The 114,492-nt window shown below is 64.7% G+C and carries 99 protein-coding genes, 1 tRNA gene and 1 other RNA gene (2 of these 101 running past the window's edge); 41 read left to right on the top strand and 60 right to left on the bottom strand.

Going from position 1 to position 114,492, the window contains the following annotated elements:
- Both ACCQ15_RS07645 and ACCQ15_RS07640 read left to right on the top strand, forming a co-directional pair.
- Positions 1–36, top strand: partial view of a TolC family protein gene (locus ACCQ15_RS07645; RefSeq protein WP_011346959.1) — the final stretch only. It extends 1,368 nt beyond the left edge of the window; the window shows 36 of its 1,404 coding nt (coding positions 1,369–1,404); the start codon falls outside the window, past its left edge; its stop codon occupies positions 34–36.
- A 444-nt stretch (positions 37–480) separates the two neighbouring features.
- Complete coding sequence (locus tag ACCQ15_RS07640) at positions 481–675, top strand: hypothetical protein (RefSeq protein WP_008577231.1); 195 nt, start codon at positions 481–483, stop codon at positions 673–675.
- A 174-nt stretch (positions 676–849) separates the two neighbouring features.
- Here ACCQ15_RS07640 and ACCQ15_RS07635 read toward each other — a convergent pair whose 3' ends face one another.
- The 6 genes from ACCQ15_RS07635 to hrcA form a co-directional block, all read right to left on the bottom strand.
- Positions 850–1,971, bottom strand: a complete 1,122-nt coding sequence (locus ACCQ15_RS07635; protein ID WP_122273089.1) for a prephenate dehydrogenase — start codon at positions 1,969–1,971, stop codon at positions 850–852.
- Positions 1,968–2,876, bottom strand: coding sequence for a pyridoxal kinase (pdxY, locus tag ACCQ15_RS07630; protein WP_008577235.1), 909 nt, complete (start codon positions 2,874–2,876; stop codon positions 1,968–1,970). The genes ACCQ15_RS07635 and pdxY overlap by 4 nt, the downstream gene beginning before the upstream one ends.
- 524 nt (positions 2,877–3,400) lie before the next feature.
- A complete protein-coding gene (dnaJ, locus tag ACCQ15_RS07625; RefSeq protein WP_008577236.1) occupies positions 3,401–4,528 on the bottom strand; it encodes a molecular chaperone DnaJ in 1,128 nt (375 codons plus the stop codon).
- A 160-nt stretch (positions 4,529–4,688) separates the two neighbouring features.
- Positions 4,689–6,614, bottom strand: a complete 1,926-nt coding sequence (gene dnaK, locus ACCQ15_RS07620; RefSeq protein ID WP_011346955.1) for a molecular chaperone DnaK — start codon at positions 6,612–6,614, stop codon at positions 4,689–4,691.
- Between the two features lie 141 nt (positions 6,615–6,755).
- On the bottom strand, positions 6,756–7,274 hold the full coding sequence (gene grpE, locus ACCQ15_RS07615) for a nucleotide exchange factor GrpE (RefSeq protein WP_003483633.1): 519 nt from the start codon (positions 7,272–7,274) through the stop codon (positions 6,756–6,758).
- A 98-nt stretch (positions 7,275–7,372) separates the two neighbouring features.
- Positions 7,373–8,404 (bottom strand): heat-inducible transcriptional repressor HrcA, encoded by a 1,032-nt coding sequence (hrcA, locus tag ACCQ15_RS07610; protein WP_008577240.1) that lies wholly within the window; start codon positions 8,402–8,404, stop codon positions 7,373–7,375.
- 137 nt (positions 8,405–8,541) lie between these two features.
- Here hrcA and recN point away from each other — a divergent pair, with 137 nt between their 5' ends.
- Positions 8,542–10,206: a DNA repair protein RecN gene (gene recN, locus ACCQ15_RS07605; protein WP_372381390.1), complete on the top strand. Its 1,665-nt coding sequence runs from the start codon at positions 8,542–8,544 to the stop codon at positions 10,204–10,206.
- 470 nt (positions 10,207–10,676) lie between these two features.
- Here the strand turns inward: recN and fur are convergent, their stop codons facing one another.
- The gene (gene fur / locus ACCQ15_RS07600) at positions 10,677–11,087 is read right to left on the bottom strand and encodes a ferric iron uptake transcriptional regulator (protein ID WP_005988392.1); all 411 of its coding nucleotides are present in this window, start codon (positions 11,085–11,087) and stop codon (positions 10,677–10,679) included.
- 104 nt (positions 11,088–11,191) lie between these two features.
- Between fur and ACCQ15_RS07595 the strand changes: the two genes are divergently transcribed.
- Positions 11,192–11,587, top strand: coding sequence for an outer membrane protein assembly factor BamE (locus ACCQ15_RS07595; RefSeq protein ID WP_008577244.1), 396 nt, complete (start codon positions 11,192–11,194; stop codon positions 11,585–11,587).
- Between the two features lie 268 nt (positions 11,588–11,855).
- Here ACCQ15_RS07595 and ACCQ15_RS07590 read toward each other — a convergent pair whose 3' ends face one another.
- Positions 11,856–12,143: an RnfH family protein gene (locus ACCQ15_RS07590; RefSeq protein WP_008577246.1), complete on the bottom strand. Its 288-nt coding sequence runs from the start codon at positions 12,141–12,143 to the stop codon at positions 11,856–11,858.
- Between the two features lies 1 nt (position 12,144).
- Positions 12,145–12,576: a type II toxin-antitoxin system RatA family toxin gene (locus ACCQ15_RS07585; RefSeq protein WP_008577248.1), complete on the bottom strand. Its 432-nt coding sequence runs from the start codon at positions 12,574–12,576 to the stop codon at positions 12,145–12,147.
- A gap of 60 nt (positions 12,577–12,636) precedes the next feature.
- On the opposite strand from ACCQ15_RS07585, the gene smpB reads away from it, so the two are divergent.
- The gene (gene smpB / locus ACCQ15_RS07580) at positions 12,637–13,140 is read left to right on the top strand and encodes an SsrA-binding protein SmpB (protein ID WP_005913721.1); all 504 of its coding nucleotides are present in this window, start codon (positions 12,637–12,639) and stop codon (positions 13,138–13,140) included.
- Positions 13,141–13,304: 164 nt separating this feature from the next.
- Here smpB and ACCQ15_RS07575 read toward each other — a convergent pair whose 3' ends face one another.
- Positions 13,305–15,752, bottom strand: a complete 2,448-nt coding sequence (locus ACCQ15_RS07575) for a S8 family serine peptidase (protein ID WP_372381389.1) — start codon at positions 15,750–15,752, stop codon at positions 13,305–13,307.
- A 135-nt stretch (positions 15,753–15,887) separates the two neighbouring features.
- Here ACCQ15_RS07575 and ssrA point away from each other — a divergent pair.
- From ssrA to ACCQ15_RS07560, 3 genes are all read left to right on the top strand, one after another.
- Positions 15,888–16,284, top strand: a transfer-messenger RNA (tmRNA) gene (gene ssrA / locus ACCQ15_RS07570).
- A gap of 122 nt (positions 16,285–16,406) precedes the next feature.
- Positions 16,407–17,969: a tyrosine-type recombinase/integrase gene (locus ACCQ15_RS07565; protein WP_506187855.1), complete on the top strand. Its 1,563-nt coding sequence runs from the start codon at positions 16,407–16,409 to the stop codon at positions 17,967–17,969.
- Positions 17,970–17,971: 2 nt separating this feature from the next.
- Positions 17,972–18,202, top strand: coding sequence for a hypothetical protein (locus tag ACCQ15_RS07560; RefSeq protein WP_371893654.1), 231 nt, complete (start codon positions 17,972–17,974; stop codon positions 18,200–18,202).
- Positions 18,203–18,215: 13 nt separating this feature from the next.
- On the opposite strand, the gene ACCQ15_RS07555 is transcribed toward ACCQ15_RS07560, so the two are convergent.
- The 3 genes from ACCQ15_RS07555 to ACCQ15_RS07545 form a co-directional block, all read right to left on the bottom strand.
- The gene (locus tag ACCQ15_RS07555; protein WP_017156939.1) at positions 18,216–18,404 is read right to left on the bottom strand and encodes a hypothetical protein; all 189 of its coding nucleotides are present in this window, start codon (positions 18,402–18,404) and stop codon (positions 18,216–18,218) included.
- A gap of 871 nt (positions 18,405–19,275) precedes the next feature.
- The gene (locus ACCQ15_RS07550; RefSeq protein ID WP_372381388.1) at positions 19,276–20,511 is read right to left on the bottom strand and encodes a hypothetical protein; all 1,236 of its coding nucleotides are present in this window, start codon (positions 20,509–20,511) and stop codon (positions 19,276–19,278) included.
- 128 nt (positions 20,512–20,639) lie between these two features.
- A complete protein-coding gene (locus ACCQ15_RS07545) occupies positions 20,640–20,948 on the bottom strand; it encodes a hypothetical protein (protein ID WP_372381387.1) in 309 nt (102 codons plus the stop codon).
- A gap of 178 nt (positions 20,949–21,126) precedes the next feature.
- Between ACCQ15_RS07545 and ACCQ15_RS07540 the strand changes: the two genes are divergently transcribed.
- Both ACCQ15_RS07540 and ACCQ15_RS07535 read left to right on the top strand, forming a co-directional pair.
- Entirely contained in the window at positions 21,127–21,402 is a 276-nt protein-coding gene (locus tag ACCQ15_RS07540; protein WP_218542362.1) for a helix-turn-helix transcriptional regulator, read from the top strand.
- 142 nt (positions 21,403–21,544) lie between these two features.
- Entirely contained in the window at positions 21,545–22,069 is a 525-nt protein-coding gene (locus ACCQ15_RS07535) for a hypothetical protein (protein ID WP_506187854.1), read from the top strand.
- On the opposite strand, the gene ACCQ15_RS07530 is transcribed toward ACCQ15_RS07535, so the two are convergent.
- The gene (locus ACCQ15_RS07530) at positions 22,066–23,949 is read right to left on the bottom strand and encodes a MobA/MobL family protein (RefSeq protein ID WP_372381385.1); all 1,884 of its coding nucleotides are present in this window, start codon (positions 23,947–23,949) and stop codon (positions 22,066–22,068) included. The two genes, ACCQ15_RS07535 and ACCQ15_RS07530, sit on opposite strands and share 4 nt — an antisense overlap.
- A 462-nt stretch (positions 23,950–24,411) precedes the next feature.
- On the opposite strand from ACCQ15_RS07530, the gene ACCQ15_RS07525 reads away from it, so the two are divergent.
- Together ACCQ15_RS07525 and ACCQ15_RS07520 are read left to right on the top strand one after the other, a co-directional pair.
- Positions 24,412–24,777: a conjugal transfer protein TraD gene (locus ACCQ15_RS07525; protein WP_312002575.1), complete on the top strand. Its 366-nt coding sequence runs from the start codon at positions 24,412–24,414 to the stop codon at positions 24,775–24,777.
- On the top strand, positions 24,774–26,378 hold the full coding sequence (locus ACCQ15_RS07520) for a type 4 pilus major pilin (RefSeq protein WP_372381384.1): 1,605 nt from the start codon (positions 24,774–24,776) through the stop codon (positions 26,376–26,378). Before ACCQ15_RS07525 ends, ACCQ15_RS07520 begins: the two co-directional genes overlap by 4 nt.
- On the opposite strand, the gene ACCQ15_RS07515 is transcribed toward ACCQ15_RS07520, so the two are convergent.
- Together ACCQ15_RS07515 and ACCQ15_RS07510 are read right to left on the bottom strand one after the other, a co-directional pair.
- Positions 26,375–26,935, bottom strand: a complete 561-nt coding sequence (locus tag ACCQ15_RS07515) for a hypothetical protein (protein ID WP_372381383.1) — start codon at positions 26,933–26,935, stop codon at positions 26,375–26,377. The genes ACCQ15_RS07520 and ACCQ15_RS07515 overlap by 4 nt on opposite strands.
- A gap of 230 nt (positions 26,936–27,165) precedes the next feature.
- Complete coding sequence (locus ACCQ15_RS07510) at positions 27,166–27,387, bottom strand: hypothetical protein (protein ID WP_033837271.1); 222 nt, start codon at positions 27,385–27,387, stop codon at positions 27,166–27,168.
- A gap of 331 nt (positions 27,388–27,718) precedes the next feature.
- Between ACCQ15_RS07510 and ACCQ15_RS07505 the strand changes: the two genes are divergently transcribed.
- Positions 27,719–29,098: an asparagine synthase-related protein gene (locus tag ACCQ15_RS07505; protein ID WP_496561804.1), complete on the top strand. Its 1,380-nt coding sequence runs from the start codon at positions 27,719–27,721 to the stop codon at positions 29,096–29,098.
- On the opposite strand, the gene ACCQ15_RS07500 is transcribed toward ACCQ15_RS07505, so the two are convergent.
- Positions 29,095–30,197 (bottom strand): IS3 family transposase gene (locus ACCQ15_RS07500; RefSeq protein WP_372166127.1). Its coding sequence is split into 2 segments (ribosomal slippage): positions 29,095–29,939 and positions 29,939–30,197, totalling 1,104 coding nucleotides; the frame shifts between segments, so codons are not numbered across the junction. The genes ACCQ15_RS07505 and ACCQ15_RS07500 overlap by 4 nt on opposite strands.
- Between ACCQ15_RS07500 and ACCQ15_RS07495 the strand changes: the two genes are divergently transcribed.
- A complete protein-coding gene (locus ACCQ15_RS07495) occupies positions 30,108–30,890 on the top strand; it encodes an asparagine synthase-related protein (RefSeq protein WP_372381381.1) in 783 nt (260 codons plus the stop codon). The two genes, ACCQ15_RS07500 and ACCQ15_RS07495, sit on opposite strands and share 90 nt — an antisense overlap.
- Positions 30,891–31,062: 172 nt before the next feature.
- On the opposite strand, the gene ACCQ15_RS07490 is transcribed toward ACCQ15_RS07495, so the two are convergent.
- Positions 31,063–31,239: a hypothetical protein gene (locus ACCQ15_RS07490; RefSeq protein ID WP_372381380.1), complete on the bottom strand. Its 177-nt coding sequence runs from the start codon at positions 31,237–31,239 to the stop codon at positions 31,063–31,065.
- A 78-nt stretch (positions 31,240–31,317) separates the two neighbouring features.
- Positions 31,318–31,566 (bottom strand): hypothetical protein, encoded by a 249-nt coding sequence (locus tag ACCQ15_RS07485; RefSeq protein WP_014089797.1) that lies wholly within the window; start codon positions 31,564–31,566, stop codon positions 31,318–31,320.
- A 198-nt stretch (positions 31,567–31,764) separates the two neighbouring features.
- On the opposite strand from ACCQ15_RS07485, the gene ACCQ15_RS07480 reads away from it, so the two are divergent.
- A complete protein-coding gene (locus ACCQ15_RS07480) occupies positions 31,765–33,420 on the top strand; it encodes a sensor domain-containing diguanylate cyclase (protein ID WP_033479294.1) in 1,656 nt (551 codons plus the stop codon).
- A 192-nt stretch (positions 33,421–33,612) separates the two neighbouring features.
- Here the strand turns inward: ACCQ15_RS07480 and ACCQ15_RS07475 are convergent, their stop codons facing one another.
- Entirely contained in the window at positions 33,613–33,918 is a 306-nt protein-coding gene (locus tag ACCQ15_RS07475) for a hypothetical protein (RefSeq protein ID WP_372381379.1), read from the bottom strand.
- A 94-nt stretch (positions 33,919–34,012) separates the two neighbouring features.
- Here ACCQ15_RS07475 and ACCQ15_RS07470 point away from each other — a divergent pair, with 94 nt between their 5' ends.
- Positions 34,013–34,987, top strand: a complete 975-nt coding sequence (locus ACCQ15_RS07470) for a GGDEF domain-containing protein (protein WP_014089795.1) — start codon at positions 34,013–34,015, stop codon at positions 34,985–34,987.
- Between the two features lie 255 nt (positions 34,988–35,242).
- Here the strand turns inward: ACCQ15_RS07470 and ACCQ15_RS07465 are convergent, their stop codons facing one another.
- The 6 genes from ACCQ15_RS07465 to ACCQ15_RS07440 form a co-directional block, all read right to left on the bottom strand.
- Complete coding sequence (locus ACCQ15_RS07465; RefSeq protein ID WP_029819075.1) at positions 35,243–36,667, bottom strand: efflux transporter outer membrane subunit; 1,425 nt, start codon at positions 36,665–36,667, stop codon at positions 35,243–35,245.
- Positions 36,661–37,392, bottom strand: a complete 732-nt coding sequence (locus ACCQ15_RS07460; RefSeq protein WP_008577266.1) for an SDR family oxidoreductase — start codon at positions 37,390–37,392, stop codon at positions 36,661–36,663. The genes ACCQ15_RS07465 and ACCQ15_RS07460 overlap by 7 nt, the downstream gene beginning before the upstream one ends.
- 42 nt (positions 37,393–37,434) lie before the next feature.
- Positions 37,435–40,611 (bottom strand): efflux RND transporter permease subunit, encoded by a 3,177-nt coding sequence (locus ACCQ15_RS07455; protein WP_372381378.1) that lies wholly within the window; start codon positions 40,609–40,611, stop codon positions 37,435–37,437.
- Between the two features lie 178 nt (positions 40,612–40,789).
- Positions 40,790–41,980: an efflux RND transporter periplasmic adaptor subunit gene (locus tag ACCQ15_RS07450; protein WP_372381377.1), complete on the bottom strand. Its 1,191-nt coding sequence runs from the start codon at positions 41,978–41,980 to the stop codon at positions 40,790–40,792.
- Positions 41,977–42,750 carry an SDR family NAD(P)-dependent oxidoreductase gene (locus ACCQ15_RS07445; protein WP_071117365.1) on the bottom strand — a complete coding sequence of 258 codons (774 nt, stop codon included), beginning with the start codon at positions 42,748–42,750 and terminating at the stop codon, positions 41,977–41,979. The genes ACCQ15_RS07450 and ACCQ15_RS07445 overlap by 4 nt, the downstream gene beginning before the upstream one ends.
- Complete coding sequence (locus tag ACCQ15_RS07440) at positions 42,747–42,974, bottom strand: hypothetical protein (RefSeq protein WP_372381376.1); 228 nt, start codon at positions 42,972–42,974, stop codon at positions 42,747–42,749. Before ACCQ15_RS07440 ends, ACCQ15_RS07445 begins: the two co-directional genes overlap by 4 nt.
- 128 nt (positions 42,975–43,102) lie before the next feature.
- Between ACCQ15_RS07440 and ACCQ15_RS07435 the strand changes: the two genes are divergently transcribed.
- Positions 43,103–44,137, top strand: a complete 1,035-nt coding sequence (locus ACCQ15_RS07435; protein WP_005925689.1) for an XC_2801 family transcriptional regulator — start codon at positions 43,103–43,105, stop codon at positions 44,135–44,137.
- An 830-nt stretch (positions 44,138–44,967) separates the two neighbouring features.
- Here ACCQ15_RS07435 and ACCQ15_RS07430 read toward each other — a convergent pair.
- From ACCQ15_RS07430 to ACCQ15_RS07390, 9 genes are all read right to left on the bottom strand, one after another.
- Complete coding sequence (locus ACCQ15_RS07430) at positions 44,968–45,693, bottom strand: YiaD family glycine zipper/OmpA-like lipoprotein (RefSeq protein WP_007966703.1); 726 nt, start codon at positions 45,691–45,693, stop codon at positions 44,968–44,970.
- A gap of 272 nt (positions 45,694–45,965) precedes the next feature.
- Positions 45,966–47,384, bottom strand: coding sequence for a cryptochrome/photolyase family protein (locus ACCQ15_RS07425; RefSeq protein WP_041855040.1), 1,419 nt, complete (start codon positions 47,382–47,384; stop codon positions 45,966–45,968).
- Positions 47,385–47,489: 105 nt separating this feature from the next.
- Entirely contained in the window at positions 47,490–48,920 is a 1,431-nt protein-coding gene (locus ACCQ15_RS07420) for a replicative DNA helicase (RefSeq protein ID WP_003483586.1), read from the bottom strand.
- 221 nt (positions 48,921–49,141) lie between these two features.
- Positions 49,142–49,696: an NADPH-dependent FMN reductase gene (locus ACCQ15_RS07415; RefSeq protein WP_014089788.1), complete on the bottom strand. Its 555-nt coding sequence runs from the start codon at positions 49,694–49,696 to the stop codon at positions 49,142–49,144.
- A gap of 170 nt (positions 49,697–49,866) precedes the next feature.
- On the bottom strand, positions 49,867–51,807 hold the full coding sequence (gene asnB, locus ACCQ15_RS07410; RefSeq protein WP_011346937.1) for an asparagine synthase (glutamine-hydrolyzing): 1,941 nt from the start codon (positions 51,805–51,807) through the stop codon (positions 49,867–49,869).
- A 190-nt stretch (positions 51,808–51,997) separates the two neighbouring features.
- Positions 51,998–52,636 carry a glutathione S-transferase family protein gene (locus ACCQ15_RS07405; protein ID WP_011346936.1) on the bottom strand — a complete coding sequence of 213 codons (639 nt, stop codon included), beginning with the start codon at positions 52,634–52,636 and terminating at the stop codon, positions 51,998–52,000.
- 126 nt (positions 52,637–52,762) lie between these two features.
- Positions 52,763–55,324: a DUF3857 domain-containing protein gene (locus ACCQ15_RS07400; protein WP_372381549.1), complete on the bottom strand. Its 2,562-nt coding sequence runs from the start codon at positions 55,322–55,324 to the stop codon at positions 52,763–52,765.
- A 61-nt stretch (positions 55,325–55,385) separates the two neighbouring features.
- Positions 55,386–56,561 (bottom strand): acyl-CoA dehydrogenase family protein, encoded by a 1,176-nt coding sequence (locus tag ACCQ15_RS07395; protein ID WP_014089785.1) that lies wholly within the window; start codon positions 56,559–56,561, stop codon positions 55,386–55,388.
- Positions 56,562–56,704: 143 nt separating this feature from the next.
- The gene (locus ACCQ15_RS07390) at positions 56,705–57,496 is read right to left on the bottom strand and encodes a glycine zipper 2TM domain-containing protein (RefSeq protein WP_011346932.1); all 792 of its coding nucleotides are present in this window, start codon (positions 57,494–57,496) and stop codon (positions 56,705–56,707) included.
- Between the two features lie 145 nt (positions 57,497–57,641).
- Here ACCQ15_RS07390 and ACCQ15_RS07385 point away from each other — a divergent pair, with 145 nt between their 5' ends.
- Complete coding sequence (locus ACCQ15_RS07385; RefSeq protein WP_218539316.1) at positions 57,642–57,857, top strand: DUF6116 family protein; 216 nt, start codon at positions 57,642–57,644, stop codon at positions 57,855–57,857.
- Positions 57,857–58,624 (top strand): TatD family hydrolase, encoded by a 768-nt coding sequence (locus ACCQ15_RS07380; protein ID WP_209260964.1) that lies wholly within the window; start codon positions 57,857–57,859, stop codon positions 58,622–58,624. Before ACCQ15_RS07385 ends, ACCQ15_RS07380 begins: the two co-directional genes overlap by 1 nt.
- A gap of 56 nt (positions 58,625–58,680) precedes the next feature.
- On the opposite strand, the gene ACCQ15_RS07375 is transcribed toward ACCQ15_RS07380, so the two are convergent.
- Entirely contained in the window at positions 58,681–59,511 is an 831-nt protein-coding gene (locus ACCQ15_RS07375) for a tRNA threonylcarbamoyladenosine dehydratase (RefSeq protein ID WP_089141331.1), read from the bottom strand.
- 74 nt (positions 59,512–59,585) lie between these two features.
- Here ACCQ15_RS07375 and ACCQ15_RS07370 point away from each other — a divergent pair, with 74 nt between their 5' ends.
- Positions 59,586–60,014, top strand: a complete 429-nt coding sequence (locus ACCQ15_RS07370; protein ID WP_014089781.1) for a cytochrome c — start codon at positions 59,586–59,588, stop codon at positions 60,012–60,014.
- Positions 60,015–60,146: 132 nt separating this feature from the next.
- Entirely contained in the window at positions 60,147–60,626 is a 480-nt protein-coding gene (locus ACCQ15_RS07365) for a glycine zipper 2TM domain-containing protein (RefSeq protein ID WP_007966687.1), read from the top strand.
- 138 nt (positions 60,627–60,764) lie between these two features.
- Here the strand turns inward: ACCQ15_RS07365 and ACCQ15_RS07360 are convergent, their stop codons facing one another.
- On the bottom strand, positions 60,765–60,980 hold the full coding sequence (locus ACCQ15_RS07360; RefSeq protein WP_003483561.1) for a cold-shock protein: 216 nt from the start codon (positions 60,978–60,980) through the stop codon (positions 60,765–60,767).
- 227 nt (positions 60,981–61,207) lie between these two features.
- Here ACCQ15_RS07360 and ACCQ15_RS07355 point away from each other — a divergent pair, with 227 nt between their 5' ends.
- Positions 61,208–61,693: a DUF456 domain-containing protein gene (locus ACCQ15_RS07355; protein ID WP_008577289.1), complete on the top strand. Its 486-nt coding sequence runs from the start codon at positions 61,208–61,210 to the stop codon at positions 61,691–61,693.
- Positions 61,694–61,952: 259 nt separating this feature from the next.
- Positions 61,953–63,086 (top strand): phospholipase A, encoded by a 1,134-nt coding sequence (locus tag ACCQ15_RS07350; protein ID WP_008577290.1) that lies wholly within the window; start codon positions 61,953–61,955, stop codon positions 63,084–63,086.
- A 381-nt stretch (positions 63,087–63,467) separates the two neighbouring features.
- Here ACCQ15_RS07350 and ACCQ15_RS07345 read toward each other — a convergent pair whose 3' ends face one another.
- The 3 genes from ACCQ15_RS07345 to ACCQ15_RS07335 form a co-directional block, all read right to left on the bottom strand.
- Complete coding sequence (locus tag ACCQ15_RS07345) at positions 63,468–64,106, bottom strand: carbonic anhydrase (RefSeq protein WP_372381548.1); 639 nt, start codon at positions 64,104–64,106, stop codon at positions 63,468–63,470.
- Between the two features lie 187 nt (positions 64,107–64,293).
- A complete protein-coding gene (locus tag ACCQ15_RS07340; protein ID WP_011346924.1) occupies positions 64,294–64,929 on the bottom strand; it encodes a glutathione S-transferase family protein in 636 nt (211 codons plus the stop codon).
- A 241-nt stretch (positions 64,930–65,170) separates the two neighbouring features.
- On the bottom strand, positions 65,171–66,688 hold the full coding sequence (locus tag ACCQ15_RS07335; RefSeq protein ID WP_008571413.1) for a fumarate hydratase: 1,518 nt from the start codon (positions 66,686–66,688) through the stop codon (positions 65,171–65,173).
- Positions 66,689–66,984: 296 nt separating this feature from the next.
- Here ACCQ15_RS07335 and ACCQ15_RS07330 point away from each other — a divergent pair, with 296 nt between their 5' ends.
- Together ACCQ15_RS07330 and ACCQ15_RS07325 are read left to right on the top strand one after the other, a co-directional pair.
- Positions 66,985–68,865: an ABC transporter ATP-binding protein gene (locus tag ACCQ15_RS07330; RefSeq protein ID WP_372381375.1), complete on the top strand. Its 1,881-nt coding sequence runs from the start codon at positions 66,985–66,987 to the stop codon at positions 68,863–68,865.
- Positions 68,866–69,063: 198 nt separating this feature from the next.
- Positions 69,064–69,843 (top strand): ferredoxin--NADP reductase, encoded by a 780-nt coding sequence (locus ACCQ15_RS07325; protein ID WP_008571411.1) that lies wholly within the window; start codon positions 69,064–69,066, stop codon positions 69,841–69,843.
- A 148-nt stretch (positions 69,844–69,991) separates the two neighbouring features.
- Here the strand turns inward: ACCQ15_RS07325 and ACCQ15_RS07320 are convergent, their stop codons facing one another.
- The gene (locus tag ACCQ15_RS07320; protein ID WP_372381374.1) at positions 69,992–70,477 is read right to left on the bottom strand and encodes a glutathione peroxidase; all 486 of its coding nucleotides are present in this window, start codon (positions 70,475–70,477) and stop codon (positions 69,992–69,994) included.
- A 373-nt stretch (positions 70,478–70,850) separates the two neighbouring features.
- On the opposite strand from ACCQ15_RS07320, the gene ACCQ15_RS07315 reads away from it, so the two are divergent.
- Positions 70,851–73,049, top strand: coding sequence for a M3 family metallopeptidase (locus ACCQ15_RS07315; RefSeq protein ID WP_372381373.1), 2,199 nt, complete (start codon positions 70,851–70,853; stop codon positions 73,047–73,049).
- 240 nt (positions 73,050–73,289) lie between these two features.
- Here ACCQ15_RS07315 and ACCQ15_RS07310 read toward each other — a convergent pair whose 3' ends face one another.
- From ACCQ15_RS07310 to ACCQ15_RS07300, 3 genes are all read right to left on the bottom strand, one after another.
- Positions 73,290–73,790: a MarR family winged helix-turn-helix transcriptional regulator gene (locus ACCQ15_RS07310; RefSeq protein WP_008571407.1), complete on the bottom strand. Its 501-nt coding sequence runs from the start codon at positions 73,788–73,790 to the stop codon at positions 73,290–73,292.
- A gap of 66 nt (positions 73,791–73,856) precedes the next feature.
- Entirely contained in the window at positions 73,857–74,702 is an 846-nt protein-coding gene (locus tag ACCQ15_RS07305; protein WP_065627914.1) for a DUF3298 and DUF4163 domain-containing protein, read from the bottom strand.
- Between the two features lie 51 nt (positions 74,703–74,753).
- On the bottom strand, positions 74,754–75,023 hold the full coding sequence (locus tag ACCQ15_RS07300) for a GNAT family N-acetyltransferase (RefSeq protein ID WP_218554182.1): 270 nt from the start codon (positions 75,021–75,023) through the stop codon (positions 74,754–74,756).
- 225 nt (positions 75,024–75,248) lie between these two features.
- Here ACCQ15_RS07300 and ACCQ15_RS07295 point away from each other — a divergent pair, with 225 nt between their 5' ends.
- Positions 75,249–75,437 (top strand): hypothetical protein, encoded by a 189-nt coding sequence (locus ACCQ15_RS07295; RefSeq protein WP_005911777.1) that lies wholly within the window; start codon positions 75,249–75,251, stop codon positions 75,435–75,437.
- 308 nt (positions 75,438–75,745) lie between these two features.
- Here ACCQ15_RS07295 and ACCQ15_RS07290 read toward each other — a convergent pair whose 3' ends face one another.
- Entirely contained in the window at positions 75,746–76,354 is a 609-nt protein-coding gene (locus ACCQ15_RS07290) for a rhomboid family intramembrane serine protease (RefSeq protein WP_003483519.1), read from the bottom strand.
- A 7-nt stretch (positions 76,355–76,361) separates the two neighbouring features.
- Complete coding sequence (locus tag ACCQ15_RS07285) at positions 76,362–77,942, bottom strand: POT-type proton-dependent oligopeptide transporter (RefSeq protein ID WP_071118076.1); 1,581 nt, start codon at positions 77,940–77,942, stop codon at positions 76,362–76,364.
- A gap of 343 nt (positions 77,943–78,285) precedes the next feature.
- Between ACCQ15_RS07285 and ACCQ15_RS07280 the strand changes: the two genes are divergently transcribed.
- The 3 genes from ACCQ15_RS07280 (at position 78,286) to ACCQ15_RS07270 (ending at position 82,651) form a co-directional block, all read left to right on the top strand.
- Positions 78,286–80,055: a M14 family metallopeptidase gene (locus ACCQ15_RS07280; RefSeq protein ID WP_372381372.1), complete on the top strand. Its 1,770-nt coding sequence runs from the start codon at positions 78,286–78,288 to the stop codon at positions 80,053–80,055.
- Positions 80,056–80,233: 178 nt separating this feature from the next.
- Positions 80,234–82,423: a beta-glucosidase family protein gene (locus tag ACCQ15_RS07275; protein ID WP_372381547.1), complete on the top strand. Its 2,190-nt coding sequence runs from the start codon at positions 80,234–80,236 to the stop codon at positions 82,421–82,423.
- 141 nt (positions 82,424–82,564) lie between these two features.
- A tRNA-Leu gene (locus ACCQ15_RS07270) sits at positions 82,565–82,651 on the top strand.
- Positions 82,652–82,782: 131 nt separating this feature from the next.
- On the opposite strand, the gene ACCQ15_RS07265 is transcribed toward ACCQ15_RS07270, so the two are convergent.
- From ACCQ15_RS07265 to ACCQ15_RS07235, 7 genes are all read right to left on the bottom strand, one after another.
- Positions 82,783–83,001: an STY0301 family protein gene (locus ACCQ15_RS07265; RefSeq protein WP_343231426.1), complete on the bottom strand. Its 219-nt coding sequence runs from the start codon at positions 82,999–83,001 to the stop codon at positions 82,783–82,785.
- A gap of 357 nt (positions 83,002–83,358) precedes the next feature.
- Entirely contained in the window at positions 83,359–83,820 is a 462-nt protein-coding gene (locus ACCQ15_RS07260) for a hypothetical protein (RefSeq protein ID WP_011346915.1), read from the bottom strand.
- 137 nt (positions 83,821–83,957) lie between these two features.
- A complete protein-coding gene (locus ACCQ15_RS07255; protein ID WP_080721077.1) occupies positions 83,958–84,296 on the bottom strand; it encodes a serine hydrolase in 339 nt (112 codons plus the stop codon).
- 35 nt (positions 84,297–84,331) lie between these two features.
- Positions 84,332–85,912 (bottom strand): DHA2 family efflux MFS transporter permease subunit, encoded by a 1,581-nt coding sequence (locus tag ACCQ15_RS07250; RefSeq protein ID WP_014089768.1) that lies wholly within the window; start codon positions 85,910–85,912, stop codon positions 84,332–84,334.
- Positions 85,913–85,918: 6 nt separating this feature from the next.
- A complete protein-coding gene (locus ACCQ15_RS07245) occupies positions 85,919–87,112 on the bottom strand; it encodes an HlyD family secretion protein (protein WP_122273106.1) in 1,194 nt (397 codons plus the stop codon).
- A 10-nt stretch (positions 87,113–87,122) separates the two neighbouring features.
- Positions 87,123–88,613: an AdeC/AdeK/OprM family multidrug efflux complex outer membrane factor gene (locus ACCQ15_RS07240; protein ID WP_372381546.1), complete on the bottom strand. Its 1,491-nt coding sequence runs from the start codon at positions 88,611–88,613 to the stop codon at positions 87,123–87,125.
- 23 nt (positions 88,614–88,636) lie between these two features.
- Complete coding sequence (locus tag ACCQ15_RS07235) at positions 88,637–89,077, bottom strand: MarR family winged helix-turn-helix transcriptional regulator (RefSeq protein WP_014089765.1); 441 nt, start codon at positions 89,075–89,077, stop codon at positions 88,637–88,639.
- Between the two features lie 122 nt (positions 89,078–89,199).
- On the opposite strand from ACCQ15_RS07235, the gene ACCQ15_RS07230 reads away from it, so the two are divergent.
- From ACCQ15_RS07230 to ACCQ15_RS07220, 3 genes are all read left to right on the top strand, one after another.
- A complete protein-coding gene (locus tag ACCQ15_RS07230; protein WP_057681608.1) occupies positions 89,200–90,051 on the top strand; it encodes an AraC family transcriptional regulator in 852 nt (283 codons plus the stop codon).
- 61 nt (positions 90,052–90,112) lie between these two features.
- Complete coding sequence (gene parC / locus ACCQ15_RS07225) at positions 90,113–92,356, top strand: DNA topoisomerase IV subunit A (RefSeq protein WP_081216239.1); 2,244 nt, start codon at positions 90,113–90,115, stop codon at positions 92,354–92,356.
- A 361-nt stretch (positions 92,357–92,717) separates the two neighbouring features.
- Entirely contained in the window at positions 92,718–93,374 is a 657-nt protein-coding gene (locus ACCQ15_RS07220; RefSeq protein ID WP_031421867.1) for a thiopurine S-methyltransferase, read from the top strand.
- Positions 93,375–93,638: 264 nt separating this feature from the next.
- Here ACCQ15_RS07220 and bfr read toward each other — a convergent pair whose 3' ends face one another.
- On the bottom strand, positions 93,639–94,124 hold the full coding sequence (gene bfr / locus ACCQ15_RS07215) for a bacterioferritin (protein WP_014089761.1): 486 nt from the start codon (positions 94,122–94,124) through the stop codon (positions 93,639–93,641).
- Between the two features lie 146 nt (positions 94,125–94,270).
- Between bfr and ACCQ15_RS07210 the strand changes: the two genes are divergently transcribed.
- The 3 genes from ACCQ15_RS07210 (at position 94,271) to hpaM (ending at position 100,736) form a co-directional block, all read left to right on the top strand.
- Positions 94,271–96,685 (top strand): penicillin acylase family protein, encoded by a 2,415-nt coding sequence (locus ACCQ15_RS07210; protein WP_218505425.1) that lies wholly within the window; start codon positions 94,271–94,273, stop codon positions 96,683–96,685.
- Between the two features lie 421 nt (positions 96,686–97,106).
- Entirely contained in the window at positions 97,107–99,245 is a 2,139-nt protein-coding gene (locus tag ACCQ15_RS07205) for a TonB-dependent siderophore receptor (RefSeq protein ID WP_218505424.1), read from the top strand.
- Positions 99,246–99,683: 438 nt separating this feature from the next.
- Entirely contained in the window at positions 99,684–100,736 is a 1,053-nt protein-coding gene (hpaM, locus tag ACCQ15_RS07200; RefSeq protein WP_029819038.1) for a type III secretion-associated outer membrane-bound protein HpaM, read from the top strand.
- Positions 100,737–100,803: 67 nt separating this feature from the next.
- Here the strand turns inward: hpaM and asnB (ACCQ15_RS07195) are convergent, their stop codons facing one another.
- From asnB (ACCQ15_RS07195) to map, 6 genes are all read right to left on the bottom strand, one after another.
- Positions 100,804–102,498, bottom strand: a complete 1,695-nt coding sequence (gene asnB / locus ACCQ15_RS07195; protein ID WP_008576702.1) for an asparagine synthase B — start codon at positions 102,496–102,498, stop codon at positions 100,804–100,806.
- 291 nt (positions 102,499–102,789) lie between these two features.
- On the bottom strand, positions 102,790–103,920 hold the full coding sequence (gene dapE, locus ACCQ15_RS07190; RefSeq protein ID WP_218505422.1) for a succinyl-diaminopimelate desuccinylase: 1,131 nt from the start codon (positions 103,918–103,920) through the stop codon (positions 102,790–102,792).
- Between the two features lie 245 nt (positions 103,921–104,165).
- A complete protein-coding gene (locus ACCQ15_RS07185; RefSeq protein ID WP_014089757.1) occupies positions 104,166–104,522 on the bottom strand; it encodes an arsenate reductase in 357 nt (118 codons plus the stop codon).
- A 192-nt stretch (positions 104,523–104,714) separates the two neighbouring features.
- The gene (gene dapD, locus ACCQ15_RS07180) at positions 104,715–105,911 is read right to left on the bottom strand and encodes a 2,3,4,5-tetrahydropyridine-2,6-dicarboxylate N-succinyltransferase (RefSeq protein WP_008576699.1); all 1,197 of its coding nucleotides are present in this window, start codon (positions 105,909–105,911) and stop codon (positions 104,715–104,717) included.
- A 20-nt stretch (positions 105,912–105,931) separates the two neighbouring features.
- The gene (locus ACCQ15_RS07175; RefSeq protein WP_071117631.1) at positions 105,932–108,541 is read right to left on the bottom strand and encodes a [protein-PII] uridylyltransferase; all 2,610 of its coding nucleotides are present in this window, start codon (positions 108,539–108,541) and stop codon (positions 105,932–105,934) included.
- The gene (gene map / locus ACCQ15_RS07170; RefSeq protein ID WP_372381371.1) at positions 108,538–109,314 is read right to left on the bottom strand and encodes a type I methionyl aminopeptidase; all 777 of its coding nucleotides are present in this window, start codon (positions 109,312–109,314) and stop codon (positions 108,538–108,540) included. Before map ends, ACCQ15_RS07175 begins: the two co-directional genes overlap by 4 nt.
- 318 nt (positions 109,315–109,632) lie before the next feature.
- On the opposite strand from map, the gene ACCQ15_RS07165 reads away from it, so the two are divergent.
- The 5 genes in view from ACCQ15_RS07165 to ACCQ15_RS07145 are tightly spaced (at most 48 nt apart) and all read left to right on the top strand, a layout consistent with a single transcriptional unit that may run on beyond the window.
- Positions 109,633–110,157, top strand: a complete 525-nt coding sequence (locus ACCQ15_RS07165; RefSeq protein WP_005911736.1) for a Csu type fimbrial protein — start codon at positions 109,633–109,635, stop codon at positions 110,155–110,157.
- A gap of 8 nt (positions 110,158–110,165) precedes the next feature.
- Positions 110,166–110,936, top strand: coding sequence for a fimbrial biogenesis chaperone (locus ACCQ15_RS07160; protein WP_033479161.1), 771 nt, complete (start codon positions 110,166–110,168; stop codon positions 110,934–110,936).
- Positions 110,937–110,952: 16 nt separating this feature from the next.
- Entirely contained in the window at positions 110,953–113,304 is a 2,352-nt protein-coding gene (locus tag ACCQ15_RS07155; protein ID WP_122273112.1) for a fimbria/pilus outer membrane usher protein, read from the top strand.
- Positions 113,301–114,335 carry a Csu type fimbrial protein gene (locus tag ACCQ15_RS07150; protein ID WP_372381370.1) on the top strand — a complete coding sequence of 345 codons (1,035 nt, stop codon included), beginning with the start codon at positions 113,301–113,303 and terminating at the stop codon, positions 114,333–114,335. The genes ACCQ15_RS07155 and ACCQ15_RS07150 overlap by 4 nt, the downstream gene beginning before the upstream one ends.
- A gap of 48 nt (positions 114,336–114,383) precedes the next feature.
- Positions 114,384–114,492, top strand: partial view of a hypothetical protein gene (locus tag ACCQ15_RS07145; RefSeq protein WP_031421854.1) — the start only. Its footprint extends 224 nt past the window's final position; only the first 109 of its 333 coding nucleotides appear in the window; its start codon is at positions 114,384–114,386; the stop codon falls past the right edge of the window.

The raw sequence follows: 114,492 nt of genomic DNA, 5'->3' as shown, positions 1-114,492 counted from the left end.
ACCGCCGACCGGGATGCCTTGCAGTTGAGTCGTTGACCGCTCGGCTGCGCGCCGGGCAGGCGGTGATGCCGGGCAATCGCGCGGTTGTGCGAGTGACTTCGCGATGCCGCAGCGGCATCCGTGGATTCAAGCAATGCGTACGCAGCGCACGCACGTACGCAACCGTCACGCAGGTGGCTGGCTGATTACGCCCAGCGACGCTTCAGCGCGCTTGGCGCGTGGTCGAACCCGAGGTTGCAGCTGCCTGCCCCATCACTCCCAGGCAGCCGTCCATGCCACGCACGCGTACTCAGCCGCTTGTCGGCGTGGCCAAACACTGTCGCCACCGCGCCTGACGAGCTCAACCAGCAGGGCTCGCACACCTCACCGCATATCGACATCTGGGTAACACCTGCATGCGCATGCTCGCCATACCGGCTCGGCGCCGGGCGTGCAGTCCATCGCGATGCACTGCAAACTCAGGAACTTTCGGAGGTGCGTATGTCTTTCCGGCAATTTCCCGCAATCGGTGCAGATGGCGAGCCTTACGTCATCATCGAATTTCGCGACGAGCAACAACCGCGTGCAAACCCGCAGTCGGCACCGCGTTACGAGCTTCCCGACGGTCGACATCTGCAACGTCAGGGGCAGCGGTTTGTGACCGACGGCGGCGAGCTACGCCTTTCCGCGCTCTAGGTACGGCAGCCAAACCCGCGCTTCGTCACCTCACAGCCTGGTCAAATTTTGACCACCCACTGCCCGACCCTTGCGCTGCAAGGGCCGTGCGCAGTTATCCACACGCTTGTGCAAGTTTCATCCACACCCTGTGTGGATGAATTCGACCGCGTTGGGGCGGGCTTGGTCACGCCACTAGCTGCCGGAACGCTCCAGCACCCGGCCGATCCCGCTTCGGTCGATCTCGGTCGCTGCCTGCGCCAATGCGGCACGATCGCTCGCCACCTCAAAGCCAATCCGGAAATGCAGTTCGCCAACCGGCGTGCGCGACGAGTGGATCGAAGACAGGTTCACTCCATGCCGCTCGAACACATGCAGCAAGGCGCGCAGCGAGCCGGGCTGGTCTTCGGGCAGATACACGCTCAGTGTCAACGGCTCGGTGAGATCGGCCAGCAGGTAGCCCACGCGCTCGTAGGTGTAATTGCCTGCCGCAAGCGCGTCGTGCTGCAAGGCTTGCGCGTTGTCGTGCAGGAACTGGGTGCGGAACTGCGCACGCGCAGCATCGTCGCCCCGCGCCACCAAGGCACGCAGTTGCTGCAGCTGCTGCAGCAACCGGTCGAGCATCTCGCCCACATACGGGTTGCCGAACTGGATGTCTTCGTAGATCGAGGGGTTCAGCGAGAGAATGCGCGCGATCACCGCGGTATCCAGTTCAAAGGATGCCGAGCGGTACGGCATCAGTGCGCGCAGCTCGCCCAGCAGCGGTGCGTAGTCGCGCAGGGTGCCGGCCTGCGCTAGGTGAGTGGCGTGTACCATCGCCTGCACCAGCGCCATCACGCGGTCATGGTGCTCCGGCGTTGCATACACGCATTCGGCCTGCAGCGCGCTGCACAAGTTCTGCACCCACGCCGACCAGCGCTGCAGCCGCCCTTCGCAGACCACCATCACGCGCCCTTTCAAGGTCGGCGATTTTGGCGGTGCGGTCATCGGATGCAGGCCGACCACGTCCGCCTGCGAGGTCAGCATTGCCGCGACCGGTGCCTGTTTGATCGAGGTGACATCCAGCCACAGCTGCGCGGCAGCGCGTGCGCCGGCGAGTGCCACATACCGCTCGATCAATGCGGCGGTATGGCGAATCGGCGCGGCGAAAATCAGTACGTCAGCACGCTGCGCCAGTGTGGCTTCGTCCATGCTGCCGCTGTCGGCCGGATCGAACCCGATCACGTCCAGCTGCATGCGCGTGCGCAGGAACTGCGCCAGCCAGCGCCCGTACGCGCCGGCGATGCCGACGATGCCGACCACCGGCTGCGCGATCATGCCAATCGCTCGACGGCAAATCGCGGCGTCCCAGCAAGTGCGGCCGGCGCCGCGGCCAGCACGTCGAACTCCTCGAAACCTGCGGCCAGCGTCGCTTCCAGCGCGCCATGCACGCCGCTGAGCGCGTGTCCCACCGCCTGCTCGAACGGCACATCGCGCAACAGAAAGCCAATCAGCAGCGCCATCAGCACATCGCCGGTGCCTGCCACATCGACCGGCAGGTGCGGGCTGGCCCAGCGATACACCGCCGCATCGCTGACTGCCAAGGTCACCAGCTCACCTGCGGCACCGGCCACGCTGTGTGCAAGTACCCATTGCGGCCCACGTGCCAGCAACGCGCGCGCGGCGGCGATGGCCTCGTCCTGCTGCAGGCTCGGCAAGCCGGTCAACCGCCCCAACTCGAACGCGTTGGGCGTCACCAGCCAGGCGTGCGGCAGCAGACGCTCGGCGAACACGCGCTCCAGCCCGGGTTCCACATATGGGCCGGTGTGCGTGTCGCCAATCACCGGGTCCAGGCAATAACGCAGCTGCGGGGCCTGCGGCAAGGTCTGCTCCAGCCAGTCGGCGAAGGCTTCGCCGTTGGCCAGGCTGCCGAAATATCCGGACACCAGCATGCGTGCACGCTGCGGCAAGCCACGTTCGGTGGCGCCCAGCAACAAATCCGCCAGCCAGTCGGCTGGCAGGATGCGCCCGCGCAGGGTCGCGTAAAACGGCGCGTTGCTCAGCAACGTGGTGGGTACTTCGGCCACACGCAGTCCCAGCGCGCGCAGCGGCGGCACCGCAGCGCTGTTGCCGGCATGGCCATAGACCAATTGCGATTGCACCGAAATCACGTCGATCGGCGAAGGGCCGTCCGGACGCTGGCGGCGACCATGGACGAGGTGGCTGTCGGTTGCATCGCTCATGCGGGCGACCATGCTGGAGAGATGGCACCGATTATCCGCGTAACCTTGCCAGGATGTCGTGGAGGAACGGCATCACCGGCAGTGGGCACTGCCTAACAGCACGCCCCTGGTCTTGAACACATCATGGCCAGATGCCCAAGCCCGCCGGCGCAGCGTGAGTGGCAATACGCTCGTTGAGCAAGGTGAGACGCCAAAAGACGCTCGACCGATGCTGCAGGCCAATGGCCGAACTGCACGATCAAGGACTGGCGTTGCCTCGCGTTGCGGGCGACAGCGTGCTGCGTCTGAAGGCAATGACGACGCGTCAAACACACACGTGCGATGTGCGGAGATGTCGCTGGAGATCTCGCAGTGGCGCTACTGAAACGCGCGCAGCTGCCCCGGCAATTCTCACGCTGACATCGCGTTGCGTCCGCAACTTCAACGCGTCGGCCGCATCGCGGGCAGCCTTCGGGACAACCCAAAAAAGAGCCCGACGCGCAGCAAGCCGCACGCCGGGCCATCGTGACATCACGCCGCCTGGGTCAGGACGTCATCCGATCCCAAAACCCCTTGACGCCGTCGATGAAGGTGGCCGACTTGGGCGAATGCTTGCGTGCATCCTCGCCGGTGAACGTCGCTTCGAACTGCTGCAGCAGTTCGCGCTGGTCGGCGGTGAGATTGACCGGGGTCTCCACCACCACGCGGCAATACAGATCGCCTTCGCTACGGCTGCGCACCGAACGCACGCCCTTGCCGCGCAGACGGAACAACTTGCCGGTCTGGGTCTCGGCCGGGATGCGGATCTCCGCTTCGCCGCCTAGGGTCGCCACGCGCACGGTATCGCCGAGCGCGGCCTGCGAAATGCGGATCGGCACCTCGCAATGCAGATCGTCGCCGTCGCGCTGGAAGATCGCATGCTCGCGCACCCGCACTTCCACATACAGATCGCCCGGCGGCGTGCCGGCCGGGCCGGCCTCGCCTTCGCCTGCAAGACGAATCCGGTCGCCGGTATCCACGCCGGCGGGCACCTTGATCGACAGCACCTTGTCTTCTTCCACGCGACCGGCACCGTGGCAGGTCTTGCAGGGGTTCTGGATCAGCGTACCGCGCCCGTCGCAATGCGGGCAGCTCTGCTGCATGGCGAAAATGCCGCGCTGGATGCGCACCTGGCCGCGCCCATGGCAGGTACCGCAGGTCTCGACCTTGCCGTCTTCCGAACCGCTGCCGTGACAGGGCGCGCATTCGACCAGCGTCGGAATCTCGATGCGGCGCTCGATGCCGGCGACAGCTTCTTCCAGATCCAGTTCCAGGACATAACCAACGTCGGCACCACGTCGCGCAGCGCGCGGACCGGCGGCGCCACCGCCGAAAATATTGCCGAAGATATCGCCAAAGATATCTCCCATGTCCGGGCCACCCGGCCCACCGCCACCGCCCATGCCGTGCTCGAAGGCCGCATGGCCGTGCGCGTCGTAGGCGCGCCGCTTATTGCCATCGGACAGCACCTCGTAGGCTTCCTTGCATTCCTTGAACGCCGCTTCGGCAGCCGCGTCGCCAGGATTGCGGTCCGGGTGGTGCTTCATCGCACAGCGCCGGTACGCCTTCTTCAGCTCCTCGTCGCTGGCGCCACGGGCAACGCCCAGCACTTCGTAGTAATCGCGTTTGCTCATAAGCCGGGATTCGGGATTCGTGATTTGAGATTCGTTGAAACGCAAAAGCGGACAGCGTGTGCTGGTCCGCCCTGGCGACGCGACGCGTTAAGGATATCGGGACGGGAATCGGCAAGCTTTAGCGCTTGCCAATCCCCACTCCCGACTCCCAAATCACGGCTTACTTCTTGTCGTCCTTGACCTCGGTGAACTCGGCGTCCACCACGTCGTCGGCGGCCTTGGAGGCCTGTGCGTTGCCGCTGGCCGCATCGGCGTTACCGCCCTGCTCTGCCGCCGCAGCTGCTGCGTACAACGACTGGCCGGCTTCTTCCAGCGTCTTGGTGCGTGCTTCGATCTGCGCCTTGTCGTCGCCCTTCATGGCGGTTTCCAGATCCGACAGCGCCGCTTCCACCTTGCCGATCACATCGCCACCGACCTTGCTGCCATGCTCGGTGATCGCGGTACGGGTGGCGTGGATCAGACCATCGGCCTGGTTGCGGGCCTGCACCAGCTCCTGGAACTTCTTGTCTTCTTCGCGGTTGGCTTCCGCGTCGGCGACCATGCGCTGGATCTCTTCGTCCGACAGACCCGAACCGGCCTTGATCTCGACCTTCTGTTCCTTGTTGGTCTTCTTGTCCTTGGCCGACACGTGCAGGATGCCGTTGGCGTCGATGTCGAAGGACACTTCTACCTGCGGCATGCCGCGCGGCGCCGGCTCGATGCCGGACAGGTCGAACTTGGCCAGCGACTTGTTGAAGCGGGCCTGCTCGCGCTCACCCTGCAACACATGCACGGTCACGGCCGACTGGTTGTCTTCGGCGGTGGAGAAGGTCTGCGAGGCCTTGGTCGGAATGGTGGTGTTCTTTTCGATGATCTTGGTGAACACGCCGCCCATGGTCTCGATACCCAGCGACAGCGGGGTCACGTCCAGCAGCAGCACGTCCTTGACGTCGCCGGCCAGCACGCCGCCCTGGATCGCCGCACCCACGGCCACCGCCTCGTCCGGGTTGACGTCCTTGCGCGGTTCCTTGCCGAAGAAATCGGCAACCGCCTGCTGCACCTTCGGCATGCGGGTCTGGCCGCCGACCAGGATCACTTCGTTGATGTCGCTGGCGCGCAGGCCAGCGTCGTTCAACGCGGTGCGGCACGGCTCGATCGACTTCTTGACCAAGTCTTCCACCAGCGCTTCGAGCTTGGCACGGGTCAACTTGATGTTGAGGTGCTTCGGGCCCGACGCATCGGCGGTGACGTACGGCAGGTTCACTTCGGTCTGCTGGCTGGACGACAGCTCGATCTTGGCGCGCTCTGCGGCGTCCTTCAGGCGCTGCAGCGCCAGCGGATCCTTACGCAGGTCGATGCCCTGGTCCTTGTTGAATTCGTCGACCAGATACTCGATGACGCGGTTGTCGAAGTCTTCGCCGCCCAGGAAGGTGTCGCCGTTGGTGGCCAGCACTTCGAACTGCTTTTCGCCATCGACTTCGGCGATCTCGATGATCGACACGTCGAAGGTACCGCCGCCCAGGTCGTAGACGGCAATCTTGCGGTCGCCGCCGTTCTTGTCCAGGCCATAGGCCAGGGCTGCGGCGGTCGGCTCGTTGATGATGCGCTTGACGTCCAGACCGGCGATGCGACCGGCATCCTTGGTGGCCTGGCGCTGGCTGTCGTTGAAGTACGCCGGCACGGTGATCACTGCCTCGGTGACCTTCTCGCCGAGGAAGTCTTCGGCGGTCTTCTTCATCTTTTCCAGCACGCGCGCGGAGATTTCCTGCGGCGCCATGCGCTTGGCATCGCTGGTCTGCACCCAGGCATCGCCGTTGTCGTGCGCCAGGATGCCGTACGGCACGTGCGAGATGTCCTTCTGCACTTCGCCATCGGTGAACTTGCGGCCGATCAGGCGCTTCACCGCGTAGAAGGTGTTCTTCGGGTTGGTCACGGCCTGGCGCTTGGCCGAGGCGCCGACCAGCACTTCGCCGTCCTTGGTGTAGGCGACGATCGAAGGCGTGGTGCGATCGCCCTCGGAGTTTTCGATGACGCGGGCCTTGCCGCCGTCCATGATCGACACGCACGAGTTCGTGGTGCCGAGGTCAATACCAATGATCTTGCCCATGGATACGCTCCTGATGATTCTGTAGCTGTGTCCGGCGACGCCGGGTCTGGCTGAGATGTGGGGGTGGTGCGCAGGTGTTCAAGCCACCGGCGCACATCTGTGTTTCATGCCTGCGCCTGGCAGTTCAGCCGGCGCTGCGGTTCAGTCGTGCTTGGCCACGACCACCAGGGCCGGGCGCAGCAGGCGATCGTTGAGCAGGTAGCCCTTCTGGAAAACCTGCACGACGTGGCCCGGCGCAACGCCCTCGGCCTCGCCCTGGCTGATCGCCTGGTGCTGGTCCGGGTTGAACGGCTGGCCGACCGGATCGAGCAGGGTCAGGCCGTTGTCCGCGGCCACCTTGAGCAATTGCTTGTAGGTCATGTCCAGGCCGTCGCGCAGCGGGCTGGGCTCGGTGCCGGCGGCGGTGAGTCCCGCGTCCAGGCTGTCGAACACCGGCAGCAGTTCGCCGAGCAGCTTCTCGTTGGCGAACTTGCGCGCGTTTTCCACGTCGCGGGCGATACGCTTGCGCTGGTTTTCCAGGTCGGCGCGCTCGCGCAGGGCATCGGCCTTGACCAGGGCGATCTCGCTGCGCAGCGATTCGATCTCGGCCTTGAGCGGATCGGTCTCGGGCGGGTTCTGGGACAGGTCTTCGGAGTCGAATTCGGGGTGGTCTTGGTTCATATGCAGTTCCCGGGCAAGCGGAACGCCCGCCCCAACGTCACCCCGTATATGGGCGCCCGCGCGCGTTTCAAGCAAAGCATCGCGCCGATCGATGCCGGTTATCGCGTACCGGGCGACTCCATGGCCGCGCCCAGCACGTCGGCGGCGGTCTGCACCAGCGGAATCAGCCGGTCGTAGGCCATGCGTTTGGGCCCGATCACCCCCAGCACGCCCAGCACCTGGCCATTGGCGGCGTAAGGTGCAGTGACCAGCGAGACGTCTTCCAGCGACACCATGCCGGTTTCTTCGCCGATGAAGATGCGCACGCCCGGCGCCTGGATGGTGCGTTCGAGCAGCTGCAGGATCTCGCGTTTGCTGGCGAAGGCCTCGAACAGTTCGCGCAGGCGATCCAGATCCGACAGGTCCTGCACGCCCATCAGCCGGGTCTGCCCGGCCATCACCATGTCCTCGGCATCGGCCGGTACCAGCGCCTCGCTGGCCAGGTCCACGCTGTGCGCCAGCAGTTGTTCCATCTCGCTCTTGGCCATGCGCAGCTCGCGCAGTAGGCAGGCGCGGATGTCGGCCAGCGCGCGCCCGGCGAACTGCGCATTGAGGTAATTGGCCACCCGTTCCAGCTCGGCCGGCTCGTAAGCGCGGCGCGGCTCGATCACGCGGTTTTGCACCTCGTTGTCGGCAAACACCAGGATCGCCAGCACGCGGCGCGCATCCAGCGCCACGAAGTCGATATGCCGGAACGCGAACTGCTCGCGGCGCGGCGCGCTGACCACGCCGACGAAGTGGCTCATCGCCGACAGCATCTGCGAGGCGCTGCCCAGCAACGATTGCGTGCCGTTGCCGCTGGCCAGCTCCGCGCGCAGGCGGCGGACTTCCTCTTCGCCAGGCGGCTGCATCTGCACCAGGCTGTCAACGAACACCCGGTAGCCATGCGCAGTGGGCACGCGTCCGGCCGAGGTATGCGGGGAGCTGAGCAGGCCGACGTCTTCCAGGTCGGCCAGGATATTGCGGATGGTGGCCGGGCTGACGTCCAGCCCCGCATGCTGGGCCAGCGTCTTTGACCCCACCGGCTCGCCGTCGCGGATGTAGCGCGCAATCAGGGTGCGCAGCAACTGGCGGGCGCGGGGGTCGAGCATTGGGGACTGGGACGCGCGCATGGGATCATCCGGTGAGACAGCGCATAGATAATGTCTGGCCCCGGGGATGGCAAGCGTCCGATTCCCCGTCTACCCCTGCCACCCTAAGCTTTCCCAAAGCGTTCACACTCGACCTCATGCTCAGACACCTCTCGATCAAGGATTTCGCCGTTGTCCGTGCCACCGAACTGGAATTCGGGCCGGGAATGACCGTGGTATCGGGCGAAACCGGCGCCGGCAAGTCGCTGATGGTGGACGCGCTGGGCTTTCTGTCCGGCCTGCGCGCCGACAGCGGCGTGGTCCGTCATGGCGCCGAGCGCGCCGAACTGTCGGCCGAATTCCAGCTGCCGGCCGAGCATCCCGGGCTGCGCTGGCTGGCCGACAACGAACTCGACGACGAGGCGCAATGCCAGCTGCGCCGGATCATCCGCGCCGACGGCGGCTCGCGCGCGTGGATCAATGGCCGCCCGGTCACTTCCTCGCAACTGGCGGAACTGGCCTCGAGACTGGTCGAAATCCACGGCCAGCACGAGCACCAGGCGCTGATGGCCCGGCACAGCCAGCTCGCCCTGCTCGATGCCTACGCCCGCAACAGCGCCCAGCGCGAGCAGGTGCGCCAGGCCAGCCAACGCTGGCAGGCGCTGCTGGACGAGCGCGATGCGCTCTCCGCGCAGGGCGATGTCTCCGACCGGATCGGCTTTCTGGAACACCAACTGGCCGAACTGGAACGCGAGGACCTGGATCCGGCCGCGATTGCCGCACTGGACGTCAATCACCGCCGCCAGGCCCATGCCACCGCGCTGATCGGTGCCTGCGACAGCGTCGCCCAGCAGCTCAACGGCGACGACGGCGCCAGTGCCCTGGGCCTGTTGCAGGACAGCCGCCACGATTTGTCGCGCGTGGCCGAACACGAACCGCGGCTGGCCGAAGTGGACGCGCTGCTGGACAGCGCCGTGATCCAGATCGGGGAAGCGCTGGCCCTGCTCGACCGCGTGCGCGACGACCTGGAGGCCGACCCGGCCCAGTTCGAGGCGATGGAGCGCCGCCTCGGCCGCCTGCACGACCTGGCCCGCAAACACCGCGTCACGCCGGACGAACTGGCCGCGCATCGCGACCACCTGAGCGCCGAAGTCGAGAGCCTGCGCGGCGCCGACGAGCGCCTGCAGCAGCTCGACAAGCACATCGAAATCGCCACCGGCGCCTGGCGCAGCGCGGCCGGCGTGCTCAGCGACAGCCGCACCGCCGCCGCCGAGGCGTTGTCGGCCGCGACCACCGCGCTGATCGGCGAGTTGGGCATGGGCGGCGGGCAGTTCCTGATCCAGCTACAGCCGCACGAGAGCCCCCGGCCGGACCCCAATGGCGCCGAACGGGTGGAATTCCTGGTCGCCGCCAACGCCGGGCAGCCCCCGCGCGCTTTGCGCAAGGTCGCCTCCGGCGGCGAGCTGTCGCGCATTTCGCTGGCCATCGAAGTGGCGGCGCTGGGCCTGGACAGCGTGCCCACCATGGTGTTCGACGAAGTGGATTCGGGCATCGGCGGCGCGGTGGCCGACATCGTCGGGCAGAAGCTGCGCGCGCTGGGCGAAGAGCGCCAGGTGCTGTGCGTCACCCACTTGCCGCAGGTCGCCGCCAAGGGCCACGCGCATTACCGGGTCAGCAAGGCGCCGGTGGACGGCATGACCCAGAGTGCGGTCGAACTGCTCGGCCCGCAGGCCCGCCAGGAAGAATTGGCACGCATGCTGGGTGGCGTGGAAGTGAGCAAGGAAGCGCGCGCGGCCGCCCGCAAGCTGCTGCAGAGCGCCTGAGCGGGGCCGGTCGTTCGCAAGCCAGTGCGAAGGGCTTGATCAGGGCAGCCGGCACTGTTGGTGCTGCTGCGCCGGTGCGCCGGTAGGGGTAATCACGCATGGCCCACCGACCCTGTCGATGCATGGGTTGCCGCTACCAATCGGCCACGTGGAGCTCCCCTAGGCCGTCTCCATGCACTCAGGCAGCCTGGGCGGCCCCGCGACCTTCGTCCGCTTGCGAGAGGCGCCTTTCCACTGACACAACTGCCGGCCCTCGTCAGCGAGGTTTCCTCGCTCAGCTGACCCGCTCCCTCCCCGCCAGCCAAGCCCCAGCATTCGCCGACAAGGCTTGCTTACTCCCGCTCGCAGGGGAAGGTGCCCGAAGGGCGGATGTGGGAAGGTCGTGCATCGAATCCGCCAACACGCCCCCAGAACGCACAAGGCGGCCTGGGCCGCCTTGTAACATTCATGGCTGCACGGGGACACCCAGCTCAGCGCGGACGCTTCTTGCGCACGTACAGCACCAGCGAGTGCTCTTCCAGTTCGTAGCCATGCTTGGCGGCGATCTGGCGCTGCAGCGCCTCGATTTCCTCGCTCTCGAACTCGATCACATGACCGGTATCCACGTCCACCATATGATCGTGATGACCGCCGCGGTCCAGCTCGTAGACGGCCTGCCCGCCTTCGAAATTGTGCTTCAGCACCAGGCCGGCCGCCTCAAACTGGGTCAGCACCCGGTAGACCGTCGCCAGCCCGATCTCGTCGCCGTGATCGAGCAGTTGGCGATAGATGTCTTCTGCGCTGAGGTGATGCTGATTGCTCTTCTGTTCGAGCAGTTCCAGGATCCGCATGCGCGGATGGGTCACCTTGAGCCCGACTTTGCGCAGGTCGTGGGTTTCCATACGTTCTCCGTTCATTGGCGATTTAGCGCCAGCTGCCATCAAACGGGTCGCGGCGACCGGCGGAAGTGTATCATCGGCGTGATTTCCTCAGCACTTAATCCCCGATGCGTAATCTCCTGCTGGTCGCCGCCATTGCTCTTTCCACCGCTGGCTGCGGCATCATCTACAAGCAGCCGATCTACCAGGGCAATCTGATCAAACAGAACGCCGTGGAGCAACTGCAGGTAGGCCAGAGCAAGCAGCAGGTCAGTGCGTTGCTGGGCACGCCCTCGATCCCCGACCCGTTCCATGCTCAGCGCTGGGACTACACCTCCACGCAGCGCGTGGACCGTCTGGCGCGTACCGAGATCAAGAATTTCACCGTGTTCTTCGAGAACGAACAGGTCGCACGCTGGGAAGGCGACTATTTCCCGTCGCAGGACGAGCAACTGGCCAAAGCCGCGCCCAAGCAGTTCGGCCGCAACCTGGCCCGCGACAAGAAGAAGCAACGCGGCCGTTGATGCGGTTACCGGGCGGTGTCGTGATCGCCTGATCGGACCCAAAACGCATCCCTTCGAACGGATGCGTTTTTCGTTTTGCCCGATGCCAACAGAGCGCTTCAGTGACTCTACAGCGCTGACTCCCAGGACCGATCGATCGTGCTGTCTGTCGCATGTCTTAGTCCAAGCGCGCTCGTTCGAACTCAACCAATACGGCTGATTCTTCGAGACACGCCGTCAGCAGCGATGGCTTTGCAGCGAGTCTGCGTCGTCGCAGCGCTGGCAATCGCTAGCGGTTGGGGCCGGCTTTCTTGCTTGGTCCGGCACGCCTGCGGCGGGCTTCCTTCGGATCCAGCAACAGCGGCCTGAGCAATTCGACCCGGTCGCCGTCGCGCAACCCCTGCTCCGGCCGCGCGATCAGCCCGTGCACCGCATACGCGGCGGGGGCCCGCTCCACCGCCAGATCGGACATGGCAACGGCTTCGGCCACCGTTGCGCCTTCAGGCAATTCCAGGTGTACCGAGCTGTAGCGATCCGGCCAGGCCAGCACGACTTCGATGCGCATGCCGCTGCGCAACCTAGACGTCGCCGCGGTCGGCGACGCGCACGAAATCATTGACCATGCGATCGGCCAGGCCCTGAAACCCCAGCGCCAGCGCCGGGCCAAGCAGCCGCGAGCTGGTTTCGACCTCCAGGGTCAGACTCACCTTGCAGGCGCCCTCGCCCAGCGCCTGGAACTCCCACAGGCCTTCCAGGCGCTTGAACGGGCCATCGCGCAGGTGCATGACGATGCGCTCCGGGCGTTCAAGGATGTTCTCGGTGGTGAACCAGGTGCGGAACGACCCCAGCCCCAAATCCAGGCGCGCCACGATGTGCGCCTGGTCCTGCTCGAGCACATTGGCAGCGTCGCACCAGCCGAAGCGGCGCGGATAGGCGGCGACATCATTGACCAGATCGAACATGCGGGAGGCGCTGTGTTCGACCAGGGCGCTGCGACGGATGGTAGGCATTCGCTAACTTGTGAAAGACGGAAGATCGTTTGACGACACCGAATCGGCGACAATGGGCGGATGAGCAAGAAACAGACCAAGGATAAAGCAAACGGCGCGAAGGCCACGAAAACCATCGCGTTGAACAAGCGTGCGCGCCACGAATACCACCTGGAAGAACGCTACGAAGCCGGCCTGGCACTGCAGGGCTGGGAGGTCAAGGCGATCCGCGCCGGCCGCGCCAACATCGTCGACGGCTATGCCTATGTGCGCTCCGGCGAGATCTACCTGATCGGCGCACAGATCACGCCGCTGATCCAGGCCTCCACCCACACGGTGCCAGTGGAACGGCGCGACCGTAAACTGCTGCTGCACCGGGCCGAGATCGACAAGGTGCTCACCCGCGTGGAGCGCGAAGGCTACACCCTGGTGCCTACCGCGCTGTACTGGAGCAGCAACAAGGTCAAGCTGGAAATCGCCCTGGCCAAGGGCAAGCAGAATCACGACAAGCGCGACGCCGCCAAGGACCGCGACTGGCAGCGCGACAAGCAGCGCGTGATGCGGCGGCATAACCGCGATGCGTGATGAGCGGGGATTGGTGATTCGGGATTAGGGATTGGTTAGAGCGGCTGTGCGTGGCCTTTTGCACTGCTGTCCTGCGATCCACACCTGCAGAGCGGCGAGGCTAAGCCACACCGCTCTTGCCAATCCCCAATCTCCAATCCCCAATCCCGACTCACGGCTCCGGATCACGTCGCTCCCAGCATCCGCATCAAATTCGGCACTCCCCTGCCCTGCACATAGCGGTCGCGCTGCAGGTCGGTGCAGGTATCCAGCAGCAGTTGCTTGACCCGATCGGGGAAGCCGATGAACTCGCGGCGCGCCGACAGGAAGCCGGCCAGCACGCCGGAGACATGCGGTGCGGCCATGCTGGTGCCGCTCATCTCCACCATCAGGCTGGTCGGGTCGTTCGGGTCGAAGTCGTAGTAGGCCGACAGGATCTTCTCCCCTGGCGCGACCACATCCGGCTTGCTGCGGCCGTCGGCGGTCGGCCCGCGCGAGGAAAAATACGACACGCCATAGTTGTGCGGGCTGCTCTTGTGCACTGAGCCGACCACGATGGCGTCTTCCAGATTGCCCGGGTCGCTGATCGACAGATCCATGTTGGCGGCATATGCGTCACCGTCGTTACGCATCAACCAGGCCAGGCCTTCGTTGCCGGCCGCGACCACCACCAGCACGCCTTGCCGCCACAGCCGGCGTAATTCGTTGCACAACGGCGTAAACCCGCAACCGTAGCTCTCCGGGTCGAAGCAGCCGCCCAGGCTCAGATTGACGCCATGGATGACCAGCTCGCCGCCACGCTCGTTGATGTCGGCCACCTGCTGCACTGCCTTGATCGTCCACGAATCGCGGCCGTTTCCGGCATTGTCGAGCACCTTGAAGCCATACAGCTGGGTATCCGGCGCCATGCCGGAAAATTCCAGAGGACGGCCGGGCGTGCCGCCCGCCTCCGGGATCGACGCGCGGCACTGGCCGGCGATGATGCCGGCGATATGCGTGCCGTGGCCATGCCGATCGAGCCGGGTAAACGCCGTGCCATCGGCGCGGGTCAGCCGTTTGGGCGCGCCGCGCCGCGTGCAATCCCACTGTGCCACCACGGTGTCGCGTTCACCCTTGACGAAAAAATGCGGGTGATCGGCCACGATGCCGGTATCCATCACCGCCCAACCGATCTGCTGCCCGCGTGCGCGATACGCCGTGCGTGCCGCATCGGCATGCAGCACATTGCCCGACACATGGATCAACGCGCGTTTTCCGGCATCGCGCCACACCCGCCGAAAGCCCAACGCGCGGTAGCGATCCTGCAGCGACTCGATCTCGAATCGGGTCAGCCGCGCAGACACGAAACGCTGCAGGCTGTCTTCCAGCTCGATCGCCTCATCCAGCGCATCGCCGCTCAGGCCGGTGGTACGCGCAGCGACTTCGCGCACATGCTGCAACAGCAATGCGCGCACACCGGCAGGGTCGTTCCCCAACACACGCCGATCCAGCTCGATCAGCACATCGTGCCGGTACTCAGGGCCATGCGCTTCGAGCTGCTCGCTGAGGTCCTTGATCAGCACTGCATTGGACACCGGCTGATCGAAGCCCACACCCACGGCTTGGCGCACCGCGGCGCGCACCTGCGGAATGGACAGATAGCCCGAAGCCGAATGCGGGTTGTGCTGCCAATCCGGATTCAAACGCGCAGCGGCCAGGTTCTCGAAACGTCCTTTGGCATTGGCGATATCGTCGGTGAGGTCCGGGTCCAGCGCGATCGGGTCGCGCGTTTCGGCCACATTGATCCAGCGCTGTACGCACTCGGGAAACGGCAATTTGCGCGTGCCGGTCCAGCGCTTGAACATGCTGCGCACCTGCGGCAAGCCCAGTGGCGAACCCAGGGTGAGGAACAAACTGACCTCGCAATCGGCGGCCTTCAGCTGGCGCAGCACATCGAAGGCGATCATCGACCCCTGGCTGTGCGCCACCACCACGAATGGCCCGCCCCCTGCGCGCAGCCGCTGCGCCAGACTCTCGCGCATCAACGCCGCACGTTCCGGCACGAAGAACAGGTCATGCACATCCTGCAACAATGCAGCCGAAATCAGCCGCAGCAACACCCGGTTGATCGCATCGATGGCGCCCTTGGCCTGCACGCTGCCGGACACGGACGTGCCCTGAAGCTCGTCCAGCAGCCGATGCAGATCGGTGCGTTCCTGCTCGCTCTGCGCCAGCGCGTCTGCCAACAGGTGCAGGTCCTGTTCGCCCGGCACCAGGCCAAGCGTACTCAAGGCGCGCTGCACGCTTTGATTGAGCGCCGGCCCCACATCGCGCGCGTCGCAATTGCCCGGCTCGGCCACTGGATACCGCTCGCGATTGACCCAGTACGCCAGCCGCGTGCGCTCGCCCATGGGCCGCCCGAACAACGCCTTGTCCCACTGACAACGCAGCACATCGGCCGGCGGCTTGTTGCCGATGCCATGGATGTAGATCACCGTGCGCGCCTTGCCCTGCACGCGGGTCGCCGCGGGCTCCTGGGCCTCGGCCTGCTGCGCACGCGCAGCGCGCGGCCGCGCCGGTTGTTGCGTGCTTGCAGCCGCCTTGCGCGGCAGCGCGCGTGCAGGTTTCGAACGTGGGGGCTTGCTTGTCGCCATCGCGTCGCTCCTTCGTATGCAGACTGTTCCGTTCGGTACGGGACTGAAGCCACTGTAAGCGTTGCGCATCTCACCACTTGTGACAGGGCGCGCCGATCCCTACACTGACCCGGTCAGCGTTTTATTGCTTTCCCCGGGGGTGCACTGGTTTCGACGGGGGTCGCGAAGTCGCTTGGCGCATGCCGAGGGGGCAGCTTTCCTCGTTAATCCAGCAGCAAACTTTTAGTTGCCAACGATGACAACTACGGTTCGGACTTCGCTATCGCCGCTTAATTGGCTTTAGTTGTAGTTCTACAGCCGCCTAAGGCGAACCCCCGAACCTACTTGTGCCCGTGCTCGTAGGTGTAGGGTCATTATCACGGAACCATCGGTAGTGGCTGCCTGTCAGCTACCGGTCAGATAAAGCAGGCTGGTTTCCAGGTGCGCTTTGCCAACCGTGCTGCCTGGAAACGAGATCTAACGGAGGGCTAAGCATGTAGTGCTGGGGATGGAGTGCTTCCGGACGGCGGTTCGATTCCGCCCACCTCCACCATTCTCACCTGCAAATCTAGCGTAAGTAGCTTGATTTTGCAAGGTTTTCTGGTGATTTACGAGCCTCAAACGATGCCCCTTCAAGGTATCGTTTGAGGTATCGTTTTGCCCAAACCTTTCTTGTTGAAGCGCGCCAGCGGGCTCTATGCCCGCTTTCTGGTGCCTATCGACCTACGTCCGCTACTTGGGTGCCGCTTCCTGGTGCGCGCCCTGCCCGGCCGGGGCGATGCCGCCCGGCTGGTCGCCGCCCGCATGGCTGTGGCACTCTCGGAAGCATTCAAAATGCTACGAACAGGGACGATGAACGACGACATCAAGGACATCTTGCGCCGGGTGCGCGAGAACGGGCACAACGACCTGACCATCCAGCAAGTGCGGTTGCCCAACGGCCTGACGCTCGGCGGCGTGGAAATCAACACGGCCGAGGACCGCCGGCTATTCCGGCAGACCGTGCAGGACTTGAACGCCCTGGCGGCAAAAGACCCGCTCATGGCGGGCATGCACGGCTGGGAGCCCCCACAGCCCCACGCACCGCCTAAGCCGCCTGCCGGGCCGCTGCTGTCCGAGCGCATTGACGTCTACCTCAGCGACATGCGGCGAGCCCAGCGGGCCGTGCGCAACGTGATGGACACCGAATACACGCTGCGCCTGTTCGTCGCCCTGGGCGGCGACAAGCCGATTGAAGAGGTCACGGCCACGGACGTGCGGGCCTTTCTGGATGCCCTGGCGGTCTACCCGGCCAATGCGAGCAAGAAAGCCGTGTTTCGTGGCCTGACGCCCCTGGAAGTGGTGCAAAAGGCCAAGGGCGGCGGCCACCCCACCCTGCTGGAACGCACACAGGAAAAGCGCCGCGACCACTTGGCCGCGTTCTTCAATGCGCAAGCCGATGAAGCGCTCATCCCGAAAGCCCCGCACAAGGCCATCATGAACCGCTCCAAGTCCAAAACCGATGCCCCAACCCGCGAACCCTTCACGCCCGCAGAGCTGGCCGCGCTGTTCGATTCCGAAGCCTTTCCCGAGTGGGCCAGCAAATACCCGCACCGCTGGTTCGGCTCTATCCTGGGCGTGGCCACGGGCGCGCGCATCAACGAGTTAGCCCAGCTCTACGTCGATGACGTGGCCGAGGTTGGGGGCCACTGGGGCATCCACATTCGCGCCCAGCGACCGGACCAGCGGCTGAAGAACGCCCATTCCTCGCGTTTCGTCCCCTTGTCGGACAGCGTTCTGCAGGCGGGGTTCCTGGAGTTCGTCAAGGACGTGAAGCGCGCTGGATTTGAGCGCCTGTTCCCGCATCTCCAGCACACAGAGGCCGGCGGCTACGGCGACACCATGGGCGACCAGTTCCGCGCCTACGCCATCAAGCGCGGCCTGACCGGCCGCCTGAAATCCTTCCATTGCTTCCGCCACAACATCGTGAGCAACCTGGTCAACGAGCGGGGCATTGCCATCCAAGTGGTGCAGGAAATCACGGGGCACGACCTGACCTTGCCCAGCGGCCTCAGGCACTACGTCAATCCGGGCACTATCCCGAAACGCTTTGACGCGCTGAACGCGTATGGCCCGCCGGTGACACTGCCCGCCTACACCGCCGGACAGTTTGACGTGGCGCTTAAGCAGGTCCGCCACATTGAGCGGAGGCGAGCGACGGCCGCGAGCAAACGCAACACCACCAACACAAAAGGATAACCATGGAAGCATCACCCAAATCACTGAAAGCCGCGTCGCTGAAGGATATCGAGGAAGCCATTGCGCGGGCGCTCTCTCAGTTCACCACATTTCCGCCCTATGCTGAGATTCGGGCGTTCGAGGTGCTCACAGAATCCGCTGTCGACGTGCTGACGTTCGACACTTACCGGTTCGAACTCAAGGTGAAAGCGCCGAAACGCGACCCATCAAAAGGGGTTTTTGATTTCGATTGAGCGCGTGCGGAAGTCAAGCCATGGATTTGCGGGCCAAAGCGCCCCGCATTTTCCCGGTCTTTTTCCCTTGCCGGGCGACGTGGGCCGCTTTGCGTTTCTTCTTCATGGTCTTGCGCAGGTTCTTGCCCCGCGTGTCGTAACCAGCGGCTTTCAGAAGTTTGTCTGCCGCCTTGGCGGCGGCTCGGCGGGTGGCACTGTCCATCGACAGTTTTTAGCGCATCTCGCTCGATGCGCAAGGGGCCGACGCGCGCCGATATGCTTTCCCGAAACAGGAAAAGCCTGCACAGGCCTGCCCTTCTTCCCCTTAAAGCTTAGCTAAGCTCCCCTGCTTTGCCTTCATCTTGGGGGTCGCCTCCGGCTCCCCCCGACGATGAAGGGCAAAGTCTCCCCTAGGACCTCCGCGCGAGGCGGCAGGGGTGACTTGGCCCCCGTTGGTTACCGCCCCGAAGGACGGCCCGACAGTCGGGCGCGGTGATAGGAGGACTACACCGCTACGACGGATTCACGCGGTCCAACCGCGCCGGCTCAGGGTTCCGTCACCACTATGTGGCGTCTCTCCTGTGGGCTTGCCCGCTCCCCAGCCGTCGCTGGAAAATATCATCCTAGCTGCCATCCTTGGGCCACAAACCGCTGATAGTCGGACCGCGACAGGGCACACGAGTGGGGCCAGATTGAGCACTCCCCACGCCTCTGCGACGCTTGAACTACCTGGTTGGTGCAGGTTGCAGGCCATACAGCGCCCTGTCCCCCTGCTTCAAAGCCTGCGCACCCTGGTGGCGGTCAACCCAAGCCCTCGCGGGCTCCCAGATATCCATGTGCGCAGCCGGTCTTTCCACCGACAACGAGTTACGGCTACCAACGGCCTTCGGGCTGGGCAGATTCGGGGGCGAGGAAAGGGAGGGGGCTTGCGGGTCAGTCCAGGCTTGCTAAGGTGTCCTCAAGGGGCACCGCCTGGGCATGTCGTAGCTGATTCCTACATTTGCTCGCCTCCGAGTCCGTAAAACTCGGGGGCCATGGATTCAAAGTAACTCGCCCCGGCCAGCTGTCAAGCTGACCGGGGCGAGCTATTTTATTTAGTTATAGAAGTCCGGGTAGAATACGCTGACCGGATTTCCAACGCTTTCGGGGTCTTCGAGCGCCTTTCGTGCCTGCGTCGCGATCTCGGCGCGATAGGTCTGAAGCTTTGGGACCAAGCTGTAGATATCACTCGTATCGAAGACGAGTGTTCTGGCTTGATTGACATCGAACGGCAACCTATCCGATTTCCTTATTATTTGCACTACGGGCAGGCGTAAGGCGTGCCGCAGAGCAACCTCATAAAAGACGTTAGGATTTAGGTAGGAAAGATCCGCTATTGCGAGGCGAGATTTTTTCAAATATTCCAAGACCTGGGTTGTGATCATTCCAGGCTCGCCGATGTGGTCAGCCCTGACAACCGTTAGCCCAAGCTCTTCAAGCGCGGGCTGGACCAGTGAGGACATGAAAAGATCCGCGTGCCTCCTCTCTACACTGTCCTCAGCACCGATGGGGGTGATGTAAAAGCACACTTGTCCCCAATCAGCCGCATTGCCTTGGCTATCATTCAGCTTTTTTACTATTTGAGGAGCCTTCGCCGCTTGCGGCAGGGCTCCCTGTGTCGTTCCCTCACTTCCACCGTGCCGCCCCAGCTCCTCAAGAACCTGTTCGATGGCGACCAATGTCTCGGCACCGCCAATCGTCCTAAGCATGTCCAAATCTTTCACGTTCACGGTGAACGTGTCGACACATTCATCAAGGTCAGGAACATCAATGGCCGAGTCCCCTATGACATCCTTCATGATTTCCCGTTCGGGCAATCTCTTGTCTTTGTAGTGCTCATAGAGCGCCTTGAAGGGGGCGACTCCTTCAATTGCCAATTCAAATGAGGCGCGCTTCCGCTCCTGGTCTGCACGAGAACTATCTACAACAATCCGACCTTTTTCTGTGAGCTCCAGGTATTCCGCAGCGTAAGACCCACTCGTGATTCCGTATTTCCCCGAGTTGGTAATCATTTGCTTTGTCGGACCGCTAGTCGGCGACTTGTTCATCTGTTGCAGCAACGTCAGCCGCCGCACTCGGTCACCAGAGGCAAACCGCATGATGGCCTCGCCCAAAATGAGGGCATCGGCAAATGATGAAGCGGGATACGGTCGCACCGTTCGTGTGCGAGCAGCCTCGGCGTCAACTTGTTTTCGGGGGGTGGGTTTAGAAGCGGTCTTCTTGCCCTTTCCAACTTTCTTTGCAGGTCCTTTCGCGGCCGTCTTTTTCGCTGCCTTTTTGCTCGTAGCCATTGCCCCTGTCCATTGGTTGCTAAGCAACCTCTGACTATACAGCGGCGCGACCTCCCGGGGCGGTGCCCGGGCTGTGAGGTTCTGGAGCTTTCGGGACGGCGGACTAAGTGCAAAGGCGCCATCGAGAGCTAGCCAGCAATGCTGAGCAGCAGGACGAACACCTTAGGCACCAGGGCCACCAAGCCGATGAGCCCAACGACGCCGCACGCGGTGATGGCCCACAGTTGGCCCCAGTTGAAGCGTCCGCCGCTCCGCTGAGCCGCCGCCCGCGCTGCCGCAGGGTAGAGGCGTTCCGCGCGCCGCCGGAACAGGCGAGAGAACACGGGACCGAGGACCAGCCCGAACGGGCCCATCAGGAAAACGGCGACGCAAAAACACACGGTAAAGCGGGCTTGCGGGGTCATCACCGAAACAGTCGGGACAGGCTGGTAGCTCATCGGTCGTTCCATTGGCAGGCAGCGGGATGCTACCTTTAAGGTAGAAACTACCTCAAAGGGAGCCTCCCCGTCATGCTGTGGCCTGTTCTTTGTTTCGGTCCTGCCCGTGCCCAAGGCCCCGCCCAACCCTCGCGAACTCTTCGCTGCTCGCTTGAAACAAGCCCGTGCGTTACGCAATGTGCCCAGCCAGCGGGCGCTGGGTCTGAAGATGGGGCTTGAAAAGCACGTGGCCGCCAATCGTGTGAACCGCTACGAGAGCCAAGCGCGAGGCATTGACCTGGACGGATTGGGCAAGCTGGCGGAGGTGCTGGACGTGCCAATGGCCTACCTAGTGGCCGATGACGCGGATATGGCGGATGCAGTCTTGGTCCTCGCGAAGCTGTCTCCTGAGTTGCGCGCAAAGGCCATGACGGCGTTGCTAAAGGTGGCCGCTGCGGGCGATGGGGCGGACTGAAGCGATGGGCGCAGTGGGTGACTCGCCTCCGCGTCGGTCAAACCCGGGGCCATGGATTCAACTTATGACGCCTCGCGCCGATGTAAGGCGTAGGGCATTGTTTATTTCGTGAAGGGAGGCGAACTTGTTAGGGAAAACCTCAATGCTGCTTATCGTGGCGGCTATGGCCGCTTTGTCCACGAGCGTGCACGCCGGCGAACAAGTCACGTCGGCACGTGCATCGGGAAGCGCTGAATCCCTCAGCGATGAAAGACTCCTGCAACAGTGGTCGCCAGCGCAGGACGCTTGCCGTGGCGGCTATGACAATGAATCTGCCTGCGCGAAGCGTGACCGTCTTACTGCAATGCTGGTAGCCCGTGGATACAAACAGCACAACCACGACGTTTGGACCTCACCATCTGACGCGGGGCACTTCGCGGGTGTTGTTCAAAGCAGTGACGATTGGGCGATTAATCGAAGCTCTGTCGTAATCCTTATGGCGGGGCCGGCCTCGCTAAAGACCCTAAGGAATCACCTTTCGGACGATAAAATAATCGCTCTTTGGAATGACTCAAACGAGTCGATGCGACATAAGTTTCCGCGCGCCTGGTCGATGCTGAGCCCGCAGATGAGGCAAATAGTGATGGACCACAAGGGCGAGCACGACCCTCGCTACACATTGGATTAGCGCCGTCCAGGTCCGGGCGGCCGGGGCTGAGCCGCTGGCATGGGCGCATCGATGAAGGGACTTTTGATGCGCGCTTCCAACCCTGGTTGTAGCTCTTCGGTTGCCACCGTGTGCTTTTGCGCGGGCGGGAACTGGTGCGGGAACTGCGTCAGGAAATCCGCCGTTGCCAGCTCGAACGCCACCCCGGCTTTGTCTTTGGCTTCGCTGGTCTGTTCGCGCAACGCGCGGGCCTGCTGCTCTTGGAGCCTAGCCTGCTGCCTCTTTTCTTGCATCGCCTGCGCGGCCCGGTCCTTCGCGGTGGGCCGTCCCACCTTGCGCAGCAGTGTAGAATGGAAATCCGTGGGCACTGGGAACGTGTTGGCGTCCGCCACGGCCCTGCGGCGGGTCAGCCTAGCGTCCTCCCTGGCTTGTTTGGCATCCTCATGCGCCTGGCGCTTTTCGGCCAAGTCGTCACGCCGTTGGAGGAGCGTGCGAGAGACAGAACGCTGCTCGGGCGTAGCGTTGCTGGACTGAAGGGCCCGGCGCGCCACCTTGAACATCATTTCGATCATCTCGTCCAAACTTTTTGCCACCTGCTCGCCTGCCATGAGTTCCGCCTGTCTGTTGGGTGTGGTTTTGCGTGAAGCGCGCTCGATGCCTGCCGCCCCCTTGCCCTGCTGACCGCCCCCAACGGGGGCCGGCCGGGGCATGGATGACCCGGCTTGGTGCGCAGCGGGACGCTGTGCACGCGCCTGGACGGCGGCCCCTGGCTTTGCAGCTACGGCGTGGCCTGGAAGCTGGAGCACCGCAGGACCGGCGCGGTGATATCTCTGTTCATCTGGCCGCAGAACACGACTAAAGCCGGCGCTTTCGGCGGCTGGTCGTCCACCACTGGCCAGCCCAGCGTTAAGGCCGTTGAGTGGGCGCAGCGGAGGCACGCGCTCGTTGCCAGTTCCGGGTTTTCGGACTCGACAAGCATCGAGCTTATTTCGCGTGAGAGCGGGCGCCCGGGGACGGCGCTTGCGGCCGGGTTGGCGGCTGGGGCTGATGGATTCATGGCGTGGGACCTCGGTGGGGGATGGCTGGGCAGCAGCACGCAAGCGCACCGCCGATTCTTTGCGACGTTCCAAAAGCGCTTGCGCGTGCAGGGCTTGCTCGTCCACATGGGCCAAGCGCCCCTCGGCGGCGGCTTGGGCTTTCAATGCCTCGAAGCGCTCGGCGTGGGCGGTGACGCGGCTGTCGGCCGCTTGGCGGACGCGGTCGTTCCGCCTGGCACGCGGCAACCGTTCGCCACGGCGGCGGGCTTGGGTGACCGCTTTGCCTTCGTGCTTGGTGGCCGGGCGGTCCAACTGGGCCGCCTTGGCGAAGTCATCGTCTTGGACGGCCGCGGCCTGCTGGCTCAACAACGAACGATGGTCCACGCGTGCAACCATGCCTTCGCTGGCCAGCATGCGGTTGACGGCCGTGGCCCAGAACTCGCGTTCCCTTTCGGCCAGTGTGGGTTGCTTGGCTCGCTTGCACGCAATCGGGTCCAGCGCCACAGCCTTCTTCCCCAAGCTTCCGTCTGGGTTGACGCTGCACGCGCTGAGCAAAATATGCGCGTGGTGGTTGCGCCCGTCCCCGCCCCTGCTCGGCTCGTGGATGGCCACGTCAGCGGCCACGCCGTAGCGCTCGGCCAAATGGCGGGCAAAGCCATGCGCCAGTTCTTGGCGCTTTTCGGCCGAAAGTTCGGCGGGAAGCGCCACCTCCACCTCGCGGCACGTGATGGCGTCTCCGCGCTTGTGGTGGGCCTCGACCCGGTTCCAAAACTCGGCCCGGTCGGCTGTCTGTTCGCCCGGCAGGCAGAGCGCCGAAAACGCGACGCCTTGGCGGCGCGTGTAGTCGTGGACCGTCCCGGTCAATGCATCTTCAATCCGCACCCCTGCACGATAGGCAGCGCCAGCGGTGGACGAGTGTCCTCCCGAGCGCGAGTAAGCCTTAGCAGTGAGGTGGTAAATCGCCAATCCAGTCTCCGAGCGCAGCCCCCTGGGGGGCGAGCAATGGGGGGCTGGCGTGCGAAGCGCGCCGGGGTGTCGGGGGCGAAGCCCCTGACCGCACGTAATCCCGAAGGGATTACTCTAAGTGCGCTCTTGTTGTTTTCTTTGGGCGCTTCGCACCCGCATCAAACTCAAGAGAACCGGGGCTGCTCGCTGCGCTCGCTGGCCCCCTGAATCAGAGTTACATGCACAACGGAACTGTCAACTTTTTAGCCAAAGTCAAAAGCGGCGCTCGCTGCTCGCTCGCGCCAGAAAATGGGCGTTGCCCCCTTGCGCTCCGCGCTGAATCTGCTTGCATGGTTTATCAGGACTTGATGCAGGCGTGTCGTGGCATATATTGAAAAGCAAAAACTAAAACTGGCGAGGATGTTGGAAGCTGCGGCGAAGGAACAAGCAAAACTCCTGGTCGCTGAGAAGCAAGAGAAAGAAAGGCAAGCCCGCCAAGCCGCGCGCGACAAGGCCAAGGAGCGCGCCAAACTGTTCCGCTCGGCCGATGCGCACCGCAAGATTGGATTGGGCGGGCTGGTCATCGCCGCCGGTGCAGACGGCTGGGATGAGGCAGAGATTGTGGGTGCCCTTTTGGTCATCGCCGGCCAACTCGAGCGCGAACCACAAAGGCGGGACGCACTGCGCGAGCGCGGCATCAAACACCTCGAAGCTCGTGCGGCCGCACGAGAGGCGGCCCGGTCATGAGCGACGATAAGAGACCCACGGACCCGCTGCTTAAACAACAGAGGGAAGCCCTGCGCGCTCACTTCTTGGGCTCACTGGGCGACCTGCTAGACGCCCGCCGCAAACGTAAGGCGGAATGCCCGACGCCCCCGCCAAGTGCTCCACGCGGCCCGAAACCGGGCGGCTATACGCTGGTGGAGGTGCTGTTGGTGCTGGGCGTGTCGTCCGCAATAGCGGCCGCCGGCTGGCTGCTGTTTGGCCCGACAAGCGTGGCCGCAGATGTGAAACAGACGCAGTTGGATTTCAGCGAAACGGCCAAGGCCATCGACCGTAGCCTGGGAATAGTGGGCGGCTACTCGGGCTTGTCCACCTCGCTCGTGCAAACCGATGGCCTGGCCGCGCAGCGGCTGAGGCAGAGCGATGGCCTGCGCAATGCGTGGGGCGGCTCTGTGTCGTTTTGGCCCAACACCGTGAAGCGCGGGAATGACTCCTTTTTAGTCGAAACCCGCGACGTTCCCAAGGCCGCTTGCGCCAAGCTGATTGTAGCGATGGCCGGTGACCCGGCCGTGGCCGATGCGAGAGTGAATGGCGAAAGCGTCTACTTGGATAAAAAATACGACCCCGCTACGGCGGCGGTCGCTTGTGAGCGCGACGGCGGGGACCGTCTGGGGTTTGTTTATTTCTCGGGATTAGCGTCCGGGTCCTCGGTCGCGGTGTCGTCCATCGGATTGCCTGCGGCCCCGCCGTCGGTGGACCCGGCCAACCCCAGCACTCCGGTGGGCCCGGTCGATGGGGCCCCCGGAGTGGACGATGCCACTCCTGGAACGCCTGGCGTAGTGCCGGCTGGCCCGCCGGCAACACAGCCGCCTGCCGTGCCTACGGCACCACCAGCGCCAGCGACACCGACGAACCCACCGCCTACGCCCGGTGTGTTGCCTCCCAGCAATCCGTCGCCGCTGACCCGCTGCACCGTGCCGCCGACGCAGACGCAAAACGTGAACTGCCCCGCAGGACAGATTGGGACTGTGACGCAGCAACGCGTGGGCTACTGCGGCGAGGTGGGCGGACCGTATGAAGCCTGGGCGACGGCAAACTATGGACCCTGGTCCACCGTCAACAGCACCTGCGCCCCGGCATGCGTGGTCCCCTCTCCTACGTCGGTGGCCATCGCCCGCGATGCGCCGGCCGAACGCCAAAACGTGGGTTGCCCGGCTGGCCAGGTGGGCGAGCATTGGCAACAGCGCAGCCGCGTCGAGAACGGCACCCGCACCACGTCCTGGACGTGCCCGGCCGCCACCGGGTCCCCCGTGTCGAACACGTCGGAGAGCTGGAGCGGCACTTACTCCGCCACTAGCGGCTGGGTCACCACGTCCAACACCTGCGCGCAATCCGGCTACCCGTCAGAACGCTACATCGAAGGCTGTTTTGCTAACTCGGACGGCGATTCGGTCCGATGCCAATACCCATCGGGCCCCGGGTGGGTGGTTCAGGCAGGCGGTCCCAACTCAAAGGGTTACACCTGGACGGCTGTTCGCTCTCAAGCGCTATGCGCCAGCGGCAAGTCACGATGGATTTTCATCGGCGGAGGCCCTGGTGACGCGGCGTGGGAAGAGTGCTTTTAAAGACTCCCCACCCGCTCACTCTTTCCGTTGACGATATGGAGCAAGCTTCCACCAGCAACAAGCCAACCGTCGCCATTGGCGCGGTCAGCTTTGCTAAAACCACTCGCCCCGTCGTTTCGCAGCGACGAGGCGCGTTCGTTGCCATCCCGATGCTGACGGCTCCACGCCGTCGCCGCAGGCGTCATTTTCAATACTTTTTGCCAAGGGTGAGAATGGATCGTTTCCCCCGTATAGGCGAAGCCCTCGAGCACTTCGTTGGTCCGAATGGCGCAGCCATGGGGCACCCCGTCCGTGTAGAGGCGCAGCGAGAAGCGCCGCCCATCGCTAGCAATGGCCCCGCATGCTTCGTTTCCGCTCTGGCGTGTGAATTCGTGAAGCACTCGCCCAGTGCGGCGCAGGAAGTCGGGCAGTGACTCCCCCGGCCCGCTGACGTAGTCGCCCAAGTGCCGCCGCTCCCAGCCGCCCTGTTCGATTCCGGTGGGCGCAACCGAACCGCTGTGCGCCCACGCCGGGCCGCCGACCACCAAAGCCACCACCGCCAAGAGTTTCCAAAGCATGCCGTCCTCTTTCGAGAACGGCCGCCCACGAGCCCCTTACCGCACCTGCATGCTACGATTGGGTATCGTTTGAGGTATCGTTTTGAGGGAGTGGTGTCGCCGGCTTTTCCTTGCAGTTCAACTGCTTAGGAAGGGGTGCCGGGACGATCCGCCCACCTCCACCAATGAGCGGACCGATGAGGTCCTGAGAAGGCCGGGAACCCCCGTAAAACAAGGGTTCTCGGCCTTTTTCATGTGCGACGCAGTGCGCAGGTGAACGTATCACGCCATGCGACGTTGGGGACATCTGGGGGCATGCAGCCAATGGCCAACGTCGATACCCCCACGATGCCCTCGCCCACCTTGCGATATGCCGCGCCAAAGCTGCGCTCGGATTCCGTCAGCACCGGCAAGCGGTCCGGCATCCCGATATCGACTTCGATCAGCCGATGCCGGGGCGCCTTGTCGGCCACGATCTCCGCAGGGCGCAGTCATTGGTTGCCGGCGACGTGGCGGGCGAGAGAGCGATCAGGCAAACGCCATCTGTCACCTGTTCGAGTCATCGCTGCGCCTGGTTGCACGCGGCCATCCACGCGCTCGACATGACGCAGCGCACCGGAGCGACATCGATGCAAAGCGCTCAAAAAACAGCGCCCTCTCAACCGTTCCTTGATCATTTCCAGGCGGAATCCCCATACGACCAGCCCACCATGCGCGCCGCACCGGATCGGGAACGACGTCGCCAGCAAGTCGCGTTGCCCGGCCCAGTGCACCTCTCTATATGGTCAAGGGCGGACGGGTCAGATGTCGGGTATCTGTGGATTGTGGTTGGAACCAAATTCTCACAAAGACAGCAGCACGCTAGGACGGCGTGGAAGTGCGATGGTTGCTGTGATGAAGCACCGTGGAGATAAAGCGTGTGTGGCAACCGTCGTTGACACGCCCCTGGTACTTGCAGCATGCGGGAGCTCTGGCACCCCGGGGACTCGCATGGGCTTTTCTGCCGATGGTCGTTATCTTGTTGCTCTGGCTGGACGCGCCAATGGCCTCTCGCCGCTTTACAGCACACCAGAGGCTTGTGAGAGCAACACCTCTGCCGCAAGGATCGCGCAAAGCATTCAGTCGTTGGGGCTGCAGCAAACCCTAGAGCTCATCGATGGCAGCTTCTGCCTGGCCATCCTTGATCGTCGATTACACACGCTGTCGCTAGTGCGCGACCGCATCGGTCAATGCAGCCTGTACTACGGCTGGACACATCAGGGTCTTGTGTTTGCTTCTGAACTCAAAGCAATCGCTTCCTCTCACGGCTTCAGTAACTCGCTCGATCGGAATGCGCTGACGCTCCTGCTGCGATACGGCTACATTCCATCGCCATATAGCATCCATCGAGGCATCTTCAAACTAGCGGCAGGAACCATTCAAGTTTTCAGCACGCTGGATGTGGAACGCGGTGCGCCCCATCACGACCCCAGCGAGGGGGCGCGCTACTGGCATCCGAAAAGAAATGTCAGCAACTTAATCCAAGCAAGAGAGCATGTGACCGAAGAGCGTGCGATCAGCCGCCTGCAGGATGCGCTCTCGATGGCGGTTGACCGCGTCAGCGATCGCAGGACTGGTTCATTCCTGTCGGGAGGAACCGACTCCAGCCTCATCACGTCCCTCCTGCAGTCGCAACGCTCAACACCTGTCGATACCGTCACTATCGGATTTGAGGATGCCGACCACGACGAAATGGATTGGGCACAAAAGGTCGCAAGCCATCTAGGTACGCGGCATTTCCAACAACGCATCAGCGATCAGCAGGCCGTGGCCATTCTGCCGGAGATATCGGAGGCGTTTTGCGAACCTTTTGCGGACTCGTCCCAGATTCCGACACTGCTTGCAGCAGGCTCCGCGCGCCGCCAAGTCAGTCACATGCTGACAGGCGATGGAGGCGACGAATTGTTCTTCGGCCATGCCGCGTATGCGCGTGCACTGCGCAATGCGCGCCTGGCCTCCATGATCCCGGACACGCTGCGCTGTTCGCTGCGTCGCCGGGGCGTCTACACGAAGGAGTCGGCCCGTTTGGGCGGATGGCGAGCGGCCGTGGGGGAGACGATCAGCCGCTCGGTGGAAGACAGCTACCTGCTCAGGGTCTCGCGTTGGCGCCGACGTCCCCCCGCCCTGAGTAGCGGTCGGGTTTAGAGTCCGGGGTTGATGATATCGGTGTTTGCCAGATGTTGGGCATAAGCGGACGGCGTCATGCCGCCAATTGCTTTCTTCGGTCGGTCCTCGTTGTATTCGCGTCGCCAGCGTTCGATCTCGGTGCGCGCGTGCAGCAACGTCGGGAACCAGTGCTCGTTGAGGCATTCGTCGCGTAGTCGGCCGTTGAACGATTCAACATAGGCGTTTTGATTTGGCTTGCCGGGTTGGATTAGCCGTAGTTGCACACCACGGGCATGTGCCCAGACGACCATCGCTTTGCCGCAAAACTCCTTGCCGTTGTCGGTGCGGATCACCTTCGGTAAACCGCGACTGTGTGCCAACCGATCCAGCACGCGCGCAACGCCGTGCCCGGAGATCGCGCGTTCCACCTCGATGGCGACCGCTTCGTGCGTTGCGTCGTCCACGATCACCAGACACTTGATCACTCGGCCGTCGGCGGAGCGGTCGAACACGAAGTCCATCGACCACACCTGGTTGGCCTGCGCTGGCCGCAGCAGCGGCTGACGCTCGCCAACCGGCACCTTCTTGCGCTTGCGGCGCCGCACTTGTAGCTGCTGCTCGCGATACAACCGCTCCACGCGCTTGTAGTTCACCAGGCGTCCTTCCTGTCGCAGCTTGAGATAGATCATCCCCACGCCGTAGCGGCGATGGCGATGCGCCAACGCAAGAATGCGCTCGCGCAGTTCGCCATTGCGGTCTTGGCGTGGGCAATAGCGCAGCGCGCTGGCGCTCATGCCGATCGCCGCCAAGGCGCGACGCTCGCTGGCACCACGCCCGATCCACTCGCGCACCAGCGCACGACGCGCCGGTGCGCTCACCACTTTTTTCGCAACGCATCCTTGATCAGGTCGTTCTCGAACAACTGCTCGGCCAGCAACTTCTTTAGCCGCGCGTTCTCGGCCTCAAGATCCTTGAGCCGCTTGGCGTCGGGCACGCTCATTCCGCCGAACTTGCTGCGCCACAGGTAATACGAGGCCTCGCTGAAGCCATGCCGCCGGCACAGATCCTTGATCGCCACACCGGCATCAGCTTCGCGCAGGAAGCCGATGATCTGTTCTTCAGAAAAACGCTTCTTCACGTCCAATCTCCTTGGGGTAGGGAATTGGACTCCAAACTGAGGTGCTACTCAAAATTGGGGGGACGTCGGCGCAACCCCCGTTGCGCCGTGCTTGGCTCCATGGAGTACCCCACGATCTATGACACCCCCATGGAGCAGCTGACCGTCGGATCCCCAGGCGAGCGCGTTCTCTTTATGGACATTGCCATGGAACTTGGGGAAGGACTCATGACCAAAGTCGACCGCGCGTGCATGCTGCATGGCCTGAACACGTCTTCCCCCTTCCTGGATCAGCAGGTATTTCAGCTGGCCTGGCAGATTCCGCTCAAGCTCAAAATGGTTCGTGGGGAGCAAAAATACATTTTGAAGCGCCTGCTCGAACTGTATCTGCCGCAGGAGCTTATCTACCGACCCAAGCGAGGCTTCGGTGCGCCTGTCGGCCGCTGGCTACGCGGCCCCTTACGCGAGTGGGCTGAAGACTTGTTGACACCTTCAAAACTTGAAGAGCAAGACGTCTTCGACGTCGGGGTAGTGACGCATCTCTGGCAAGCGTTCATCGCAGGTCAACGAAAGTGGCACACGCATCTTTGGCCCATCCTCATGTTCCAGGCTTGGCAGCAACGCTGGCAGCAGCAGCCCTCCTTTTGTGTGGACGAGGCGTGCCATCGCGATCCAGAAGGTATAAGCCACCTCACCATTGAGGCGTTCGTTTGACAGCGAGGTCACCGAAGGCACTTGCGCGTCGCCGACATGCGTCAGTGCGTGCCGGGGCCCTGCCCACCCGCTTCAACCTCGCCCCAGAGATAAACGGACAAGGCCGGGATTTCCCGATGCAGAGGTCAGACGTTGGCCATTGCGAAGGACGAAGCAGACTGCGCGCGCTGCGTCAGTTAGTGACGCGCGCGGCATGGTCGGGCTCATCGCGACGAACGAGGGCCCCTGCCCGGTCGTCGGCAGCTGCACACCGCGGGGCGGCATCGCCGCGGAGTTGATCGGCCAAGGCCAGCAACGCGCTGGCTTCGTGTTGCAGCAACGCCAGTGCGCTTTTATTGGGCTCTTCCATTGCACTTGCTCCAGAGACGCTCGACGGCGCCCTGATCAAACCCGAGCAAATCGCGTGCCAGCCGTCAGGGCTTCCCGCTCAGGCGTACTCGCGCTGCTCTTGCGCCTTGGCGTGCATGGCTTCCAGCGTGACCATGCCGGCAATCCGGGCGGCTGCCATGGCGCTGCGATGGTCGGGAAAGGTCGACGACAGCGCGGCGCCTGCCAGGTTCGCGCCGCGGCCGATGCCGATCTGCGCAATATCCCAGCCTGCCACCCAGCCATGGGCGGGGGTATCGCCTTTGACGGCATGACATGTGAGTTGGTAATTGCCTAGAAAAATGACCAACGGGCGCCCTTTTCGGTGACTGCTTGCCAGCATACCGCCAGGACGCTAGTTCCGGGGGCAATGTGCCGTCTGCCAGCTGACTCAGCAAGCGAAGTGGAGCGTAGGCACGCCGCTTGCATCGGCCTCGACCAGACAATCGTGCCGGGGAACGCGGTGTTGACCAAACGAACCAAACGTCGCGCTGCCGGGGCCTTGCTGGTGGGCGGGCTGATCTTTGTCCTGATCGGCGTGGGCGGATATCTCACGACGCAGCGTTCGCTGTCGGATGCCGGCTGGGTAACGCACACGCAGGAAGTGATTGCCAGCATCGACGAAATCCAGGCGGGCATGCTGTCGGCGGAATCGTCGGCGCGCGGCTACGTCCTGACCGACAACGAGGCCTTTCTGGGCGTGTATGCCGATGCGATCGGCCGCCTGCCCGAGCGCATCGTGCGGCTGGACGCCCTGGTGCAGGACAACCCGACGCAGCGGCGCAATGTGGTCGTGCTGAGCCGTTTGGTGGACGCGCGCCTGGTGCAGATCGACGAGTTATTGCATAGCTATCGCAAGCAAGGCCTGGATGGCGCGCGTGCTGCCATCGCGCGCGGGGTGTTCCAGACCTCTTCATCGCTGCGCCGCCAGGTGCAGACCATGACGGAGCTGGAGCGGCAGCAACTGATCAGGCGCAATGCAGCCACCACCCGCAGCGCACAGTGGGTGCTGTGGGTGACCGTGATCGGCATTGCCAGTGGCTTGCTGGTGATGCTGTTGGCGTACCGCTTGTTGTCGCGCGAGCTGGAACGGCGTACGCGTGCCGAAAACGACGCCAGCCGGACCAGCGAGCGCCTGATCGAGTCGTTTGCCGCACTCGAACGCACCTCCGCTGGCCTGGAGGCGCTGGCACGCTACTCCGGGTTGCTGCAGAACTGCCGCGATGCCGAAGAAGCGCTGGAAATCACTGCACGCACGATTGCACCGCTGATTCCCGGTGCCGCCGGCGCGGTCTACTTGCTACGCGCCTCGCGCGATCGCGCCGAACAGGTGGTCGCCTGGGGCGAGATGGCAGACGACGCCAGTGCCAGCATCGCGCCGGACAACTGCTGGGCGCTGCGCCGCGACCGCACCCATGTGGTGATGGACGCCGGCCAGGGCATGCTGTGCCAGCATGCCGGCGTCAACCTCCCGGCGCATGCGGCCACCGCCTGTATTCCGCTATCGGCGCAGGGCACGCAGCTGGGGATGCTGGCATTGCGTAGCGAAGACCCTGACGATCTTGCCTCGCTGACCGTGGCCGAGGCGGCAGCAGAACAACTCTCCTTGGCGCTGCACAACCTGCGCCTGCGCGAAACGCTGCGCCAGCAATCGATCCGCGACCCGCTGACAGGCCTGTACAACCGCCGCTATCTGGAAGAAACCCTCAGTCACGAGTTGGCGCGCTGCACGCGCCGCGAGCTGCCCTTGTCGGTGCTGATGCTGGATGTGGATCACTTCAAGCGGTTCAACGACCTGCACGGGCACAGCGGCGGCGACCGCGTGCTGGCGGCCATTGGCGAATTGTTGCTGGCGCAGACGCGTGGCGAGGACATCTGCTGCCGGTACGGCGGCGAAGAATTGACGATCATCCTGCCCGAAGTCGATCTGCCAACCGCGTGCATGATGGCGGAGAAATTGCGCGCCGGCATCGAGGCCCTGCAGGTCATGGGCGATGGCGTCTGTCTGCCGAAGGTCACCGCCTCGTTCGGCGCGGCCAGCTTTCCCGCTCACGCCAGCACCGTGGCCTCGTTACTGCAACGGGCGGACGCGGCGCTGTATCGCGCAAAGCAGGGTGGCCGCAATCAGGTCGTGAGCGCGGATGTGCTTGCATCCGTGGCCTGAACGCAAGCAGCCGGGCGTGCTGCTGCGGTCTGTCGCAGAGGCCTGTGTCGCGCGGTCGACGCTCAGATCCACATCGCGCGCGCTTGGCGAACCCGGGTGCGAGCGCCTGAACGAAGATGCTCGGATCATTCGCCGGCGCGCGCATTGCAGCGACGAACGCTCAGGCACATGCGCTCATGCCAAGACCAGGCCTCAGCCGCAGGCGTGGCCCGCGTCGTCGGTGGGGATCAGGCCCGCACCGGCCAGCATGCCGTCGATATGCGTGCGCACATAGGCGGCATCGTCCTGCGCGGCGCTGCTCAGGATCGCTTCGGCACGCGCCTGAAAATCCAGGTAGTCGAAATCCGCATCTTCATCTGCCGACAACTTGGGCAACTCTTCCTGCAACGCGTCCAGGCGCGTGGCCAGTTCTTCGCGGGTGGGCATGGCAGACTCCGACAACCAAAACGATACGTTTGCGGCAGCGCCGTCAAGGATGTGCGAAGCCTTGCGCTGCAACGCTTCACTTTCCTACCCATTGCGGTGATGAAGACACGCTCAACTTTGACCGCACTCCGCCGATAATGATGCCGACTCCTATAGAACCTTCCCTGTGATCCTCCACCTGCGGCGGGATTTCCGACTCGGCATCGTCAAGATGCTCGGGCCAATCACCGCGCTGTTGCTTTGCCTCTATGCGGTGTACCTGGCCATGACCGGTCAGGCAGTTGCGTGTCTGGTCACCGCGGCGCTGGGCGTGCTCGCGGTATGGCGCGGCTGGCAGATGCGCAGTGCCGAAGACACCGGCGCCGGCGGCGTGTGGCTGGCGTCGATCAATGTTGGCGGGTGCCTGGTGGCGTGCTGGACTGGTGGCGATGGCGCCCTGCCGTGGCTGTTCCCGGTGCTGGCCACCAATTATTTCCTGTGCGGGCCGCGACGCGCGGTGTTGTTGAGCCTGCCGCTGCTGGCCGCCTTGTTGTTCTTGCCCGGCTTGATCACCAGCCCCGGCCAGGGTGTGTCGACGATCGTGGTGACGCTGGTGACGCTGGCGGTGGGCTACGCGTTTTCGCTGCGGATGCAGGACGACCGCGTGCATCTGGAAGAACTGGCCTCGCTGGACGCGCTGACCGGCTTGCCCAACCGTCGCATGCTGGAACGTGCGCTGACCCACCAGATCGATCAACGCCAACCGCACGACCGGCTCAACAGCCTGATCATCCTGGATCTGGATCACTTCAAGGAGGTCAACGATCTGTACGGACACGCCGCCGGCGATGCGGCGCTCTCGGATCTGGCCACCATCCTGCGCTTCGAAGTCCGCGAACCGCACCAGGTGTTCCGTTTTGGCGGCGAAGAATTCGTGGTGCTGCTGCGTGCCGGCTCGCTGGCCGAACTGGAAGCGGCCACCGAACGCTTGCGCAAGGTGATACGCAACGGCTTGCGCGGACCCGGTGGGCGTATCACCGTCTCGCTGGGCGCGGCGCGCCACGACGGCGAAACGCATTGGCAGGACTGGTTTTCGCGTGCCGATGCAGCGCTGTATCTGGCCAAGAACGGCGGACGCGACAGCGTGCGGGTCGCCGAATAAGCGCCTGGCGGCATGCCTGCTGCGCAGGGGTCCGCCTGGGCACACGCAGCTGGCAGCTGGGTAATCGCATTGGTCACGAATGCAATGTTGCTGATGAAGCGGCGGTAGCGCACCTGTCAGAGGCGAGCGAACCGATGGCGTCGGATGCATGGCCGGTATCGCCAACCATCACCCGCACACGTTCGACCGCCTCGTTAGCTCTGACGCTGCAGCCAGAACTGCGGGGCGACCCACTGGCCGCCCCGCGCGCATCGTTCAACGATTGACCACGGCCACCGGTGCCGCAGGCGCTTGGTCCTGCTTCCAGCCACCGAGCGCCTTGTACACGCCGACCACGCCGACATTCACCGCCGCTTCGGCCTGCGCCAACGCATCGTCGGCCGCCAGCTGGGTGCGCTGCGCATCCAGCAGGGTGAGGAAGTCTTCCGAGCCCTCGCGGTAGCGGATCTGCGCCAGCTGCTCGGCACGCCGCGCGGCATTGGCCTGCTCCACCACGATGGCCAGGCGCGCCTGCTGGCGGCCATAGCCGATCAACGCGTTTTCGGTGTCTTCCAGCGCCAGCAATACGGTTTGCTGATACTGCGCCAACGCACCTTCAGCCTGCGCCTTGCTGGCACGCAAGCGCGCACGCACGGTGCCGAAATCGAAGGCGGCCCAGCTGATCGACGGGGTCACCGACCAGGCCTTGGCGTTGCCTTCGGTCAACCTGGCTGCGTCGCCGGTGAGGAAGCCGACGAACCCGCTCACGCTGATGCGCGGAAACAGGTCGGCAGTGGCCACGCCCACTTGCGCGGTGGCTGCCGCCAGCCGGCGCTCGGCGCCGCGCACATCCGGACGCTGACGCAGCAAGCCGGCGGTATCGCCCAGCGGCAGCGGGCGCGCGAACGCCGGCATCTCGCGCGCGGCCAAGGTGGCATCCAACGCATCCGGTTGCTGGCCCAGCAACACAGCCAGACGGTGGCGGTATTGCGCCTCGGCGGTTTCCAGCAGCGGAATATCCGCCTCGATCGCCTTCAACCGCGCCAGGCTGCTCTGCACGTCCAGCTCGCTGCCGGCACCCAGATCCCATCGGGTCTGGGTCAGCTTCTGGGTGTCGCGCAGGTTGGTGAGCGTGCGCTTGGAGACGTCCAAGCGCTTCTGGGTGCCGCGCAATTCGAAATAATTGCGCGCCACTTCGGCAGCAACGGTGACCTGCACGTCCTGCAGGTTGGCCTGCTCGGCATCCAGGTCGGCACGCGCGGCCTCCGATGCACGCCGCTGACGGCCGAACAGGTCCAGCTCCCAGGCCGCATCCAGACCGAGCGTGGTCTGCTCGGTCAGAAAGCGCTGATTGCCGGCGATCACCTGCTGCTGCTCGCGACGATCGAAGCTGCCTTGCGCGGCGATATGCGGCGCCTGATCCAGGCGGCGCTCGACGAACACCGCGCGCGCCTGCTTGACGCGCGCCACCGCGATGCGCAGGTCGTGGTTGGCGAACAAGGCGTCGCGCACCAATTGCTCCAGCACCGGGTCGTCGAACTGCGACCACCAGTTGCCCACCGGCGACTGCGCGCTGTATGCCGGGTCTTGCGCGCCTTGCAGCGTCACCGCCGCCGGCGGATCGGGGCGGTAATCCGGCCCGACCGCGCAACCGCTGAGCACCAGTGCAGCCAGTGCCACGCTCAGGAAGTTTCTTACCATGGCAACACCTCTCCCAGATGGGTAAAGCTGCCGGTGGCACCGTGGGCATCCAATAGCGCCATTTGCACGCTGCTATGCGCGCCCTGCTCCACTTCGATTTCGCCGCCGCCACCGTTCATGTCGGTTTTGACGTAACCCGGATGCACCGTGTTGACCTTGATGGCTGTGTCGCGCAATTCGTAGGCCAGATGCACCGTCCAGCTGTTCAACGCGCTCTTGGACGCGTCGTAAGCAGGAATCTTGAAGTCGTAGATCGGCGAGCCGGGCTGGCTGTGCAAGGTCAGCGAACCGAGGATGCTCGACACGTTGACGATACGCCCGGCCAGCGAACGACGCAGCAGCGGCAGGAAGGCCTTGGTCACCTCGACCACCGCGAACAGATTGGTGTCGAAGGTACGCTTCCACACCTCCAGGCTCTGCTGCGACGGGGTGCGCTGCATGTCCTCGATCATGATGCCGGCGTTGTTGATCAGGATGTCCAGATGACCATGGCGCTGCTCCACCGTGCCCACCGCCGCAGCAATGCTGATGTCGTCGTTGACGTCGAGCTGGATGGCCTCCACCGGCAGGCCTTCGGCCTGCAACTTGAGGGCCGCGGCCACGGCGTCGTCGCGCTTGCGGCCGGCCAGCAGCGTGTGCACGCCGGCGGTGGCCAATTGCCGAACGGTCTCCAGGCCGATGCCGCGGGTTGCGCCGGTGACCAATGCGATCTTGGTGTTGCTCATGTGTAAATCCTTCGAATGTATGTAGGGGGAAGTCACGCGTGCTTAGGCGTTGACGTGCGCGTGATCGTGCGCAACCGCGGGCGGTGTCGCGGGCCCGCGACGGGTCACCCACTTGCGCAGCGCCACGTAGAACACCGGAGTCAGGAACAGGCCGAACAAGGTCACACCCAGCATGCCGGCGAACACCGTGATGCCGGTGACCGAGCGCACTTCGGCGCCGGCACCATGGCCGAACACCAGCGGCACCGTGCCGGCGATGAAGGCGATGGAGGTCATCACGATCGGACGCAGGCGCAGGCGGCAGGCTTCCAGTGCGGCTTCGACAATGCCCTTGCCGTGCATTTCCAGTTCGCGGGCGAACTCCACGATCAGGATCGCGTTCTTGCACGCCAGGCCCATCAACACCACCAGACCCACCTGCACGAACACGTTGTTGTCGCCATTGGTGAGCCACACACCGAACAGCGCAGACAGCAAGGTCATCGGCACGATCAGGATCACTGCCAGCGGCAGGGTCCAGCTTTCGTACAACGCAGCCAATACCAGGAACGCCAGCAACACCGCCATCGGGAACACGATCAACGCCGAGTTGCCTTGCGTGGACTGCTGATAACTCAGGTCGGTCCACTCGATGTTCATGCCGTTGGGCAGCACCTGCGGCGCCATGCTGGACAGCTTCTGCATGGCCTCGGTGGACGACAGCACGCGCGGGTCCGCTTCGCCGATGAGGTCGGCGGCCGGGTAGCCGTTGTAGCGGATCACCGGGTCCGGGCCGTAGGTCTGGCCCAGCGTGACCATGCTGCCGATCGGCACCATGTCGCCGTTGGCGTTGCGCGTGCGCAGGTTGGCGATGTCTTCCACGCTATCGCGGAACTGTCCATCGGCCTGGGCGATCACCTGATAGGTGCGACCGAAGCGATTGAAGTCGTTGATGTAGGACGAACCCAGATAGGTCTGCAGCGTATCGAACAGATTGGTCAGCGGCACGCCCTGCGCCTTGGCCTTGTCGCGGTCGACCTTGGCATCGAGCTGCGGCACGTTGGCCTGGTAGGTACCGATCGGGAACTGCATGCCCGGCGTTTGCGAGATCGCACCGGACATCGCATTGACCGCACTCTGCAACTGGCCATAGCCCAGGCCGGCACGGTCCTGGATGTACAGCGAGTAGCCCGAGCCCTGGCCCAAGCCAAGAATCGGTGGCGGCATGAAGGCGAACGCGAAGCCCTGCTGGATCTGGCTGATGCGTGCGTTGATTTCCGCATTGATCTGCGCGGCGGTGCGGCTGCGCTGACTGAACGGCTTGAGCGTCAGGAACACCGTGCCGGTATTGGGCGTATTGGTGAACTGCAGCGGGTTCAGGCCCGGGAACGCGATTGCGTGATCCACACCGTCGGTCTGCAGCGCGATCTGGGTGATCTGGCGGATCACCTCATTGGTGCGCTCCAGCGACGACCCTTCCGGCAGTTTGGTGCCCGCAATCAGATACAGCTTGTCCTGGGTCGGAATGAAGCCGCCCGGCACCAGCTTGAACATGAAACCGGTACCGACCAACAGCAGCAGGTAGACCACGAACACCGCACCCCGCTTGCCCAGCGCACGCGACACCGCACTTTGGTACTTATGCGAGCTGCTGTTGAAGAAACGATTGAACGGGCGGAACAACCAGCCGAACAAACGGTCGATCAACCGCGACGGACCATCCTTGGGCGCGTCGTGCGACTTGAGCAGCATCGCCGCCAGCGCCGGCGACAAGGTCAGCGAGTTGATCGCCGAAATCACCGTGGAAATGGCGATGGTCACCGCGAACTGCTTGTAGAACTGGCCGGTCACGCCCGACAGGAACGCCATCGGCACGAACACCGCGCACAGCACCAGCGCGATGGCGATGATCGGCCCGGACACTTCGCGCATGGCCTGATGGGCAGCCGCCAATGGGCTCAGGCCTTCTTCGATGTTGCGCTCGACGTTTTCCACCACCACGATCGCATCGTCGACCACGATGCCGATCGCCAGCACCAAACCGAACAGGCTCAGCGTATTGATCGAAAAGCCCAGCAGGTACAACGCAGCGAACGTACCGACCACCGACACCGGTACCGCCAGCAACGGAATGATCGAAGCGCGCCAGGTCTGCAGGAACAGGATCACCACCAGCACCACCAGCAGCACCGCTTCCAGCAGCGTGTGCACCACCGCGCTGATCGAATCGCGCACGAACACGGTCGGGTCGTACGCGGCCGACCATGCCATGTCCTGCGGGAACTGCTTTTCCAGTTCGGCCATCTTGGCGCGCACCGCATCGGACAATTCGATCGCGTTGGCACCGGGCGACTGGAACACGCCCATGCCCACCGCGTTCTGGTTGTCCAGCTGCGAACGCAAGGTGTAGTTGCCGGCGCCCAGCTCCAGGCGCGCCACGTCGCTCAGGCGCACGATCTCGCCGCTATTGCCGCTGCGGATGACGATGTTGCCGAACTCTTCTTCGGTGGTGAGGCGGCCCTGCGCATTGATCGAGAGCAGGAAATCGCTCTTGTTGGGCATGGGTTCTGCGCCGAGCTGGCCGGCGGAGACCTGCACGTTCTGCTCGCGGATGGCGGCGACCACATCGCTGGCGGTGAGCCCGCGTGCGGCCACCTTGTCCGGGTTCAACCAGATGCGCATGGCGTAGTCGCCGGCACCGAAGATCTGGATCTGGCCCACGCCCGGCAGGCGCGACAGCTCGTCCTTGACCTTCAAGGTGGCGTAGTTGCTCAGGTACAGCGAGTTGTACTTGCCCTTGGGCGAGGTCAGATGCACGACCATGGTCAGCGTCGGCGATTGCTTCTGCGTGGTCACGCCCTGGCGACGCACGTCCTCGGGCAGACGCGCCTGCGCCTGGCTGACGCGGTTCTGCACCTGCACCTGCGCCTGGTCCGGATCGGTGCCGGGCTTGAAGGTCACGGTGACCACCAGCACGCCGTCCGAGCCGGCCACCGACTTCATGTACATCATGTTTTCCACGCCGTTGATGGCTTCCTCAAGCGGCGTGGCAACGGTCTCGGCGATGACCTTGGGGTTGGCGCCCGGATACACCGCGCGCACCTGCACGCTCGGCGGCACCACTTCTGGGTATTCGCTGATCGGCAGCAGCGGCATGGCGATCAGGCCGGCCGCGAAGATGATGATCGACAGCACCGCGGCAAAGATCGGCCGGTCGATGAAAAAACGGGAAAAGTCCATTGGGATGGTCCTGAAAGAGGTTGCCGCCGGGTGGCGGCGCGGCACAGCGGCCCCGGGCCGGCCTGATGACGAGGCCGGCAGTCATGAGCTGCGATGCAGCGATACAGCAGTACAGCCATTGCAGGTGGTGCGCTGTCGCCAGGCAGGCGCGACAGCGCGCAACGCGCGTTGGCGATCCCTAGTTGGAAGCGGTGCGCTTGTCCGCCGCCGGCGCCATGGCCACGGTCTTGGCGTCCACCGGCATGCCGGGCATGAAGATCTTCTGCACGCCATCGACCACCACGCGGTCGCCGGCGGCCAGGCCGCTACGCACGATGCGCAGACCATCGGCACTGCGGCCGAGCTCCACATCGCGGCGCTGCGCCTTGCCGTCCTTGTCCACCACGTACACGTATTTGCGGTCCTGGTCGGTGAGCACGGCCTTTTCGTCGACCAGCATGGCCTTGAACTGGCCGCTGCCCAGCAACTGCACATGCGCATACAACCCCGGCGTGAATTGCCGTTGCGCGTTGTCCAGTACCGCGCGGACGCGGATGGTGCCGGTGCTGCGGGTCACCTGGTTGTCCAGGAAATCCACGCGACCGGTGTGCGGGAAGCCCTGCTCGCCGACCAGCCCGATCCGCACCGGCAACTCGCCGCCACGTTCGTCCGGGCGCTCGCCGTTGCGGGCCATCTGCGAATAGCGCAGGAAGGTGCCTTCGTCGGCATCGAAGTAGACGAATACCTTGTCCAGCGACACCAGGGTGGTCAGCACGCTGGCGCTGTCGCCGGCCGTGACCAGGTTGCCGGCGGTGACCATCGCACGCCCGGCGCGGCCATCGATGGGAGCGCGCACGCGCGTCCAATCCAGGTTGAGCCTGGCGGTGTCCACCGCGGCCTGGGCGGCCTGCAGGTCGGCATCGGCCTGATCGGCGGCGGCGCGGCGCTGCTCCCAGGTTTCGGTGGAGATGGCCTGCTGCTCGGACAATTTGCGTGCGCGCGTGGCTTCGCTACGTGCCAGCGTGGCCTGGGTGCGGGCACGCACCAGCGACGCGTTGGCACGCGCGAACTCGGCGCGGTAGCTACGCTCATCGATGGTGAAGAGCACATCGCCCTTCTTCACTTCTGCACCTTCGGTGTAGTTGACCTTGTCGATATAGCCGGACACGCGCGGACGCAGTTCCACGCTTTCCACCGGCTCGATGCGGCCGCTGAATTCGTCCCACTGGCTGATCTGCTTCATCAACACCGGCGCGACGCTGACGCTGGGCGGCGGCGGTGCGCCGGTCTCGGCGGCCTTGCTGCCGCAGCCGGCGAGCACGACCGCAAGCACGGCGCCCGCCAACACGGTAGGCAAGGGAAAACGGAACGGGGTGGCGTTCGTGGTCATGGGGAAATCTCTCGGGTGGGGATGGGAAATTGCAGACCGGCCAGCCGGCTGGCCGACGGTGCGGCCGGCGGGCGACGACTCACGGTCACGATGGCTTGTCCGGGCTGGCCAGGCCCGGCAATCAGGGAAACAGCGGCGCGGCCGACGTCCACGGCGCGGATCCATTCCGGACAGGCGTCCTTGGCGCGGCCGGGCGTGCAGACCGGCTGCTCGACCGAGAGCAACTGCACGCGGACGCCCAACGGCTTGGCTTCCTCGTGCAACACCTGGGCAAGCATGCGGGTGGCTGAGGCCGCAACCGAACGATCGCCATGCGCCGACCAGGCGCGCAGCGCGCACGGGCTGCCAAGCAGCAGATAGCGGCCGCCGCCGTCGGCCTCGGCCAGCAGCGGCAGCAGGTGGCGGGCGGCAGCCAGATGCGGCAGCACGTCACGCTCCAGGCGACGACGCAGGGCGGCCACCGGCCGATCCACCAGCCGCCCAGCCTTGGGCGGGCTGCCCAGGCTGGCGATCACCGCGCCCAGCGGTCGATGCCGCTGGGCCAGTTCGGTGGCCAGGCGCTGCGCAGATGCATCGTCGGCCACCGATCCCTGCACGATGTCCAGCAGCGGGGAATGACCGTGCTGCGCACGCAGTGCATCCAGCTTGGCGGCGTCGCGCCCAATCACCACCGTTGGCATACCGGCGTCCAGCAATGCAGAGACGATGCCCATGCCCACGTTGCCCGCGCCGCCGATGACGGCCGTCTCGGATTTAACCATCCCGCTCATGGGATTTTCGCTCCCGAGATCGGGATAATTCCACGGCGCGCCCAGCGCGCCTGCAGTCCAGTCCGCTGCGCAGGCGCGCCGCCAGCCTGCCGCCGTGGCGAGCTGGAGAATTCGCGCAAGGCACTGTCGTACGACCGTCTTTCCGTGGAAACGACCGGATCGAAGGCGCTTTCGATTGCACTGCGCTGACTGGAAGACACGCCGAAAACGTTGCACAACCACATGGCCGTGCTCCTGCATGGAGGGGATGCCGCATAAGTTAGGCTTCAAAGCAGCACTTGATTAGTCCGGATTTAGGGGAATAATCGTCCCGCAAGCGGTCTAATCCCTCCTGACCCCCGGAAGGCATCCCATGACTCACGATCTCAACGACACCTTGATCTTCGTCAAGGTGGTCGAACAAGGCAGCTTCATCGCCGCCGCCAATGCGCTTGGCCTGCCCAAGACCACCGTCAGCCGCAAGGTGCAGGAACTGGAAACCCGGTTGGGTGCGCGCCTGTTGCATCGAACCACCCGCCGCATCGGCCTGACCGAAGCCGGCTCGGTGTACCACGAACATTGCCAGCGCATCGCGCGCGAACTGGAAGAAGCCGAAAGCGCGGTGGGACAGCTGCAATCGGGCCCGCGTGGCTGGCTGCGTTTTACCGTGCCGTATTCGCTGGGCATTACCTGGATCGCGCCGTTGCTGGGCGAATTCCACGCGCAATACCCGGAAATCCAGCTGGACATGCATCTGGGCAACGAGAAGCTGGACCTGATCGGCGGCGAAGCCGATCTGGCATTGCGCGTCGGCGCGCTGCCCGACTCCAATCTGGTGGCGCGCAAGCTCGGCAGCTTGCGCACCCAGGTGTTCGCCAGCCCCTCCTACATCGAACGCTATGGCGAGCCGCTGCATCCGGACGAATTGCAATTCCATCGCACGCTCGCCTTGCGCAAGAACCGCAACGTGCACAACAACCGCTTTTTCTGGTCGCTCAGCGACGGCAGCGATGTACGCGATTTCCCGGTCAATCCGCTGATGGTGGCCAACGATCCGGCCGCGCTCAACGGTGCGGTGTTGTGCGGCGAAGGCCTCTTGCTGACTGGCGATGTGATGGCCAAACCGTTCGTGCAATCGGGCCTGGTGCGTCGCGTGCTGGCCGGTTGGACCGGGCCTGAGGTGGACTTCAACGCGGTGTTCGCCGGCGGCCGATTGGTGTCGCCGAAAGTGCGGGCATTCGTGGACTTTTTGGTGACGCGCATGAATTTCGATGCGGATTACATGATGGCGCAGTGCCCTGCCCGCCTGGCCGCACAAAAGGCCGACAACGATGCGAAAGTCGAAGTGGGCGCAGACGCGGAGTTGCGTGCCGAAGGCAAGCGAATCTTGGAAAACGTCACGGCGTAGTGCCGGATCGACTGCGCCGGCGGTGGTTGCCGTCTGGCGCAGGCCATAAGTTCATCGATGCAACCCAGTGAATGCATCTCTGTCACCACACGCGTACAGCCGACGACAGCTCGGTCGCTTTGCAGATGATCTCACTACCGTCAGCGGTGAGTTGGGAAAGATCGAGACGTCCGTCGTGGCGTCGTTGGATGCGATCACCCGATGAGCGCAAAGCCGACTCGGTCGCGCGCGGTGCCCTCGCCGCTCGCGGGACACGCCGTCAACCCATCCATGGGGGCTCGATGGCGGCACCCATGCCGCCAACGGTTCCAAGCGGCGAGGACACCGCACCAGAACGTTGGTCGGTCGCGCGGAAAGCGGCCCATCGTAGGAAAGGGGATGGAGATACCTTCTCGCCTGAGCACCGCGAGCTAGCCGCGCCTCCTTGAATCGCTAGCGAACGCATCTATCGCTTGCACAAATACAGCGACCAACTCGATTGGTCCTTGCCCGCTCACCGTCGCGGGACCCTTGGCGGCATGGATGCCGCCACGGAGCTTATAGGGACGTACTTGCAGCGTATCCCGCGATGGTGAGCGAGCAAGGGCCCTGCAGCAACGCTCAGATCCGCGCTTCGAAGTTCCACAGTTACGCCGACACATTCGCGCCGATGACGTGAGAAAGATCGAGACCTCAAAGCCGTGCAGACCAGCCGTTCTAAATCCAAGCGATTGGTTCGCTGCTCTTGATCCACCATGCAGCAAAAAAACAGGCCGCTTTCGCGGCCTGTGTTGCGTACATCAGCACATCGCAGGTGAGTCATCCGACCCGCCACGATTCACTGCATCTCCTCAACGCATGCCGGTGTTGCTGGCCGCGCCTTCGGCACGCAACGGAATCAGGCGGATTTCGACGCGACGGTTCTTGGCGCGGCCGGCATCGGTGGTGTTGTCGGCAATCGGATAACGCTTGCCGGCGCCCATGGTTTCCATGCGCTCGCGCTGCACACCTTGCGCGGTCAGGTATTGCGCTACCGCGCTGGCGCGCTCTTCGGACAGGCGCTGATTCACCGCATCGCTACCGACGCTATCGGTATGCCCCACCACTTCCACCATGGTCTGGTTGTACTCGCGCAGGGTGGAGGCCACGCCGTTGAGCGCGGTGTAGAACTGCGGCTTCAATGCCGACTTGCCGAAGTCGAAGGTGATGCCGTCGGGCAGGTTCAGGCTGATGTTGTCGCCCTGGCGTTGTACTTCGATACCGGTGTTGGCGGTGCGCTCACGCAGCGCGCGCTCCTGGCGGTCCTGGTACTGGCCGATTGCCGCGCCGCTCAGTGCACCGATGCCAGCGCCGACCATTGCGTGCTGACGACGCTCGGTGGCGCTGTCGCCGGTGAGCAGGCCTGCAGCCACACCAATGGCGGTACCGATCAGCGCATTGCGGCCGGTCCGATTCTGCTGTTGCGTCTGCTCGCCGTATTGGTCGCGCTGCACATACGAGCCGCCGGTGGCACACGCGGACAGCGCAATGGCGCTGGCCAATGCAACGGCAAGACTCTTGGTGGCTGCTGGGGACATGGTGCTCTCCTATGGCCGGACCATCCGGCGCTCAATCGTGTGCGCGAGGATAAACAGGCCCACGCGACTGGCGCATGATGAAAACTGCCGCAACCCACGTGTAACGGGTGTGCCATTCAGGAAAACGTTTTCGGCGATGACGCGTACACGTGCGCCGCCACATCAGCCAGCGCACGCCAGTACACAGCGCGCATTCCATGCCCTGTTTCGCTCCTCAGACAGCGTTGCGTGCACCGTCCAGAAACAGGCACACGCGCATCGATCAGCAGCGACTAGGCGCGCGATTTCGCATACGCCGCCAACGCCGCATCGCGGCCCTCGGCCAAGCCGATGATCGGATTGCGCGGATACTCCGGTGCAAAGCGAGCCAGCGCCAATGGATGCAACCATGGCGCGAAGCGCTCCTTCACCGCGAGCTTGCCCAGCTCAGGCACCCAGCGCGTGATGTAGGTCGCATGCGGGTCGAATTTTTCTGCCTGCGTCACCGGATTGAACACGCGGAAATAGGGCGCCGCATCGGCGCCGGTACCGGCCACCCACTGCCAGCCCAGCGTGTTGTTGGCCAGGTCCGCATCGACCAGCGTGTCCCAGAACCAACGCGCGCCTTCGATCCAGTGGATACGCAGATGCTTGCACAAAAAACTGGCGACGATCATGCGCACGCGGTTGTGCATCCAGCCGGTATGCCAGAGCTGACGCATGCCGGCATCGACGATCGGAATGCCGGTGCGGCCGCGTTGCCAGGCCTGCAATGCAACCGGATCGACCGTTGCCCAATCGAATCCTGCAAAGCGCGGGTTGAGATTCTGGTTGGTGGTGTCCGGGAAGTGATGCAGCAAGTGATACGCAAAGTCGCGCCAGCCCAGCTGCCGGATATAGCCATCGATTTCCGCGCCATTGCGCGCAGTGCGATGCGCCTCCAGGGTACTGGCAATCCGCCACGGCGCAATCTCACCAAAGTGCAAATGCGGCGACAGTTGCGAGGTGCCGACGCGATCGGGGCGATCGCGGTTTTCGCGATATCCCGACAACGCGCCGTCGATAAAGATCTCCAGCATTTCGTGCGCGCCGGCTTCGCCGGGCTGCCAGTGCTCCCAGAAGCCCTGGTCCCACTGCAGGCCCGGCACCAACTGCAGCGTGTCGAGCGCATCGGTCTTCAGGCTCGCAGGCAGCGGCGGCAGGCGACGCGGCGCATCCATGGCGGCGGGCAATTGCAGCTGCGTCAGCGCATTGCGCCAGAACGGGGTAAACACCTTGTAGGGGCCGCCCTGCTGCGTGGACAACTGCCATGGTTCGAATAGCAGCGCGGCATTGCAGCTCTGCACCTCGATGCCGCGCTCGCGCAGGTCGCGCTTGATCTGCGCGTCGCGCGGCTGCGTGGCCGGCTCGTATTTGCGGTTCCAGTACACCGCCACCGCACCGGTCTGCGCGATCACCTCATCGAGCACCTGCGCGCTGTCACCGGAGCGAATGACCAACCCACTGCCGAGCGCGCGCAGGGCACCGTCCAGCGCTGCAAGCGAGCGATGCCGCCAGGTGCGCGACGCGGCGCCAGGCGTCCATTCGCCCTCTTCGTGCGGCGCATCGATGTACAACGGAATCGGGTGATGCCCCGCATCGAGTGCGGCGCGCAAGGCCGGGTTGTCTTCCAGACGCAGATCGCGACGGAACCAGACGATGGCGTATGACATACGAGCTCGGCAGCGAACGGTGAGGCTGCGCAGCATAAGCCAGCGGGCGCAACGATGGCGCGATGCCGGGCGGTGGATGACCACCCGGCCGTTCCCCGGCAGCGCTTACTCGAAACTGCCCACCGAGTCGTGCGCCAAGTTGTCGAAGCGGGTGTACTCGCCGAAGAACTTCAACTTGCACGAGCCGGTCGGTCCGCCGCGGTGCTTGCCGATGATGATTTCGGCCAGGCCCTTGTCCGGCGAATTTTCCTTGTTGTAGTAATCGTCGCGGTAGATGAAGACGATCATGTCCGCGTCCTGCTCGATAGCGCCCGACTCGCGCAAGTCCGCCATCACCGGGCGCTTGTCGGTGCGCGTTTCCAACGAGCGGTTGAGCTGCGACAACGCAATCACCGGCACGTTGAGCTCCTTGGCCAGGCCTTTCAGCGAGCGCGAGATTTCCGAAATTTCGGTCGCGCGGTTTTCGCTGTTGCCCGGCACCGACATCAGCTGCAGGTAGTCGATGACGATCAGGCCCAGGTCGTGTTCGCGCTTGAGCCGGCGGCACTTGGAACGCAGCACTTCCGGCGACACGCCCGGGGTGTCGTCGATGAAGATCTTGGTTTCCTTGAGCATCTTGATCGCGCCGGTCACGCGCGCCCAATCCTCGTCTTCCAGCGCACCGGTACGCAGGCGCTGCGCATTGATGCGGCCATTGGAGGAAATCAGGCGCATGGCCAACTGCGAGGCCGACATTTCCATCGAAAACACCGCCACGCCCTTCTTGGACTTGATCGCGGCGTATTCGGCAATGTTCAGCGCAAAGGTGGTCTTGCCCATCGCCGGACGCGCCGCCAGGATGATCAGGTCGGTCGGCTGCAGGCCGGCGGTCATCGCATCGAAATCGGTGTAGCCGGTCGGCAAGCCAGTGATGTTGCCGCCGTTTTCGAAGCGGTTGCGCAGCTCTTCGAAGGCATCCTTCAATGCCCCGGGCATGGCCACGAAATCGGTGCGCCCGCGCGCGCCGGCTTCGGCGATCTTGAACACGGCCTTTTCGGCCGAGGACAGCAACTCGACGCTGTCGCGCCCTTCCGGCTGAAAGCCGTCGTTGACGATGGTGGTGCCCACCTCGATCAACTGCCGCAGCACTGCCTTGTCGCGCACGATTTCCGCATACGCGGCGATGTTGGCCGCCGACGGTGTGGTGCTGGCCAGCTCGATCAGGTACGCACCATCGCCCACCTGCTCCAGCTTGCCCTGCGACTCGAACCATTCGCCCAGGGTCACTGCATCGAACGGGCGGTCCTTCTCGTTCAGTTCGCGAATCGCGCGGTAGATCAGCCGATGGTCGCGCCGGTAGAAGTCGTTTTCGGTGAGCTGGTCGTTGACGCGGTCGAACGCGTCCGGCGCCAGCATCAGGCCACCCAACACCGCCTGCTCGGCCTCGACCGAATGCGGCGGTACCCGCAACTGGTCCAGACGCGGCTCGGGACGATCGTAATCGTCGTCGTCGCGATCGCGACTGCGCTTGGAACGGAAACCAGGACGAGCGGACATGGACAAACAAACCTGACGCAGGGAGACGAGGGCAGGAAGCATAGTCATCGGCGCGGCCGGCGACCATGCACAACTCTGTGGATAACTGGTGTATAGCCGGTGCATCCACGTGCTACGCGCCGGCCGTCGCAGATGCCGAGACCCTTGCGCCGCTTGGGTTTCCGCCCTCGCCCAAGGCACAACGGAGCGCCGCATTGACGCGCGGCGCCGCTGTGGTCAACTCAGCGCTTGAGGTGCCCGATCAGGCCCAGGAACTGGTCGATGAAGCCCTGCAGGAACTTGCGGCTGTCGGCGTTGGCGATCTGGTCGTCGGGCCCGAACAGGCCGTCCTTGTATTGCAGGAACACTTCCGGCTGGCCGAGCACCTGCATATCCAGATACGCCAGCACGTTACGCAAATGCTGCTGCGCGGTGGCAGTACCGATCGCGCCGACCGAGATGCCCACCACCGCTGCCGGCTTGCCGGCAAACGCGCTATCGCCGTAGGGACGCGAGCCGGTGTCGATGGCGTTCTTGAGCACGCCGGGAATGGAGCGGTTGTATTCGGGGGTGACGAACAGCACCGCATCGGCAGCGCGGATCTGCTGCTTCAGCCGCGTGCCTTCGGCGGGATAATCGCCGTCGCGGTCCTGGTTGTAGAGCGGGATATCGCCGATCTCCAGGTACTCGAACACGGCCTTGTCGCCGGCCAGATGCTCCAGCGCGCGTGCCAGCTGGCGGTTATACGACTCGGCGCGCAGGCTGCCGACCAGCACGGCAATGGTGAGCTTGCTCATGGGGAATGCTCCGTGGAAACAGGGCCCCACCCTACCCAGCCGGATGCTCAGGGCCGGTGAAACGCCGCCGGCGTCTGTAGCGCAAGCGGCAGTGCGTGCACGCGAGCGCGGCAACGCGCATAGGCGGTTTCGCCTACCCCGCCCGGTGTGCAGACCACAACCTACAGGTGTCAGCGCACCACGGCCGCACGCTGTTCGCGCCAGTGTGCCTGCCATGCCTGGAACATCAGCACCGTCCACAGATGCGTATGCCATTTGCGCTCGCCACCGTTGAAGTCGCGCCACAGGCGGGCCACGCTGTCGGCGGCGAACACGCCTTCGCGTTGCAGGGCGCCGTGCGCCAGCAGATCGTCCGCCCAGCCGTGCAGGTCGCCACGCAGCCATGCGCTGACCGGGGCGCCGAAGCCGCGCTTGCCGCGGTACACCATTGCGTCCGGCAGGTAGCGGCACAGCACGCGCTTGAGCAGATACTTGCTCACTCCATCGCGATATTTCAGCGACAGCGGCAGCGACCAGGCGAATTCGGCCACGCGCCAGTCCAGCAGCGGCGCGCGCGCTTCCAGCCCCACCGCCATGGTGGTGCGGTCCACCTTGCACAGCAGATCGTCCGGCAGGTAGGCGGCAAAATCGGCCAGCATCATCGCATCGGCCGGGGTGCCGGACCCATGCAGCGGGTCGGCCAGGCTGTAGAAACTGTCGGGTTCGGTGGCGCCCAGCACCACCGCGGCCGGATCGCGCCAGCGCGAAATGCGGTTGCGGTAGATGTCGCCGATGCCACGTGCACCGGCCTCGGCCACCAGCGCGGCCAGGCCGCCAGTGCGCGAAGATTCGCCATTGCGACGCGCTGCCACCGCCATCAGGCGACGCAGCGGGCCCGGCACCAGGCCATGCATGCGCCAATTGCGCAGTGCGCGCTGATACCGTCCATAGCCGAAGAACAATTCGTCGCCACCATCGCCTGACAGCGCCACCGTGACCCCGCCGCGCGCCAGCCGTGCGACCAACGCCGTCGGCACTTGCGAGGCATCGGCGAAGGGTTCGTCGAACATGTCCGGCAGGCCCGGCACCACTGCCAGCGCATCGGCGCCGCTGACATACAGTTCGGTGTGGTCGGTGCGCAGATGCGTGGCCACTTCGCGCGCCAGCGGCGCTTCGTCGTGATGCGAACCTTCGAAGCCGATGCTGAAGGTGTGCACCGGCTGCGCGCTTTGTGCCTGCATCATCGCAGTGACGATGGACGAGTCGGTGCCGCCGGAGAGAAACACGCCCACCGGCACATCGGCCACCATGCGCAAGGCCACCGCATCGCGCAGTACGCTATCCAACTGCTCTTCGGCCTGCGCGTCGGTACCGGTGAACGGCGTCGCCAGCGCGCGCTGCATCGCCTCGCGGGCGTTCCAGAACGGTTGCTGCGCCTGATCGGGACGATGCGCGGCCGCGCCGGCTGCAACGGCTTGTGCATCCATGCGCAGCACGCGGCCGGGCATCAGCTTGAAGGTGTGCTCGTGGATGCAGGCCGGCGCCGGGATATAGCCCAGCCGCAGCAGCAGCGTGAGCGCATCGCGATCCACGCCGTTGTCGAAATCCGGATGCTGCCACAAGGCCTTGAGTTCGGAACCGAACACCAAGGTGTCGCCGGCCCACCCGTAGTACAGCGGCTTCTTGCCGACGCGGTCGCGGGCCAGGAACAGGCAGTTGTCGCGCTCGTCCCACAACGCAATGGCGAACATGCCGTTGCAGCGGGTCAACGTCTCGTCCAGGCCCCACTCCACCACGGCCGCCAGCAGCACTTCGGTATCGGAGTGGCCGCGGAAGCGATGCCCAAGCGCGGACAGCGCTGCGCGCAACTGCGCGAAGTTATAGACCTCGCCGTTGTAGGCCAGCACGTAGCGGCCGTCTGCCGAGCGCATCGGCTGATGGCCGAGCGGCGACAGGTCCAGAATGCTCAAGCGCTGATGCGCCAGCGCTACGCCGGCCTGTGCATCGCACCAGGTGCCGGCATCGTCGGGGCCGCGGTGGCGCAAGGCGGCCCCCATCGGCCGCACCAGCGCATCGAGCTGTTCGCCATGCAGGCGCGGCGAGGCCAGCAACATTCCTGCCAATCCGCACATCGTCAGCGCTCCTGCCGGCCGGCCACGGGTAAACGGGCGGCGCAGGCACGCGTGACGCCTTGGATCCGCGCAAGCAGGCGCACGGCGAATGGCGATGACGATGGCGATGGCGATGCAAGAGAGCAGAGACAAGCGTCTGCCCGGCACGCAGCGGTATGGCCATCAGCCACGTGCAGATCGCGCAGACAGCTCATGCCGCCACCGATGCAGCTGCCGGCATCGGCACGAAACGCGGTAAGCCCTGCACGCGTTGTATCCACGCACCAATCGCGGGCAAGCGCTCCAGATCGAAACCGCCGTCTTCGGCGCAATGGGTGTAGGCAAACAGTGCGATATCGGCGATGCCGTAGTCGCTGCCGGTGAACCAGGTGTGCTGCTGCAGATGCTGCTCCATCACCGCCAGCGCCTGCTCGCCGCGCGCGCGCAGCTGCGGCAACTCGGCGCGGCGTGCGGCATCGCGCGGCGTCCACAGGCTGATGAACCGCGCCACTGCCACATACGGCTCATGGCTGTATTGCTCGAAGAACATCCAGCTCAATGCCTGCGCGCGCTGCCACGCATCGGTGGGCAGATACGGCGTGCCTTCGGCCAGCCAGAACAGGATCGCGTTGGATTCGGTCAACACGCGGCCATCGTCGCGCTCGACCATCGGCACCTTGCCGTTGGGGTTCTTGGCCAGATATTCGGGCGTGCGGGTCTGCCCGGCCACGCTGTCCACCTCGACCCAGTGATAGCGGCTGCCCAATTGTTCCAGCAGCAGGCGCACCTTGTAGCAATTGCCGGAACTGGACATGCCATGGACGGTCAACGGGGGACGCACGCTCGACATCTGGCTGGCTCCGCGGCAGCAACGAGGGGGCTGGCAGTGTCACAGCCCCGCGTGCCTTTGCAAAGCCCTGCACGCAGCAGCGGCGCACCGATGCCAGGGTTGCGTGCACTGCCGCGCCGACCTGCGTCAGGCCAAGGCCACCACCGCCACCGGCACACTCAACACCGCGATCAGGACGCCCAGTGCCGCCACCGTCAGCGCCCAGGCGCCGAACGCACGCGTGCGCGCACAGCCGACAGCGGCGGCCGCCGCCTGCACCGAGCAGACCGACCACCACAGCGCCCCCAGCATCAGCAGCAAGATGCATGTCGCCAGTTGCGCCATGCCGGCCGGATCGGTCGCGCCGGTGCGCAGCAATGCAACCTGGCCCTTGAGCGCGACCACGGCCGCCAGCAGGCATACCAGCCACGGCAAGGCGCAGCCGGCCATCGCCGGCAACACCTGCCCAAGCTGGGCGCCGCTGCCCATCCACCGCAGGATCTGCGTGAGCAGCACGCATCCCAGCAAGGCGATTGCAACCACGACAATGACCCCACCGGCCTTGGCCCATAGCGGCAGCGCGTGCAGCCACACCCACGCCGACAGCAGCGTGGTCGCCGCAAACACCGCCCAGGCGCTCCAGCGCAACCGAGCATGCTGCGGCATCCGGGCCACGGTGGCATGTGGATCGAACATGATTCCGCCCAGGCCACCGCCGCGCCACCAGAAAAAGCACGCCACCAGCAACGACACCAGGGCCACCAAGCCGGCCAGCGGGTAGCCGAGCGCACGCCAATCGGGAGGCTGCGTGCGCCGCTGCGGCCGGAGATCGTGATTGAAGTACAGCAGGTCGCGCGCGCGTTCCATGTCGGCAGCCGCGCGCGCCACGCCATTGGCCGGAATACGGTCGGTGAAGCGCTGCCACTCGCCCACGATGACCAGCTTTCCCTCGCGCATCGCGATGCTGCGCGAAAAGCGGAACCACGGATTGGCGACCACTTGGGTATCTGCCTCCACCTTGGTCGCCGGGTCGCTGTGCACGCGCACGGTCTGCCGCGCCAGCCGCGGTCCGCGCAGTGCCAGCGGGCTCTTGCGCGGCTCTTTCGGTAACGCATCCATCCATTCGCCAAGCTGGAACAACGGGAAACCCAGCTCATCGCCCTCCTTCGCTGGCCACTCCAGCCGGTAGGCTTCGTACGTGCGCACATTCAGCGGGTCGGCAGCGTCGATGCTTGGCACGCTCACCTGGGTCAGCGCGGTGTAGTACTGCTGCATGAATTCCAGATAGTGCTCGCCCACCGTCTGCGCACCATCGTCGTCGAAGCTGCTGGCGACACGCTCGCCGCGGCCCTGGCGATAGATGGTGTCCACCGTGAAGCTTGCCCAGCGCTGCGGCTTGCGCAGCGAAATGGAGATTTCTTCGTTCACTTCGATCTGCGGCAACGCAGGCATCGGCGCAGGCACTTCAACCAACGTGTCCTGCCCTGCAATCACGGGCAATCCGCGCACGAACGGCAGTGGCCGCCGCTGGGCCAACGGGCCCTCTTCGCGATCGCGCGTGGCATCCACCCACACCTCGCCCTGCGGCAGATGCGCCCGCACCACCACATGATCGAAGGCGTACGGACTGGGCAACCGCTTCTCCAGCCCATGCCCCTTGTCGCTGTTGACCAGCACCGGCTCGGCGCGGATGCCGGCCAGCTGCAAGAGTGCGATCAGCAGCGTCGCCTTGTCCTTGCAGTCGCCGTAGCGGTTGCGCAGCGTTACTTCGGGCGCGTGCGGGGCGTGCGAGTTTTCGCCCATGTCCAGGCCGACGTAACGGATCTCGCCCTGCACGAACGCCACGGCGCGCAACAACGCGCCCTGCGGGTCGTCGCTGCGCAACCCCAGGCTCTGCGCCATCTTGGCGGCCACCTGCGTCTGGTTGAATGCACGCGGATACAGCTGCGCCGCCCAGGCCGCCACCGCACCCCAACTGCCGGCGGTGGACACTTCGATCACGCCATACGGGTCCACATCGTCGGGCGCGTCTTTTTCTTCCTGCACCGCCGCGATATTGCTGGCCCCGATATCCAGTTGCGTCACCCCATCGAGCGTGCGCACGTTCCGGCCAAACCCCGGCGCGCTGATGCGCCACTGCAGCGGCATGTCGGCCCGATAGCGCACACGTACCCGGCGCTCGCCCAGCGGCACGCCGTAGCGCGCTTCGAACACGTCGTAATAGCCTTTGCCGAACACCGGATTGCTGCCACTGATGGTCACGCCATAGTCAACGCGATCGCCCACGCGCAGATCCGGCAAGGTGATCGACAGCGTCAGCGCACCATCGATCAGGCCGTTCTCCAGCCCGCTTTCGCGCCGCAATCTGGCGTAGTGCGCCTGCGTGCGCATATCGATGCGCTTGCCGGCGCGCCAGACCTCCAGGCTGTTGAGTTCCAGCTGCTGGTACTGCGGCTGGTAGTCGATGGAAATCTGCCCGGCTTCCTCCAGGCTCTTGGCCCGTTGCACGGTGTAGCTGAGCCGGCGGTAAGCCTGCGGCACGCGGCCGGTCAGATCGACCTGGTCGGACACCAGTTCATAGCGCAGCCCGGCAGCGCCAGGCACGTTATCGGGAACGGCATCTGCCACCACCCAGCCCGGCGTCGGCGCCATGCGTGGCGCCTCGCTGGCCCGTGCCGGCACGATCCCGGCGCCGGCCAACAACCACATCGTGCAGAAGACGCCGCACAGGCGTCGCATCACATCCCTGCTGATCAAGCCCCACTCCTCGTCAAAACGCATTGAGTCCTGTCAGCGCACGGCCCACCACCAGCTGATGCACGGTTTCGGTGCCTTCGTAGGTGATCACCGATTCCAGGTTCAGCGCATGCCGGATCGCCACATGCTCGGTGGTGATGCCGGCCGCGCCCAGCAGGTCGCGGCATTCGCGCGCCACATCCAGCGCCATGCGGCAATTATTCCATTTTGCCAGCGAGATCTGCTCCGGCTGCAGCGTCCCGGCGTCCTTCAAGCGCCCGAGCTGCAAGGCGAGCAGCTGGGCGGTGGAAATCCGCCGCGCCATGTCGGCCAGTTTGATCTGCGCGCTTTGCGTGGCGGCCAGCGGCCGGCCGAACAGGATGCGCTCGCCGGCATAGGCCAGCGCCTCGCGCAGGCAGGCCACCGCCGCCCCGATCGCCCCCCAGGCAATGCCGTAGCGTGCCTGGTTGAGGCAACTCAGTGGCGCCTTCAAACCGGCCGCCCGCGGCAACCGCATCTGCTCGGGCACGAACACATTGTCCAGGAACAGGCCCGAGGTGACCGACGCACGCAGGCTCATCTTGTGGCTGATGTCGTGCGCGCTGAAACCGGCGCTGTCGGTTTCGACCAGAAAGCCGCGCACGCCATCGTCGGTATGCGCCCAGATGATTGCCAGCCCCGCGATGCTGCCGTTGGTGATCCACAGCTTGGCGCCATTCAAGCGCCAGCCATCGCCCTCGCGCACCGCGCGGGTGGTCATCGCAGCCGGGTCCGACCCGCCCTGCGCCTCACTGAGGCCGAAACAACCGATGACCCGGCCGGCGGCCATTTCCGGCAGCCAGCGCTGCCGCTGTTCGTCGCTGCCGTAGGCGTGGATGGGGTACATGCACAACGACGATTGCACGCTGACGAAGCTGCGCAGGCCGCTGTCGCCGCGCTCCAGCTCCTGGCAGATCAGTCCGTAGCACACCGCGCCCAGGCCTGCACCGCCGTCGCGCGGTGGCAGGCTGGCACCCAGCAACCCCAGTTCCGCCAGTTCCGGGATCCACTCGCGCGGAAAGCGTCCGGCATCGAAAGCATCGCCGATGGCCGGCACTACCCGCGTGTCGGTAAAGCGCGCGACAGCGTCCTGCACCGCCCGCTCTTCGTCGGTGAGCAGCGCGCGTACATCGAACAGGTCATCGGGGCGCACCGGCATGTTGGCTTCCATCGCAAGCTGAAAGCTCGATTATCTGCCAGTTGCCGGCCGAACATGGCAGTGCACCCGTGCGGCAATGGCGCAAACGAAAAGAGCCGGCATTGCCGGCTCTTTTCTCACTGCTGCGCTGACTGCGCGGCGCGGCGGCTTACACGTTACTGCCGGGTGCTCAAACCGTCCTGGCGCACGTTGGAATCGCCCGCCGTCGATGCCATCTGGGTCACCAGTTGGCCATCGACCACCGGCAGCCGGTCGCTGGTGGGCTTGTCGTTCATGCGCACGGTCTTTTCAAACCCGTCGTAGCGGTAGGTGACGTCATAGGCCACCACGTTGTCGGCGTCGCCCAGCGAGATGCGTTCGCCCGGCTTGCTGTCCATGCGCATGGTGCCGGTGGTGCCGTCAGCATTGCGATAGGTCACGTCGTAGCCCACCACGCGCGAGGACTGCGAGTTGGCATTTTCGGTATGGCATTGACGCTCGGTGCGATCGACGACCCGGCCACCGACGTGGTTGCGGTCGATGCGGTTACCGATGAAGCCGCCACCCACCGCGCCTGCGGCGGTCGCCAGCTTGCGGCCGTTGCCGCCACCGACCTGATTGCCGATCAGGCCGCCGATGACCGCACCGGCCACGGTGCCGCCGACGTTACCGTCGCGCTCGGGCAGACGCTCCTGCACCACGACATCGCGGCACACCTCACGTGGCGAGGTACTGGTGGTGGTTTCGCGAATGGCGTTGCTATTGATCACCTGCGCGTACTGCGGCTCGCGCTGGGTGATGGGAGCAACCTTGACCACATCGGCATATTCCAGGCCGCGCGGCGCCGGCTGGCCGTTGGCGACAAAATCGCCGGACGATGGGCGGTTATTCATGAAGGCGGCAGTGGCGACGCCTCCGACCAGCAAGGCACCAGCAGCGACCAGTATAGTTGTCGTATTGCTCTTCATAACCAGCTCCCTGCGGACGCACCGCGTTGTTGACGGCCGTGATTCCAGCATGGGAACCCTGAACGAAAAGGCGCTCGCTCATGAACACGACGGTTAAGTTCAGCTAGCGGTTACTTCATGCATCTCTAACAGCCGGAGCATTCGCATGCGAAATCCCTTGACCGCACGCGCGCTGGACTGGGCCAGCACGCTGCGCTATCCCACCTTGTTCAAGTTGGCTGCGGCGCTGTTTCTGATCGACGTGGTGATGCCGGACCCGATCCCGCTCCTGGACGAAGTGCTGTTCGGCCTGACCACGCTGCTGCTGGCCAACTGGAAAACCCGCAAGTCGCCAATGCCGGCACCGGCGCGCCGCGACTGATGCAGTTGATCGACAGCCATTGCCATCTGGATGCAGGCGAGTTCGACCACGATCGCGCGGCGGTGATCGCGCGCGCGCGCCGCGCGGGCGTCATGGAGCAAGTGGTACCGGCGATCACTGCTGCCAGCTGGCCGGGCCTGCGTGCGGTCTGCGATCAGGCGCCTGGTCTCTACCCCGCTTATGGCCTGCACCCACTGTTTCTGGACCGGCACCGCCCCGAACACCTGGAGCTGCTGGCCGAGTGGATCGAGCGCGAGCGGCCCTGCGCGATCGGCGAATGCGGCCTGGACTTTTTCGTCGACGGATTGGATGCGCAGGCGCAGCGCGCCTATTTCGATGCTCAGCTGCAGTTGGCCAAGCGCTTCAACCTGCCGCTGATCGTGCATGCCCGCCGCGCCACCGAAGAAGTCATCGCCCGCATCAAGGCGATAGGTGGCCTGCGCGGCGTGGTGCACAGCTTTGCCGGCAGCCCCGAGCAGGCGCAGCAGTTGTGGAAACTGGATTTCATGATCGGCCTGGGCGGCCCGGTGACCTACCCGCGTGCCAATCGCTTGCGAAGGCTGGTCGCCAGCATGCCGCTGCAGCACCTGCTGCTGGAAACCGACGCGCCGGATCAGCCCGACGCCGGCAACCGCGGCCAACGCAACGAGCCGGCGTATCTGCGCACGGTATTGGACTGCATCGCCCAGCTCCGCGGGCAAGACCCTGCGCACATTGCCGCGCTCACGTCGGCCAACGCACGCAACCTGTTCGGCCTACGGCGCTGAGCGCAGCGTGCGCATCAGCGCGAGCGCCCGGTCAGCACGACAGCGCGCAGGCAACATCACGACGCCGCAACCGCCTCGGCTGCCGGCGCCGCGGCCTTGGGCTTGGGCTTGAGCAACATCTCCAGCGCCTTGCCCACTGCCACGAATGCAAAGGTGCCGGTGATATGCGTGGCCGCGCCCAGCCCTGCCCCGCAATCCAGCTTGAGCGTGGCATCGGCATCGAGCTGCGGACGGATGCCGCAAACGCTGCCATCGGCCTGCGGGTATTTGACGTTTTCCAGCGAATACACCGCGGGCACGCCAAAGTAGCGCTGCGGGTTCTTGGGGAAATTGAATTCGCTGCGCAGCTTCTTGCGGATCAGCGCCAGCATCGCATCGTGCTCGGTGCGCGAGACGTCGCGCACGCGCACCAGCGTTGGGTCGGTGCGCCCGCCCGCCGCGCCCACGGTCAGCAGCGGCAACTTGCGCCGACGGCACCAGGCGATGGTTTCCACCTTGACCCGAAAGCTGTCGCAGGCATCGATCACCAGATCGAAGTCCTCACCCAGCAAGGTCTCGATATTGCCCGAGGTCAGGAAAGCCTCGACCGCGTCGGCTTCGATGTCCGGGTTGATCGCCACGCAGCGTTCGGCCATCGCGCGGGCCTTGTTGCGACCGTACTGGCCAGCCAGCGCCGGCAATTGCCGGTTGGTGTTGGACACGCACACGTCATCGGCATCGATCAGGCGAATGTGCCCCACCCCGGTGCGTGCCAGCGCCTCGACCACCCACGAGCCCACCCCACCCATGCCGACCACCGCCACGCGGCATGCCGACAGGCGCTCGACGGTGCCGACCCCATACAGCCGGTCGATACCGGCAAAGCGTTCACGCCATTGTGCTTTCATCGGCCTATTTTACGCGCCCCGTCCAGGGCGCGCCCACGCTGCCGCAACGAACGTTGCGTCCCAGGAGCCACCTCATGCACGCCCCGCCTTCCACCCAATCCCGCGCGGCCCGCTACGCCTTCATGCTGGTGCTGGGCCTGCTGATCGGCCTGGTCGCCACGGTCATGGTGGCCAACGCACTACAGGCGCGACGCGACCCGGTGCCCGACAGCCTGATGCAGATCATGGCCTACCAATTACGCGCATTGCGACCGGGCGAAGGCGTCGCCTGCGCGCCGGCGCAGCAACAGCGACGGCTGCAATCGCTGCGCCTGCTGGCCGACGAAGTCGAGCCGGCCTTCCCTGCGATTGGCGAGGACCGCCGCTTCGGCGAGCACGCACAGGCATTGCGTGCCGCGCTGGATCAGGCCCAGGGCGTAACGCTGACCGATTGCAGTCAACTGGGCCAACTCCACACCCGCATCTCCGATGCCTGCGAGGCCTGCCATCGCGACTTTCGCTGAGGTTGGATGAATACAACGCTCGGGTTTCGTTAAGCCTGCAGTGTCGCAGTTGGCAGGCCGTTCACCTGGACCATCACAGGATGGCGTCGCCGCGGCCCCGGCCGCCTTTTCAAACCACCCCGGAGAGATCTCATGAAAACCCGACTGCTCGTCATTGGCCTGGCTGCAACCGCGACCCTGGTTGGCTGCGCCACCTCGCAGCCCCAGTACGGCAGCTATCGCGGCGACCGCGGTTATGACCAGGGCTACTCGCAGACGCAGCGTTGCGTGGATTGCGGCATCGTCACCCGGATCGACGAAGTCGGCCCGACCCGCACCGCGCCGACCGGCACTGGCGCCGTGCTGGGCGGCATCGTGGGCGCGGTGGCCGGCCGCCAGATTTCCAAGGAAACCGGGGGCAGCACGGGCAACAAGAATGTTTCGGCCGTCGCCGGTGCCGCTGCCGGCGCGCTGGCAGGTAACGCCATCCAGAACAATGTCACCAGTTCCAGCTTCGATGTGCAGGTGCGCATGGACGACGGCCGCGTGATCGTGGTCAACCAGCGCGACCTGGCTGGCGTGCGCGAGAACGCGTACGTGCGCGTGGTCAACGGCAAGGTCGTGTTGCGCTGATCCATCGGCTCGGCGGCGCAGACGCAGCGCCAATGCGTCGGTAGTGGGCAAGGGCCGCGGACAACACGGTTGCAGACAACAAAAAGGCCCGGTGACGGGCCTTTTTGTTGCGTGGCCGATGCGCTCCGCGCAACCGGCTCAGACCACCTGCACTGCATCGGCCTGCAAGCCCTTCTGGCCTTGCACTACCGTGAAGCTGACCTTCTGACCTTCCTTGAGACTCTTGAAGCCCTGGATCTGGATCGCGCGGAAATGCACGAAGACGTCTTCGCCATTTTCGCGGCTGATGAATCCAAAGCCCTTGGCATCGTTGAACCACTTCACGACACCATTTTCGCGTTCGATGTTGGACATCTCGACTGACTCCCTACGACACTGTGATGGACTAGCGGTGGTGGCTGTGATTGCAAGGAGGAAGCGAGGTACAAGGATGTAGCGGATCAGGCGATCTACCGCATCAGGCCACGATTCACGGTGACCTTTGCAAACAGCAGCGGCTGCAACTTAACCCGCACAAAATGAATTTTCAAGCACCTCTTGCGCCTTTTTGTCAAGCCTGAATTAGGACCTGCGTAACCCTCATGGACACTGCCGTCGTTTACTACGTCTTGGCCACAGCGCTGGTGCTGATCGGCCTGGCTGGGGTCATCCTGCCGGCCCTGCCGGGCCTGCCCCTTGTGTTCGCCGGCCTGCTGGTCGCCGCCTGGGCCGACCATTTCACCCACATCGGCTGGGTGACGCTGGTCGTGCTGGGGTTGATCACCGCGCTGTCGTACCTGGTGGACTTCCTGGCCACGCTGTACGGGGCGCAGCGGGTAGGTGCCAGCAAGCTGGCGTTATGGGGTTCGGTCATCGGGGGCATTGCAGGCATTTTCTTCATGCCGATCGGGCTGTTCGTCGGTCCGTTCGCTGGCGCCTGGCTTGGCGAGTATTACCAGACACGCAAGTCCGGCCAGGCCACCAAGGTCGGTCTCGGGACCTGGGTCGGCATCATGCTTGGCACCGCCACCAAACTGGCGCTTGGCCTGTGCATGCTGGGCGTGTTCGCCATCGGCTGGTTTTTCTAGGGCTCTGGAACGGCTCCACGGCGGTGCACGCGCTCCTAGTCCAGGACGCGCGTAAGAGCCACATGCGCTCACTCCGCTGACGCGTGGCAGCCACGCTCCATGCGCATACCCGCTCTACGGCAACACGTCGCAGGCACAGACTGAGCGACCGGATTTGATCGAATGTTATGTCGCCGTGTACACGCGGCGTATGCAGACGCGACCGTTAAGCTGCGCATCTCTGCGCCTGCCTGGCGCCTTTCCCTCGGCCAGACTGCCCATGTCCAAGCACCACACCCGCCCCCTGATGCTGATCGCACTGGCCGCCGCGCCATTGGCCCATGCGCAGGAAATCGCACCGCAGCCGGCCTCGCCGCAAGCCTGCACCTCGGTGACGTCCGATGCCGCTCGCCTGGCCTGCTACGACAAGGCACTGGGCTACACGCCGCAGCAAACCGCGGAGGCAGATGCCGCCGCGCAATTGGCCAAGCAGAAGGAGGCCAGGCCCGACGATACGCGCACCATCAGCCGGGTCGGCGATTTCTTCCGCGCCGACGGCCAGGACCAGCCGAAAGAAGAAGCCGTGGCCAATGCCGGCCGTGGCTCCTTGCTGGACCGCCGCTGGGAGCTGGCCAAGGATTCCAAGCTGGGCACCTTCCAGCTGCGCGGCTACAAGCCGGTATACCTGTTGCCGGCATTCTGGACCAGCGACACCAACCGCACCCCGCAGTCGCCCAATCCGGCCAACTCGGTCAACACGCCGCAACAGCTGGACAGCACCGAGCTCAAGTTCCAGCTCAGCTTCAAGACCAAGGTGGTGGAAGACCTGTTCGGCGACAACGGCGATATCTGGATGGGCTACACCCAGAGCTCGCGCTGGCAGGCCTACAACGCCGATGCGTCGCGCCCGTTCCGCGAGACCAATTACGAGCCCGAAGCGATGCTGGTCTTTCGCAACAACTACAGCATCTTCGGCTGGAAGGGCCGCATGAGCGGCATCAGCCTCAATCACATGTCCAACGGGCGCGCCGACCCGCTGTCGCGCTCGTGGAATCGGGTGATCCTGAACTTCGGGCTGGATCGGGAGAACTGGGCGCTGACACTGCGCCCGTGGTTCCGCATCAAGGAAGACCGCGCCGACGACAACAATCCTGATATCGAGGATTACATGGGCCGCGGCGATGCGACGCTGGTGTACAACAAGGATGGTCACGAATTCGCGCTGATCGCACGCCATTCGCTGCGTGGCGGCGACCGCTCGCACGGTTCGGTACAGCTGGACTACGGCTTCCCCATCACCAACCTGTTGCGCGGCCATGTGCAGGTATTCGATGGCTACGGCGAAAGCATGATCGACTACAACCACAAGGCAACCTATATCGGTGTGGGCGTGTCATTGCTGGAGTGGTTCTAAGCGCAGCTCACAAAACTACTGCGTTCACCGCCAGCCGCATTCGGCCGGTGCGCGGAATGGCATGTACGACTCGTACACTGCCATTCCTGTGCGCCATCCTCGTGGCTGGCGACTCCACGACGTTTTGTGAGCCGCTGTCGGCGCGGCGACTAGTTGCGGCAACTCATGACCGGCGCTGATGTCAGCTGAATTCGCGTACGTCGCGGTCCCGTCGCATCATGCGCCGGAGTTAATCGACACGCCGCACCGAGTCAATCCAATCAAAAAGCCGGCATGCGTGCATGCCGGCTTTCCTGTTCTTACAAACCCTGTTTGCAAGACACTTGGGACTCCCCACAGCTGCGGCAACACCGCTGTTGCCGCGGCTTTCTTGCAATCGACTCAGACGTCGAAAAAGTCCACCTTGCCGTCCTGCAAGGTGTAGTACGCACCGACCACGCGCACGTTGCCGGCACGCAATGGTTCGAGCAACGCAGGCTCCGATGCCGCGCGCAAGCGGTCGACGGTACGTTTGACGTTGGCCTTGACCGAGTCGGCCAGCAGGTCGGTACCGCCCTTGGCCTTGGCGGTCAGCACCGCCGGAACGATCGGCTCGATCATCGAGCCGATTGCGCCTGGGAAGAACGTGTTGTTCTCCACGACCGACACTGCCGCCGCCACCGCACCGCAGCTTTCGTGGCCCATCACCACCACCAGCGGCACGCCGAGCTGGCTGACCGCATATTCGATCGAACCGAGCGCGGTGGTGTCGACAGTATTGCCGGCGTTGCGGACGATGAACATTTCGCCCAGGCCGCGGCCGAACAGCAACTCCGGCGGCACGCGCGAATCCGAGCACAACACCAGGATGACGAACGGGGTCTGGCCCAGCGCAAGCTCCAGACGGCGCTTGCTGTCGGAGATCACTTTCTTGGGGCGGTTTTCGACGAATGCGTTGTTGCCGTCACGCAGAATCTGCAGCGCCTGTTCGGCATTCAAATCGGTTTTCTTGGACGGCCCCGCGCGCAAGGCGAACGGCAGGGATGCGGCAGCGGCCGCGATCGGCGCGCAACAGGCGCACTGAAGCAATTTTCGACGCGATGCGAAATGCGACATGGACGAGTCCCCTGCTCTGTGGTTGGTGGCGCGATCGTACTATGTGGCGGACGCAACCAAACGGGCCGGATGGAGCGTCTGCGATCAAAAGACGCAGTCCGCGGGCGCAGGTTCAGGTCCAGTCCGTCAGGCCCTCCCGGCGATAGGTTTCCTGGAACGCTGGGCGCGCCTTCATCCGCATTGCATGCGCCCGCAGCGCAGGCCAGGTATCGGTTGGCCGCGGCATGTTGCGCGACCAGCGCATCAGCATGGTCAGCATGAAGTCGGCCGCAGACACGGTTTTGCCGAGCAGATATGGGCCGTGGGCCTGCAGATGCGCATCGACCTGGGTCCAGGCCGCTTCGAGCTTGCGGCGGGCGTGCATCTGCGCCGCCTCGGCCTGCCCGGCCCCGGCCGGCTCGCTCGGGTAGAACCAGGCGCGGTACGCCGGCTGCAGGGTGTTGGCGCAGAAGAACATCCACTTGTAGTACGCCGCACGCTCCGGCGTGCCGACTGCCGGGGCCAGCCCGGCCTGCGGATGCAGATCGGCCAGCTGCAGCACGATGGCTGCGGCTTCCGTGAGCACTTGACCATCGAGCACCAGCGTGGGCACCACGCCGGCGGGGTTGAGCGCCAGATACTGCGGCGATTTGTGCTCGCCGCGTTCGAAATCCAGCGGGTGCAGTGCGTGCGGAATATCCAGTTCGATCAGCAGCCAATGCACCACCAACGCTGCGGTGCTGGGGGAGTGGTACAGCGTGGCGACCATGCGGGCTCCGGGATCCGTAGGAACAGGCGCGCGAGGCGGGCAAAGCCTGCGCGGCTCACGGCGATTGTGGTTGTTTTTACCGGGCTGTCGAAGACCTGTGTGGTGCAATCACCGCTGCGCCGGCGCGCGCACCGACATCACGACGCCCTCCACACGATGCCGCATGCGCGCATCGTCCCTGCAGCTCACCGGCACCGGCCACACCCGCGCAACGGCGGTGCAGCCGGCTCGATCGCCGCCGTTACTCCACCACCACCGGAATCTTGCCGATGCGCGACTGCCATTGCCGCGGGCCGGTCTTGTGCACCGACTCGCCGCTGGAATCCACCGCGACCGTCACTGGCATGTCCTTGACCTCGAATTCGTAGATCGCCTCCATGCCGAGGTCCTCGAACGCCAGCACGCGGGCGGCCTTGATCGCCTTGGACACCAGATACGCAGAACCACCGACCGCCATCAGGTAGACGGCCTTGTTGTCGCGGATCGCCTCGATCGCCGCATCGCCACGCTCGGACTTGCCGACCATGCCGAGCAGGCCGGTCTGCTCCAGCATCTGCCTGGTGAATTTGTCCATGCGCGTGGCGGTGGTCGGGCCAGCCGGGCCGACGACTTCGTCGCGCACCGGATCGACCGGGCCGACGTAGTAGATGAAGCGATTGGTGAAATCCACCGGCAGGGTTTCGCCGCGGTTGAGCATGTCGATCATGCGCTTGTGCGCGGCATCGCGGCCGGTCAGCAGCTTGCCGTTGAGCAGGATCACTTCGCCCGGCTTGAAGCTGGCCACTTCTTCCTTGCTGATGGTGTCCAGATTCACCCGGCGCGCATTGGTCGGGTTGTAGGTGAGTTTGGGCCAGTCTTCCAGCGACGGCGGATCCAGCATCACCGGGCCGCTGCCATCCAGGGTAAAATGCGCGTGGCGGGTGGCCGCGCAGTTGGGGATCAACGCCACCGGCAAGTTGGCGGCGTGGGTCGGATAATCCTTGACCTTGATGTCCAGCACGGTGGTCAGGCCGCCCAGGCCCTGCGCGCCGATGCCCAGCGCGTTGACCTTTTCGTACAGCTCAAGCCGCAGCTCTTCGGCACGGTTGGAGGCGCCGCGCGCCTGCAGGTCGACGATGTCGATCGGTTCCATCAACGCTTCCTTGGCCAGCAGCATCGCCTTTTCGGCGGTGCCACCGATACCGATACCGAGCATGCCCGGCGGGCACCAGCCGGCGCCCATGGTCGGCACGGTCTTGAGCACCCAATCGACGATGGAATCGGACGGATTGAGCATGGCGAACTTGCTCTTGGCCTCCGAACCGCCGCCCTTGGCCGCGACGATCACTTCCACATGGTGGCCGGGCACGATCTTGGTGTTGACCACTGCCGGCGTGTTGTCGCGGGTGTTGGTGCGTTTGCCGGCCGGGTCGGCCAGCACGCTGGCGCGCAGCTTGTTGTCGGGATGGTTGTAGGCACGGCGCACGCCTTCGTTGACCATGTCTTCCACACCCATGGTGGCGTCGTCCCAGCGCACGTGCATGCCGATTTCCAGGAACACGGTGACGATGCCGGTGTCCTGGCAGATCGGGCGGTGGCCCTCGGCGCACATGCGCGAATTGATCAGGATCTGCGCAATGGCGTCCTTGGCGGCCGGCGATTCTTCGCGCTCGTAGGCGGCGGACAAATTCTTGATGTAGTCGACCGGGTGGTAGTAGCTGATGTACTGCAGCGCATCGGCGACGGACTGGATGAGGTCTTCCTGCTTGATCGAGGTCACGGCTGGCTCTACGGCTGGCGGGGGTGCAATCCGGGCATTTTAGAGCAAACCGCAGGCGCGTCCGGCGGCGGCGTCTATCGCTACGATTGACCGATGCGGCCTTTGGCCGGTCGTCGTCGGCGCAGCGCTGCGGCCGTGCTGCGGTGATGGCAAGCGACGAATCTGCGGACCGTTGCCGGCGCAACGGCTGGCGGTGAGTCCTGTGCGCCAAGGCGAGCCCGCGCCTGCGCGGGCCCTGCCCTTTCCTGCCGCCAGCCAACACCCCGCGCCCACGCCGGGCGCGGCACACTAGCGCGATGTCAGCTTCCCGTTCCGGCGCCACTGCGCCTGCCGCTCCCCGTACCGGCCCTACCCTGCGCGAGCGCCTAGATGCGCTGCGCAATCTGCCGCCGTTCCTGCAGCAGATCTGGCAGACCAGCCGCTGGTTGAGTGCCAGCAGCATCGGCTTGCGCGTGCTGCGCGCGCTGATGCCGGTGGCGACGCTGTACATCGGCAAATTGATCATCGACGAGGCGATCCACCTGGTCGGCCAGCCGTCGGCATTCGACTCGTTTGCGCAGGCCCTGGGCAGCGGCCGCCTGAACCGGCTACTGGAACTGCTGGCGCTGGAACTGGCGTTGGCGATCGGCTCGGACCTACTCGGCCGGCTGGTCGGCTATGCCGATGCGCTGCTGTCGGAGTTGTTCAACAACGCTGCCAGCGTGCGTCTGATGGAACATGCCGCGCAGCTGGATCTGGAGGATTTCGAAGACCCGGACCGGCAGGACAAGCTGGATCGCGCGCGACGCCAGACCATGAACCGCATGAACCTGATGAGCCAGCTGTTCGGCCAGGTGCAGGACGCCATTACCGTGGTCAGCCTGGCGGTGGGCCTGGTGGTCTATGCGCCGTGGCTAATTGTGCTGCTGGCGGTCGCGTTGATTCCGGCCTTCATCGGCGAGGCGCATTTCAATGCGCTCGGCTATTCGCTCAACTTCCAGTGGACGCCGGAACGGCGCCAGCTCGATTACCTGCGCCAGGTCGGCGCCAGCGTGGAGACGGCCAAGGAAGTCAAGATCCTCAACCTGCACCCCTTCCTGATCGCGCGCTACCGCCGGCTAGCCGACAAATTCTTCCAGGCCAACCGTGCGCTGGCACGCAAGCGCGCCATGTGGGGAGCGCTGCTGGCCGCGCTCGGCACCTTGGGCTACTACATGGCCTACGGCTACATCGCCTGGCGCACGGTGCGCGGCGACTTCAGCATCGGCGACCTGACCTTCCTGGCCGGCAGTTTCCTGCGCCTGCGGCAATTGCTGGAAGGCTTGCTGATCGGCTTTTCGCAGGTCGCAGGCCAGGCGCTGTATCTGGACGATCTGTATTCGTTTTTCAACATCGTGCCGGAAATCCGCTCGCGCCCGAACGCACTGCCGGTGCCACGCCCGATCCGCCAGGGCTTCGTGTTCGAAGACGTCGGCTTCCGCTACCCGGACGCGGAACAGTGGACGGTGCGGCACCTGGATTTCGAACTGCGCGCCGGTGAAGTGCTGGCGCTGGTCGGCGAAAACGGCGCCGGCAAGACCACCCTGGTCAAGCTGCTGGCCCGGCTCTACGACCCCGACGAAGGCCGCATCCTGCTCGATGGTCAGGACTTGCGCGACTACGACCTGGACGACCTGCGCGCCAACCTCGGCGTGATCTTCCAGGACTTCGTGCGCTATCACCTGAGCGTTGGCGAAAACATCGGCGTGGGCCAGGTGGACGCGATGGACGACACGCCACGCATCCGCGCCGCCGCGCAACGCGCGATGGCTGGCGAGCTGATCGACAGCCTGCCCGACGGTTACAACCAGTTGATCGGGCGGCGTTTCAAGAACAGCGTGGATCTGTCCGGCGGGCAATGGCAGAAGATCGCCATCGCCCGCGCCTACATGCGCGATGCGCAGCTGATGATCCTGGACGAACCCACCGCCGCGCTGGATGCGCGCAGCGAATTCGAGGTGTTCCAGCGCTTCAAGGAGCTGTCGGACAACCGCACCGCCGTGCTGATCTCGCACCGCTTCTCCAGCGTGCGCATGGCCGACCGCATTCTGGTGCTGGCTGCTGGCCGCATCGAGGCCAACGGCACCCACGAAGAGCTGATGGCGCAGGGCGGCCGGTATGCGGAATTGTTCGAATTGCAGGCGGCGGGGTATCGGTGAGGCAGGGATTCGGGATTGGGGATTGGTAAAAGCTGCCGGCTCATCCGCGAGCCCGGCGCGCTCAGGATCCAGGATCTGCTCTTGCGAATTGCGAATCCCCAATCCCGACTCCCGAATCCCCGCACCCAAATGAGAGTTCATCTCATTTGGCCAGCTTGAGGTAGAATTGGCGCGTACTCCTCCCACGACACGACCGGTATGTCTTCCGCTTTTGGCGCCGAAACGGTGCTTGAGGTCCGTCATTGGACCGATGCCTACTTCAGCTTCACCACGACCCGTGATGCCGGCTTCCGTTTCGAAAACGGGCAGTTCGTGATGATCGGGCTGGAAACCGAAACGCGTCCGTTGCTGCGTGCGTATTCGATCGCCAGCGCCAATTGGGAAGAACATCTGGAGTTCTTCAGCATCAAGGTGCCGGACGGCCCGCTGACCTCGCGGCTGCAGCACATCCAGCCCGGCGACAAGGTGCTGGTCGGCAAGAAACCCACCGGCACGCTGCTGATCAGCGACCTGCACCCCGGGCGCAACCTGTATCTGCTGGGCACCGGTACCGGCCTGGCGCCGTGGCTGTCGATCATCAAGGACCCGGAAACCTACGAGCGTTTCGACAAGGTGATTCTCACCCAGGGTGTGCGGTTCGTGCAGGATCTGGCCTACCGCGATTACTTCGAACGCGAATTGCCGCAGCATGAATTCCTCGGCGACCTGCTGCGCGAGAAATTGCTGTACTACCCGGCGGTCACGCGCGAAGCCTTCGCCAACCAAGGCCGTTTGACCGAGCTGATGGCCGATGGGCGCATGCAGCAGACACTCGGGTTGCCGACACTGGATCCGGCCAACGACCGCTTCATGATCTGCGGCAGCCCGCAGATGCTGGCCGACCTGCGCACCCTGCTCGATAGCCGCGGTTTCCAGACCTCGCCGCGCATCGGCACGCCGGGGCATTACGTGTTTGAGCGTGCATTCGTCGAAAAGTGATGCGACGCGTGCAAGACCCGCGCGGCGCGGCGTTTCATCTGAAGAACCCGAGATCGTAGGAGCGCACTCGGGCGCGACCAGGCGTTACCGGGAAAGCTTCGTCGCGCCCGGGTGCGCTCCTACGGTTCCACTCCCATGCCCTGCCGGATCATGCGCCCAGCGCGCGCTCGATGTCGGCGGCCAACACTTCCGGCTTGGTGGTGGGCGCATAACGTTCCAGTACGCGGCCGTCGCGGCCGACCAGGAACTTGGTGAAGTTCCACTTGATCGCTTCGGATCCGAGCACATCGCGTTGTTCGTGCTTGAGCCATTGCCACAGCGGATGCGCGCCGTTGCCGTTGACCTCGATTTTTGCTGCCAGCGGAAAATCCACCGCATAGTCGAGCGAGCAGAACTGGCGGATCTGCGCCGCATCGCCCGGCTCCTGATGGCCGAACTGATCGCACGGAAAGCCGATCACCACCAGCCCACGTTCGCGATAACGCTGCCACAGCGCCTGCAGCCCCGCGTATTGCGGCGTAAACCCGCACTTGGAGGCAACATTGACCACCAGCAGGACGTTGCCGGCGTAATCGCGCATCGACTGGGTGCGACCTTCCAGGTCGGTGAAGGCGAAGGTGGAGATGTCGCTCATGGTTGCCCTGCAGTGTGCGAGACGGGCAGCGTACCGTAGCCGCCTGCACGACGGCCATGCGGCGGGGAAAGATTGCCAAGGGCAGTCGTGCGGCAGATCGCCTGCCGCGCGACACGCCGGGATCGTCAAGCAGACGCCCCGGCAGCTCGCCGAGGTCGCCCGAAGACCGCTAGCGCGTACTGCCACAAAGTGCGACGGGCACACTGCCGGCGGCGGTACAGGCCCAGCTTGCATCGACTCGCGCGATTGCAGGGCGAGCAACGGTTGTGCCCGCCTGATCGCGTCGCCTTGGCTTGGCAGCCATGCCTTTTGTCACACGCCTGTCCCGACGGGCTGGGTTAGCCTCGGCGGTTCGCACTTTGGAGCAACTCTCTTGACCACCCGTCTCGCTTTTGCCCTGGCCGCCTCCCTGGGACTTGCCATGCCGTCCTACAGCATCGCCGCCCCCGCTGCCACGCAGGCCGCCACCCAAGCCAATCCCTTTTTTGCCGACAGCACGCTGCCGCTGCATTACCCACAGTTCGACAAAATTAAGGACAGCGATTTCGCACCTGCCTTCGATGCCGGCATGGCCGAACAGTTGAAGGAAGTGGAAAAAATCGCCAACCAGAAAGCCAAGCCCAGCTTCGACAACACCATCATCGCGCTGGAAAAGAGCGGCGCCACGCTCGACCGTGCCACCACGGTGTTCTTCAATCTGGTGGGCGCAGACACCAACGACGCACGCAAGAAGTTGCAGGCCGACTATTCGGCGAAGTTCGCAGCGCACCGCGATGCGATTTCGCTCAACGGCAAGCTGTTCGCACGCATCCAGACCTTGTACGACCAACGCGCCACCCTGGGGCTGGATGCGCAAGGCGTGCGCCTGGTCGAGAAGTACTACAGCGACTTCGTGCGCGACGGCGCCAAGCTCTCCGACGCCGACACGACCACGCTCAAGACCATGAATGCCGAGCTGGCCAACCTGGGCACCACCTTCAGCCAGAACGTGCTGGCCGAAGTGAATGCTGCCGCTGTGGTCGTGGACGACGTCAAGCAGCTGGACGGTTTGTCGCAGGAGCAGATTGCCGCCGCCGCCGAAGCGGCCAAGGCGCGCAAGCTCGATGGCAAGTACGTCATCGCCTTGCTCAACACCACCGGCCAGCCGCCGCTGACCCAGCTGAAAAATCGCGAGCTGCGCAAGAAGATCTATGACGCCTCGGTGTCGCGCGGCAGCCACGGCGGCCAGTACGACAACACCGCGCTGGTGTCGCGCATCATGAAGCTGCGCGCCGACAAGGCCAAGCTGCTGGGCTTCCCCACCTATGCCGCCTACTCGCTGGAAAACCAGACCGCCAAGACGCCCGAAGCGGTGAACGCGATGCTGGGCAAACTGGCGCCGGCTGCGGTGGCCAATGCCAAGCGCGAAGCCGCTGATCTGCAGGCCATGATCGACAAGGAACAAAAGGCCGCGCGCAAGCCGACGTTCAAACTGGAAGCTTGGGATTGGGCCTACTACAGCGAGAAGGTGCGCCAGGCCAAGTACAACTTCGACGAATCCCAGCTCAAGCCGTACTTCGAACTGAAGAACGTGCTGGAAAACGGCGTGTTCTATGCGGCCAATCAGGAATATGGCCTGACCTTCAAACAGCGCACCGACCTGCCGACCTACCGCGACGACATCACCGTCTACGACGTGTTCGACGCGGACGGCAAGCAGCTGGCGATCTTCATTGCCGACATGTATGCGCGCGAATCCAAGCGCGGCGGCGCATGGATGAACTCGTACGTCTCGCAGTCGGAGCTGACCGGCTTCAAGCCGGTGGTGGCCAATCACCTCAACATTCCCAAGCCGCCGGCCGGCCAGCCGACGCTGCTGACCTGGGATGAAGTGACCACCATGTTCCATGAGTTCGGGCATGCGCTGCACGGCATGTTCTCCGACGTCAAATACCCGTATTTCTCCGGCACCAGCGTGCCGCGCGACTTCGTCGAGTTCCCCTCGCAGGTCAACGAAATGTGGGCCGACGAACCATCCATCCTGAAGAACTACGCCAAGCATTACCAGAACGGCACCCCGATGCCGCAGGCATTGCTGGACAAGGTGATTGCCGCATCCAAGTTCAACCAGGGCTTTGCCACCACCGAATACCTGGGTGCGGCGATGCTGGATCAGAACTGGCACCAGGTCAGCGCCAGCCAGGTACCGGACGCCGCCGGCGTGATGGCATTCGAAGCCAAGGCGCTGCAGCAGGACGGCATTGCCTACGCGCCGGTGCCGCCGCGCTACAAGACCCCGTATTTCAGCCACATCATGGGCGGTTACGCGGCAGGCTACTACGCCTACATCTGGTCGGAAGTGCTGGACGCCAACACCCAGCAGTGGTTCAAGCAGCACGGTGGCCTGAGCCGCGCCAATGGCGATCGTTTCCGCAAGACCCTGCTTTCGCGCGGCGGTAGCGTGGATGCGATGGAGCTGTTCCAGAACTTTGCCGGGCATGCGCCGCAGATCGAGCCGCTGCTCGAAAAGCGCGGTCTCAGCGCGCAAGGCGGCGATGGTGCCACTGCGGAATCGCCGCAGTCCAAGCCGTAGATCCGGCTGCACGATCCGCGTGCGGTCATCGGGCCGCGTGCTTGGCAACAGGATCGGCATGTCCCCTGCGGGCATGCCGATCTCGCACACCAGACGCGACATCCAGTTGCTCGCGATGGTATCGGCAAGTGCTTGTTTGAGGACCGATGAGCCGACACGCCGCCCTGAGCGATCAGGGCGGCCTTTTGCTGGCTGGGTTTGCAACGCCTTATCGCACGCGCAACGCGCAACGCGCAGTGCTTAGAGTTCGACCGCGTCCACGCCATCCAGCAGCTTTTTCAGCAGCTTCTCCAGACGCAACTGCTCGGCCTCGCTCATGCTGGCGGTCTCTGCATGCAACAGCGTGCAGGCATCGGGCAACAGGCTTTCGATCAAGGCCGAGCCTGCGGGCTGCAGCGTCAGTACGATCTTGCGCCGATCCTCGGGGCTGCTGGTGCGCGAGATCAGGCCTTTCTCGCACAGTTGATCGGTCAGCCGGGTGATGTTGGCCGGCTTTTCGCTGGCGGCTTCGGCCACCTCGGTCGGAGTGATCGATTGCTCCGGTGTGCCATAGAGCATCATCAAGATCTCGTATTCCGGCGGACTGAGGCCATAAGGCTTGAGTCGCACGCACCCGAGCGTATGCAGGCGCTTGTAGAGATGCTTGATCAGTCTCACCAATATTGCCGGCTCCCGCGGGAACGCCGGATAACGCACGCAGGTGTGGTCCACGCGACTTGCGGTTGGATCGAAACTACTCATATCACCCGTTGGAGTACGTTGCTGAATGGCCGGGCCATTCAATCACATCATGCGCGATGCGACACCTCAGCGCGCGAAGAGATGTACATATTCCGGTGCGACCGAAGGCAATAATGTGGAGGCAGCGACCTCTGCCATCTGCGTGCCATCCGAGTAGGGACCAACCTGATAGGGCGCAAATACAAAGCGCACGGCAGTGATCTGCCCATTTGCATTCAATACCGGTACGAACTGCGCAAAATTCTCCGCCTGCGCTGCGGTGCCTTCGGCAATCATGCGATCGGCCGAAGCCACCTGCTCAGCCTGCTCTTCTACCGGCACGCGATCTTGCTGGACACGCTGGGTCGCTGCTGCATGCAATTGCGCCGCGACCTCCCGGCCGATCTTTTCCCAGCCTGCCGGATCCGGAATCAGCGCTTGTGCGGTCAATTGCTTGCGCTCCTTGACCAACCAGACGAAGCGCGCCACCAGCGGCTCGCCATGCGCACCGCCGGTGTACCTGCTGCCGTCGGCGGAAATCACGATCAGGTCCGGGGTTTGCAACACGGTTTCGAATGCCAACGACAGCTCGTACGGCGCCGGCGGCTTGTCGTTGCCCAGGCCGGAAACCGCCTGCATCAGTTCGGCACGCGCATCCTGCGCATAGCCGCGAATGAGCGCAGTGAGTTCCGGATATGCATCCAGCCCGCGCGGATAGCTGATGCCCACCATGTAGGCCGGTGCATGTTCGATCACATCTTCCAGCGGACCGCTCTGTACGACAGTCGGCTCTGCAGGCGGCGCCGCCGCGGGCGCCGCATCGGCTGCCGGCGCACTTGGCTCTGCCGTTGTCGGTGCGCGCTGCGTACACCCTGCCAACACGGCCAGCACCAGCAAGCCCTGCACTGCCTTGAATCCAAGCAACCGCCCCATTACCACCCGCTCCCCTGATATGCATCGTGTTACGAAAAGAACCGCTGCTGGTCAGGCCAGCAGATCGTGATACTGCGGATGTCGCCGCAGATATGCATCGGCATAGCTGCACGCCGGAATCACCTTCAAACCGTGCTGCCGTGCGAATGTCAAAGCGTCCTCGACCAATGCCGCGGCAACGCCGCGTCCGCTGATCGCGTCCGGCACCTGCGTGTGCGTGATGGTCATGATCTCACCCTCGCGCCGATAGGCCAGCTCGGCGCGATGTCCATCGGTGTCTATGTTGAAACGCTGCCGGTCCGGATCGTGTTCTGCGTGCACTGTCGACGCCTCTCTCAAGTTCTGCGCCAGCAAGAGTAAGGCGCAGTGTGACCAGCGCGATGCCGCGCCTGCGTGAAAGTGAATCGATGCTGTGATCGGCTGCGCAGCTTGCGCAACGCGCCCTCAAGTTCGCCCGGGGAGCGCCGATAGCTAACCCGAAGGCAATCGCGGCAACCGGTGTGCGGAAGCAGCGACGTCTTCGCCTTACCTACGAGGAGCCACCGCATGAACAACGATTCGGCAGGACACAGCGCAGACAGCGACAGCTCGTTGCTGGAGGGCTTGTTCCAGTTCGCTCTCAAGGGCGACACCCACAATCCGGATTTCACGCAGCTCAACGATACGGTGTACGAGCGCCTGCAGCAGGCCTACGGCGTGGCATCCAGCGCCGATCAGGAACGCAACGCGGCCTGAGCTGGCGCATCGCTGCGCAGCGGCCTCATCCGCTGTGCAGTCGTTGATCCCATCCAATACGTCTGTCGAGACCGTGCCATCGCGCGTGTCTGACATGGCTCGGCCGTATCGGGCCGGCTTCTGACCCGCTTCCCGCAACGCTCCGGTCCGTACACGCCGGCAGTCGTCGGGCATCCCATCGCGCTAGCTGGCAACCACGCGTTCGGCCTGCAGAAGGGACACGCTGGCCGCGCACAAAAGTTCACTCTCTAACCGCGGCAGCGTCCAGCGCGTTGAGCTTGGGCGAGCGTCACCATCGCCGGCCGCGCTCAGCCGAAGCGCGGGTTGGACAGCTGCTCCAGGAACACCTGCCACACGCGCGGTTCCATGATCAGCATGAACATCACGCCGAACGCAGCGCCAGCCAGATGCGCGCTGTGGTTGATGCGATCGCCGCCGCGGCGGTCCATCCACAGGCTGTAGCCCACATAGAACACCGCGTAGAGAATCGCCGGGGCCGGAATGAACAGCACCAGGATGATCGTCCACGGTTGCAGTAGGATGAAGGCAAACAGCACAGCCGACACCGCACCGGATGCGCCCAGGCTGAGGTAATTCGGATTCTTCTGGTTCTTCAGGTAGCTCGGCAGGATCGAGACCACCAGTGCGGCCAGATAGAACAGCGGATAGGTCAGCACGCTGCCGGTGAGCTGGGCCATCACGTTCTCGATCACCCGGCCGAAGAAGAACAGCGTGATCATGTTGAAGATCAGGTGCCCCAGATCGGCGTGGATGAAGCCATAGGTCACCAGGCGATCGTATTGCTTGTGCTTGTCTACCGCCGGCGGCCACAGGATCAGCCGGTCGCTCAACTTGCGATTGTTGAACGCCATCCACGAGACGATGCCGGTGATGGCGATCAGGATCAGGGTAATCATGCAGACCTCAGGCAGTACGGTAATTGTCGACCATGCGATACCGGCGTGCGTACAAGCCGAAGGCAAGTGCCGCCAGGAACGCGAAGGCCGCGAAGAAGAACATCAAGAAGGCCGCTTCACTGAGCCCAGTATCGGCGATATGCGCAGTCACCGTCGCATTGCGCACCGCCACGTTGGACAGCAGCACCCATAGATTGCCGACGGTGGTAGTGAGATACCAGAAACTCATCACCACGCCCTTCATCGACGTCGGCGCCTGGCTGTAGGCGAACTCGATGCCGGTGGCCGACACCAGCACCTCGCCGAAGGTGAGCAGTGCGTACGGCAGGATCTGCCAGGCGATGTGCATCGGCTCGCCACCGTCCATCACCATCTGGATCGCGCCTACCGCCACCCAGGCCACGCCACTGAAGGCGATGCCGCTGGTCATGCGGCGCAAGGGGGTCGGCTCCCAGCCACCACGGCGCAACAGCGGGTACAGCACCAGGTTGTTGAAGGGGATCAGCAGCATCACCAGCAGCGGATTGAGCGCCTGCATCTGGGAAGCGGTGAACCAGGCTGGCATGGTCATCTCGCGCCCCTGCAGCACCCAGGTCGAGGCCTTCTGGTCGAACAACGAAAAGAACGGCGTCACCAGCGCAAAGATCACCAACACCCGCAACAGCGCACGCACGCCTTCCACCGCAACATCCGGATGGGTGCCACGCGCACGTTCCAGCTGCCACCAAGTCCCGCCGCCGATCCCGGCCAGCAACAGCACCAGCGCAATGCACAGGCACACGACGATGCCCAATTGCTCGACCAGCGCGAAGCCGGCCAGCGCCAGCAACACCGAGACGACCGCCAGCATCAAGCCTGGACGCCCCTGCCCGGGCGCGTGCGTCAATAACGCAGTGCGCACCACCGCACCGAACCCATGCGGGTCCTTCGGCGGCAGCGGCACCAAGACATAGCGCTTGCGCCCCAGCCAGAACACCAGGGTCGCCACAAACATCAGGATCCCTGGAATGCCGAATGCCCAGGCCGGGCCAAGATTCTTCAGCGCCAGCGGAATCAGCAGCGAGGCGAACAGCGAGCCGAAGTTGATGATCCAGTAGAAGGCGTCGAACACCACCTTGGCCAGGTGCTTGTTGGACTGGTCGAACTGGTCGCCCATGAACGAGGCCACCAGCGGCTTGATGCCACCTGCGCCCAGCGCGATCAGGCCCAGACCCAGAAAAAATCCGTCGCGGCTGCCTTCGAACAGCGCAAGGCAGGCATGCCCGGCGCAATACACCAGGCTGAACCACAGGATGGTGTTGTACTTGCCGAAAAAGCGGTCGGCCAGCCAACCGCCCAGCAACGGGAAGAAATACACCCCGATCATGAAACTGTGCAGGATGTGCTTGGCCTCGGCTTCGCGCCCTGGCCCGCTGATTTCCTGCAGCAACAGCGAGGTGATCAGGAACTGCACCAGGATGTTGCGCATGCCGTAGAAGCTGAAACGCTCGCAGGCCTCGTTGCCGATGATGAAAGGAATCTGGCGCGGCAGCCGCGCCCCGGCAGAAGCGCCTGGCGAGATGGAGGTGGTCAAAGGCAGTCCGGTCATGCTGAAAACAGGCCCTATCGTACCGGCGCCCGCCCGCCGACCGCCATTGCCCGCCCGAACATGTCGGACGCGGGCGCTCAGCGGACGCAGCTGGCGGACCTCGCCCAGCGTGATCGGTGTCGTCCAGGTTGGCCGACAACGCCATGGCGCCAAGCGTTGCACGGCAGCCGCGTAGCCTGCGCCTCCTCGAATGTTGCTCACCCGGTCAACGGAAAGCCCTAGCGTGTCCGGGTGAAACCCACGCTTGGCACCGATCACAGCAAGACCATGACGCAGTGCAGATTGGCCTTGCACGTCGGCTCGGCTACATTGCAAACGTTTTCCTGGAACACTGGACCGCTGGATGCCCCGCTTCACTCGCCTTGCCCTGAGCCTGTTGCTGCTGACTTCCGCCCCCGCCGCGCTGGCTGCCGCGCCGCTGACCACCCAGGCAGAGCGCAGCGGTTTCATCCAGACCGGCCGCTACGACGAAGTCATTGCACTGTGCGATGCGTTTGCGCAGCGCTACCCGCAGGCGGTGCGTTGCCTCCAGTTCGGCACCACGCCCGAGGGCAGGCCGATGAAGGCCTTGATCGCCTCCACCAGTGGCGCACTCGACGCGCAATCGGCCGCGCAACGCAAGCTGCCGGTGGTTTTGGTCCAGGGCGGCATCCATGCCGGCGAGATCGATGGCAAGGATGCGGGCTTTCTGGCCCTGCGCGAGTTGCTCGACGGCAAGGCCGGCCACGGCGTGCTCGACAAGCTGGTGTGGGTGTTCGTGCCGGTGTTCAACGTCGATGGGCATGAGCGCTTCGGTGCCTGGAACCGCCCCAACCAGCGCGGTCCCGAGCAGATGGGCTGGCGCACCACCGCGCAGAACCTCAATCTCAACCGCGATTACGTCAAGGCCGACGCGCCGGAAATGCAGGCCATGCTGCAACTGGTGCAGCAATGGGACCCGTTGATGTATGTAGACCTGCACGTCACCGACGGCGCCAAGTTCGAGCACGACGTCTCGGTGCAGGTGGAACCGGTGCATGCCGGCGATGCGGGCTTGCAGCGCGATGGCACACGCTGGCGCGACGCAGTGCTCGCCGATCTGAAAAAACAGGGCTCCTTGCCGCTGCCGTACTACCCGTCCTTCGTGCACGAAGACGACCCCAGTTCCGGCTTTGCCGATGATGTGTCGCCGCCACGCTTTTCGCACGGCTATTTCCTGCTACGCAACCGCTTCGGCATGCTGGTGGAAACGCATTCGTGGAAGGATTACCCCACCCGTGTGCGGATCACCCGCAATGCCATCGTCTCGGTGTTGCAGCAGGCCGCACGCCATGGCACGCAGTGGCGCGCCGATGCATTGGCTGCCGATCAGCGCGCCACGCGTCTGGCCGGCACGACCGAACCGTTGAGCTTCGCTGCGGGCCCAGACGCACGCACCGTTGCGTTTCGTGGCTATGCGTATACGCGCACACCGTCGCCGATTTCCGGTGCACTGATGACGCACTACGACGAAAGCAAGCCGCAAGTCTGGAAGGTGCCACTGCGCGACCAGATCAAGCCCGATGTGGTGGTGGACGCGCCACGCGGCGGCTACCTGGTCCCGGCTGCGCAAGCCGCCCTGGTGGGCGAAAAACTGCGCCTGCATGGTATCCAATTCACGACCATCGGCACTGCGGCGCAGCGGCCGGTGCAAACCTTCCGCGCCGAAGCGGTCAAGTTCGCAGCACGCTCCAACGAAAGCCACCAGACAGTGGAACTCAGCGGGCAATGGCGCAATGAAACCCGCAGCGTGCCGGCCGGCTCGTTGTTCGTGCCGATCGCGCAACCCAAGGCGCGCCTGGTGATGGCGATGCTGGAACCGCAGGCACCGGATTCGCTGCTGCAGTGGGGCTTTTTCAATACCGCGTTCGAGCGCAAGGAATACATGGAAGCCTACGTCGCCGAAGAGGTGGCGCGCCAGATGCTTGCGCGCGATGCCGCGTTGAAGGCGCAGTTCGAACAGCGCATCGCCAGCGATCCGGACTTTTCCAACAACCCGCAGGCGCGGCTGGAATTTTTTGCCAAGCGCCACGCATCGTGGGATGAGCGCTACCAGCTCTATCCGGTACTCCGCACCGCGCAGACCGACTTCTAACCGCCTGCCGATTCTGCACGCGTCGGCGCGGCATCACCGCGCCTTCCAGACGTGGGCACTTAGTGCCCCTCTCATATGTTTTGACCCAGCACCACAAGGATATTCCGTGCCACAGCTCGATATGAAACCGTTTACAGTCCGCAAATACCGTCCGCGCCCCCTGGTCCTGGCGGTCGTGATGGGCTTGGGCATCGCCCTGACCGCGCCGCTGGCAGTTGCGCAAGGCGCGCCCTCTTCGCAGCCGTGGATGGACACTGCATTGACCCCGGACCAGCGCGCCGACCGCCTGCTGGCGCAGATGAGCGAGGATGAAAAATTCCAGATGCTGCGCAGCTATTTCGGCCTGGGCACCGACAAGATTCCCAAGCCCGAAGGCGCGCTCGGTTCGGCCGGCTACGTTCCCGGCATTGCGCGCCTGGGCATTCCCGCCCAGCAACTGGCCGATGCCGGCGTGGGCGTGACCAACCCCGGCGGCATCCGCAAGGGCGACTACGCCACCGCGATGCCATCCGGACCGTCGACCGCATCGAGCTGGAACAGGCAACTGGCGTATACCGGCGGCAAGACCATGGGGCGCGAATCCTGGCAGCAAGGCTTCAACGTGTTGCTCGCCGGCAGCGTCAATCTGCAGCGCGACCCGCGTAATGGGCGCAACTTCGAATACGCCGGTGAAGACCCGTTGCTGGCCGGCACCATGGTCGGCGAATCGATTCGCGGCGTGCAAAGCGAGCATGTGCTGTCCACGATGAAGCACTTCGCACTCAACGATATGGAAACAAGGCGCAACTTTCATAGCGCGCAGATCGGCGAGCAGGCGATGCACGAATCGGACCTGCTGGCCTTCGAGATTGCGCTGAAGATCGGCGACCCGGCCTCGGTGATGTGTTCGTACAACAAGATCAACGGCACCTATGGTTGCGAGCACGATTACCTGCTCAACCAGGTGCTCAAGCAGGAATGGAAATACCCCGGTTACGTGATGTCCGATTGGGGCGGCGTGCATAGCGGTTCCAAGGCGGCGTTGGCCGGGCTGGATCAACAATCGGCTGGCGAAGTGTTCGACGCGGCGGTGTTTTTCGATACGCCGTTGCGCATGGCGGTGTCTGCCGGCGTGGTGCCGCGCGCGCGCTTCGACGACATGGTCAGGCGCGTGTTGCGTAGCCTGTTCGCGCATGGCGCTTTCGATCACCCCACCCAGCGCCAACCCATCGATGGCAAGGCCGGTCTGTTGGCTGCGCAACATGTGGCCGAAGAAGGCAGCGTGTTGCTGCGTAACGAGCAAGCCACATTGCCGTTGTCCAAGGACGTGCGTCGCATTGCCGTGATCGGTGGCTACGCCGACAAGGGCGTGATGTCCGGCGGCGGCTCCTCGCGCGTGGACTACACCATCAACGGCGGCAACGCGGTACCGGGCATCACGCCGACCACCTGGCCTGGCCCGGTGATCATCCACCCGTCTTCGCCGCTGCAGGCGCTGCGCGCCGCGTTGCCGAATGCGCAAATCGATTATGTAGACGGCACCGACCGCGCCGCTGCCGCACGCGCCGCCAAGGCGGCCGATGTGGCGATCGTGTTCGCCACCCAGTGGGCGGCCGAATCGGTGGATCTGCCGGACATGCGCTTGCCCGACAACCAGGACGCGTTGATCGAAGCGGTGGCCAAAGCCAACCCGAGGACCACCGTGGTGCTGGAAACCAACGGACCGGTGCGCATGCCGTGGGCCGAGCGCGTGCCGGCGGTGCTGCAGGCGTGGTATCCGGGCATCGGTGGCGGTGAGGCGATCGCCAACCTGCTGACCGGCGCGGTGAATCCCTCCGGCCACCTGCCGGTGACCTGGCCGGTGGACGAATCGCAGCTGCCGCGTCCGTCGATTCCGGGGCTGGGCTTCAAGCCGGCCAAGCCTGGCGAAGACACCATTGACTACGCCATCGAAGGCGCTAACGTCGGTTACAAGTGGTTCGCCGCGCGCAAGCTGACACCACGCTACCCATTCGGCCACGGCCTGTCGTACACGCAGTTCCGCATGGGCGGGCTGCAGGTGGAGGCAAGCGGCAGCCAGCTCACCGCCAGCTTCGAGGTGGAAAACACCGGCTCGCGCGAAGGCGCCGCCGTGCCGCAGCTCTACGTCACCCTGCCCGACGGCCACGCCACCCCGCTGCGCCTGATCGGCTGGCAGAAGCTCACGCTAAAGCCCGGCGAAAAACGCAGCGTGCAGGTGGTGGCAGAGCCCAGGACCCTGGCCGACTTCGATGCCCAGGCACGTCGCTGGACGATCGCCGCAGGCACGTACCGCGTACAACTGGCGCGCTCGGCGAGCGAGCCGGTGCAAACTGCCCAGGTCACGCTGCAGGCGGCACAGTTGCCGTGAGCGCACGTGGCGCATGCACTAACCCGTGCGTGCGCCACCATCGGGCCGGTTCGGTTGCCATACTGCGTACGGGCGACGAAAAAAATGTGCCGGGTGCGTTGACAGCCTCGCGCGCAGCTTGCACAATTCGCCCCCTGAGTCGCCCAGGTGGCGGAATTGGTAGACGCACTAGCTTCAGGTGCTAGCGGGGGCAACTTCGTGGAGGTTCGAGTCCTCTCCTGGGCACCACGACTCACGGTAGATCGTAAAAAACCTCGCTTCGGCGGGGTTTTTTGCGTTTGGGCGATCGCCTGGGCTGGGCAGCGCGCTGCGCTGATCGACAGTGCGCTGCCGCCTGCTCGGCCATCGGGTCGGGCGCGCTACTGGCAGTCGAAGGATGCGCTCCGCTCGGCTGCGGGCATGGGGTCGCTGCGCAAGGTGCCTGTGCAGGTGCGTGCGTCATCGCTGATGCGCAGGGACACCTGCACTGCCTCACCGTACGCGCAAACCACATAGGTGCCGTGCGGGTCTGCATCATCGAAACGCCAGACCCAGTGCGCCACGCCACGCGGCTGCGCTGCTTCCGCGTTGCGCGGCACCAGTGCGGCACGCTCGCGGGGGGTGGCCCGAATACACGCCAATCGACGCTAACCGCAGCGCCTGGTGCGGGTCGACGCCGAGCTGCGCGCCCACCGGCAGGTCCGGGCTCTGCAAGGTGCCATCGGTGATGTGCAACGCGGCCGGGCACTGCAATGTGGGTTCGGCCAAGGCAGGCAAGGCAAGCACCGGTGCGAGAAGCACCGTTATGCACCGCAATGATCCAACGAACGACGTCCCTGCCATGATCGCAAACCCCTTGCGTGCAACTGCACCGTACGAAGCGGCAACATTGCCGCGTTTTGAAACCAGACCGCGCTGCAGACCTGGCCACGCTGGCCTGCAGCGCGTCGCGTGGCTTACTTGCTGCCGGCCATCTGCTCAAGATAATCGGTCAGATAATGCTCGGGATTGATCTGCTCCGACACACCGGCGTCATAGCCGACGCGCGCCGGCTTCGCCGCACCTGGCAGGTACAACTCGCCACCACCTTCGTCGAGGATCAGCAGCACATACGGACGGCCTTTCAGCTGAACCGTGTAGCGGGTGTCCTTTTGCGTGGCGGCCGTCGTTGCCAGCAGGATCTTGTCGTCGATCTCGCTGTCGGCACCGGTCACCTGCATCAGCGCCTGATTCTTTTCGCGCGGGCCGTAACGCAAGGTCGACACCTTGACGCCATCGCTGGAGCTATACGCCTTGGCTTGCTTGGCCACCTCCGGACGTGCGGCCGCGGCCTGCGTCTGCGCAACGGCAGCGATGCCAAGGAGTGGAATGAGCAATGTCGTCGCACAGACGCGACGCCATGAGGATCGAAACATCATCGAAGCTTCCTTGTGTGATGAAAAACGCAGGCGGCATGCCCGCGCACGACGCCGCGCGTGGCCCTCGCGGAAAAAACAGGACCGCGCTAGCGGCAGCGACGCATGCTACCCCAACCCCTGCGAGATCGCCTGGCACCTTACCTGCGCAAGCGGCCCATCGTGCGCGCATGAGAGCCGCCCTCACGCTGCCAACCAATGGTGGATCCGGCCGTGTTGACGCCCCGCCCTAAGCTGGTCTGCAGCACCGGCGTTTTCGGTGCGTAGCGCATGGGCAAATGCCCGCATGTCGCCATCAGCCGGCGAGTGCAGCGGAAAGGCGATGCGTGTTTTTCGAGATGGCACCGACGCCAAACGAACCGCTTGCCCACCGAGAACGCGGCAAAGAGCTGCTCCGGCGTCGCTGGCTGTGTGGTGTCCAGATCGGCAAGCCCATCGACGACGCGAAATAGCGGCTTGCCGTTGTGCACCACAGACACCGCCGACGATGCTGTAACGCTCTGGACAGAAGGGCTCAGTGCCCCCCTGCTGCTGCCGCGCTCCCGGCGCCGGCACCGAACGGCGGCTTTGCCAGCCACAGGAAGAAGATGATCGCCAGGAAGGTCCATCCAAGCAGATAGAAGATGTCGTTGAAGCCCATCTGCGAAGCCTGGTGGTTGATCATGTTATTGAGCGATGCCGCGCCGCGTTGCAGGTCGCCCTGCCCCATCGCGGTCACCTGCTCCTGCATGCCGGGCGTGTACACCGAAATGTGCTCGGTAATGTGCGCGTGGTGCACCTGGGTACGGCGTGCCCACAGGTAGGTCGTCAACGACGCGGCGAAACTCCCGCCCAGCGTGCGCAGGAATGTGGCCAGGCCCGAACCCGCCGCGATCTCGCGGCCATCCAGATCCGACAACAGAATCTGCAACACCGGCATGAAGAACAATGCCACGCCTACGCCCATCACCAACTGGATCGTGGCCACATGGCCGAAGTCCACCTGCAGGTTGAAATTGGAGCGGAAGAAGCTGGTGAAGGACATGAAGATAAAGGCGATGGTCGCCAGCATGCGCAGGTCGAAGCGCAGCGCGTATTTACCCACGAATGGCGTCATCAGCACCGGCAGGATGCCGATCGGCGCAGTCGCAAGGCCGGCCCAGATCGCGGTGTAACCCATATCGCGCTGCAGCCATTGCGGGATCAGCAGGCTCACGCTGAAGAACGCGGCATATGCGACCACCATCGCCAAGGTGCCGGCGCGGAAATTGCGATGCCGGAACAGCTTGAGATCGACGATGGGATCCTTGTCGGTCAACTCCCAGATCACGAACACCACCAGCGCCACTGCCGCGATGCAGGCCAGCACCACGATCTTGTCGGAAGAGAACCAGTCCTCGTCATTGCCCAGATCCAGCACCAACTGCAGGGCGCCCACGCCAACCACCAGCAGGATCAGGCCGATGTAGTCCATGCGCGGCTTTTCGAGCTGTTCGGGGCGATGCCGCAATTGCGAACCCACGATACTGCTGGCGATCACGCCCAGCGGCACGTTGATCAGGAAGATCCATTCCCAGCTGTAGTTGTCGGTGATCCAGCCGCCGAGAATCGGCCCGGCGATCGGGGCCACCACGGTAATCATCGCCAGCAACGCCAGCGCCTGTCCGCGTTTTTCGCGCGGATAGATCGACACCAGCAGACTCTGGGTGATGGGATACATCGGGCCGGCAACGAATCCTTGCAGCGCGCGCGCCACCACCAGCATCCCCATGCTCTGCGCCAGGCCGCACAGCAGCGAGGCAATGGTGAACGCCAGCGTGGACCACACGAACAACTTGGTTTCGCCAAACCGGCGACTCAACCAACCGGTCAGCGGCAGCGCAATGGCAGTGCTGACGGCGAACGAGGTGATCACCCAGGTAGCCTGCTGCGAACTGGCGCCGAGGTTCCCGGCGATGGTCGGCAGCGAGACGTTGGCGATGGTGGTGTCCAGCACCTGCATGAACGAGGCCATGGCCAGGCCCACGGTGCACAACGCCACGCTGGCCGGGCGAAATCCGGCGGCCGGCGCCGGTGCCGCCGGGCCGCCGGGCGCGGTGGGAGCTTGCGAAGACATGGTGGCTTAGCCCGCCTTGCTGGCAGCCTGCGAGGGCAGGTTGTCCTGGATGATGCGTTGGATGTCGGCGTCGGCAGCCTTGAGCTGCTGCGCATACACGTCGGTGGCGAACACCGCGCCGTTGGCGACCTGGGTCGGCAGCACGCTGCCCTGCTGATCGTGCAGGTTCACATCGACCTTCATCGACAGGCCAATCCGCAGCGGATTGCTGGCCAGCTGCTTGGAATCCACTGCAATGCGCACCGGCACGCGCTGCACGATCTTGATCCAGTTACCGCTGGCGTTTTGCGCCGGCAACAGCGAGAACGCGCTGCCGGTGCCCAGGCCCAGGCTCTGGATACGGCCGGTGTAGCTCACGCCGCCGCCGTACAGATCAGAATGCAGTTCCACTTCCTGGCCCAGGCGCATGTGCTTGAGCTGGGTTTCCTTGAAATTGGCTTCCACCCACACCTGCTCCAGCGGCACCACCGCCATCAACACGCTGCCCGGCTGCACGCGCTGACCCACCTGCGCCGAACGCCGTGCGACATAGCCGGACACCGGCGCCACCACGCCGGTGCGCGCATGGTTCAAATACGCCTGACGCAGTTGTGCGGCGGCGGTCTGCACGTCCGGCTGGTTGGCCACCGCGCTGTCGTCCACCAACGCTCGGTTACGCTCCAAGCTCTCGCGCGAGCCGCTTACGGCCGCTTCGGCGGCGGCCAGTTCGTCGCGGGCATGCGCCAGTTCTTCGTTGGAGATCGCGCCGGTGGCGGCCAGATTCTTACGCCGTGCGAAGTCCGAGCGCGCACTGCGCAGCGTGACTTCGCGAGCGGACAACTCCGCTTGCGCACCTTCCACGGTGCGATACAGACCGCGCACCTGACGCACGGTCTTGGCCAGGTTGGCTTCGGCCTGCTGCAAGGCGACCTCGGTGTCGGCCGGATCCAGCTGCACCAGCAACTGGCCGCGCTCCACACGCATGCCGTCTTCGGCGCCGATGCTGACCACGGTACCGCCCACCATCGGGGTGATCTGCACCTGGTTGCCCTGCACATACGCATCGTCGGTGTCTTCGTGCCAACGGCCGACCAGGAAGTACCACACCACCAGACCGATGATCGCCAGGATCACCACAATGGCCACGATGCGCAGCGCAGCGCGGCGCTTGCTGGGCGCGGCCGGTGCGGGTTGAGGAGAAGTTGAAGTCGTCTGGCTCATCGTCGATGTCTCAGGAATTCGGTTGTGCGGAAGTGGGCGCGGCGTGGGCGGTGTCGCGTGCGGGTTCCGGCGTGAATCCGCCGCCCAGCGCACGCTGCAACCTCACCGAGGCCAGAAGTTGTTGCGACTGCAGCCCGGCCATGCGTTGGCGTGCGAGGAGCAACTGCTCCTGTACGCTGAGCACTTCCAGATAGCTGCCGATGCCGGCGCGGTAACGCTGCTGGGCCAGATCGAAGGCGGCCGTGGCGGTCTGCACGGCATCGTTCTGCGCCTGCGCGCGTTGCTCCAGCGAACGCACGGCGGTGACCTGGTCGGCCACTTCGCGCAGCGCAGAGATCACTTTCTGGTTGTAGTCGGCCACGGCCAGGTCGTATTGCGCGTCGCTGCCGGCCAGATTGGCGCGCAGCTTGCCGCCGTCGAAGATCGGCAGGCTCAGCGCCGGCGCGACCAGCCCGAACACCGAGCCGCTTTCCAGCAGCTTGCCGACATCCGGGTTGATCACACCGCCCAGCGCGGTGAGGTTGAGGCTGGGATAGAAGCGGGTCTTGGCGACTGCGATGTCCTTGTCGGCCGCCTCCACGCGCCAGCGTGCCGCCACCACGTCGGGCCGACGACCCAGCAGGTCGGCCGGCAGGATGCTCGGCAACTGCGTGGCGATGCCCCCGCCGAGTACGGGACGGGCGATGTCCAAACCGCGATCCGGGCCCTGCCCGACCAAGGCCGCCAGCGCGGTGCGGGCTTCGTCGATCTGCTGCTGCGCCGATTGCAGCTGCTGCTGCGCGGCCGGCACGCGCGCTTGCGCCTGGCGCACCTGCAACTCGCTGTCGATGCCGGCGCTGCGGCGTTGCCGGGTCAGCTCCAGGGTCTTCTGCGCACGGCTCAATTCGTCGTTGGCCAAGTCGTGCAGGCTCCACGCGTACGCGAGCTGTGCATAGCCTTCGGCAATCGCAGACGACAGATTCAAGCGTGCCGCCTGCGCATCCACTTCGGCCGCATGCGCCTGGTCGACCGCCGCTTCCCACGCGCTGCGCTTGCCGCCCCACAGATCGATGCCGTAGCGGAAATCCAGCACGACCTGCGCGCTGCCGCCGTAGCTGCCGCCGAGCTCTTCGCCGACCATCGATTCAGGTAGCTGCAGGCCGGTGTAGCCGCCGGACGCCGACAGGCTGGAGCCGCGCTCGGCCTTCGCAGTGCCGATACGCGCCTGCGCCTGATGCAGGCGCGCATCCGCCGCAGCGAGGCTGGGACTGTGCTGCAGGCCTTCGGCGATCAGCGCGTCCAGCTGCGCATCGCCCAGCGCGCGCCACCAATCGCTGGCCGGCCACGCGGCCGGACTCAACGTGGTTTGCTGCGCCAGGGTGCGCTCTGCATGCAGCGTGCTCGGATCCAGCACGGCGCCTTGCGGATTCAGCCCACGGCTGCTGGCGCAGGCGGCCAACGCCAATGCCAGGGCGGTGATAACGAGCGGCCGCGCCAGGCGCATCGAGCGCGGGCGCAGCATCTGGGTCGGGGAACTAGCAGCGTTCATGAGTTGAGTGCATCGCGGACACGGATAAGAAGTGAGGTAAGAAGTTCGCGCTCGGCCGCGGACAGGTCGCGCAGGCCGTGCTCGATGGCGCGTTCGCCGCGCAGGCGCAACCGCTCCCACAGCGCCACGCCTTGCTCGGTCATGACGATCTGCAGCGCGCGCCGGTCTTGCGCATGCGGCTCACGCCGCACCGCGCCCAGCGCTTCAAGCTTGTCGAGCAGGCGGGTCACCGCGCTCGGGGTCTGGTCCAGCGCCAGCGCCAGTTCGTTGGCCGTGCACGGGGAGCGCACCGCCAGGATCTTCAGGCCCACGTAGTGGCTGAAACCGAAATCGGGCAGTTCGCCCTTCATCTCGGCATCGAGCTGGCGCATCAGCGCATCGCGCACCTGACGCAGCAACAGGCCGAACGACGGTGTGGCGGAAGACGAAACATTCATGCCGCACATTTTGTTCCGAAAAATATATTTGTCAACGCAATTATCCCGCCAGGGATTAAACCGCCCGCAAGGATCGCCACCTTACGCGGCGCGTGCGCTGGCTCGGTAATACAATTCGGCCAATGAGTATCGAAAACCCGCCAACCCAGATCGATGCCCTGCCGCCAGGCGTACGCGCCAGCTTTGAAAGGGCCGATGGGCCGGTGCTGATCGCGTTCCTGGCGGAGCTGCGCGAGGTGTGGGCGCCGGAAACTGCCTGGCACGCGCATGTCCGCGGCCAGCTGATGTATGTGGAGCATGGCGTGCTCACCGTACATACCGAACAGGGTGCCCTGTCGCTGCCGCCGGGCTGCGCCGGCTGGATGCCGCCCGGGCAGCAGCACACCGTGGAGCTGGCCGGGCCGATGCGCGGGTGGGGCGTGATTGTGCGGCCGGATGCCTGCGCCGCCCTGCCTGCGCGAGGCGGGGTGATCCGGCTGACCGGGCTGGCCCGCGAGGCCATCATGCGGGCCGCCGACTGGCCACTGGATCAGCCGCTGGATGCCGCCCAGCAACGCCTGGCCGCGGTGCTGCTGGACGAGCTATGCCAGGTGCAGATCGACCACCTGCACCTGCCGATGCCGGCCGACCGCCGGCTGCTGCGGATCGCCCGCCAGTTGCTCGACACGCCCGCCGACCCGCGCCCGCTCGACGCCTGGGCCGACTGGGGCGGATTGTCGCCGCGCAGCCTGAGCCGGCATTTCCGCGACGAGACCGGCCTGAGTTTTGCGCAGTGGCGGCAGCAGGCGCGGCTGACCGAAGGCCTGCGGCGGCTGAGCCAGGGCCACGCGGTGGCGCAGGTGGCCGACCAGCTTGGCTACAGCAGCCCCAGCGCCTTCGTCAGCGTGTTCCATCGCCATTTCGGCGCCCCGCCCACCCGTTATCTGGCCGGCCCGCATGCGCGCGGCTTGGCATCCCCCGCCGCATCCGGATAATCGGCGCTCTTCGAGCCCGCTCCCCGGCGCGGGTTCCTCTTCACGCAGGACCTGGCTTTACATGACCGATCTGACCCGCCCTACCTTCCACGGCTTTGAACAGCTGCCGCTGCGCGAATACGCCGAACGCGCCTATCTCGACTACTCGATGTATGTGGTGCTCGACCGCGCCCTGCCGTTCCTGGGTGACGGCCTGAAGCCGGTGCAGCGCCGCATCGTCTACGCGATGAGCGAGCTGGGCCTGAACGCCGCCGCCAAGCCGAAAAAATCCGCGCGTACCGTGGGCGATGTGATCGGTAAGTACCACCCGCATGGCGACAGTGCCTGCTATGAGGCGCTGGTACTGATGGCGCAGCCGTTCTCTTACCGCTATCCGCTGATCGAAGGCCAGGGCAACTTCGGCTCCACCGACGACCCCAAGTCGTTTGCAGCGATGCGCTACACCGAGTCCAAGCTGACCCCGATCGCCGAAGTGCTGCTGGGCGAGCTTGGCCAGGGCACCACCGATTGGGCGCCCAACTTCGACGGCACCCTGGAAGAGCCCACCTGGTTGCCGGCACGCCTGCCGCACCTGCTGCTCAACGGCACCACCGGGATTGCGGTGGGCATGGCCACCGACGTGCCGCCGCACAATCTCAACGAGATCGTCAGCGCACTGCTGCGGCTGCTCGATGACCCTGACGCCACGGTCGCGCAGCTGTGCGAGCACGTGCTGGGCCCGGATTACCCGACCACCGCCGAGATCATCACCCCGGCTGCGGACCTGCGGAACATCTACGAGACCGGTCACGGCAGCGTGCGCGCGCGCGCCACCTACAAGAAAGAGCACGCCAACATCGTCATCGATGCGCTGCCCTACCAGGTCTCCCCGTCCAAGGTGATCGAGCAGATCGCCCAGCAGATGCGCGCCAAGAAGCTGCCGTGGCTGGAAGACATCCGCGACGAGTCCGACCACACCAGCCCGGTGCGGGTGGTGCTGGTGCCGCGCTCCAATCGCGTCGATGCCGAACAGCTGATGGGCCACCTGTTCGTCACCACCGATCTTGAGCGCAGCTACCGCGTCAACCTCAACGTGATCGGTCTGGATGGCCGCCCGCAGGTCAAGAACCTCAAGCACCTGCTGAGCGAATGGCTGAGCTTCCGCAGCGATACGGTGACCCGCCGCCTCAACCATCGCCTGCAGAAGGTCGAGCGTCGCCTGCACCTGTTGGAAGGCTTGTTGATCGCCTTCCTCAACCTGGACGAAGTGATCCGCATCGTCCGCAGCGAAGACGAACCCAAGCCGGTGCTGATCTCGCGCTTCGCGCTGAGCGAAGAACAGGCCGAATACATCCTGGAAACCAAGCTGCGCCAACTGGCGCGCCTGGAGGAAATGAAGATCCGCGGCGAACAGGAAGCACTCGCCAAGGAACGCGCGCAGATCATGGCGATCCTGGAAAGCAAGACCAAGCTGAAGAAGCTGATCAAGGACGAACTGACTGCCGACGCCAAGAAGTTCGGCGATGCGCGGCGTTCGCCGCTGGTGCAGCGTGGCGCCGCGCAGGCCATCGACGAAACCGAAATGGTGGCCAGCGAACCGATGACCGTGGTGCTATCGGAGAAGGGCTGGGTGCGGGCAGCCAAGGGCCACGAGGTGGATCCTGCCGGCATGTCCTATCGCGAAGGCGATGGCCTGCTGGCAGCAGTGCGCAGCCGCAGCACGCATCAGGTGGCGTTCCTGGATTCGGACGGCCGCGCCTATTCCACCGCCGTGCACACCCTGCCCTCGGCGCGTGGCAATGGCGAACCGTTGACCGGACGGTTTTCGCCGGCCTCGGGCGCGGCGTTCCAGGTCATGGCCAGCGCCGACAACGCCACCCGCTTCGTGCTGGCATCCTCGCACGGCTACGGCTTCGTCACCCGTTTCGAAAACCTCACCGGCCGCAACAAGGCCGGCAAGGCGATGCTCAATCTCACCACCGGCTCGCATGTGCTGACGCCGGCCCAGGTAAGCAACCCGCAAACCGATCGCATTGTCGCCGTGACCAGTGCCGGCAATCTGCTGGCGGTGCCGGCCACCGACGTGCCCGAGCTGGACAAGGGCAAAGGCAACAAGATCATCGAGATCCCCAAGGCCAAGCTCGGCACCGAACGCGTGGTGGCCGTGGTGGCGGTCGCACCAGGCAACACGCTGCTGGTGCGCAGCGGCGCACGCACCATGAGCCTGTCGTTCAAGGACCTGGATACGTATGTGGGTGCGCGTGCGAGCCGTGGATCGCTGTTGCCACGTGGGTGGCAGAAGGTGGACGGGTTGGAGGTGCAGTAGGAGACGGCAATTCACTCGTCCGGCGCGCAGCGGCGCGGTGGGGACTACGGTCGCCTCAGGCTGCTGGGGCGGCCCAACACGCGCAGGAGTCTGCCCTGGCGGAGCAACTTATCCTCCTTCAACGCGCCACCCCTCCGCTGCAGGACGTTGCTCCCCTACTGCTCCCGTGCAACGCAACCAGGCGTCCGCACACCTGGGGCATTGCAGGCAATAAAACTGCTGATGCACTGGCATCAAGTATTCTCATCCAGGCGCAACGATGCAGTCGCAAACGCACAGCCAACGCCGCGCACTGCTTCAGAACGCGCCACGCCCCACGCTCGCATGACCACAGTGGAGACAGCCACTGACAAGGCAACGCATGGACACGAATTTCTGGTTGGAACGTTGGCAGCTGGGACACACCGGCTTTCATCAGCAAGAGGTATTGCCGCTGCTGCAAAAGCACTGGCACGCGCTGGATCTGCCGAAGGAAGCGCGCGTGCTGGTGCCCCTGTGCGGCAAGACGCTGGACATGCATTGGCTGGCGGCGCAAGGCCATCGCGTGCTTGGCGTGGAGCTGTCGCCGCTGGCGGTGACGCAATTCTTCGATGAGGCAGGGCTTCAACCGAAGCGTCACAGCAGCGCTGCTGGCGAGCATTTCATCGCCGGCCCGATCGAGATCATCTGCGGCGATGCATTCGCGCTAGACGCCAGCGCGCTGGCCGACTGCACGGCCGTCTACGACCGCGCCGCACTGGTCGCGCTACCGGCCGAACTGCGCCAGCATTACCTGCAAACGGTCTACGCGCCGTTGTCCTCGCGCTGCCGCGGCCTGCTGATCACTCTGGAATATCCGCAGGCTGAAAAGGCCGGCCCGCCGTTCTCGGTGGACGCAACGCACGTGCATGCACTTTTCGATGCCGCCTGGCAGGTAGACCAGCTGGAACACCGCGACATCCTCGATCAGGAACCACGCTTCCGCGATGAAGGCGTCACCGGGTTATCGACGGCTGTCTATCGCCTGCAACGCCGCTGAAAGGCCGTCGGGCGCTGCACGCCCATCACGTGGCAATTGCATGTCTGCATGCGGCAAGCGTGGGTGGCGGATCAGGACAGCGCGGCATTGCGCCATGCGGTCGTTCTGCAGCAAAACGCGACAAAACGGAATCCTGCAGCCAGCTGCAGGAGTGGCAGGCAGGCCGCACAGAGCATAGTGGGAATGGCTAGGCACGCGTACTCCATGCCGAGCCGGTTCACGCTGCGTCAGCCATCCAAGCGACTGCGCAGCGGCGTTGCCGGCTCAACCGGCGACGTGACCCTTGTCGATCTTGGAGGTCTGATACAACTCCAGTCCGATGCGCTTGATCAGGCCAAGCTGCTGCTCCAGCCACCACGCATGATCTTCTTCGGTGTCCTGCAGCTGCTTGAGCAGCACGTCGCGGCTGACATAGTCGCCATGTTCTTCGCACAGCTTCATGCCGGCAGCGAGCGCAGCGCGCACTTCGTACTCGACCACCAGGTCGCGCTCCAGCATTTCGACCACGGTCTTGCCGGGGGTGAATTCGGCCGGGCGCATGTCCGGGTCGCCTTCCAGGAACAGGATGCGCCGCAGCAGCGCGTCGGCGTGCTCGGTCTCCTCTTCCATCTCATGGTTGATGCGCTCGTACAGCGCCATCAGGCCCTGATCCTCGTACCGGCGCGAATGCAGGAAATATTGATCGCGCGCCGCCAATTCGCCGCGCAGCAGCTGCTTGAGGTAATCGATGACTTCGGGATGGCCTTTCATGGTGTGCTCCAGCGACGCAATGCGCGCATGGTGCCCTAAGCCGCCGGGCAATGATCTAATCGGAATCACTTTCAGTTGCGCTTGCGGCCGGACCCGCCACGGTCATGTCCGCCGGCCACACTTCACCGGGGTCCAAGGAACCGACAATGCGTAAATGGCTGGGCCGGCTGCTGCTGGGAATCGTGTTGCTGGTCCTGGCGGCCAGCCTGGGGCTGTATCTGTTGATGCGCGGCAGCCTGCCGCAGTTGGATGGCGACAGCGCGCTCAGCGGCCTGGCTGCGCCGGTCAGCGTGCAGCGCGACCGGCTGGGCGTGGTCACCATCGATGCAGCAAACCAGCTCGATGCGATGCGCGCGCTCGGCTACGTGCATGCGCAGGAACGCTATTTCGAGATGGATCTGATGCGCCGCGCACCGGCCGGCGAGTTGTCCGAGCTGTTTGGCGCCAAGGCCGTGGACCTGGACAAGCGCAACCGCGTGCATCGCCTGCGTGCCCGCGTGCAGGCCAGCCTGGACATCGCCACCAGCAGCCAGCACGCTGCATTGCAAGCCTATACCGATGGCGTCAACGCAGGACTGGCGGCACTGCGCGTACGGCCCTGGCCCTATCTGCTGCTGCGCCAGACACCGCGCGCATGGACGCTGGACGACTCCATCCTCACCGGCCTTGCGATGTACGCGGACCTGCAGGACAGCGATAACCAGACCGAGCTGGCCGCCGCGCGCATCCGTGCCGTGGTGCCGCCTGCGCTGGCGGCACTGCTCGACCACCAGGGCTCCAGTTGGGACGCGCCGTTGTTCGGGGAGCCGCAGGGCGATGCCAGCTTGCCGGATGCGACCACGCTGGATCTACGGCGTCTACCGCATCGGCCTGCCGCGCCCCACGCGGAAACGCCGACACCGGGCAGCAACAACTTCGCGGTAGACGGCAGCCTCACCGCCGACGGCCGCGCCATCGTTGCCGACGACATGCACCTGGGCCTGCGCGCGCCCAATATCTGGTTCCGCGCACGCCTGCGCTATGCAGACAGCAATGCGCCCGAGGGCAAGGTGGATGTCACCGGATTCACCCTGCCGGGTTTGCCGGCGGTGGTCGTGGGCAGCAATGGGCACGTGGCTTGGGCATTTACCAACAGCTATATCGACACCGCGGATTTCGCGCGCATTCCTGCACCCACGCCGGGTCACCCGCAAGCACTGACCAGGCATGTGGAAACCATCCGCGTGGCGGGCGCAGCGCCGGTGCAGTTCGAGGTCCGCGAAGCGGCGTGGGGACCGCTGCTGCACGTCAACGCCGACGGCAGCGCGCTGGCATTGCGCTGGGTGGCGCAGTTGCCCGGTGCGATCCGGTTGGACTTCGCTCAGATGAGCACGGCGGGCGATCTGCAGGCGGCGTTCGCGGTGGCCGACCGCTCCGGCATTCCGGCGCAGAACCTGCTGCTTGCCGATCGCAGCGGGCGCATCGCCTGGCGGCTGATCGGCGCGCGCCCCGCCCGCAATGCCGGGTGCGGCCCGAGCGGGATTGCCGAACTGGCGACATCGACGCCCGTCCCTGAGGCAGCATCCGGCGCACCTGCAGAACCGGCTGCAGCGCCGATGTCGGGCACCTGCCTGCCATGGTCGCTGCGCAGCGATGCTGCGCCTGCGTTGATCGATCCGCCGTCGCACCGGCTCTGGACCGCCAACAACCGTATCGTCGATGCGCAGCAACTGGCCACGCTTGGCAACGCAGGTTACGACCTTGGCGCGCGTGCCCAGCAAATTCGCGATGATCTTTTCGCAAAGCAGCGCTTCAACGAACGCGATCTGCTCGCCATCCAGCTCGACGATCGCGCCGTGCTGCTTACGCGCTGGTGGCAACTGCTGCGTAGCGTGGTCGAGCACAGCAAGGACCCGGCACTGCAACAGATTGCACATGCCACGCGCGACTGGGACGGGCACGCATCGACTGGCTCGGCCAGCTATCGCATCGTGCGCGAATTCCGCAACAAGACCATCGAAGCGGTGGAAGCCGGCCTGCTGGCCCCGGCAAAAGCCGCACTTGGCGAGGAGTTCCTGCCGCCGCGTCGCGCGCAACTGGAGGGCGTCGTTTGGCCGTTGCTGCAACAGCGCCCGGCCCACCTGTTACCGCCCACCGCCGCAAGCTGGGACCAGTTGCTCGACGATGCTGCGCGCAGTGCGCAGTCAGAGGTGATTGCAGAAGACGCACAAAGCGAACCGCGCGGCCAGCACACCTGGGGCCAGCGCAACACCGCTGCCATCTGCCACCCCATCGCGCGTGCCCTGCCCGCCCTGGCCAAGCGCTGGCTCTGCATGCCGCCCGATCAACTGCCGGGCGACCGCGACATGCCGCGTGTGCAAGGCCCGGGCTTTGGCGCCTCCGAGCGCATGGTGGTTTCGCCAGGCCACGAGCAGGACGGCATCGTGCACATGCCCGGCGGCCAGAGCGGCCACCCGCTCTCGCCGTTCTGGGGCGCAGGGCACGACGATTGGGTGCATGGCAGACCCACACCATTCTTGCCCACTGCCACGCGGTACACGCTGCAATTGCATCCGCAGTAACAGCGGGCGGCAACGCGGCTGCGCAGCGTGCAGCGAAGCAGGACGAAGACGTCAACAGCATCGCCGCTTCAGGCGCCTCTCCCCTCGGGAGAGGGGGTGGGGTGAGGGTACGGCCATCACGCACGATTGGAAGAGTGCGTGATGTGACCCTGCGTGCGCGCCCATGAGGCTTCGCACGTACCCTCATCCGCCCTTCGGGCACCTTCTCACCCGTGTAGCAGGACAATATTCCGGCAGGAGAGGGGAAGCTGCGCACTCATGCCTCCATTTCAGGGCTCCGCATCTTCGCGTCGCATGTCTGCATCCGCACAGGTGCGCGCGCATCTGCCACCAAACAGGGCGCCCCACACCCGGCCACCTCCGTGATCAAGCAAACACATCATGCTAAGATGCATTTGATAACCATTCCCATTAGTGATCAATGCGCCCCACGCTTCTTGTCACCGCGCTCGCCGCTGCGCTCGCTCTGCACACCCTGCCCGCCTTCGCTCAACACACCACCACGCCAGCCGTGACCGAGCTGGATGGCGTGGATGTCATCGGCCGTGCGCAGACGCTCTACAAGTCCGAAGACGCAGCTGTTGCCACGCGCACCGATACCCCGCTGGCACTGGTGCCGCAGTCGGTGCAGGTGCTGCCGCGCGAGTTGATCGACGACCAGGCTGCGCGGCAGATCACCGATCTGTATCGCAGCATCAGTGGCATCAGCTTCTTCAGCTATGCCGGTGTGACCTTGCGCGGCTTCCGCCAGGAAAACGTGCTGTACGACGGCCTGCGTGGCGACCCGTATGCCGGGTTCTCGGTGCCGCAACTGTTCAACATCGAGCGTGTGGAAGTGCTCAAGGGTCCAGCCGGTGCGCTGTACGGCGGTGGCGAACCCGGGGGTGTGATCAACTATGTCACGCGCAAACCCGCTCATCAGGCGGCCCGACGCATCGAGCTGCAGCTGGGCAATCAATCCTTCGGTGCAGCCTCGTTCGAGGCCACCGGCCCTGCGCGCGCAGATGGCCGCATCCGGTACCGCATCGGCGCCTATGCCGATGGCGAAGACGGATTTCGTTGGAATACCGACAGCCAGAGCCAGATCGGCGATGCGTCGGTGGCCTTCGATCTGGGCGATACCGGCGAGCTCACCCTGCAATACACCGACATCACCCAAAACCTGGGCGGCAACCGCTTGCGCGGCGTGCCGGTCGATAACGCCGGCAACTTCCTCACCGACCGGCGCTGGAACCACAACGAACCCACAGATTTCCTGGACATGCGCGCCAAGGTGGCGCTTGCGCAATATCGGTTTGCGCCGTCCAGCGCGTGGGAGGTGGACATGGCGCTGCGCTGGTTCAAGAACCAGGAGCATCAGATCTATCACGAGCCAATGGGGTTGATCGACCGCGATCGCGACGGTACCGCCGAGTGGATGACCCGGCAGCTGCGCAATCAATACCGCGACAACGATGCGATCTCCAGCAACGTCAACGCGATATTCCGCACCAGTACCGGGGCAATCGACCACACGTTGCTGATGGGCGCGGACTACTACCGCCTGGACGCGGATTTCCGCGCGCAAACCGCCAACACCGCCGACACCGGACGCGTACGTGGCCCGGTGCCCGGCATCGATTTGTTCAACCCGGTGTACGGCCGCAGCGGCTTCTACGACTACGGCTTGGATGCCCTGCCCTGGCGCGCCACCAGCACGCGCAGTCAACGCTACGGTGCATATCTGCAGGACGAACTCACGCTGACGCCGCGCTGGTATGCAATGGCCGGGCTACGCTGGGACGGCTTCAAGGACGACGACCTGCTGACTGGTTCGCGCGTCACCGGCAACGATCTCAGTTGGCGCGTCGGCAGCACCGTCGTGTTACGCGACGGCATCAATGCCTACGCAAGCTATGCCAGCGGCTTCCTGCCGCAGGACGCGGCCAATCAGGACAGCAGCGTGGGCGGCCCGTTCGCACCGGAACGCAGCACCCAATGGGAAGTGGGCCTGAAGACTGCGCTCAACGATGGCGGACTCACCCTCAACACGGCGCTGTATCGCATCGAGCGTAGCAACATCGTGCAGGCGAACGGGCGCGTCGTCGACGGCGTCAATCAACTCTCCGCGCTTGGCTTGGTGCGCAGCGAAGGGCTGGAAGTCGACCTGCTGGCCGACCTGACCGAACGTTGGGTGCTCAATCTCACTTATGCCTACAACGATGCACGCGTGCTCGATGCCGGCACCAACGGCATCACCAATGCCTCTGGCGATCGCTTCGCCAATGCACCGCGCAACACTTTTGGCCTGTGGACACGCTACGACCTGCCCGCCTGGCGCTCGGCGATCGCCTTCGGTGCCGACTACGTGGGCGAACGCGTCAGCCTGGATGGGCAACGCGTCAAACCGTACGCCATCTACGACATCAGCTGGCAGACGCAATGGAATGCGTGGAAGCTGCAGATCAACATCAAGAACCTGTTCGACAAGGTGTATGCAGTGAGCGGGTTCAATACGCGCGCCGGGCACTTCCCTGGCGAGCCGCGTCGCCTTTACGCGCAGCTGGCTTACAGCTTCTGACCAGCGCGCAGCGGATCGGTGGCGCCGCCGGCCCGCTGCGACGGCAACGCAAACAGCACAGCGTGCCTGCGGCCGCCACGCGCTCAAGACACGTGTTTCTCCTGTTTGGAACGACAAACCGCGTCTGGCTCGGTGTGCAAGTTACATGCGCAAAACGCCTGGAAACGGCCGCAGCCGTCGCTTGAAGGCGCCAAGACGTTCGACGCAAGACGAATCGCACGCTGACAACATAGCGTGCGCAATGTGATGCAGGTCAGCCAGCCGACCGTGCGGTGTGCTCAAAGCAGCCTCGACTGCGGCAACGTAATGAACCTGCGCCGAATCGCGCGGCTGCGCATGGGCTGGAACTTAACGTTCGGTGGGACACACTAGAGCCCGTCGCGAATGTGGAGTCTTGCTCCGCACATCGCCCTCCTTCCCCCACTGACCGGAATCCGCATGCCTTTGCTTGCCCGCTCCGTTTCCGCCCTGTTGCCACTGATGTTTGCGACTGCCTGCACGGCAGCGCCGCCAGCCAAATCCGGCCCGCCGGATGCGCCCGTGGCTGCATGCACTGCCAAGGTACGTCCTGGCCAGGACCTGCAGAAAGCCATCGACAAACTGCCGCAAAGCGACAAACCCACGGTACTTTGCCTGGAAAAGGGCGAGTTCCCGCTCAACGGCTTGGTGTCGATCCATCGCGGCAACTTCACCTTGCGCGGCCAGGGTCCCAGCACCGTCGTGCGCATGGCCGACGGCGTGCAGCAGCCGGTGCTGGTGGTTGGCGATTACGAAAACCAGCAGCCCACCGGCGTGATCCGCAACGTCAGCATCGAAGACATGCAGATCGTAGCGAGCACAGGCGACAAGGAGTTCATGCCCGAGCGCCCCTACCTGAGCAACAGCGCAGTGGTGGTGCGGTCCGGGCAAGGCATCCGGCTTGCAGGCCTGCAGGTCAACAAGTGCCGCAGCGCGTGCCTGCTGAGCGAGTACGACACCCGCGAGATCACCATCGAAAACAACGATGTGTCCGGCGCAATCTGGGACGGCGTCTCGTTCAACCGCACTGCCAAGGTCACGATGGTCAACAACTACATCCACGACAACGTGGCCGCCGGCTTGACCACCGAACACCTGGAAGACAGCGAGATCCGCAACAATCGTTTCGAGCGCAACGGCAGCCAGGGCATCTATCTCTCCGATGCGCGGCGCAATCGCTTCAGCAACAATCAATTCGACGGCAACAAGGTGGCCGGCGTGTTTCTGGCCTGCGCGATTCGTTATCGCACACCGGAGATTTTGTGCTGGGACAACAGCATGAGCCAGGACAACGTGTTCGAGAACAACCGTTTCGCCAACACGCCATTTACCTACACCATCGGCGTGGACCGCGCGGCCAACTGCACGTCGGCCGACTTCAAGCCGAACCTATGGCGCAACAACCAGGCCGACATGGCCGGTGTGGATATCGATCCGCAGCGCTATGGGTACTGCGTGCGTCACGAGCAATAAGACGCGCCGATCAACACAGCGGCCGGCCGTGCAGCGATGCATGCCGGCCGCTGCAGTGACTGCAGCCTTACGAAGCCAGCGCCTGCGCGTGCACCCCGGCAATCGCGCGACCCGATGGGTCGGCCATCGCGGCAAAACTCGCATCCCAGGCAATCGCCGTTGGCGACGAACAGGCAATCGACTTGCCGCCCGGCACGGTTTCCGCCGCCGCCTGACCGGGGAAAAACTGCTCGAACAAGCTGCGATAGAAATACGCCTCCTTGGTCTGCGGCGGATTGACCGGGTAGCGCCGGTCGGCGGCGGCCAGTTCGCGGTCGCTCACCTGCGCCTGTGCATGCGCCTTCAGCCCGTCGATCCAGCCGTAGCCCACGCCGTCGCTGAACTGCTCTTTCTGACGCCACAGGATCGATTCGGGCAGGTAGCCGGCAAATGCCTCGCGCAGTACGCCCTTCTCCATGCGCGTTGCCCCACCGCTGGTCTTGTCGATCATCTTGAACCTGGCATCCATGCGCATCGCCACATCCAGGAATTCGCGGTCCAGGAACGGTACGCGTGGCTCCACGCCCCAGGCCATCATCGACTTGTTCGCGCGCAGGCAATCGTAGTTGTTGAGCGCGTCGAGCTTGCGGACCAGCTCTTCGTGGAATTCGCGCGCGTTCGGCGCCTTATGGAAATACAGGTAGCCGCCGAAGATCTCGTCGCTGCCTTCGCCGGAAAGCACCATCTTGACGCCCATTGCCTTGATCCGCCGCGCCAGCAAGAACATCGGCGTGGAGGCGCGAATGGTGGTGACGTCATAGGTTTCGATGTGGCGAATGACGTCGGGCAATGCATCCAGGCCTTCGTCGAAGGTGTATTCGAAGCCGTGATGCACGGTGCCGAGCGCCGCGGCGGCCACTTCGGCGGCGGCCAGATCCGGCGAGCCTTTCAAGCCGATCGCGAACGAGTGCAGGCGCGGCCACCAGGCTTCGGTGGTGTCGTTTTCTTCGATGCGGTGACGGGCATAGCGCGCGGCAACGGCCGCAACCAGCGACGAATCCAGTCCACCGGACAGCAGCACACCGTACGGCACATCGGTCATGAGCTGACGGTGCACGGCGCGCTCGAATGCTTCACGCAATTCCTGCAGTTGCACCTGTACACCTTCCACCGCGTCATAGTGGCGCCAGGCGCGCTCGTAGTAACGGCTCAGTGCGCCGGTGGCGCTGTCGTACCAATGGCCCGGCGGAAACTGCGCTGCATCGGCGCAGTCGTCCACCAGCGATTTCAGTTCCGAGGCCACACGCAAACGGCCTTCGCGGTCGTGTCCCCAGTACAGCGGCACCACGCCGATCGGGTCGCGCGCGATGATGACGCGCCCTTCCGTCTTGTCCCACAGCGCGAATGCAAAGATGCCGTTGAGGCGGTTGAGATAGGAGGCCGGCGTATCTTCGCGATACAGCGCATTGATCACCTCGCAATCGGAGCCGGTCTGGAATGCGTACGGCTGCAGCAGCTCCGCCTTGAGTTCGCGGTGGTTGTAGATCTCGCCATTGACCGCCAAGGCGAGCTGCCCGTCATCGGAGAGCAACGGTTGCGAGCCTCCGGCCGGATCGACGATGGCCAGGCGCTCGTGCACCAGGATGGCACCGGTATCGACGTAGACACCGCTCCAGTCGGGCCCGCGATGACGCTGCCGCTGCGAACATTCCAGCGCCTGCCGGCGCAGCGCCTGCAGGTCGTCACCGGGTTGCAGGCCGAAAATGCCGAAGATGGAACACATGGAAACACTCCTGAAGAACTGCGGGGGGGCGGCCGGGTGAGAGCGTGCTGCATGGATTGACGCCCATAAAAAAACCCGCATCGGCCGATGCGGGTTTTTCTGGTTCCTGGGCGCTTGGTGGACGTCGCCTAGTCGCAGACCCGCATCGGCCGCGCACGATTATTCGCGCGCAGATTGTTGCGGTTGGCGTTATTGAGGTTGGCGAGGCGAAGGACCATGTCGGCGACGCTAACGGTTCGGTGGTACCGGCGCAACTGTTTCAGTGGCAACGACGGCGTCTACGTGGCCCGCTCACTCGACCAGCAGGCGCTCGATCAACGTGCGGTATAGCGCCGGTAGCGCCTGCAGGTCGGCGACGCGCACATGCTCGTCGACCTGGTGGATGCTGGCATTGACCGGGCCCACTTCGATGCATTGCGCACCCAGTGGCGCAATGAACCGCGCATCGGAGGTGCCGCCCCCGGTGCTTTCTTCCGGCGGCGCACTGGCGAACTCCCCAAGGACCTCACGCGCGACGCTGCGCAACCGCCCTTCCGGGGTATAGAACGGCTCGCCGCTGCGGTGCCAGCGCAGCGTGTAGTCCAGCGCATGCCGATCGAGCAGCGCGGTGATTTCGGCCTCCAGGCGCGGCGCGTCCCAGTGTGGCGTATAGCGCAGATTGAAGGCCACCTGCAGCTCGCCAGGAATCACGTTATTGGCGCCGGTGCCGGCGTGGATGTTGGAAAGTTGCAGACTGGTGGGCGGAAAGCTTTCGAAGCCGTCGTCCCATTGCCGCGCTACCAGTTCGGCCAGCGCAGGCGCTGCCAGATGGATGGGGTTGCGCGCCTTGTGCGGATACGCCACATGCCCCTGCACACCCTTCACGGTCAACGTGCCGGACAGGCTGCCGCGACGGCCCACGCGCAACAGATCGCCCAGGCGCTCGGTGGACGACGGTTCGCCGGTGATGCACCAGTCGATCGTTTGCCCGCGTTCGCGAAACGCCTCGGCAACCCGGCGCACGCCATCGATGGCATCGCCCTCTTCGTCCGAGGTCAACAGCACCGCCAGCGTGCCGGAGTGCGTTGGGTGTGCAGCGACGAATTGCTCTGCGGCGACCACGAACGCGGCCACGCTGCCTTTCATGTCCGCTGCACCACGCCCATACAACACGCCGTCGCGGATCTGCGGATCGAACGGGTCGCTGGTCCACGCCTCGCGCGGGCCCGGCGGCACCACATCGGTATGCCCGAGCAACACCAGCACCGGCGCACCGCTGCCATGGGTTGCCCACAGATTCTCGACCTCGCCCAGGCGCAAGTGCTCGCAGCCGAAGCCGGCTGCGCGCAGGCGCTGCGCAATCGCGGCCTGGCAACCGGCATCCGCCGGCGTTACCGAGGCACGTGCAATGAGGTCACAGGTCAACTCCAGCACATCGCTCATGAAACGTCACCGCAGTAGGGCCGCAGCGCGGCGTTGATGGAGGGATCGTGTCTGCATCGATCGGCGTGGCTTGAACGCACTTGCAGTGGTGGCAGCTAACCGGTTTGCAGGCAGTCGTCGCGTCATTGCCGGCGCGAGGTCGAACGGCTTGCCCGGCCGATGAGCGCGCGATCAACATGCCAGACATCACGCATCACGACGATAGCGGCAACACCATCCGCAGCACCATCGAAAACCGCAGTCGCTTAGCCAACGCCGAATAGCTTTTTGAAGCCGTTATCGGAAAAGCCCTGATGCAGCGCGCCCTCGTCGGTGATGACAAGCGGCCGCCGGATCAGCTGCGGGTACTCACGCAGCAACAGCTTCCATTCGGCCGCACTGCCCGCCGCCTTGCGGTTGTCCGGCAACTGCCGCCAGGTGGTCGAAGACTTGTTGATCAACACATCGAATCCACCGACCTGCTGCGCCCACGCCGCCAGAGTCTCCGGCTCCGGCTTGTGATCGCGATAGTCGACAAACGTATACGCCACACCAAAACGATCCAGCCACTTGGTGGCTTTCTTGCAGGTATCGCAGTTTTTGAGTCCGTAGAGCGTGGTCATGCGAAATATCCCAAAAGGCGGTTTGCAGAGCCCCTCACTTCTCGAAAGGGGGTGCGATAAAACTGCGTGTAACGCGACCGGCAGGCGATCTCACAAGCGCGCTTGGACGCGCGTGTCATCGCAGCGGCCGAGAGTGCCAAAGGCGCACCCTCGACCGGCGCTGCGCGTCATCTGTTGCCGCCGCGAAGCGGATTAATCCGCCAGACCACGCAACAGTTCGTTGACGCTGGTCTTGCTGCGCGTCTTGGCGTCCACCTGCTTGACGATCACCGCGCAATACAGCGAGTGCGAGCCGTCCTTGGAGGGCAGCTGCCCGGACACCACCACGCTGTACGGCGGCACATAGCCATAGGAAATCTCGCCGGTAGCGCGGTTGTAGATGCGTGTGCTCTGGCCGATGAACACGCCCATGCCGATCACGCTGTGGTGACCGATGACCACGCCTTCCACCACTTCCGAGCGTGCGCCGATAAAGCAGTGATCTTCGATGATGGTGGGGCTGGCCTGCAGCGGTTCGAGCACGCCGCCGATGCCGGCGCCGCCGGACAAATGGCAGTGCTTGCCGATCTGCGCGCACGACCCCACGGTGGCCCAGGTATCGACCATGGTGCCTTCACCGACATAGGCACCGATGTTGGTGAAACTCGGCATCAGCACCACGTCCTTGCCGAAGTAACTGCCGCGACGCGCCACCGCGCCCGGCACCACGCGCACGCCGGCCTTGCGGAATTCGGCTTCATGGAAGCCGGCAAAGCGCGATTCCACCTTGTCCCAGAACGGCGCCGGCTGCGCTTCGATCACCGCCATCTCGTTGACGCGGAAATACAGCAGCACCGCTTTTTTCAGCCACTCGTTGACGGTCCAGCCGCCCTGCCCGTCCGGCTCGGCGACGCGAAACTGCCCGCTTTCCAGTCCGTCGATCACGCGATTGACAATGGCACGGGTGGAACCGTCGATCTCGTCCATGGTCAGCGTGGCGCGCCGTTCGAATGCGCTTTCGATGCCCAGTTTGAGTTCGTCGCTGCCGACCTGCGTTGCGGCGCTGTGCACGACCTGCTCTGCAATCGGCAGCTTCTTTGCCGCCGCAGCCTTCTTTGCGGCCGGTGCAGCAACCACCTTGGTCGGCTGCTTGGCCACGCGCGGTGCAGCGGACGTCGCGGACTTGCCGCCGGTCTTCCTTGCAGCGGTTTTCGGGCTTGCCGCATCAGATGCAGCAGCCTTTTTGCCGACAGCGGCAGCTGCCGCGCCCTGCTTGCCGACGCCAGCGCCTGGCTTGGAAGCGGCAACAGCCGGCACCTTGGCGGCCTTGGCCGTTGCACTCGCGCGCTTGGACGCTGCTGTGGGGGTGGTCGTGCTCTGCTTGCGCGCGGTCTTCTTGCTGGTGGCCATGGGGTCTCCGGAGTTGCTAGCTAGACAGGGTCAAGGCAGGCGCACAGCGCATCGCGCAGCGCCTGCCGGGCGGATTCGGACAACGGGCGGTCATGCTCGTCGGTGATCTGGAACTGGTCTTCGGCACGCTCGCCAAAGGTGGCGATACGCGCGTCGTGCACGCGCAGGTGCTGCATGCGCAACACGTGCGCGACATCGGCGAGCAGGCCGGGACGGTCGGGTGCGACCAGACTGATGCGGGTGCGGCGGCCGCCGGCGCTTTCGCTGAATTCCACCCGCGGTGCGAAGCGGAAATGGCGCAACTGGCGCGGCACTGCGCGGCGCGCCGGGCGCACCTTGTGCAGATCGCCTGCCAACACCTGACGCAGCGTTGCCGCCAGCCGCTGCGGGTCGCCGTCGGCATAGGTCTCCTGCGGCAACACTTCGAACACGTCGAAGATCGCATCGTGTGGCGCATCCAGCACACGTGCGCGATGGATGCCGTAGCCCTTGCGATCGAGCGTGGCCACGATGGCCGCAAACAGCCCATCGCGGTCCGGCGAATACACGAACACTTCCAGTGCGTCGTTGTCCGGCACCGCGCGACGCGCCTTGACCAGGGTCTGGCCGATCTCCACTTCGATCAGCGAGGCCGCCTGCCAGGCCAATTGCTCGGGACGGAAGCGCAGGAAATTCTCGTCCGGCATGCCGGCGAACTGGCGGTCGATGGTGACGTCATCGTGCCCCTGCGCCTGCATCAAGGTACGCGCCGATTCGCGCGCTTCGCGTAGCCGTTCCTCACGCGGCGGCGGGTGTTCCAGGCCTTCGCGCAACGCGCGACGCGCGGCAAAATACAGATCCGCCAACAGCCGGTCTTTCCAGGCGTTCCACAGCTTGGGACTGGTGCCGGCAATATCGGCGCAGGTGAGCAGGTACAGATAGTCCAGACGCTCGCGTGTGCCCACCAACGTCGCAAAACGGTGAATCACCTCCGGATCGGAAATGTCCTGCTTCTGAGCGGTGACCGACATGCGCAAGTGCTGCTCCACCAGCCAGGTGACCAGCTCGGTATCGCCTTCGCTCAAGCGATGCGCCAGGCAGAACGCGCGCGCATCCACCGCGCCCAGTTCCGAATGATCGCCGCCGCGGCCCTTGGCGATGTCGTGGAACAGGCCCGCCAGCAACAGCAGTTCCGGCTTGCGCAGACGCGGCCAGACTTCATGCGCGATGGCGAAACGCTCGTCGGCACGGCCGGCGGCAAACAGCGCGATATTCCGCAGCACCATCAAGGTGTGCTGGTCCACCGTGTAGACATGGAACAGGTCGAACTGCATGCGCCCGGAAACGCTGGCGAATGCCGGAATCCACTGGCCCAGCACGCCCAGCCGCGCCATGCGATTGAGCGTTTCCACCGCACGCGGGCCGCGCAGCAACGCCATGAAGCGTTCCCGGGCCGTTGCATCGGCAATGTCGTACGCCGGCAGATCGCGCAGGACCTCGGCCAGCGCGCGCGCGGTCAGCGAATGCAGTCCGCGCACCTCGCGATGCGCGGCCCATTGCGCAAACAGCGCGAACACCTGCAGCACATCGCCGTCCGGCCAGCTCTCGGCGTCGGCAGCCAGATAGCCGCGGCGCAGGCTGAAGCCGCCGCCCAGCGGCTCCGGCGTCGCTTCGCCATCGAACTGTTCTTCGAAGCGCTGCAACAAGCGGTCGCTGATGCGGCGGATCAGTGCAGCGCTGCGATAAAAGCGCTGCATCATTTTTTCCACGCCCAGGCTTTCCGGGTCGTCGGCGAACCCCAACCGTTCGGCCAGGGTCTTTTGGTAATCGAACCGCAGGCGCTCTTCCGGCCGGTTGGCCACGATGTGCAGACCGAAACGCAGACGGGCAAGTTCTTCGCGCTCGCGACGCAACGCGGCGGCCTCGTCGAAGCCGACATGGCCCAGCCCGACCAGGGCCTCCAGGTCCTTGACCCCGAACGCGCGCAAGGCCATCCAGCCCAGCGTCTGCAGATCGCGCAGACCGCCGGGGCCGTCCTTGATATCCGGCTCGAGATTATCGGCGGTGTCGCCGAAGCGCTGATGGCGCGCCAGCAATTCCTCGCGCTTGGCCTGGAAGAAATCGCGCGGCGGCCACACCTGCGGCGGCGCGATCGCCGTGGCCAGCGCAGCACGCGCCTGGCCGTCGGCCACCAGTGCGCGCGATTCGATCAAGGCAGTGAGCACGGTCTGGTCCGCCGCCGCAGCGGTGCACTGCGCTGGCGAGCGCACCGCGTGACTGATCGGCAAACCCACATCCCACAGCAGCGCGAACAAGCGTGCCAGGGCCTGCTCGTGCTGCTGTTGCGCGGCGGTGTCGCCCAGCACCAGCACATCCACGTCCGAGCGCGGAAACAATTCGCCGCGCCCATAGCCACCGACCGCATGCAGCGACAAACCGCTGTCGGCCGGAATACAGCGCATCCAGGCATTGCGCATCAATTGGTCGACCGCGCGTGCGCGCAGCGCGACCAGACGCTCGATCGGCTCGCCCTGATCGAAGCGTTTGCACAGGCGCATGTCCGCATGCACCAGCAGCGGACGGGCCTGCGCGGCCCAGTCCGCGTCGCCGGCGACGCCCGGGTCGGGTCGCTCCGCCGGCGTGTCGGTCATACCGGCGCGGGCGAATTGGCCGACAGCGTCAACACATCCACGCCGTCTTCGGTCACCGCAACCATGTGCTCCCACTGCGCAGACAACTTGCGGTCCTTGGTGACCACGGTCCAGCCGTCCGGCAGCGTCTTATGGTGATAGGTGCCTTCGTTGATCATCGGCTCGATGGTGAAGGTCATGCCAGGCTTGAGCACCAGCCCTTCGCCCGGACGGCCGTAATGCATGACCTGCGGCTCGTCGTGATACACCTTGCCGATGCCGTGGCCGCAGTAATCGCGTACCACGCTGAAGCGCTCGGCTTCGGCGAACTTCTGGATGGCATGGCCCACATCGCCCAGCGTGGCGCCCGGCTTGACCGCCCGGATGCCGCGCCACATCGCTTCATACGTCGTTTCGACCAAGCGCTTGGCCATCACCGACGGGGTGCCGACGTAGTACATGCGGCTGGTGTCGCCATGCCAGCCGTCCTTGATGACGGTGACGTCGATATTGACGATGTCGCCGTCCTTCAACACCTTGGCTGCACTCGGGATGCCGTGACAGATCACGTTGTTGACCGAGGTACACACGCTCTTGGGGAAGCCGCGATAGCCGACATTGGCGGGGATGGTGCCCTGCACGTAGACGATGTGGTCATGGCAGATGCGGTCCAGCTCGGCAGTGGTCACGCCCGGCTTCACGTGCGGCGCCACCACATCGAGCACCTCGGCGGCCAAGCGGCCAGCGACACGCATCAGTTCGATTTCTTCTTTGGTTTTCAGATTGACGCTCATGGCCACGATTATCGCCGATCCGGGCTGAATCTGAACGACCAGCGCACGCGCTTTTTTTGCGGACGCAACGACTGGCCTCAAGCGGACCGCACAGCAGGAAACCGGCGCAGCCGCCTATTCATGCGTGACGCCGTGCACACGGCGTCAAAAAACATCTTAACGAAGTCATCCATAGGACATCGCACTTTTGTCAATAAAGCGAGCCAGGACAGCTAGATAGCGTGTGAATTCGGCGTTATGTTTGGCACAGCTGATGCATTGCAGGGAAGGCGACGACTCGTCGCGTCATCAATGACCAGAACGGTCAAGGAAATGTCCATGCGTACTGTCCGCCCTGTCCTGCTATCGCTCGGCCTGCTTTCGACCATTGGCATGGCGAGCGCGGCAGACACCACCACCTTCAACGTCAAGATCGCGGTCACCAAGGCCTGCACGATCACCGCCGCATCAGCCACGGACGTCGACTTCGGCTCGGTACTCTCGACCTCGACCGCCAATGCGGACGCCAACGGCAGCGTGACGGCCCAGTGCACCGCGTTGACGCCGTACAACATTGCACTGAGCGCGGGCAGCAATGCCGGGACTGCCAACGACGTCACCACCCGCCGCATGAAAAATACCGACGCGCTGGTGACCACCAACAACTACATCGCCTACCAGCTCTACCAGGATCTGGGCCGCAGCACGGTCTGGGGCAGCACCACCGGCACCAACACGCTCAGCCGCACCGCCACCGGCCTGAACCAGGTCTACCCGGTCTACGGCCGCGTGACCAACCCGTCGGCCAACAACCCTGCGACCGGTAGTTACCAGGACACGATCACTGCCACGATCGTCTATTGAGCCCGCGCATGCCTGTGCATCACCGCCCGTTGTCACGTTTACCTGCCTGGCTGATGTCGGCCGGGCTGGCGATGACGCTGGTCATGGCCAACGGCGCCGTGCCGACGCCAGCGCATGCCGCCAGCCTGCAGTTGGCACCCACATCGCTGAGCCTGAGCGCCCAGCAGACCGCCGACGGCCTGTGGCTGAGCAACAGCGGCAGCGCGCCGGTACAGGTGCAGACCCGCGCCTATCGCTGGACCCAGCGCGATGGGCAGGATCAGCTCGACCCCACCCAGGATCTGCTGGTCAGCCCGCCGATGCGCACCCTGGCCGCTGGCGAGCGCCAGTTGATCCGGGTCATCCGCGCCGGGCCTGCCCCGAGCGGGCAGGAGCAGTGTTACCGCATCATCGTCGACGAGTTGCCCAGTGCCGATGCCGACCGCAAAGGCATGCAGTTCGTGCTGCGTTATTCGGTGCCGATCTTCCTGCTGCCGCCCGGCAACACCGAACCCTCGCCGACCCTGAGCGCGCAGGTGGTTGCCGGCAGCGATGGCAAGGCGCAGATCCAGATCAGCAACACCGGCACCGGCCATGCGCAGGTCGCCGACCTGCGGCACCAGGTCGATGGCGCAACCAAGACCGCGTTGAACGGCTTGGTCGGTTATGTACTGCCCGGGCAGACCATGCGTTGGTCGCTGGGTGCGCCGCTGGCGCAGTTCGGCCGCGGCACCATCATCGCAAGGATCAATGGTGAGGCTGACGAACGTACCTTGTTGGCCGCGCCGACGGCGCCTTGATGCGGCGCGGCTGGCGATGACGCTCCTTGCGACCGCCAGTTGCCTGGGCAGCGCCGCAGCCGGCGATCTGGCCGATGTGACGTCGCTTCCCGATCAGCCGCCACCCAGCGCCACGCCACAGCCGCAAACGCTGTATCTGGACGTGACCTTGAACCAGGCCGACCGCGGCTTGGCACCATTCGAACTGGTCGACGGGCGGCTACGCGGCTCGGTGGAAACCCTGCGCAAACTCGGCTTCATCCTGGCCGACCGCGTGCCTGGCGAATTGGTCGATCTGGACCGCCTGCCCGACGTGGAAGTGCGCTACGACGCGGCGCTGCAGCGGCTGGCGCTGCAGGCGCCGCTGGCGCAGCTGTCGTTGTCCACCACGGTGCTCAAAGCCGAAGAAGTGGCCCCGCCCAGCGCCACTGCATCGCCCGGCATGCTGCTCAATTACGACCTGTATGCCACCCGCAATGCCGGCGTCAGCAGCGCGTCGCTGGCCACCGAAGTGCGCGCGTTCGGCATCGGGCGCGGCATGGTCGATACCACCGCGGTCTTCCTGGCCTACGATCGCCCCCAGGACAAACGCTGGCGCAGCGAAGCGGTGCGTCTGGACAGTGCCTGGCAGATGGATTTCCCGGACAGCGCCACCAGCCTCAGCGTGGGCGATTTCTATAGCGGCTTTGTCGACTGGAGCCGCTCGATCCGCCTGGGCGGCGTGCAGATCGGCCGCAATTACGCCTTGCAACCGTATCGGGTGCTGACGCCGACGCCGAGCTTTCTCGGCGAAGCGGCAGTGCCTTCCACCGTTGAGCTATATGTGGACGGCTTGCGCCAGTACAGCGGCCAGGTGCCGGCCGGCCCGTTTCAGCTGGCCGCGCAACCGGGCATCAGCGGCACCGGCCAGGCGCAGATCGTGGTGACCGATGCGTTCGGACGCGTGCGTCGGCTGGATTTCGCGTTCTATGGCACACCGCAGTTGCTGGCGCGCGGCATTTCCGAATGGTCGGCCGGCATCGGCCATCTGCGCCGCGACTACGGCGTGCGCTCGTTTTCCTACGACCGACGCCGTGTGGCCAGCGCCACCTTTCGCAAAGGCCTGCGCGACGATTTCACGATCGAAGCGCATGCCGAAACTGGCGGCGGCGTGATCAACGCAGGCGCAGGCGGCGTGTGGCTGCTTGGCGTGGGCGGTGTGGTCAATGCCGCCTACGCGCACAGCCGGATGGACGCGCTACGGGGCGGCCAGTACGTGCTGGGCTACGCCTGGAACAACCGGCGTTTCAACGTCAATCTGGGCAGCCAGCGCACCCATGGCGACTATCGCGACCTGGGCGCATTGCAAGGCGCCCTGCCAGCGCGCGTCAGCGACCGCGCAGCAGTCGGGGTCAACGTCGACCCGATCGGCTCGCTCGGCACCAGCTATGTGCGGCTGAGCTATCCGCAAGGCGATACCTCGCGCTATGCGAGCGTGTTCTGGTCCCGCAGCTTCGGGCGCAACTGGGCGGCCAATCTGTCGGGCAATCAGAATCTGGATGTCTCCAGCGATCGCAGCCTGTACCTGTCGCTGTCGACCACCTTCGGCGAAGTGCGTCAGGCCAGCGCATCGATGCAGCGCAACGGCGAGCGTACCGGCCTGGTGGCCGACGTCAGCCAGCCGCTGCCTGGCGATGGCGATCTGGGCGGCATCGGCTGGCGCCTGCAAGGCCGTGCCGGCGACGACGCCAGCGGCGGGCTGGCCGAACTGGGCTGGTTGAACCGGGTCGGCCGCTACAACCTCGGCGCCGCAACCCAGGATGGCGACAGCTTCGGCTATGCCAGCGCCAGCGGCAGCCTGGTGTGGATGAATGGCCGCACCTTCGCCGCGCGCGATATCCAGGACGCGTTCGCGGTGGTCTCCACCGACGGCCAGCCCGGCATTCCGGTCCGCCTGGAAAACCGCCTGATCGGAGTCACCGACGCGCGCGGCACCCTGCTGGTGACGCCGTTGCAATCGTGGCAGCGCAACCAGCTCTCCATCGACACCTTGAGCCTGCCGGCAGACCTGCGCGTAGACCGTGTCGACACCACGGTGACACCACGCCAGCAATCCGGCGTGGCGGTGCGCTTCGGCATTACCCGCGTGCGCGCCGCCATCATCGTGCTGCACGACGCGCAAGGCGCGCCGCTGCCCGTCGGCAGCGTGGTGCAGCGCGACGGCAGTACCGAACGCGTGGTGGTCGGCTACGACGGCGAAACCTATCTGGACAATCTGCAACGCGACAACCGCATCCTGGTCGACCTGCCCGAGGGCCGTTGCGTTGCGCAGTTCGCGTATCCCGCCGATCCGGGCGGCATTCCGCGGGTGGGGCCGCTGCAGTGCATCCCTGAGCAGACCACGCCATGAGCATGTCCACGCTTTGGCGCCTGATGCTCGCGCTGACGATCGCGATGGTGTGGCTTGGGCCCAGCGAGCGGGCGCACGCAGAGACCACCTGCACCGTCACCCTCGGCACACCGTTGGCATTTGGCAACGTGGCGGCCAACGGCACCACCGATGCAGCGGCAACACTCAACGTTTCCTGCGCGACTGCTGCGCTCAGCGTGCTGGGCTACGTACAAGTCAGCCTCTGCCTGGACCTTGGCCCCGGCAGTGCCAGCAGCGGCGTGTATGCCCCTCGTCGCATGCTCAACTCCACCAGCGACAGCCTGGATTTCCAGATCTACAGCGAGGCAACCCGCACGCAGATCTGGGGCGCCACCGGGTCGGCGGCTCCCTCGCCGCGCACCTTGACACTGTCCTACAACGTGCCGGTGATCACCGGCGGCTCGCAGACCGCCACCATCACCGTGTATGGGCGGATTCCGGCCAACCAGATCCTTTCGGTCGGCAACCACACCAGCAGCTTTGGCGGCGCCGACACCGTGCTGCGCTACTCCTACAACGAAAGCATCATCGGGGTACCCTCGCTGCCGAGCAGTTGCACGGCAGGCGGCACCGGCTCCAAGACTGCCAGCAACGCCTTCCCGTTCACTGCCTCGGCGACCGTGCCGGCACGCTGCAATGCCTACGTCACCACCGATCTGGACTTCGGCAGCATTGCCGGCAGCATCGACGCCGCGATCGATCGCACCTCCACCATCAGCCTGGCCTGCACCAACCGCACCGCTTGGAATATCGGCCTGGACAATGGCAGCAATGCCAGCGGCAGCGTGCGGCGAATGCGTCACGCCAGCAGCGCCAATTACATCAATTACGAGCTCTACAGCAATACCGGTCGCAGTAATCGGTGGGGTACCGTCATCGGGGTGGATACGCTGGCAGGCACCGGCAACGGCACCACCCAGACGGTCACCGTCTATGGCCGTGCGCCGGCCCCACAACTGCCGATTGCCGGCGCCTATACCGACACGGTGACCGTCTCCATCACTTACTGACAGTTAATAAAGTTCGTATCGGGGGCGTCGCTATTCGTTACGTCTCCAATGCAAACGATTGCCTCCATGACGCAGGTCACCTTCCTGAAGCGCTTGGCCCTGGCTGCTCTCGCTTGCGCCGCGACATCTACCGCGGCGAACGCAGCCACCGCGCGGG

Origin of the sequence: Xanthomonas sp. NCPPB 1754 (genome assembly GCF_041475725.2) — a bacterium.
GTDB lineage: Bacteria > Pseudomonadota > Gammaproteobacteria > Xanthomonadales > Xanthomonadaceae > Xanthomonas > Xanthomonas euvesicatoria.
Note: the sequence above shows the minus strand (reverse complement) of the source record. Positions and strands in the feature narration are given on the sequence as shown.

What these genes read in the sequence shown, in the direction of transcription:
- ACCQ15_RS07640 (WP_008577231.1), top strand. Translation starts at nt 481, where the DNA reads ATGTCTTTCCGGCAATTTCCCGCAATCGGTGCAGATGGCGAGCCTTAC.
- ACCQ15_RS07635 (WP_122273089.1), bottom strand. Translation starts at nt 1,971, where the DNA reads ATGATCGCGCAGCCGGTGGTCGGCATCGTCGGCATCGCCGGCGCGTAC.
- pdxY (WP_008577235.1), bottom strand. Translation starts at nt 2,876, where the DNA reads ATGAGCGATGCAACCGACAGCCACCTCGTCCATGGTCGCCGCCAGCGT.
- dnaJ (WP_008577236.1), bottom strand. Translation starts at nt 4,528, where the DNA reads ATGAGCAAACGCGATTACTACGAAGTGCTGGGCGTTGCCCGTGGCGCC.
- dnaK (WP_011346955.1), bottom strand. Translation starts at nt 6,614, where the DNA reads ATGGGCAAGATCATTGGTATTGACCTCGGCACCACGAACTCGTGCGTG.
- grpE (WP_003483633.1), bottom strand. Translation starts at nt 7,274, where the DNA reads ATGAACCAAGACCACCCCGAATTCGACTCCGAAGACCTGTCCCAGAAC.
- hrcA (WP_008577240.1), bottom strand. Translation starts at nt 8,404, where the DNA reads ATGCTCGACCCCCGCGCCCGCCAGTTGCTGCGCACCCTGATTGCGCGC.
- recN (WP_372381390.1), top strand. Translation starts at nt 8,542, where the DNA reads ATGCTCAGACACCTCTCGATCAAGGATTTCGCCGTTGTCCGTGCCACC.
- fur (WP_005988392.1), bottom strand. Translation starts at nt 11,087, where the DNA reads ATGGAAACCCACGACCTGCGCAAAGTCGGGCTCAAGGTGACCCATCCG.
- ACCQ15_RS07595 (WP_008577244.1), top strand. Translation starts at nt 11,192, where the DNA reads ATGCGTAATCTCCTGCTGGTCGCCGCCATTGCTCTTTCCACCGCTGGC.
- ACCQ15_RS07585 (WP_008577248.1), bottom strand. Translation starts at nt 12,576, where the DNA reads ATGCCTACCATCCGTCGCAGCGCCCTGGTCGAACACAGCGCCTCCCGC.
- smpB (WP_005913721.1), top strand. Translation starts at nt 12,637, where the DNA reads ATGAGCAAGAAACAGACCAAGGATAAAGCAAACGGCGCGAAGGCCACG.
- ACCQ15_RS07575 (WP_372381389.1), bottom strand. Translation starts at nt 15,752, where the DNA reads ATGGCGACAAGCAAGCCCCCACGTTCGAAACCTGCACGCGCGCTGCCG.
- ACCQ15_RS07560 (WP_371893654.1), top strand. Translation starts at nt 17,972, where the DNA reads ATGGAAGCATCACCCAAATCACTGAAAGCCGCGTCGCTGAAGGATATC.
- ACCQ15_RS07555 (WP_017156939.1), bottom strand. Translation starts at nt 18,404, where the DNA reads ATGGACAGTGCCACCCGCCGAGCCGCCGCCAAGGCGGCAGACAAACTT.
- ACCQ15_RS07550 (WP_372381388.1), bottom strand. Translation starts at nt 20,511, where the DNA reads ATGGCTACGAGCAAAAAGGCAGCGAAAAAGACGGCCGCGAAAGGACCT.
- ACCQ15_RS07545 (WP_372381387.1), bottom strand. Translation starts at nt 20,948, where the DNA reads ATGAGCTACCAGCCTGTCCCGACTGTTTCGGTGATGACCCCGCAAGCC.
- ACCQ15_RS07535 (WP_506187854.1), top strand. Translation starts at nt 21,545, where the DNA reads ATGCTGCTTATCGTGGCGGCTATGGCCGCTTTGTCCACGAGCGTGCAC.
- ACCQ15_RS07520 (WP_372381384.1), top strand. Translation starts at nt 24,774, where the DNA reads ATGAGCGACGATAAGAGACCCACGGACCCGCTGCTTAAACAACAGAGG.
- ACCQ15_RS07515 (WP_372381383.1), bottom strand. Translation starts at nt 26,935, where the DNA reads ATGCTTTGGAAACTCTTGGCGGTGGTGGCTTTGGTGGTCGGCGGCCCG.
- ACCQ15_RS07505 (WP_496561804.1), top strand. Translation starts at nt 27,719, where the DNA reads ATGTCGGGTATCTGTGGATTGTGGTTGGAACCAAATTCTCACAAAGAC.
- ACCQ15_RS07495 (WP_372381381.1), top strand. Translation starts at nt 30,108, where the DNA reads ATGCCGCCGGCACAGATCCTTGATCGCCACACCGGCATCAGCTTCGCG.
- ACCQ15_RS07490 (WP_372381380.1), bottom strand. Translation starts at nt 31,239, where the DNA reads ATGGAAGAGCCCAATAAAAGCGCACTGGCGTTGCTGCAACACGAAGCC.
- ACCQ15_RS07465 (WP_029819075.1), bottom strand. Translation starts at nt 36,667, where the DNA reads ATGGTAAGAAACTTCCTGAGCGTGGCACTGGCTGCACTGGTGCTCAGC.
- ACCQ15_RS07460 (WP_008577266.1), bottom strand. Translation starts at nt 37,392, where the DNA reads ATGAGCAACACCAAGATCGCATTGGTCACCGGCGCAACCCGCGGCATC.
- ACCQ15_RS07455 (WP_372381378.1), bottom strand. Translation starts at nt 40,611, where the DNA reads ATGGACTTTTCCCGTTTTTTCATCGACCGGCCGATCTTTGCCGCGGTG.
- ACCQ15_RS07450 (WP_372381377.1), bottom strand. Translation starts at nt 41,980, where the DNA reads ATGACCACGAACGCCACCCCGTTCCGTTTTCCCTTGCCTACCGTGTTG.
- ACCQ15_RS07445 (WP_071117365.1), bottom strand. Translation starts at nt 42,750, where the DNA reads ATGAGCGGGATGGTTAAATCCGAGACGGCCGTCATCGGCGGCGCGGGC.
- ACCQ15_RS07440 (WP_372381376.1), bottom strand. Translation starts at nt 42,974, where the DNA reads ATGTGGTTGTGCAACGTTTTCGGCGTGTCTTCCAGTCAGCGCAGTGCA.
- ACCQ15_RS07435 (WP_005925689.1), top strand. Translation starts at nt 43,103, where the DNA reads ATGACTCACGATCTCAACGACACCTTGATCTTCGTCAAGGTGGTCGAA.
- ACCQ15_RS07430 (WP_007966703.1), bottom strand. Translation starts at nt 45,693, where the DNA reads ATGTCCCCAGCAGCCACCAAGAGTCTTGCCGTTGCATTGGCCAGCGCC.
- ACCQ15_RS07425 (WP_041855040.1), bottom strand. Translation starts at nt 47,384, where the DNA reads ATGTCATACGCCATCGTCTGGTTCCGTCGCGATCTGCGTCTGGAAGAC.
- ACCQ15_RS07420 (WP_003483586.1), bottom strand. Translation starts at nt 48,920, where the DNA reads ATGTCCGCTCGTCCTGGTTTCCGTTCCAAGCGCAGTCGCGATCGCGAC.
- ACCQ15_RS07415 (WP_014089788.1), bottom strand. Translation starts at nt 49,696, where the DNA reads ATGAGCAAGCTCACCATTGCCGTGCTGGTCGGCAGCCTGCGCGCCGAG.
- asnB (WP_011346937.1), bottom strand. Translation starts at nt 51,807, where the DNA reads ATGTGCGGATTGGCAGGAATGTTGCTGGCCTCGCCGCGCCTGCATGGC.
- ACCQ15_RS07405 (WP_011346936.1), bottom strand. Translation starts at nt 52,636, where the DNA reads ATGTCGAGCGTGCGTCCCCCGTTGACCGTCCATGGCATGTCCAGTTCC.
- ACCQ15_RS07400 (WP_372381549.1), bottom strand. Translation starts at nt 55,324, where the DNA reads ATGTGGTTGTTGGCCGGCGCCGGGATCGTGCCGGCACGGGCCAGCGAG.
- ACCQ15_RS07395 (WP_014089785.1), bottom strand. Translation starts at nt 56,561, where the DNA reads ATGGAAGCCAACATGCCGGTGCGCCCCGATGACCTGTTCGATGTACGC.
- ACCQ15_RS07390 (WP_011346932.1), bottom strand. Translation starts at nt 57,496, where the DNA reads ATGAAGAGCAATACGACAACTATACTGGTCGCTGCTGGTGCCTTGCTG.
- ACCQ15_RS07385 (WP_218539316.1), top strand. Translation starts at nt 57,642, where the DNA reads ATGCGAAATCCCTTGACCGCACGCGCGCTGGACTGGGCCAGCACGCTG.
- ACCQ15_RS07380 (WP_209260964.1), top strand. Translation starts at nt 57,857, where the DNA reads ATGCAGTTGATCGACAGCCATTGCCATCTGGATGCAGGCGAGTTCGAC.
- ACCQ15_RS07375 (WP_089141331.1), bottom strand. Translation starts at nt 59,511, where the DNA reads ATGAAAGCACAATGGCGTGAACGCTTTGCCGGTATCGACCGGCTGTAT.
- ACCQ15_RS07370 (WP_014089781.1), top strand. Translation starts at nt 59,586, where the DNA reads ATGCACGCCCCGCCTTCCACCCAATCCCGCGCGGCCCGCTACGCCTTC.
- ACCQ15_RS07365 (WP_007966687.1), top strand. Translation starts at nt 60,147, where the DNA reads ATGAAAACCCGACTGCTCGTCATTGGCCTGGCTGCAACCGCGACCCTG.
- ACCQ15_RS07360 (WP_003483561.1), bottom strand. Translation starts at nt 60,980, where the DNA reads ATGTCCAACATCGAACGCGAAAATGGTGTCGTGAAGTGGTTCAACGAT.
- ACCQ15_RS07355 (WP_008577289.1), top strand. Translation starts at nt 61,208, where the DNA reads ATGGACACTGCCGTCGTTTACTACGTCTTGGCCACAGCGCTGGTGCTG.
- ACCQ15_RS07350 (WP_008577290.1), top strand. Translation starts at nt 61,953, where the DNA reads ATGTCCAAGCACCACACCCGCCCCCTGATGCTGATCGCACTGGCCGCC.
- ACCQ15_RS07340 (WP_011346924.1), bottom strand. Translation starts at nt 64,929, where the DNA reads ATGGTCGCCACGCTGTACCACTCCCCCAGCACCGCAGCGTTGGTGGTG.
- ACCQ15_RS07330 (WP_372381375.1), top strand. Translation starts at nt 66,985, where the DNA reads ATGTCAGCTTCCCGTTCCGGCGCCACTGCGCCTGCCGCTCCCCGTACC.
- ACCQ15_RS07325 (WP_008571411.1), top strand. Translation starts at nt 69,064, where the DNA reads ATGTCTTCCGCTTTTGGCGCCGAAACGGTGCTTGAGGTCCGTCATTGG.
- ACCQ15_RS07320 (WP_372381374.1), bottom strand. Translation starts at nt 70,477, where the DNA reads ATGAGCGACATCTCCACCTTCGCCTTCACCGACCTGGAAGGTCGCACC.
- ACCQ15_RS07310 (WP_008571407.1), bottom strand. Translation starts at nt 73,790, where the DNA reads ATGAGTAGTTTCGATCCAACCGCAAGTCGCGTGGACCACACCTGCGTG.
- ACCQ15_RS07305 (WP_065627914.1), bottom strand. Translation starts at nt 74,702, where the DNA reads ATGGGGCGGTTGCTTGGATTCAAGGCAGTGCAGGGCTTGCTGGTGCTG.
- ACCQ15_RS07295 (WP_005911777.1), top strand. Translation starts at nt 75,249, where the DNA reads ATGAACAACGATTCGGCAGGACACAGCGCAGACAGCGACAGCTCGTTG.
- ACCQ15_RS07290 (WP_003483519.1), bottom strand. Translation starts at nt 76,354, where the DNA reads ATGATTACCCTGATCCTGATCGCCATCACCGGCATCGTCTCGTGGATG.
- ACCQ15_RS07285 (WP_071118076.1), bottom strand. Translation starts at nt 77,942, where the DNA reads ATGACCGGACTGCCTTTGACCACCTCCATCTCGCCAGGCGCTTCTGCC.
- ACCQ15_RS07280 (WP_372381372.1), top strand. Translation starts at nt 78,286, where the DNA reads ATGCCCCGCTTCACTCGCCTTGCCCTGAGCCTGTTGCTGCTGACTTCC.
- ACCQ15_RS07275 (WP_372381547.1), top strand. Translation starts at nt 80,234, where the DNA reads ATGGGCTTGGGCATCGCCCTGACCGCGCCGCTGGCAGTTGCGCAAGGC.
- ACCQ15_RS07260 (WP_011346915.1), bottom strand. Translation starts at nt 83,820, where the DNA reads ATGATGTTTCGATCCTCATGGCGTCGCGTCTGTGCGACGACATTGCTC.
- ACCQ15_RS07250 (WP_014089768.1), bottom strand. Translation starts at nt 85,912, where the DNA reads ATGTCTTCGCAAGCTCCCACCGCGCCCGGCGGCCCGGCGGCACCGGCG.
- ACCQ15_RS07245 (WP_122273106.1), bottom strand. Translation starts at nt 87,112, where the DNA reads ATGAGCCAGACGACTTCAACTTCTCCTCAACCCGCACCGGCCGCGCCC.
- ACCQ15_RS07240 (WP_372381546.1), bottom strand. Translation starts at nt 88,613, where the DNA reads ATGCTGCGCCCGCGCTCGATGCGCCTGGCGCGGCCGCTCGTTATCACC.
- ACCQ15_RS07235 (WP_014089765.1), bottom strand. Translation starts at nt 89,077, where the DNA reads ATGAATGTTTCGTCTTCCGCCACACCGTCGTTCGGCCTGTTGCTGCGT.
- ACCQ15_RS07230 (WP_057681608.1), top strand. Translation starts at nt 89,200, where the DNA reads ATGAGTATCGAAAACCCGCCAACCCAGATCGATGCCCTGCCGCCAGGC.
- parC (WP_081216239.1), top strand. Translation starts at nt 90,113, where the DNA reads ATGACCGATCTGACCCGCCCTACCTTCCACGGCTTTGAACAGCTGCCG.
- ACCQ15_RS07220 (WP_031421867.1), top strand. Translation starts at nt 92,718, where the DNA reads ATGGACACGAATTTCTGGTTGGAACGTTGGCAGCTGGGACACACCGGC.
- bfr (WP_014089761.1), bottom strand. Translation starts at nt 94,124, where the DNA reads ATGAAAGGCCATCCCGAAGTCATCGATTACCTCAAGCAGCTGCTGCGC.
- ACCQ15_RS07210 (WP_218505425.1), top strand. Translation starts at nt 94,271, where the DNA reads ATGCGTAAATGGCTGGGCCGGCTGCTGCTGGGAATCGTGTTGCTGGTC.
- ACCQ15_RS07205 (WP_218505424.1), top strand. Translation starts at nt 97,107, where the DNA reads ATGCGCCCCACGCTTCTTGTCACCGCGCTCGCCGCTGCGCTCGCTCTG.
- hpaM (WP_029819038.1), top strand. Translation starts at nt 99,684, where the DNA reads ATGCCTTTGCTTGCCCGCTCCGTTTCCGCCCTGTTGCCACTGATGTTT.
- asnB (WP_008576702.1), bottom strand. Translation starts at nt 102,498, where the DNA reads ATGTGTTCCATCTTCGGCATTTTCGGCCTGCAACCCGGTGACGACCTG.
- dapE (WP_218505422.1), bottom strand. Translation starts at nt 103,920, where the DNA reads ATGAGCGATGTGCTGGAGTTGACCTGTGACCTCATTGCACGTGCCTCG.
- ACCQ15_RS07185 (WP_014089757.1), bottom strand. Translation starts at nt 104,522, where the DNA reads ATGACCACGCTCTACGGACTCAAAAACTGCGATACCTGCAAGAAAGCC.
- dapD (WP_008576699.1), bottom strand. Translation starts at nt 105,911, where the DNA reads ATGGCCACCAGCAAGAAGACCGCGCGCAAGCAGAGCACGACCACCCCC.
- ACCQ15_RS07175 (WP_071117631.1), bottom strand. Translation starts at nt 108,541, where the DNA reads ATGACCGACACGCCGGCGGAGCGACCCGACCCGGGCGTCGCCGGCGAC.
- map (WP_372381371.1), bottom strand. Translation starts at nt 109,314, where the DNA reads ATGAGCGTCAATCTGAAAACCAAAGAAGAAATCGAACTGATGCGTGTC.
- ACCQ15_RS07165 (WP_005911736.1), top strand. Translation starts at nt 109,633, where the DNA reads ATGCGTACTGTCCGCCCTGTCCTGCTATCGCTCGGCCTGCTTTCGACC.
- ACCQ15_RS07160 (WP_033479161.1), top strand. Translation starts at nt 110,166, where the DNA reads ATGCCTGTGCATCACCGCCCGTTGTCACGTTTACCTGCCTGGCTGATG.
- ACCQ15_RS07155 (WP_122273112.1), top strand. Translation starts at nt 110,953, where the DNA reads ATGACGCTCCTTGCGACCGCCAGTTGCCTGGGCAGCGCCGCAGCCGGC.
- ACCQ15_RS07150 (WP_372381370.1), top strand. Translation starts at nt 113,301, where the DNA reads ATGAGCATGTCCACGCTTTGGCGCCTGATGCTCGCGCTGACGATCGCG.